99 protein-coding genes and 6 pseudogenes (2 of these 105 only partly in view) are annotated in these 115,343 nt (G+C 63.5%); 49 read left to right on the top strand and 56 right to left on the bottom strand.

What is annotated here, in order from left to right:
- The 3 genes in view from JN280_RS16040 to JN280_RS16030 are tightly spaced (at most 8 nt apart) and all read left to right on the top strand, a layout consistent with a single transcriptional unit that may run on beyond the window.
- Positions 1 to 489, top strand: the 3' portion of a protein-coding gene (locus JN280_RS16040; RefSeq protein ID WP_202313487.1) for an SDR family oxidoreductase. It extends 294 nt beyond the left edge of the window; only the last 489 of its 783 coding nucleotides appear in the window; its start codon lies off the left edge, out of view; its stop codon occupies positions 487 to 489.
- Between the two features lie 8 nt (positions 490 to 497).
- Complete coding sequence (locus JN280_RS16035) at positions 498 to 1,379, top strand: alpha/beta fold hydrolase (RefSeq protein WP_202313485.1); 882 nt, start codon at positions 498 to 500, stop codon at positions 1,377 to 1,379.
- A gap of 6 nt (positions 1,380 to 1,385) precedes the next feature.
- Positions 1,386 to 2,624 carry a Zn-dependent hydrolase gene (locus tag JN280_RS16030; RefSeq protein ID WP_202313483.1) on the top strand — a complete coding sequence of 413 codons (1,239 nt, stop codon included), beginning with the start codon at positions 1,386 to 1,388 and terminating at the stop codon, positions 2,622 to 2,624.
- A 395-nt stretch (positions 2,625 to 3,019) separates the two neighbouring features.
- On the opposite strand, the gene JN280_RS16025 is transcribed toward JN280_RS16030, so the two are convergent.
- On the bottom strand, positions 3,020 to 3,289 hold the full coding sequence (locus tag JN280_RS16025; RefSeq protein WP_202313481.1) for a hypothetical protein: 270 nt from the start codon (positions 3,287 to 3,289) through the stop codon (positions 3,020 to 3,022).
- A 561-nt stretch (positions 3,290 to 3,850) separates the two neighbouring features.
- On the opposite strand from JN280_RS16025, the gene JN280_RS16020 reads away from it, so the two are divergent.
- Together JN280_RS16020 and JN280_RS16015 are read left to right on the top strand one after the other, a co-directional pair.
- Positions 3,851 to 4,846, top strand: coding sequence for a phytanoyl-CoA dioxygenase family protein (locus tag JN280_RS16020; protein WP_244743351.1), 996 nt, complete (start codon positions 3,851 to 3,853; stop codon positions 4,844 to 4,846).
- 78 nt (positions 4,847 to 4,924) lie between these two features.
- Positions 4,925 to 5,407 (top strand): DUF3592 domain-containing protein, encoded by a 483-nt coding sequence (locus JN280_RS16015; protein ID WP_202313479.1) that lies wholly within the window; start codon positions 4,925 to 4,927, stop codon positions 5,405 to 5,407.
- Between the two features lie 249 nt (positions 5,408 to 5,656).
- Here JN280_RS16015 and JN280_RS16010 read toward each other — a convergent pair whose 3' ends face one another.
- A complete protein-coding gene (locus JN280_RS16010; protein ID WP_202313477.1) occupies positions 5,657 to 6,253 on the bottom strand; it encodes a hypothetical protein in 597 nt (198 codons plus the stop codon).
- Positions 6,254 to 7,508: 1,255 nt separating this feature from the next.
- Here JN280_RS16010 and JN280_RS16005 point away from each other — a divergent pair.
- Positions 7,509 to 8,270, top strand: coding sequence for an alpha/beta hydrolase (locus tag JN280_RS16005; protein ID WP_202313475.1), 762 nt, complete (start codon positions 7,509 to 7,511; stop codon positions 8,268 to 8,270).
- A 277-nt stretch (positions 8,271 to 8,547) separates the two neighbouring features.
- On the opposite strand, the gene JN280_RS16000 is transcribed toward JN280_RS16005, so the two are convergent.
- From JN280_RS16000 to JN280_RS15980, 5 genes are all read right to left on the bottom strand, one after another.
- Positions 8,548 to 9,477, bottom strand: a complete 930-nt coding sequence (locus JN280_RS16000; RefSeq protein WP_202313473.1) for an electron transfer flavoprotein subunit alpha/FixB family protein — start codon at positions 9,475 to 9,477, stop codon at positions 8,548 to 8,550.
- 317 nt (positions 9,478 to 9,794) lie between these two features.
- On the bottom strand, positions 9,795 to 10,544 hold the full coding sequence (locus JN280_RS15995; RefSeq protein ID WP_202313471.1) for an electron transfer flavoprotein subunit beta/FixA family protein: 750 nt from the start codon (positions 10,542 to 10,544) through the stop codon (positions 9,795 to 9,797).
- Positions 10,545 to 10,599: 55 nt separating this feature from the next.
- Positions 10,600 to 11,331, bottom strand: a complete 732-nt coding sequence (locus JN280_RS15990) for an enoyl-CoA hydratase (RefSeq protein ID WP_202313469.1) — start codon at positions 11,329 to 11,331, stop codon at positions 10,600 to 10,602.
- Positions 11,332 to 11,349: 18 nt separating this feature from the next.
- A complete protein-coding gene (locus JN280_RS15985) occupies positions 11,350 to 12,360 on the bottom strand; it encodes a phosphotransferase family protein (RefSeq protein WP_202313468.1) in 1,011 nt (336 codons plus the stop codon).
- Positions 12,357 to 13,316: a DUF7064 domain-containing protein gene (locus JN280_RS15980; RefSeq protein WP_202313467.1), complete on the bottom strand. Its 960-nt coding sequence runs from the start codon at positions 13,314 to 13,316 to the stop codon at positions 12,357 to 12,359. The genes JN280_RS15985 and JN280_RS15980 overlap by 4 nt, the downstream gene beginning before the upstream one ends.
- Before the next feature lie 157 nt (positions 13,317 to 13,473).
- On the opposite strand from JN280_RS15980, the gene JN280_RS15975 reads away from it, so the two are divergent.
- A complete protein-coding gene (locus tag JN280_RS15975) occupies positions 13,474 to 13,971 on the top strand; it encodes a PaaI family thioesterase (RefSeq protein WP_202313466.1) in 498 nt (165 codons plus the stop codon).
- Positions 13,972 to 14,062: 91 nt separating this feature from the next.
- Positions 14,063 to 14,767 (top strand): TetR/AcrR family transcriptional regulator, encoded by a 705-nt coding sequence (locus tag JN280_RS15970; RefSeq protein ID WP_202313465.1) that lies wholly within the window; start codon positions 14,063 to 14,065, stop codon positions 14,765 to 14,767.
- Here the strand turns inward: JN280_RS15970 and JN280_RS15965 are convergent, their stop codons facing one another.
- Positions 14,768 to 15,922, bottom strand: a complete 1,155-nt coding sequence (locus JN280_RS15965; RefSeq protein ID WP_202313464.1) for a CaiB/BaiF CoA transferase family protein — start codon at positions 15,920 to 15,922, stop codon at positions 14,768 to 14,770.
- Positions 15,923 to 16,128: 206 nt separating this feature from the next.
- Here JN280_RS15965 and JN280_RS15960 point away from each other — a divergent pair, with 206 nt between their 5' ends.
- From JN280_RS15960 to JN280_RS15920, 9 genes are all read left to right on the top strand, one after another.
- Complete coding sequence (locus JN280_RS15960) at positions 16,129 to 17,286, top strand: 2-hydroxyacyl-CoA dehydratase subunit D (RefSeq protein WP_202313463.1); 1,158 nt, start codon at positions 16,129 to 16,131, stop codon at positions 17,284 to 17,286.
- A gap of 12 nt (positions 17,287 to 17,298) precedes the next feature.
- The gene (locus JN280_RS15955; protein ID WP_202313462.1) at positions 17,299 to 18,630 is read left to right on the top strand and encodes a 2-hydroxyacyl-CoA dehydratase subunit D; all 1,332 of its coding nucleotides are present in this window, start codon (positions 17,299 to 17,301) and stop codon (positions 18,628 to 18,630) included.
- Between the two features lie 31 nt (positions 18,631 to 18,661).
- Positions 18,662 to 19,618: an acyl-CoA dehydratase activase gene (locus JN280_RS15950; protein ID WP_202313461.1), complete on the top strand. Its 957-nt coding sequence runs from the start codon at positions 18,662 to 18,664 to the stop codon at positions 19,616 to 19,618.
- Between the two features lie 561 nt (positions 19,619 to 20,179).
- Positions 20,180 to 21,382 carry an ABC transporter substrate-binding protein gene (locus tag JN280_RS15945; RefSeq protein WP_202313459.1) on the top strand — a complete coding sequence of 401 codons (1,203 nt, stop codon included), beginning with the start codon at positions 20,180 to 20,182 and terminating at the stop codon, positions 21,380 to 21,382.
- A gap of 70 nt (positions 21,383 to 21,452) precedes the next feature.
- Positions 21,453 to 22,337, top strand: coding sequence for a branched-chain amino acid ABC transporter permease (locus tag JN280_RS15940; protein ID WP_202313457.1), 885 nt, complete (start codon positions 21,453 to 21,455; stop codon positions 22,335 to 22,337).
- A 1-nt stretch (position 22,338) separates the two neighbouring features.
- The gene (locus tag JN280_RS15935) at positions 22,339 to 23,352 is read left to right on the top strand and encodes a branched-chain amino acid ABC transporter permease (protein WP_202313456.1); all 1,014 of its coding nucleotides are present in this window, start codon (positions 22,339 to 22,341) and stop codon (positions 23,350 to 23,352) included.
- A complete protein-coding gene (locus JN280_RS15930; protein ID WP_202313455.1) occupies positions 23,349 to 24,137 on the top strand; it encodes an ABC transporter ATP-binding protein in 789 nt (262 codons plus the stop codon). Before JN280_RS15935 ends, JN280_RS15930 begins: the two co-directional genes overlap by 4 nt.
- The gene (locus JN280_RS15925; RefSeq protein WP_202313454.1) at positions 24,124 to 24,852 is read left to right on the top strand and encodes an ABC transporter ATP-binding protein; all 729 of its coding nucleotides are present in this window, start codon (positions 24,124 to 24,126) and stop codon (positions 24,850 to 24,852) included. The genes JN280_RS15930 and JN280_RS15925 overlap by 14 nt, the downstream gene beginning before the upstream one ends.
- Positions 24,852 to 25,331 (top strand): MaoC family dehydratase, encoded by a 480-nt coding sequence (locus JN280_RS15920; RefSeq protein WP_202313453.1) that lies wholly within the window; start codon positions 24,852 to 24,854, stop codon positions 25,329 to 25,331. Before JN280_RS15925 ends, JN280_RS15920 begins: the two co-directional genes overlap by 1 nt.
- A gap of 12 nt (positions 25,332 to 25,343) precedes the next feature.
- On the opposite strand, the gene JN280_RS15915 is transcribed toward JN280_RS15920, so the two are convergent.
- The 7 genes from JN280_RS15915 to JN280_RS15885 all read right to left on the bottom strand — a co-directional run bounded on the left by JN280_RS15915 (position 25,344) and on the right by JN280_RS15885 (position 34,024).
- The gene (locus JN280_RS15915) at positions 25,344 to 26,153 is read right to left on the bottom strand and encodes a 3-ketoacyl-ACP reductase (RefSeq protein ID WP_202313452.1); all 810 of its coding nucleotides are present in this window, start codon (positions 26,151 to 26,153) and stop codon (positions 25,344 to 25,346) included.
- Positions 26,117 to 27,772, bottom strand: a complete 1,656-nt coding sequence (locus JN280_RS15910) for a class I adenylate-forming enzyme family protein (RefSeq protein WP_202313451.1) — start codon at positions 27,770 to 27,772, stop codon at positions 26,117 to 26,119. The genes JN280_RS15915 and JN280_RS15910 overlap by 37 nt, the downstream gene beginning before the upstream one ends.
- Before the next feature lie 90 nt (positions 27,773 to 27,862).
- A complete protein-coding gene (locus tag JN280_RS15905) occupies positions 27,863 to 28,732 on the bottom strand; it encodes an SDR family oxidoreductase (protein WP_202313449.1) in 870 nt (289 codons plus the stop codon).
- 11 nt (positions 28,733 to 28,743) lie between these two features.
- On the bottom strand, positions 28,744 to 29,547 hold the full coding sequence (locus JN280_RS15900) for an SDR family NAD(P)-dependent oxidoreductase (RefSeq protein ID WP_202313447.1): 804 nt from the start codon (positions 29,545 to 29,547) through the stop codon (positions 28,744 to 28,746).
- A gap of 94 nt (positions 29,548 to 29,641) precedes the next feature.
- Positions 29,642 to 31,000 carry a 2-hydroxyacyl-CoA dehydratase subunit D gene (locus JN280_RS15895; protein ID WP_202313445.1) on the bottom strand — a complete coding sequence of 453 codons (1,359 nt, stop codon included), beginning with the start codon at positions 30,998 to 31,000 and terminating at the stop codon, positions 29,642 to 29,644.
- A 73-nt stretch (positions 31,001 to 31,073) separates the two neighbouring features.
- Positions 31,074 to 32,231: a 2-hydroxyacyl-CoA dehydratase subunit D gene (locus JN280_RS15890; RefSeq protein ID WP_202313443.1), complete on the bottom strand. Its 1,158-nt coding sequence runs from the start codon at positions 32,229 to 32,231 to the stop codon at positions 31,074 to 31,076.
- Positions 32,232 to 32,380: 149 nt separating this feature from the next.
- Complete coding sequence (locus JN280_RS15885) at positions 32,381 to 34,024, bottom strand: class I adenylate-forming enzyme family protein (RefSeq protein WP_202313441.1); 1,644 nt, start codon at positions 34,022 to 34,024, stop codon at positions 32,381 to 32,383.
- Positions 34,025 to 34,162: 138 nt separating this feature from the next.
- Between JN280_RS15885 and JN280_RS15880 the strand changes: the two genes are divergently transcribed.
- Genes JN280_RS15880 through JN280_RS15870 form a run of 3 tightly spaced genes read left to right on the top strand, consistent with a single transcriptional unit; the run spans position 34,163 to position 36,866 of the window.
- Positions 34,163 to 35,308 (top strand): acyl-CoA dehydrogenase family protein, encoded by a 1,146-nt coding sequence (locus tag JN280_RS15880; protein WP_202313439.1) that lies wholly within the window; start codon positions 34,163 to 34,165, stop codon positions 35,306 to 35,308.
- Positions 35,305 to 36,066 (top strand): SDR family NAD(P)-dependent oxidoreductase, encoded by a 762-nt coding sequence (locus JN280_RS15875; RefSeq protein ID WP_202313437.1) that lies wholly within the window; start codon positions 35,305 to 35,307, stop codon positions 36,064 to 36,066. The genes JN280_RS15880 and JN280_RS15875 overlap by 4 nt, the downstream gene beginning before the upstream one ends.
- 44 nt (positions 36,067 to 36,110) lie before the next feature.
- Positions 36,111 to 36,866 carry a tyrosine-protein phosphatase gene (locus JN280_RS15870; RefSeq protein ID WP_202313435.1) on the top strand — a complete coding sequence of 252 codons (756 nt, stop codon included), beginning with the start codon at positions 36,111 to 36,113 and terminating at the stop codon, positions 36,864 to 36,866.
- Between the two features lie 7 nt (positions 36,867 to 36,873).
- Here JN280_RS15870 and JN280_RS15865 read toward each other — a convergent pair whose 3' ends face one another.
- Genes JN280_RS15865 through JN280_RS15830 form a run of 8 tightly spaced genes read right to left on the bottom strand, consistent with a single transcriptional unit; the run spans position 36,874 to position 44,720 of the window.
- Positions 36,874 to 37,713, bottom strand: coding sequence for an oxidoreductase (locus JN280_RS15865; RefSeq protein WP_202313433.1), 840 nt, complete (start codon positions 37,711 to 37,713; stop codon positions 36,874 to 36,876).
- 20 nt (positions 37,714 to 37,733) lie between these two features.
- Entirely contained in the window at positions 37,734 to 38,585 is an 852-nt protein-coding gene (locus JN280_RS15860) for a MaoC/PaaZ C-terminal domain-containing protein (RefSeq protein ID WP_202313431.1), read from the bottom strand.
- Positions 38,585 to 39,499, bottom strand: a complete 915-nt coding sequence (locus JN280_RS15855; RefSeq protein WP_202313429.1) for an SDR family NAD(P)-dependent oxidoreductase — start codon at positions 39,497 to 39,499, stop codon at positions 38,585 to 38,587. Before JN280_RS15855 ends, JN280_RS15860 begins: the two co-directional genes overlap by 1 nt.
- A 50-nt stretch (positions 39,500 to 39,549) precedes the next feature.
- Positions 39,550 to 40,725, bottom strand: coding sequence for an acyl-CoA dehydrogenase family protein (locus JN280_RS15850; protein ID WP_202313427.1), 1,176 nt, complete (start codon positions 40,723 to 40,725; stop codon positions 39,550 to 39,552).
- Between the two features lie 14 nt (positions 40,726 to 40,739).
- Entirely contained in the window at positions 40,740 to 41,609 is an 870-nt protein-coding gene (locus JN280_RS15845; RefSeq protein ID WP_202313425.1) for an HpcH/HpaI aldolase/citrate lyase family protein, read from the bottom strand.
- Positions 41,606 to 42,058 carry a MaoC family dehydratase gene (locus JN280_RS15840; protein WP_202313422.1) on the bottom strand — a complete coding sequence of 151 codons (453 nt, stop codon included), beginning with the start codon at positions 42,056 to 42,058 and terminating at the stop codon, positions 41,606 to 41,608. Before JN280_RS15840 ends, JN280_RS15845 begins: the two co-directional genes overlap by 4 nt.
- 12 nt (positions 42,059 to 42,070) lie before the next feature.
- Positions 42,071 to 43,273, bottom strand: coding sequence for an acetyl-CoA acetyltransferase (locus JN280_RS15835; RefSeq protein ID WP_202313420.1), 1,203 nt, complete (start codon positions 43,271 to 43,273; stop codon positions 42,071 to 42,073).
- A 4-nt stretch (positions 43,274 to 43,277) separates the two neighbouring features.
- Positions 43,278 to 44,720, bottom strand: coding sequence for a hypothetical protein (locus JN280_RS15830; RefSeq protein ID WP_202313418.1), 1,443 nt, complete (start codon positions 44,718 to 44,720; stop codon positions 43,278 to 43,280).
- Positions 44,721 to 44,843: 123 nt separating this feature from the next.
- Between JN280_RS15830 and JN280_RS15825 the strand changes: the two genes are divergently transcribed.
- The 5 genes from JN280_RS15825 (at position 44,844) to JN280_RS15805 (ending at position 49,967) form a co-directional block, all read left to right on the top strand.
- A complete protein-coding gene (locus JN280_RS15825; protein WP_202313416.1) occupies positions 44,844 to 45,608 on the top strand; it encodes a glucose 1-dehydrogenase in 765 nt (254 codons plus the stop codon).
- A 105-nt stretch (positions 45,609 to 45,713) separates the two neighbouring features.
- Positions 45,714 to 46,502 (top strand): enoyl-CoA hydratase-related protein, encoded by a 789-nt coding sequence (locus JN280_RS15820; RefSeq protein ID WP_202313414.1) that lies wholly within the window; start codon positions 45,714 to 45,716, stop codon positions 46,500 to 46,502.
- Positions 46,502 to 47,710 (top strand): acetyl-CoA hydrolase/transferase family protein, encoded by a 1,209-nt coding sequence (locus tag JN280_RS15815; RefSeq protein ID WP_202313412.1) that lies wholly within the window; start codon positions 46,502 to 46,504, stop codon positions 47,708 to 47,710. The genes JN280_RS15820 and JN280_RS15815 overlap by 1 nt, the downstream gene beginning before the upstream one ends.
- Before the next feature lie 83 nt (positions 47,711 to 47,793).
- Entirely contained in the window at positions 47,794 to 48,954 is a 1,161-nt protein-coding gene (locus JN280_RS15810) for an acyl-CoA dehydrogenase family protein (RefSeq protein WP_202313410.1), read from the top strand.
- A gap of 68 nt (positions 48,955 to 49,022) precedes the next feature.
- Positions 49,023 to 49,967: a DMT family transporter gene (locus tag JN280_RS15805; protein WP_202313408.1), complete on the top strand. Its 945-nt coding sequence runs from the start codon at positions 49,023 to 49,025 to the stop codon at positions 49,965 to 49,967.
- Between the two features lie 44 nt (positions 49,968 to 50,011).
- Here JN280_RS15805 and JN280_RS15800 read toward each other — a convergent pair whose 3' ends face one another.
- Complete coding sequence (locus tag JN280_RS15800) at positions 50,012 to 50,944, bottom strand: 3-keto-5-aminohexanoate cleavage protein (RefSeq protein WP_202313406.1); 933 nt, start codon at positions 50,942 to 50,944, stop codon at positions 50,012 to 50,014.
- Between the two features lie 208 nt (positions 50,945 to 51,152).
- Between JN280_RS15800 and JN280_RS15795 the strand changes: the two genes are divergently transcribed.
- The 4 genes from JN280_RS15795 to JN280_RS15780 all read left to right on the top strand — a co-directional run bounded on the left by JN280_RS15795 (position 51,153) and on the right by JN280_RS15780 (position 54,912).
- Positions 51,153 to 51,677 carry a MarR family winged helix-turn-helix transcriptional regulator gene (locus tag JN280_RS15795; protein WP_202313404.1) on the top strand — a complete coding sequence of 175 codons (525 nt, stop codon included), beginning with the start codon at positions 51,153 to 51,155 and terminating at the stop codon, positions 51,675 to 51,677.
- 73 nt (positions 51,678 to 51,750) lie between these two features.
- Complete coding sequence (locus JN280_RS15790) at positions 51,751 to 52,896, top strand: acyl-CoA dehydrogenase family protein (RefSeq protein ID WP_202313403.1); 1,146 nt, start codon at positions 51,751 to 51,753, stop codon at positions 52,894 to 52,896.
- A gap of 1 nt (position 52,897) precedes the next feature.
- Positions 52,898 to 53,401, top strand: a complete 504-nt coding sequence (locus JN280_RS15785) for a PaaI family thioesterase (RefSeq protein ID WP_202313402.1) — start codon at positions 52,898 to 52,900, stop codon at positions 53,399 to 53,401.
- Complete coding sequence (locus JN280_RS15780; protein WP_202313401.1) at positions 53,401 to 54,912, top strand: AMP-binding protein; 1,512 nt, start codon at positions 53,401 to 53,403, stop codon at positions 54,910 to 54,912. The genes JN280_RS15785 and JN280_RS15780 overlap by 1 nt, the downstream gene beginning before the upstream one ends.
- Positions 54,913 to 55,172: 260 nt before the next feature.
- Here JN280_RS15780 and JN280_RS15775 read toward each other — a convergent pair whose 3' ends face one another.
- A complete protein-coding gene (locus JN280_RS15775; RefSeq protein ID WP_202313400.1) occupies positions 55,173 to 56,513 on the bottom strand; it encodes an enoyl-CoA hydratase-related protein in 1,341 nt (446 codons plus the stop codon).
- Positions 56,514 to 56,622: 109 nt separating this feature from the next.
- Here JN280_RS15775 and JN280_RS15770 point away from each other — a divergent pair, with 109 nt between their 5' ends.
- Complete coding sequence (locus JN280_RS15770; protein WP_202313399.1) at positions 56,623 to 57,504, top strand: SDR family oxidoreductase; 882 nt, start codon at positions 56,623 to 56,625, stop codon at positions 57,502 to 57,504.
- On the top strand, positions 57,501 to 58,274 hold the full coding sequence (locus JN280_RS15765; RefSeq protein WP_202313398.1) for an enoyl-CoA hydratase/isomerase family protein: 774 nt from the start codon (positions 57,501 to 57,503) through the stop codon (positions 58,272 to 58,274). The genes JN280_RS15770 and JN280_RS15765 overlap by 4 nt, the downstream gene beginning before the upstream one ends.
- Here JN280_RS15765 and JN280_RS15760 read toward each other — a convergent pair.
- On the bottom strand, positions 58,258 to 58,707 hold the full coding sequence (locus JN280_RS15760; protein ID WP_202313396.1) for a PaaI family thioesterase: 450 nt from the start codon (positions 58,705 to 58,707) through the stop codon (positions 58,258 to 58,260). The genes JN280_RS15765 and JN280_RS15760 overlap by 17 nt on opposite strands.
- 102 nt (positions 58,708 to 58,809) lie before the next feature.
- On the opposite strand from JN280_RS15760, the gene JN280_RS15755 reads away from it, so the two are divergent.
- Positions 58,810 to 59,607 carry an enoyl-CoA hydratase/isomerase family protein gene (locus tag JN280_RS15755; protein ID WP_202313394.1) on the top strand — a complete coding sequence of 266 codons (798 nt, stop codon included), beginning with the start codon at positions 58,810 to 58,812 and terminating at the stop codon, positions 59,605 to 59,607.
- 232 nt (positions 59,608 to 59,839) lie between these two features.
- On the opposite strand, the gene JN280_RS15750 is transcribed toward JN280_RS15755, so the two are convergent.
- The 7 genes from JN280_RS15750 to JN280_RS15720 all read right to left on the bottom strand — a co-directional run bounded on the left by JN280_RS15750 (position 59,840) and on the right by JN280_RS15720 (position 66,995).
- Positions 59,840 to 60,838 carry a branched-chain amino acid ABC transporter permease gene (locus tag JN280_RS15750; RefSeq protein ID WP_202313393.1) on the bottom strand — a complete coding sequence of 333 codons (999 nt, stop codon included), beginning with the start codon at positions 60,836 to 60,838 and terminating at the stop codon, positions 59,840 to 59,842.
- Positions 60,835 to 61,704: a branched-chain amino acid ABC transporter permease gene (locus JN280_RS15745; RefSeq protein WP_202313392.1), complete on the bottom strand. Its 870-nt coding sequence runs from the start codon at positions 61,702 to 61,704 to the stop codon at positions 60,835 to 60,837. The genes JN280_RS15750 and JN280_RS15745 overlap by 4 nt, the downstream gene beginning before the upstream one ends.
- A gap of 119 nt (positions 61,705 to 61,823) precedes the next feature.
- Positions 61,824 to 62,516: an ABC transporter ATP-binding protein gene (locus JN280_RS15740; RefSeq protein ID WP_202313391.1), complete on the bottom strand. Its 693-nt coding sequence runs from the start codon at positions 62,514 to 62,516 to the stop codon at positions 61,824 to 61,826.
- The gene (locus JN280_RS15735) at positions 62,509 to 63,261 is read right to left on the bottom strand and encodes an ABC transporter ATP-binding protein (protein WP_202313390.1); all 753 of its coding nucleotides are present in this window, start codon (positions 63,259 to 63,261) and stop codon (positions 62,509 to 62,511) included. The genes JN280_RS15740 and JN280_RS15735 overlap by 8 nt, the downstream gene beginning before the upstream one ends.
- A 94-nt stretch (positions 63,262 to 63,355) precedes the next feature.
- Positions 63,356 to 64,546, bottom strand: coding sequence for an ABC transporter substrate-binding protein (locus JN280_RS15730; protein WP_202313389.1), 1,191 nt, complete (start codon positions 64,544 to 64,546; stop codon positions 63,356 to 63,358).
- 188 nt (positions 64,547 to 64,734) lie between these two features.
- Positions 64,735 to 65,880: an acyl-CoA dehydrogenase family protein gene (locus JN280_RS15725; protein ID WP_202313388.1), complete on the bottom strand. Its 1,146-nt coding sequence runs from the start codon at positions 65,878 to 65,880 to the stop codon at positions 64,735 to 64,737.
- Entirely contained in the window at positions 65,877 to 66,995 is a 1,119-nt protein-coding gene (locus JN280_RS15720; protein WP_244743348.1) for a CaiB/BaiF CoA transferase family protein, read from the bottom strand. Before JN280_RS15720 ends, JN280_RS15725 begins: the two co-directional genes overlap by 4 nt.
- Before the next feature lie 173 nt (positions 66,996 to 67,168).
- On the opposite strand from JN280_RS15720, the gene JN280_RS15715 reads away from it, so the two are divergent.
- On the top strand, positions 67,169 to 68,722 hold the full coding sequence (locus JN280_RS15715; protein ID WP_202313386.1) for a long-chain-fatty-acid--CoA ligase: 1,554 nt from the start codon (positions 67,169 to 67,171) through the stop codon (positions 68,720 to 68,722).
- Between the two features lie 91 nt (positions 68,723 to 68,813).
- Here the strand turns inward: JN280_RS15715 and JN280_RS15710 are convergent, their stop codons facing one another.
- Positions 68,814 to 70,169: a sigma-54-dependent transcriptional regulator gene (locus tag JN280_RS15710; RefSeq protein ID WP_202313384.1), complete on the bottom strand. Its 1,356-nt coding sequence runs from the start codon at positions 70,167 to 70,169 to the stop codon at positions 68,814 to 68,816.
- Positions 70,166 to 72,007 (bottom strand): sensor histidine kinase, encoded by a 1,842-nt coding sequence (locus tag JN280_RS15705; RefSeq protein WP_202313382.1) that lies wholly within the window; start codon positions 72,005 to 72,007, stop codon positions 70,166 to 70,168. The genes JN280_RS15710 and JN280_RS15705 overlap by 4 nt, the downstream gene beginning before the upstream one ends.
- Positions 72,008 to 72,230: 223 nt before the next feature.
- Here JN280_RS15705 and JN280_RS15700 point away from each other — a divergent pair, with 223 nt between their 5' ends.
- A complete protein-coding gene (locus JN280_RS15700) occupies positions 72,231 to 73,559 on the top strand; it encodes a dicarboxylate/amino acid:cation symporter (protein WP_274609084.1) in 1,329 nt (442 codons plus the stop codon).
- A gap of 208 nt (positions 73,560 to 73,767) precedes the next feature.
- Here JN280_RS15700 and JN280_RS15695 read toward each other — a convergent pair whose 3' ends face one another.
- Complete coding sequence (locus tag JN280_RS15695) at positions 73,768 to 74,178, bottom strand: VOC family protein (RefSeq protein WP_202313378.1); 411 nt, start codon at positions 74,176 to 74,178, stop codon at positions 73,768 to 73,770.
- Between the two features lie 94 nt (positions 74,179 to 74,272).
- On the opposite strand from JN280_RS15695, the gene JN280_RS15690 reads away from it, so the two are divergent.
- The 9 genes from JN280_RS15690 to JN280_RS15650 all read left to right on the top strand — a co-directional run bounded on the left by JN280_RS15690 (position 74,273) and on the right by JN280_RS15650 (position 82,992).
- The gene (locus JN280_RS15690; RefSeq protein WP_202313376.1) at positions 74,273 to 75,061 is read left to right on the top strand and encodes an SDR family NAD(P)-dependent oxidoreductase; all 789 of its coding nucleotides are present in this window, start codon (positions 74,273 to 74,275) and stop codon (positions 75,059 to 75,061) included.
- Complete coding sequence (locus tag JN280_RS15685; RefSeq protein ID WP_202313374.1) at positions 75,061 to 75,552, top strand: VOC family protein; 492 nt, start codon at positions 75,061 to 75,063, stop codon at positions 75,550 to 75,552. The genes JN280_RS15690 and JN280_RS15685 overlap by 1 nt, the downstream gene beginning before the upstream one ends.
- Positions 75,540 to 76,598, top strand: coding sequence for an MDR family NADP-dependent oxidoreductase (locus tag JN280_RS15680; protein WP_202313372.1), 1,059 nt, complete (start codon positions 75,540 to 75,542; stop codon positions 76,596 to 76,598). Before JN280_RS15685 ends, JN280_RS15680 begins: the two co-directional genes overlap by 13 nt.
- Positions 76,599 to 76,722: 124 nt before the next feature.
- Positions 76,723 to 78,360: an AMP-binding protein gene (locus tag JN280_RS15675; RefSeq protein ID WP_202313370.1), complete on the top strand. Its 1,638-nt coding sequence runs from the start codon at positions 76,723 to 76,725 to the stop codon at positions 78,358 to 78,360.
- A gap of 40 nt (positions 78,361 to 78,400) precedes the next feature.
- A complete protein-coding gene (locus JN280_RS15670) occupies positions 78,401 to 79,642 on the top strand; it encodes an acyl-CoA dehydrogenase family protein (RefSeq protein ID WP_202313368.1) in 1,242 nt (413 codons plus the stop codon).
- Positions 79,639 to 80,688, top strand: coding sequence for a phosphotransferase family protein (locus JN280_RS15665; RefSeq protein WP_274609083.1), 1,050 nt, complete (start codon positions 79,639 to 79,641; stop codon positions 80,686 to 80,688). The genes JN280_RS15670 and JN280_RS15665 overlap by 4 nt, the downstream gene beginning before the upstream one ends.
- Before the next feature lie 17 nt (positions 80,689 to 80,705).
- Positions 80,706 to 81,368 carry a nitroreductase gene (locus JN280_RS15660; RefSeq protein WP_202313366.1) on the top strand — a complete coding sequence of 221 codons (663 nt, stop codon included), beginning with the start codon at positions 80,706 to 80,708 and terminating at the stop codon, positions 81,366 to 81,368.
- Between the two features lie 8 nt (positions 81,369 to 81,376).
- Positions 81,377 to 82,186, top strand: a complete 810-nt coding sequence (locus tag JN280_RS15655) for an SDR family NAD(P)-dependent oxidoreductase (protein WP_202313365.1) — start codon at positions 81,377 to 81,379, stop codon at positions 82,184 to 82,186.
- Complete coding sequence (locus JN280_RS15650; protein WP_202313364.1) at positions 82,186 to 82,992, top strand: SDR family NAD(P)-dependent oxidoreductase; 807 nt, start codon at positions 82,186 to 82,188, stop codon at positions 82,990 to 82,992. Before JN280_RS15655 ends, JN280_RS15650 begins: the two co-directional genes overlap by 1 nt.
- 133 nt (positions 82,993 to 83,125) lie before the next feature.
- On the opposite strand, the gene JN280_RS15645 is transcribed toward JN280_RS15650, so the two are convergent.
- The 4 genes from JN280_RS15645 to JN280_RS15630 are packed head-to-tail and all read right to left on the bottom strand — an operon-like array spanning position 83,126 to position 87,168.
- On the bottom strand, positions 83,126 to 84,154 hold the full coding sequence (locus JN280_RS15645) for a DUF7064 domain-containing protein (protein ID WP_202313363.1): 1,029 nt from the start codon (positions 84,152 to 84,154) through the stop codon (positions 83,126 to 83,128).
- Between the two features lie 47 nt (positions 84,155 to 84,201).
- Positions 84,202 to 85,518, bottom strand: a complete 1,317-nt coding sequence (locus JN280_RS15640) for a TRAP transporter large permease (protein WP_202313362.1) — start codon at positions 85,516 to 85,518, stop codon at positions 84,202 to 84,204.
- Complete coding sequence (locus tag JN280_RS15635) at positions 85,515 to 86,087, bottom strand: TRAP transporter small permease (protein ID WP_202313361.1); 573 nt, start codon at positions 86,085 to 86,087, stop codon at positions 85,515 to 85,517. Before JN280_RS15635 ends, JN280_RS15640 begins: the two co-directional genes overlap by 4 nt.
- Positions 86,088 to 86,136: 49 nt before the next feature.
- Positions 86,137 to 87,168 carry a TRAP transporter substrate-binding protein gene (locus JN280_RS15630; protein ID WP_202313360.1) on the bottom strand — a complete coding sequence of 344 codons (1,032 nt, stop codon included), beginning with the start codon at positions 87,166 to 87,168 and terminating at the stop codon, positions 86,137 to 86,139.
- 214 nt (positions 87,169 to 87,382) lie between these two features.
- Here JN280_RS15630 and JN280_RS15625 point away from each other — a divergent pair, with 214 nt between their 5' ends.
- Positions 87,383 to 88,003 (top strand): TetR/AcrR family transcriptional regulator, encoded by a 621-nt coding sequence (locus JN280_RS15625; RefSeq protein WP_202313359.1) that lies wholly within the window; start codon positions 87,383 to 87,385, stop codon positions 88,001 to 88,003.
- Between the two features lie 7 nt (positions 88,004 to 88,010).
- On the opposite strand, the gene JN280_RS15620 is transcribed toward JN280_RS15625, so the two are convergent.
- From JN280_RS15620 to JN280_RS15560, 14 genes and pseudogenes are all read right to left on the bottom strand, one after another.
- Positions 88,011 to 88,532 carry a hypothetical protein gene (locus JN280_RS15620; RefSeq protein WP_202313357.1) on the bottom strand — a complete coding sequence of 174 codons (522 nt, stop codon included), beginning with the start codon at positions 88,530 to 88,532 and terminating at the stop codon, positions 88,011 to 88,013.
- The gene (locus JN280_RS15615; protein ID WP_202313355.1) at positions 88,532 to 89,749 is read right to left on the bottom strand and encodes a phosphotransferase family protein; all 1,218 of its coding nucleotides are present in this window, start codon (positions 89,747 to 89,749) and stop codon (positions 88,532 to 88,534) included. The genes JN280_RS15620 and JN280_RS15615 overlap by 1 nt, the downstream gene beginning before the upstream one ends.
- Positions 89,750 to 90,322: 573 nt before the next feature.
- The gene (locus tag JN280_RS15610; protein WP_202313353.1) at positions 90,323 to 91,423 is read right to left on the bottom strand and encodes an MBL fold metallo-hydrolase; all 1,101 of its coding nucleotides are present in this window, start codon (positions 91,421 to 91,423) and stop codon (positions 90,323 to 90,325) included.
- Positions 91,424 to 91,509: 86 nt separating this feature from the next.
- A pseudogene (locus JN280_RS15605) lies at positions 91,510 to 91,938 on the bottom strand (integrase core domain-containing protein); the annotation flags it as partial.
- Positions 91,939 to 92,372: 434 nt separating this feature from the next.
- Positions 92,373 to 97,619, bottom strand: coding sequence for an autotransporter outer membrane beta-barrel domain-containing protein (locus JN280_RS15600; RefSeq protein ID WP_202313351.1), 5,247 nt, complete (start codon positions 97,617 to 97,619; stop codon positions 92,373 to 92,375).
- Between the two features lie 377 nt (positions 97,620 to 97,996).
- Positions 97,997 to 98,386, bottom strand: a complete 390-nt coding sequence (locus tag JN280_RS15595; protein WP_202313349.1) for an invasion associated locus B family protein — start codon at positions 98,384 to 98,386, stop codon at positions 97,997 to 97,999.
- 181 nt (positions 98,387 to 98,567) lie between these two features.
- Positions 98,568 to 99,703 (bottom strand): annotated as a pseudogene (locus tag JN280_RS15590) (IS3 family transposase).
- 78 nt (positions 99,704 to 99,781) lie between these two features.
- Positions 99,782 to 100,027: pseudogene (locus JN280_RS15585) on the bottom strand (transposase); the annotation flags it as partial.
- 228 nt (positions 100,028 to 100,255) lie between these two features.
- Positions 100,256 to 101,860, bottom strand: coding sequence for a benzoylformate decarboxylase (gene mdlC, locus JN280_RS15580; protein ID WP_244743346.1), 1,605 nt, complete (start codon positions 101,858 to 101,860; stop codon positions 100,256 to 100,258).
- 301 nt (positions 101,861 to 102,161) lie between these two features.
- Positions 102,162 to 102,350 carry an AtuA-related protein gene (locus tag JN280_RS15575; protein WP_202313345.1) on the bottom strand — a complete coding sequence of 63 codons (189 nt, stop codon included), beginning with the start codon at positions 102,348 to 102,350 and terminating at the stop codon, positions 102,162 to 102,164.
- A 14-nt stretch (positions 102,351 to 102,364) separates the two neighbouring features.
- A pseudogene (locus JN280_RS40300) lies at positions 102,365 to 102,520 on the bottom strand (AtuA-related protein); the annotation flags it as partial.
- A 258-nt stretch (positions 102,521 to 102,778) separates the two neighbouring features.
- Positions 102,779 to 103,693, bottom strand: a complete 915-nt coding sequence (locus JN280_RS15570) for an IS5 family transposase (RefSeq protein WP_202304624.1) — start codon at positions 103,691 to 103,693, stop codon at positions 102,779 to 102,781.
- A 67-nt stretch (positions 103,694 to 103,760) separates the two neighbouring features.
- Positions 103,761 to 105,041, bottom strand: coding sequence for an acyclic terpene utilization AtuA family protein (locus tag JN280_RS15565; protein WP_274609096.1), 1,281 nt, complete (start codon positions 105,039 to 105,041; stop codon positions 103,761 to 103,763).
- 312 nt (positions 105,042 to 105,353) lie between these two features.
- Complete coding sequence (locus JN280_RS15560) at positions 105,354 to 107,441, bottom strand: FUSC family protein (protein WP_202313341.1); 2,088 nt, start codon at positions 107,439 to 107,441, stop codon at positions 105,354 to 105,356.
- Between the two features lie 520 nt (positions 107,442 to 107,961).
- Between JN280_RS15560 and JN280_RS15555 the strand changes: the two are divergent.
- Positions 107,962 to 108,446: pseudogene (locus JN280_RS15555) on the top strand (transposase); the annotation flags it as partial.
- Between the two features lie 107 nt (positions 108,447 to 108,553).
- A complete protein-coding gene (locus tag JN280_RS15550) occupies positions 108,554 to 110,116 on the top strand; it encodes a class I adenylate-forming enzyme family protein (protein ID WP_202313339.1) in 1,563 nt (520 codons plus the stop codon).
- A gap of 227 nt (positions 110,117 to 110,343) precedes the next feature.
- Here JN280_RS15550 and JN280_RS39460 read toward each other — a convergent pair whose 3' ends face one another.
- On the bottom strand, positions 110,344 to 110,619 hold the full coding sequence (locus JN280_RS39460) for a hypothetical protein (protein WP_244743729.1): 276 nt from the start codon (positions 110,617 to 110,619) through the stop codon (positions 110,344 to 110,346).
- Between JN280_RS39460 and JN280_RS15545 the strand changes: the two genes are divergently transcribed.
- Positions 110,503 to 113,649, top strand: coding sequence for a bifunctional cytochrome P450/NADPH--P450 reductase (locus tag JN280_RS15545; RefSeq protein WP_244743538.1), 3,147 nt, complete (start codon positions 110,503 to 110,505; stop codon positions 113,647 to 113,649). The genes JN280_RS39460 and JN280_RS15545 overlap by 117 nt on opposite strands.
- 35 nt (positions 113,650 to 113,684) lie before the next feature.
- Here the strand turns inward: JN280_RS15545 and JN280_RS15540 are convergent, their stop codons facing one another.
- Complete coding sequence (locus JN280_RS15540) at positions 113,685 to 113,864, bottom strand: hypothetical protein (RefSeq protein ID WP_210387841.1); 180 nt, start codon at positions 113,862 to 113,864, stop codon at positions 113,685 to 113,687.
- On the opposite strand from JN280_RS15540, the gene fumC reads away from it, so the two are divergent.
- Together fumC and JN280_RS15530 are read left to right on the top strand one after the other, a co-directional pair.
- Complete coding sequence (fumC, locus tag JN280_RS15535; RefSeq protein WP_202313335.1) at positions 113,854 to 115,257, top strand: class II fumarate hydratase; 1,404 nt, start codon at positions 113,854 to 113,856, stop codon at positions 115,255 to 115,257. The two genes, JN280_RS15540 and fumC, sit on opposite strands and share 11 nt — an antisense overlap.
- A gap of 48 nt (positions 115,258 to 115,305) precedes the next feature.
- Positions 115,306 to 115,343 (top strand): annotated as a pseudogene (locus JN280_RS15530) (NAD-dependent malic enzyme); its annotated part runs 1,594 nt beyond the window's last position; the annotation flags it as partial.

Below are 115,343 nucleotides of genomic sequence, written 5' to 3'. Positions count from 1 at the left end.
GACGTGGATGAGGATGCCTGGCGCGCGGGCTGGGAGCTGAAGGTTTTCGGCTACATCAACCTGTGCCGGCTCGTCTATGCGCGGCTCAAGGCCCGGGGCGGCGGCGTGATCATCAACAATATCGGCAATGGCGGCGAGGTTTTCGACCCGCGCTACATCGCCGGCGTAACGGGAAACGCCTCCCTCATGGCCTTCACCAAAGCTCTCGGCGGCGCCAGCCTCAACGACAACATCCGCGTGATCGGCGTTAATCCAGGACCTGTGGACACGGGACGCATCTACAACATGCTGAAGAAGCGGGCCAGGAGCATGTATGGCGATGAAAGCCGCTACATGGAGCTTGCCGCAACCTATCCGCTCGGCCGTCCCGCTCATGTCGACGAGGTGGTCGACACGATCGTGTTCCTGGCCTCCGACCGCTCCGGCTACACGACCGGCACCATCGTTACCGTGGATGGCGGCATCGCCTCCCGTCGCTCGATCATCTGAGGCCCGCCATGGCATTCATCACCACCACCGATGGAGTGAATCTGCATGTGGAAGAGGCCGGCGAAGGCGCGCCGATCATTTTCGTGCACGAGTTCGGCGGAGACCAGCGCAGCTGGGAGCCGCAGGTGCGCCACTTCAGCCGCCGGCACCGCTGCATCACCTTCAACGCGCGCGGGTACAGCCCTTCCGAGGTGCCCGCCGACGTCGGGAAATATTCCCAGAAGCGCGCCGTCGACGACATTCGCGATGTCCTCGACGCTCTCGAAATAGCCAGGGCGCATGTGGTTGGCCTGTCGATGGGCGGTTTCGCGACGCTTCACTTCGGCCTCGCCTATCCGGAACGCGTGCTTTCGCTCGTGGTAGCGGGTGCGGGCTACGGAGCGGAGAAGGAGTTCGAGGAGTATTTCCGCGACGTTTCCATGGAAGTTGCTCGGCAGTTCGAGGAGCAGGGTTCGGAAGCGTTTTCCCATGTCTATGGCATGGCTGCATCGCGGATCGCCTATCTCCTGAAGGACCCTCGCGGCTGGCAGGAATTCCGAAAGCAGCTTGGCGAGCACGACGCCGTGGGCTCGGCCAACACCATGCGCGGGGTGCAGGCCCGCCGCCCCTCGATCTACGATCTGGAGGAGGAGCTGAAAGCCATGGTTGCGCCAACGCTGGTTCTTGTGGGCGACGAGGACGACCACTGCCTTCAGCCGGGCATCTTCATGAAGAAAACCATCCAGGCCTGCGGTCTCGCGATCCTGCCCAAGAGCGGTCATACGCTCAATCTGGAAGAGCCCGCGCTTTTCAACCAGTTCGTCGCAGAATTCCTGGCGCAGGTGGAACAGAAACGGTGGCTGCCGCGCGACCCGCGCGCCAACCCCGCACAGATCATGCGCACGAGTTGATCTGTCGTGGCTGCGGTATCGGACTTCATCGACGGTGAGCGGCTGTGGCGGCGCCTCATGCAGCTTGCCCGATTCGGCGAGACGACGGAGGGCGGCGTCGACCGCCCGGCCCTCTCCGACACGGAAATAGAAGCGAGGGCGCAGCTTGTCGCATGGGGCCGGAATATCGGACTCGTTCCCTACACCGACAGTCTGGCCAACCTCTTTCTGCGCCTTGAGGCAGAGGACCCTGACCTGCCGCCACTCCTGATCGGTTCGCACATCGACAGCCAGCCGACCGGCGGGCGCTTCGACGGGGTCTACGGGGTTCTCGCCGCGCTCGAGGTCGCCGAAGCCGTCAGATCCTCCGGCATCGTCGCGAAACGCGCCATCGAGGTCGTCGCCTGGACGAATGAGGAAGGCTCCCGTTTCGCACCGGGCATGATGGGTTCGGCCGGCTACGCGGGTCTGCGAAGCGTGGAGGCGATCCATGGACTCAAGGATGCGAACGGAATCACGGCCGGCGACGCCGTCGGGCGTGTTCTCGCCAGTGACAAGGATGTGCCGCGACGGCCGTTGGAGCGTCCGGCGCTAGGCTATCTCGAAGCGCATATCGAGCAGGGCCCGATCCTTGAAAGTCTCGGCATTCCGGTCGGAATTGTGACCGGCATCCAGGGCAAGCGAACCTTCCGGGTGGCGATAGAAGGCGAGGAGAATCATGCGGGAACGTCGCCAAGGTCGGCGCGCAAGGACGCTCTCGTTGCCGCGATCGCGATTGTCGACGCGTTGCAGAAAGCCATCTGGGACAAGGAAGACATCGTCCGCTTTACCGTCGGTCACTTCACCGTTTCGCCCAACGCACCCTCCGTCGTGCCTGCCAGGGTGGAGTTTTCCATCGACCTGCGTCACCCGGACCCGGACATTCTTGCTCGCCTCGGCGACCTGGTCGAACCCCTCGCAAAAGACCATGCCGGCGCGTGCGATGTCAGGGTCACGCAGTTGCTCCACGATGCGCCGCTGGCCTTTTCCGGGAAGATGCAGGACCTGCTGGCCCAGTCGGCATCCAGCGCAGATGTTCCCGCGATGAGAATTGCATCGGGCGCCGGCCACGACGCCCGCCATCTCCAGGCGATCTGTCCGACAGGAATGCTTTTCATTCCCTGCTGGAAAGGAGTGAGTCATCACCCTTCAGAACGGATAGAGCCCACCGACGCCCTTGCCGGCGCCAGGGTCCTCGCGCAAGCGGTCGAGCAGCTTGTGAGATGAGCGGCGATCCGCCAAGCCGTTCTCGACCACGCGCACGATCCATCCACCGACCACCTCGATCAGTTGCATTTCATCTGGTCTGTGGTGGGCATTGAGGTTTGGAGCGCTCATCACTTTCAACCCTCCTGTTGGGGCGAAAGCATCTGTAGGCTCTTCCAGCTGGCGGCACCCTTGTCGATGTGCCGACAATAGGTGATTGGGCCGCCTGTTTCGCACCTATGTCAAATCAAGAGCCTGCGACGACGCCGACAAGTTTGCGAAAAAACAGTTGGATCTGTTTAGGCAAATCGGGCGCAGCTTCCGGGGGCGCACCCGCCCCAGCGCGTAGCACCCCCCTTTGCCAAAGGGAGAACCCCGGCTCCGGCCGGGGTTTTCGTTTCAGGCGCCTGCCAACATCAGGGTTTCAGGTTGGCCTTGTACGTCTCCAACACCCGATCCGTCGAAGACAATTGACGATAGAATTCGTCAAGCATAGCGTCGATCGCGTTCATCTTTTCGCTGGCAGACGAGAACACCTCTTGCGAAGCTCCACGAACCTTGGGGTCATCGACGCTCTCCAAGATCAGGTCGATACCGTCATAGAGATAGCGGGCGCCCGCAAGCGCGTCCTTGATGTCGATTACCTTTTTTCGAAACGGATCGAGAACTTCACCTAGATCGAGCATTGTCGCGATCCTGATTTTGCGGATCCAAGACTATCGTGCGCGACGCCATCTGGCCAGGAATTAGGTGCCAGCCCGTGCCTGGTGCCGAGACAGCTTCCTTTCTACGTTTCAGAACTCAGAAAGCCCGCCGGCTGGCGCCAGCGGGGCAGCCGTCGGTCGAGAGTGTCCGGAAACTCCGGACGATTATGCCGGGGTCGGTCGCTGCTTCCGGACGATGAACTCGAAGATCCAGTCGGACAGCCACATGGAGCACGTCCCGACGACGAACGCCGCGGCGAAAGTGGCGGAATCGTCCGAAGCGACCGGGGGCCATCCATAGTACCGGACCAAGAGCACGACGGGCTTCGTCAGGCACATCGCCCCGAGCAGCCCGCAGAGCGGCGACAGGACGAGTTCGAGGAACTCGAGCGTCCGGCGTTACAGAGCCCCCGGAAGGGCGCCCAAGCCCCCGGCAAGCAGGATCGGCGGGCCTATTGTGCATTGCAAAAAAATCGGTACCTTTGGTTTCTGCTGTGGGCGGCAGGGCACAGGTAACAACCCGACACAAGCAAGGAAGAATGCATGTCCGAGCAGTTGATGCCCGCTGCCAATCGATCCCAGCGGACAGTTGGAGTTCTTCGGCGGGTCGCGGCGAGAATTCCGACCTATGTATCCGATATTCGCGAGAACCCGGCGTGGCTGCCGATGTTCCTGCTCGCGCGCACGATGCCCTTTCGAAGGGCGCATTGGATGACGGCGAGGCGCGTCCCGGCCGGTTCGGGTGCCGGGTCGTCGCTCTTCGGCGATGCCGTAACCGCATCGGATGCGGCGGCCGCCTTGCGCACCGACGGGTTTTGCCGGGGCTTGAACTTGCCTCCTGCCGTTCATGAGGAGATTGCCGGCTTCGCCAGATCTACGCCCTGTTTCGCCAATTTCGACCGGCAGCTGGAGTTCCTGGCCCCGGAACACCAGGTCGCCGAGAAGCAGTTCGGCCGCTCCATTCTCAGCGGCCATTTCTTTGAAAGATCGATGGAGTGCGCGGCTGTTCGAGCTGTTCAGCAAGACCCGCTGCTGCTCGGAATCGCCCAGCGATATCTCGGCGGTCAGGCGACTCTCGCGACAACCAGGATCTGGTGGACATTCCCGACCAAGAACGTCACCGTGGCCGATCTCCATCTCACGTCCCTGAATCTCCACTTCGACCTCGATGATTGGCGCATGCTGAAGTTCTTCTTCTACATTTCGGATGTCGGAGAGGAGGACGGCGCCCATGTCTATGTGCTTGGAAGCCACCGCAAGCGCGCCCTGAAGCACCAGTACACGCTTCTGGTCGGGCACCCGGTCGACGAGGTGCTCCGCATTTATGGCGCAGAGAACCGGGTCACGATGACTGGTAAGGCAGGAACCGGTTTCGTGGAAGACCCGTTCGGATTCCACATGGGCTCGGTGCCCAGGAAAAACCCGCGGCTGATGATGGAAATCGCCTATGGCGTCTCGCGTCCATCGGCCAGGCGCTTTCACGGCGAGCCGGTCCTCAGGAAGACCGGCACCGCGCTTAACTCGCAAACTTCAGGCTAAAGGTCATTTCGATCCGCTTCGCCGTTTTGTCGCCATTGCCGGCTATCGTTCCGCCGATCCGCGGATACGGGCTGGGCGATGCGGGAGCAGTGGGAAGCATTCTGGTTGCGTGTCGGTGACTGGGCGCATGAGGCGCTCTGGCCGTTCCGCGCCCTTGCCGACCAATTCGGTTACGCTCCGAGCGACATCCAGATCTGGTGCCTGATCTGCGTCGTTTTCCTTGGCGCACTGGTCGTTCCGGAGACCTATGGCGACCTCGTCCTAATGCGGCGACGCGCCTACACAACGGGCAAGGTCGTGAGGCTCGACACTTCGGGCGACGGTCCTGATACGCCCGTAATTGAGTTCACCGATCGGGCCGGCAAGCGGCAGCGGTTCCATTCGGGCCTTGCAGTGAACAGTACGACCGCGACGGTCGGCGCCGAGGTTGCGGTCATCTACGACCCAGTCAACCCGAATCGAGCCCGCGAGGCCAGGCGGACGCTGACGATGGCGCTCGGCACGATCGTCTGGTACGGCACCATCGCCTTCCTGATCGCTTTCGTCATTTGGGGCGAATGACCCTGCTCCGGCTCAGCCATTGGCACACTCTCGCCGCGGTGACCACCGCTGAGAACGCAGCACTGGCCGAGAAAGGCGGTTCATCTCCGAGCGGACCAGGGCCGCCCTCGCATCGCACAAGCAGGGTGGGACGAGGCTCGGCAACCCCGCGCAACACATCCTAGCCGCCGCGAAGGGGCGCGAGGTCTCTATTCGCGAAGCAGAGCGCTTTGCTGAATCCGTCCTGCCGATCGTGCAGACAATCCAGCGCTATGGCGTAGCCAGCCTCAGAGGGATTGCAGCTGCTTTGAACAACCGCGGCGTCAGAACTGGACGAGGCGGACGCTGGGCAGGTGTCGAACGTTCGGAACCTGCTTGCGCGGTTATTGCTGATAGTGAAACACCACGACCGATTTCAAGCGCTTCATCGGCCATCGCGTGATAGCCAATTTCCCGAGCCCGAGCCCGGGCGTAATGCGGACTGTCGGACGAACGGTTGTCTGGTACTGTTGGGAGCATAGCGGCAATGCCGAGGCCCGAATGGACATACGCCCTGCCCGAACTGGCGCCAGTTGAGCGCGCCCAGTAGGGATTGCCGGGCAGCGCCAGCGCCAGGCACGTCTCAACAAAATCGCCACACCACGGCAGCTTCGCCGGATCGCCGAGCGCGTGTCCGTCGCTCTTGAGCCAGTCGCGCAGCTTCTTGTTGTAGATCTTTTCGTGCTGGCCGATCTTGGCGCGCGCAATCGCGATCCACGGCGGGACGACCTCGCCGGCCGGCACGCCCAGTTCCGGCGCAGCATCGCCCGAAAACCCGAGCGCCGAAAGCGTGATCCGGCCCGACAGTGCCGGGCCATTTGACCGCATGGCCCCGATCCGCCTGGAACTGCCGCACCGCGGCGGTCGTGCGGCGGGCCAGGAATTCCGTCCGCCCCGCTCGGCCCGAGATCATAGCCGCGCGCAAGCAGCGCGCGCTGGACATCCAGCGTCGTTGTCATGTGGTTGTTCCTTTGAGTTGCGAAGATGCCGAGCCAGAACGCGACCGCGACTATCAGCGGTTGCAACAACTCCAGGTTCGATGAAAGATGCCGGTGACCAGGAGGGATTCTGAGAGAGGAGATGAAATGGAGGTCAGCCCCTTGTTAGCCGTCTGCCCGGTTTGCAAAGGCGCCGGGAAGATACGGCCGACCAAAGACAGAACAACCACCTGTCAAACGTGCGACGGAGTAGGCAAGGTCGACTTCCGCACTGCAGATGAAGACCTCCAGATGAAGATCGCGACACAGTACGCATCGTAGCGGTGGTTCCAACTGCGCGGGATCAGCGCGCTGCACGTCCGCAACAGTCGTCATGGGGTTCATTTTTGCCCGATCGCAGCGGAGATAGAGGCTCTTAAACGTGGTTCGCGGTCAACCGCAGGAACGTTTTCGACGGCCTGGTCCGTGCCCGTCTCACGATAGTGGACATCGTCGGTCACCCGCACGATCTCGGAGGCTGCTCCTGTCGCCGCACTGATCGTGCTTTGCGTGCCCCAGCGCAGCTCTTCTCCACCAGCGTGCGGAAGTTCATCATGTCGTCGGTCATCGATCGTTCCTTCGAATCAGGTTGGACTCAGCAACCCGACCCTACCGGGAAACATCGATGATCGCCCGCGAAGCCGCTCGCTCGCTACAGCGCTATTGAGGGGCGCGCGAGCGAGCGGCTTCGCTTACGACGAGCTACACCACTTGGTGGGACACGATCGTCAAAAGAGCTCTCGCGCGAGGAACTGTTCGCGCTGGTTTGGGGGAAGCCGACGCAGGAGGTGGCCAAGGAACTTGGCGTTTCGGATGTCGCAATCGCCAAGCTATGTGCCCGTCTTCAGATTTCCAAGCCGCCGCGAGGCTACCGGGCCAGGTTTCAATCCGGGCAGACGTCGAAAGGTCCGCCACTTGCGGCGTTCCGGGAAGAGGATCTCGCTATTGCGTCGTACGCTCGCGCTTGAGGAAGCGCGAAATCTCCCAGTGAGTTTCGCGTGCGTGAGCGGTCGATCCTTTCTTTCTTGCTTGCATACGATACGCTACTATACGGATTGCCGTTGCGATGCTTCGGTGCCGCGTGATCTTGGAACGGAGGAACCGACATGGGAATTGAACCTGGGATCATGGCGGGTGCGGAGCCGTACTCTGCGAAGGGTGGCCGGCACGGTGCGTTGGTGATCCACGGATTTACAGGTTGCCCGCAGTCTATGCGGCCGCTGGGTAAGGCCTTCGCGGATGCCGGGTTCACGGTGGAGGTCCCCCGGTTGCCGGGCCACGGCACGACGCCCGATGATATGAACAGGACCGGCTGGAGCGAATGGACCGCCGCCGCCGACGCGGCCTATCGTGACCTGGCGGCGCGAACCGACTCTGTGGTCGTCGCCGGACTGTCGATGGGCGGATCGCTGACTCTCTGGCTCGCCCAGCAGCACCCGGAGATCAAGGGCATCGTCCTCATCAATCCGGCGGTCAAGGCAGACGACTTCGGCCCCTTCGCCGAGGGCGCGAAAGCGACGCTAGCCGCGGGCGAGCGGTTTCTGCCTGCGATCGCAGGCGATATAGCTGACCCCAGCTCGAAGGAACTCGGTTACGACAAGACACCCGCGCAATGCCTTCTGTCGCTCCTCGATGGCGTGAAAGCAAACGAAGCCGGACTTTCGCGCATCAAGTCACCGGCCCTCATCTTGCATAGCCAGCAGGACCACGTCATCCCGCCGGGTTCGGTCGAACTGCTGAGGGCAAGGCTGGGCGGCACCGTCGAATACGCGACGCTCGACAAGAGTTTCCATGTCGCGACCCTGGACTACGACGCGCCTGAGATTCACCGACGCGCGGTGGCGTTCGGCAAACTGGTATCTGGGTAGGTACGACGAGGGCTCATCGGGAAACGCTGCGGCTCGCAGCGCTCCCCATCGTTGGAACTGAGCTAGCCCGGAGACTGCCACCTTGCAACACCCGCCGCTCGGTCTGGCGACGATCCGCTCGGTAGTGGCGAACCTGAGCCTGCCACAGTTCGCCAGCCGGGCTCGCCGCCAGGGGCGTGCCGACGCAGGTTCCCCGCCACTTGGCTCAGCACATGTCTCCGCAGAACCTTCTTCACGCGGAGCGTTGCAGGACTGTTCTCCTGGCGATTGCTGACGGTCAAAGCGCCTTTTGGAGCTCGGGCAGGATGGTGAAGAGGTCGCCGACGATGCCGTAGTCGGCCACCTGGAAGATCGGCGCTTCCTCGTCCTTGTTGATGGCGACGATGACCTTGCTGTCCTTCATGCCGGCCAGATGCTGGATCGCGCCGGAAATGCCGACCGCGATGTAGAGTTCCGGCGCCACCACCTTGCCGGTCTGGCCGACCTGCCAGTCGTTCGGCGCATAGCCGGCGTCGACCGCGGCGCGCGAAGCGCCGACCGCGGCGCCGAGCTTGTCGGCGACCGGCAGGATGACCTCCTGGAACTTCTCCGACGAGCCCAGCGCGCGGCCGCCCGAGATGATGATCCGGGCCGAGGTCAGCTCCGGACGATCGCTCTCCGACAGCCTGTTCTCGACGAAGCTCGACAGGCCGGGATCGGTCGCCGCAGCGACCGTCTCGACCGCGGCCGAGCCGCCGTCGGGCGCGGCCTGGAACGAGGCCGTGCGCACGGTGATCACCCGCTTGGGCTCCGTCGTCTGCACCGTCTGGATGGCGTTGCCGGCATAGATCGGACGCTTGAAGGTGTCTGATGAAACCACCTCGATGATCTCCGACACCTGGGCGACGTCGAGCAGGGCGGCGATGCGCGGGGCGACGTTCTTGCCCGACGAGGTCGCCGGCGCCAGAATCGTGTCGTAGGCGCCGGCGAGCGAAACCACCAGCGCGGCCAGCGGCTCGGCCAGCCGCTGCTCGAGCTCGGCCGCCTCGGCCAGAAGCACCTTCGACACGCCCGTCAGCCTGGCGGCGGCATCGGCGGCTGCCTTGGCGCCCTTGCCGGCCACCAGCACATGCACGTCCGCGCCGATCCTGGTCGCAGCCGTCAGCGCCTTGGCGGTCTGGTCCGACAGGGTGGCGTTGTCATGTTCGGCAATCAGAAGAATAGCCATTTCCGTTTCCTTCTCTGGCGCGCCTTAGCGCCTGCTGCCTTGGGTGCGTCCTTCGAGGCTCGCCCGCCAAGGGAATTGTCCAATCGTCCAGCTCCTGCCGGCGCTCGCTCCTCAGGATGAGGACCCTCGGTGCCTTGCCGGCATTCCCGGCTGGCCCTCGGCGCCCTTGCTCCTCAGGATGAGGACCCTCGGTGCCTTGCCGGCATTCCCGGCTGGCCCTCGGCGCTCACGGTCCTCATCCTGAGGTGCGAGCCCGCAGCCCGTTGCAGGAAAGGTGCGTCCTTCGCAGGGCGAGCCTCGAAGGACGCACCGAGCCCTCAGAGCACGCCGGCTTCGTTCTTGAGCTTGTCGACCAGCTCGGCCACCGTCTTGACCTTGACGCCCGCCTTGCGGCCACCCGGCTCCTCGGTCTTCAACACCTTCAGCCGCGGCTTCACGTCGGCGCCGAAATCGGCCGGGCTCTTCTCGTCGAGCGGCTTCTTCTTGGCCTTCATGATGTTGGGCAAAGAGGCATAACGCGGCTGGTTGAGCCTGAGGTCCGTCGTCACGATCGCCGGCAGCTTCAGGTCGACCGTCTGCAGGCCGCCGTCGACCTCACGCGTCACCGTTGCCTTGTCGCCCGCTATCTCGACCTTGGAGGCGAAGGTGCCCTGCGCCCAGCCCAGAAGGGCCGCCAGCATCTGGCCGGTCTGGTTGGCGTCGTCGTCGATCGCCTGCTTGCCGAGGATCACCAGTTCAGGCGTCTCGGCCTCGACCACGCCCTTCAGCACCTTGGCCACGCCCAGCGGCTCGACCGCCTCGTCGACCTTGACCAGGATCGCCCGGTCGGCACCCATCGCCAGCGCCGTCCTGAGCGTCTCCTGCGCCTGCGCCGGGCCGATCGACACCACCACGATCTCCTCGACCTTGCCGGCCTCCTTCAGCCGGATCGCCTCCTCGACCGCGATCTCGTCGAACGGGTTCATCGACATCTTCACATTGGCCAGCTCGACGCCCGAGCCGTCCGACTTCACCCGGATCTTCACGTTGTAGTCGACCACCCGCTTCACGGGCACCAGAACTTTCATGACCATATCTCCCGTTTTCACTCCGGCGCACCGCCGACACGAAGGTGCGAGGACATCACGCCCGAGCCGGCAGCGTCACCTTGGCGTTCCGCTTACGCGCTTCCTCCGCCTCGAACCGCAAGGCCTCGCCGAAGGGCATCGCATATCCCCGGTCGATGAGGGACTTGATGCGCGCGACATGCTCCGCCGGCCACTGGGCAATCGCCATGGCCGCGGCGCGCGCCTCGCCCGGCAGTTCGTCATCGGACACCACACGCGATACGAAGCCGAGTTGCGCCGCCTCATCCGCCGTTACCTTGCGCGCGCTGAGCGAGATCTCCTTGGCCCTGTAGGGGCCGATGACGCGCGGCAAGCGCTGCGAAAGGCCCCAGCCGGGCAAGAGGCCGATCTTCGCATGCGTGTCCTGGAACCAGGCGGAGCGGGCGGCCAACACGATGTCGCACGACAAGGCGATCTCGAATCCCCCGGTCACGGCAAGCCCGTTGACCGCGGCAATGATCGGTGTCTTCAACGCGGTGACAGTCGCGCCGATGTCTCGGTCCCCGATATTGTCGGTCACATTGTTTCCCGACTGGCCGAGTTCCTTCACGTCGAGCCCCGCACAGAACGCCCGTCCGCGTCCAGTCAAGACGATGGCGCGGATGTCGGGGCGCGCATCCATTTCCAGCAGGCTGTCCACCAGCGTCGCGCGCAAGGCACGATTGAGCGCGTTCAGGGCGGCCGGCCGATCGAGCGCAAGCGTGGCGACGCCGTCGGCCAGTTCGATGAGCAAGGGCGCTTCGTCCACGATCTCCTCCATTCCCCTTCAGAAATAGCGCGCAAACTTCTCCGCCGAGGCGATGAAGCGGGGCCCTTGCGTGGCATCGGCATAATATACGTCGCGCCCCAACCGGTGCTGATAATCGTACAGCACTGCGAGTTTCCATGCCGCCATCGCGGCGTACCAGCCGAGCCTTGAGACGTCGCGGCCGGTGATCGTGCAATAACGTTCCACGATCTCCTCCCGCGGCGGGAAGCTCGTGGCGAGCATCGCTGCGGACAACTCCTGTGTCGGGTTCATCTGTTCGCCGCGCACCGGATAGCAGCAGACGGTATAGCCGAGATCGAGCAAGGGGTCGCCGATCGTGGCGAGTTCCCAGTCGAGGATCGCTAGGAGCCGCGGCGGGCCGGATGGCGACCAGATCACATTGCCGAGTCGGAAGTCGTTGTGCACGATGGCGTCGCCCGCTTCCGGAGGCACGGACGACTTGAGATGCGCGGCCATATCAGCCAGCCATGCGGGAGCGGAGCCCTCACGCATGTTCATCAGCCCTTCCAGCCGGTTCAGATGGCGCGCGTTGAAGTCGGCCGGTCGGCCGAAATCCTCCAACCCGCAGGCGCGCCAGTCGACCGCATGCAGGCGCGCCAGCCCTTCGATAAGGCCGAAGGCGATGGCACTTCCGTCGCGCTCGCCATCGAACGCCGCCGGCAGCCGGTCGGTTATGACATGGCCCGGCACATGCTCCATGACATAGAACGGCACATCGAGCACGTCGCCGACCTGCGCGACAGCAAGCACGCGCGGCGCCGGAACGTCCTGCCCCTGGAGCGCCTTCAGCACACGAGCCTCGCGCAACACGTCGTTGGCGCCCTTCGGCACGGGTGGAGGCGGGGGCCGGCGCAGCACCGCGTTGCCGCCGCGCACCCGAATGAGATAGGTGAGATTGGAATGGCCGTCCCCGATGCGACGCGGCTGCGGCGGCCCGTCCAGCAGATCACTGGCTGCAAGGAAGGCTTCGAGAGCGGCAAGCGTCGCCTGATCCCAGTTCCAGCTCATGGCGCCTGCTTGTTCAAATCGATCATCGCGTCGAGATAGTATTGCGGCCACTGGCATTCGAACTGACCCGCCGCCGGCTTGCCGTCGATGGTCGCGCGGCAGGCGGCCTCCATGATCATCGTCGCGTAGCGACCGCCGGTCGGCAGTTTCACCAGCCCGAAACGCTCCATCTGCATTTCGCAGATGCCACCCCTTATGTCTGTCATCGTGACGTCGATGCTGCGCTGGGTCATGTCGTCATCGAATACGGCTTTCTGATTGACGGAAGCGATCGGCAGCAGTTCGCCGTCGCGCACGATATAGCCGCCCACGCCCCACTCGCCCTTGGCCATCCAGATCCAGGCATTGACGATCCGGGACGCGTCGGGCGTGTAGGCGACGAGCCATTTCCAATGCTGGGGCACCTGCCAGTGACGCACGCCCCAGGAATGATCACGGTGACCGATGCGGTCGAGTTCGATGCGCCTGCCGTCCCACTCGATGAAACCCTTCACCCAGCCGGACTGCTCCAGGCGGTTGTCGGCGAACCACGACGGCAAACCGTCCGGATTGGAACGATAGCTGAATGGGGCATGGAAGCCTTCGAAACCGTAGTCCAGCCTCACCTTCTCGCTTTCGAAAGAGATGTGCGCGGTCTTCTGGTCGGCCGGCTGTCGGACGCGAAGGCCGGCCAGCTGGAGATCATCGAAATCCATCGTCTCGGGCACGTCGCCCTGCACCTGCTCCAGGACATGCGGTCTCCGGTCCTTGCCCCACAGGATGAGGTTGAAGCCGGCCTTGCCTGTGCCGGTGAGATAGAGATAGCACTGAAATCCCAGCTCATGATCCGGCATGATGACCTGCCAGAAGAGCGAGTCTCGCGCCTTGCCGCCCTCGTCCGGCCGGTGGCGGAGATCATCACCTGGCCTGTAGCCCGGATCTGTGAGTTCGGGGGCGCTTTTGATCCACTCGATCATGCCGGAGCCTCCTGTGCACGAATGGCAACCTATCTGCCTTCCAGGTCAGCAAAGGTCAAGATATATTCGTATGCGTACAGTGATCTAGCGAATTAATTTCTGGACAGATCGCGATCATCACGATTTCATGCCGACCACATTGCGGGAAGGAACGGTCATGAACGAACGGTATATCGGCGAACTCTTGGCGAATGAAATCTCCGACGATCCCCCGCCGGGCTTCGAATCCTTGCCGACCGGGACGGGATTCAATGTCTACTTTGGTCCGATCTACGGGAAGTTGGTGGATGGGAAACTGCGGCTCGGCATGCGCATCGGCCGTCGTCATATCAACCCGCACGACACCTGCCACGGCGGCGTCCTCGCCTCGTTTGCCGACATGCAGGTCTATGTCAGTCAGCAGCAGGAACCCTCTTTGCGGTATGTGCTGATGCCGACGATCAACATGTCCATCGACTATATCTCCCCCGCCATATTGGGCGATTGGCTGGAGAGCAGTTCCACCCTGCTTCGGGCAACGAAGATGACGCTTTTCCAGCAGACGGTGGCGACAGCAGGCGACAGGCTTGTCTTCCGTTCAAGCAGCATTTACCGCATCAGCGGTCATAAGGCACCGAGCGGCAGCACCCTGGGGGATTTATTCCCCAACGCATGAAGGACGTACGGGAGGCCAGCCCCGCGGCGTGATGGACAGGCGCGGCCGCGTGGTGCATGGATTCTCCAGCCGAAGCCGACCGGAGTCACCGATGCAGCCCAAGCCCGCCCTCCGCGCCGCCGCGCGGCGTTTGCCGCGAGACCAGCGCGTCGCCGTCATACTTCAGACCGCGCGCTCGGTGCTGCGCGATCGGGGCTTCGAACAATTCCTCACGTCGGAAGTGGCGGAACGCTGCGGCACCTCCGAGGCGACCATCTACAAATATTTCCCGACCAAACGCGACCTGCTCATCAAGCTGACGGAGGACTGGTTCGAGGAGTTCCTGACCGAGGACTATCCCGCGCGGACCAGCGGCCCACTTCGGGATCGGCTCTACCACGCGATCTGGTGGGCGCTGTCGTTCATTCGCCGCGAGCCTGCCTTGTCGCGCTTTGTGCTGATGGAACTGCGGGCGGATCCCGCCTACAGGACCATGCGCATCTACCAACAGAACCGGGAGGTCGTCGCACGGGTGATGAGCGTCGTCGAGGACGGCCGTGCCAAGGGGCTCGTGCGGACGGACATCCCTCTCCGGCTCATGCGAGACATGGTCTTCGGCGCGATAGAGCACCAGACCTGGGCCTACCTGCGACGCGAGGGCGATTTCTCGGTCGACGACTCGGCGGACTGGATCACCGAGGTCATCCTCGGCGGCATCATGGCCCCGCAGCTCGAAGGCGAACACCTTTCCGAAGCGGTCGCCATGCTCGAGAAGGTCACAGCTTCGCTAAAGAAGCAGGTCGGCGCAAAACGCTGATCAGCCCGGCAGCGGTGGAATCACGCCCGCAGCGGCGAGCTGCTCGATTCGCTTCCCTGAGATACCCCAGGCCGAGAGAACCGATGGCGTGGTCGCGCGCGCATCCGGCGGCGCGTTTCTGATCGAGGCGGGCGTGCGACTGAATCTCGGCGCAGGCGCCGGCTCCGTCACGCCTTCGCGATCGACGAATGTCGCGCGGGCATTGGCGGCCGGGTGCTTGGGCGCCTCGTCCATGTCGAGGACAGGAGAGACGCAAGCATCCGACCCCTCAAACACGGCTTCCCATTCCGAACGCGTCCTCTTGGCGAATTCCGCCGCGATGATGTTGTGCAATTCATCCCAGCGCGACTGATCGTACTGCCCGGGCAGTGAGGCGTCTTGCAGCCCCAGCCTCCGGATGAACTCGCGATAGAAGCGCTTCTCCACCGCGCCGACTGCCATCCATCGGTTATCCTTCGTTTCGTAGGTCGTATACCACGGCGATCCGCCGTCGACCGAATTGGTGCCACGTTCGAGGTTCCAGAAACTCGCCTGCCGGTAGCCGAGATGCATCGTCATCAGGTTCGCCGCGCCGTCGATCATGGCGGCGTCGACCACCTGCCCCTTGCCCGACTGGCGCGCTTCGATGAGAGCCGCGAGAAGCCCCATGGCGAGATAGAGCGAGCCGCCGGCGAAATCGCCCACCAGATTGAGCGGAACCGCCGGCTTCTGGCCCTTCGGCCCGATCGCCGCGAGCGCGCCCGCCATTGCGATGTAGTTGATGTCGTGACCGGCCGTCTGCGCGAGTGGCCCCTCTTGCCCCCAGCCCGTCATGCGGCCGTAGACGAGCTTCGGATTGGTCGCCAGGCAGGTCTCCGGCCCCAATCCCAGACGCTCCATCACGCCGGGCCGGAAGCCCTCGACGAGGACGTCGGCCGTGGCGATCATGTCCATGACCGCCGCCACGCCTTCGGGCGCTTTCAGGTCCACCGCCACCGCCTGCTTGGAACGGTTGAGGAGATCGTAGCGCCGCGCGATGTCGAAGCCGAGATCGTCGGCGGCGAGACGCTGCACGCTGACGACCTCCGCCCCGAGATCGGCGAACAGCATGCCGCAGAACGGCCCCGGTCCGATGTTCGACATCTCGACCACCCGCACACCCTTCAAGGGGCCCATGGAATTCTCCTGTTGAGTTTGACTAACCACCTGGATTCCTGTCTTTCACACGCGGCGGCGAATTTGGACTTAGCCACGTATCTGGACATTCATGCCGCCATATGTCAATTGTAGATCTAGCGTACTATCTCTCTTGACTCCTACATTAAGTGATTTAAACTCACTTCGTACTAGAGCGAGCCAGACGACAAATTCCGGAGCCAGCCTTGGACAGACGAACGATCATCGACCGCTTTGCGGAAGCCGCCCGGGACCCGCTCGGCTACGCGAGAGCATGGAAGGAGAGAACCGGACGGAAAGTGATCGGGTCTTTTCCCATGAACTTTCCCGGGGAACTCGCCCATGCCGCCGACACGCTGCCGATGATCCTGCAGGAGAGCGAGGACCAGATCACCGTCGGCCACGGTCTGCTGTTCCCGTTCTATTGCGGCTACACCCGCTCCATGGTGGACCAGGCCGTGCGCGGTGATTTCGACGTGCTCGACGCCATCATGTTCGGCGATCACTGCGTGCAACTGCTCGGCGCGGCCGATGCGATCCGCATGCAGCTCGCCAACACGCGGGTCATCTTCTTCCAGCTCATCTCGTCGATGTGTGATCCCTGGACCCAGGGCCGCTCGGAAGAGAGCTTCGCGAAGCTCAAGGCGGAGCTGGAGGATTTTGTCGGCGGGCCCGTCACCGCCGAAGCGCTCCACGGCTCGATCCGCCTCTTCAATAGGAACCGCAGCCTGATCCGGCGGCTCTACGAAATGCGCAAGTCAGGCGCGGCGCCGATGGGATCGGTCGAGATGCAGCATGTGGTCAAGTCCTCGATGATCATGGACAAGGGCGAGCACACGGCCCTGCTGGAGGAGCTTCTGCACCAATACGAAACCGCGCCGGCCGTCGCCACCCGCAATGTCCGCCTCCATCTGTCGGGTCATTTCTGCCAGGCGCCGAAGCCGGAAGTGCTGGAGATGATCGAGGAATGCGGCGTGACGGTCGTCGGCGACGATCTCTATCACGGCTTCCGCTACATCTCGACGGACGTTCCCGAAGAAGGCGACCCGATCAAGGGTCTGGCGCGGTGGTACATGGACCGCAACACCGGCGTACCCTGCCCGACCCGCGTCCAGAACAATGTCGACTGGGACGCCTATCTCATCAACGCCATGCGCGACGAGCGGGCCCAGGGCATGATCGTCCTGATGGCCAAGTTCTGCGAACCGCACATGTATTACTACCCCGAGGTCAAGGAGGCCTTCGAGAAGGCCGGCATGCCGCATCTGCTCATCGAGACGGAGCATGAAAGCATGGCGCTGGAGAGCCTGAAGACCCGGGTCGAAACTTTCGTCGAAGTCGTCAAGCACCGTCAAGCCGCCTGAGGAGCCCGCCAGATGAACATCGCTGTCAGACCTTTCGAAGAGAAGAAGGCCAACAAGCTGCAGTCGACCCGGATCGCCGGCAAGCTCGTCAACGATTATTGGGAGATGGTCTGGCGTGCCAAGGAAGAGGGCAAGCTGGTCTGCTGGTACGAAGGCTCGGCCATCAACCCCTTCCTCGAGGCGGCCGACATCTGCTGGGTTCATGGCGAGGCCTACTCCGCCATGCTGGCCGCCCGTCACCAGGAAGGAACGGCACAGCGCGTCGCGGAGGAGCGCGGCTACATGCGCGAGCTCTGTTCCTATGCCCGCACGCATCTGGGGTGCGCGGTGTCGAACCAGCGCCTGCGCGGCGACAATGCCGGCGCCACGCCCGACGAGGACGATCTCACCTGGAAGCTGCCGGCACCCGACATGATCATCTCGGCCTATGCCTATTGCTCGACGGGCCAGCAATGGGACGAGATGACCAGCCGCGTCTTCGGCAAGAAGATCCCGATCTTCAACGTCTCACTGCCGTGGATCTGGGGCTCCAAGCCGGACGCGGGCTATCTGCGCGGCCAGGAATGGGAAGAGACATCGGACTATGTCGAGCGCCAGCTCCACGACATGGTGAAGTTCATCGAGGAGCGCACCGGAAAGCCTTATCCTTGGGACAGGCTCCACGAACTGATGGCCGACATCAAGCGCGCATCCGAACTGCGCCTTGAAGCGATGGAGCTGTGCACGGCGCAGCCCGCACCTGCGAGCTTCTTCGACTGGGTCGTCTCCATCGCCCCGATCAACAACCTGCCCGTGCCGGGCGTGAAGCAGTATTTCGAGACGGTCCTCGAAGAGGTCAAGCAGCGCGTGCGCGACGGCGAGGGCGCGGTGCCGGACGAGAAGTACCGCCTGTTCTTCGACGGCATCATGAACTGGAACAAGGTCGGCTGGCTCGCCAACAAGTTCGCCCGCTGGGACGCCGCGGTCGTGGCGGGGCGCTATACTCATATGGCCTTCTGGCAGGAGCCCGGCCTCATCGATCCGGGCAAGCCGGTGCGGGGCATGGCGCAGAACTACCTGATCTGCCCCAACAACCACGCCGCGCCCATTCTTATCGACCTGATCATGGGGCTCTGCCGGAAGTTCAAGGTCGACGGCATGGTCATCCACGCCTCGCGCACCTGCCGCGCCTTCACCAACCCGCAGTTCATGATCGCGGACGCGGCCCACAGGCAGCTCGGCATCCCGAGCTCGATGTTCGAGGGCGATGTGACCGACGAGAGCTTCTACAAGGACGAACTATTGAACAGCCGCGTCGAAGCGATGCTGGAGGCGATCGAGTCCCGCCGCATGGTCGCAGCGTGAGCGGCGAACGGACAGCAAGAGGAGCGGACGAATGAAACAGCATGTGATGGGCGTCGACTTCGGCTCCACCACGGCCAAGACGGTCATCCTCGACCTGAAGGGCAACATCGTCGCCCACGCAGTCGCCCATATGGGCGCGGTCTCGGGCAACGGCGTCAAGCAATCGATGAAGGACGCGCTCGAGCGCGTCGGGCTGACGCAGGCCGACATGGGACGTACGGTATCGACCGGCTACGGCCGGCGCATGCTCGACGAGGCGGACAAGAACTATACCGAGATCACCTGCCATGCCCGCGGCGCGGTCGCCATGGTGCCGGATGCGCGGCTGGTCATCGACATCGGCGGGCAGGACAGCAAGGTCATCTCCGTGGACTCAAACGGCCTGGTGGCCCAGTTCGCCATGAACGATCGCTGCGCGGCCGGCACGGGCAAGTTCCTCGAAGTGCTGGCTCGCGCCATGGAGATCGAGCTGGAAGAGATGGGCGGTGTCGCCCTTCAGGCCAAGGAGAAGCTCAAGATCTCCTCCATGTGCGCCACCTTCGCCGAGACCGAAGTGATCTCCCTGCTCGCCGAAGGCCATCCCAAATCCGACGTTCTCGGCGCCGTCCACAAGGCGATCGCGACCCGCACGCTCGGCCTCGTCGGCCGCGTCGGAAAGAAGGGACCGGTGGTGATGACGGGCGGCGTGGCGAAGAACCCGGCGGCCGTGCACTACATCGAGGCCGAGATGCAGCTCCCCCTGATCCTCCCGGACAATCCGCAGATTGCCGGCGCCCTGGGCGCGGCCCTCATCGGGCTCGACGACTACAAGGTCGAAAACAGGCACCTCCTGATCTCCGAACAGGAAGACATGGCACACGAGGATAAGATGGCGGCCGACAAGGCCTGCGTTCCGGGTTGCCGGGGCGTGCCCGAATTCGCCATCGACCCTCGCGAGAAACATCCCGTCAAGCCGGGCGCCACGGCAGACGCGGCCCGCGCCCATTGAACCGGTCCGTGGCCGCGCTGCTTTCAGCCTAGAAGGCGACGCTGACACCGACCTCGCGTCCACCGGCCATTTCCTCTGGCGAGCGAAAGCAAGCCCGGCCGGTGGGCGCCCTTCGCCGTTATGGCCTCCCCTGCAGCAAGACGCGGCCCCGTCAGCACGCTCACGGCAGCCACGTCCTCCTCAACCATGTCCACCCGGGCCGCGCTGACTCGTTTCGCACGGCGCCGGCCCGCCTGAACTGGGCAAGGTGCAGGTGGGCTTTATGCCGCCTGGCGTATCGGCACATAAGTGAGTATCGCTTACCTCGTCGCATGCCATGGTTCGAAAAGACCGGCGACAATCCTCTTGCACTGCACATTGCAAACCCTCTCCAAGGGTCATCCTTCTGATGACCTTTCATCACCACGCAACCAAATGACGATCGAAAAAACTTGTGCGAAGGCACATCGTACGATAGCATATCAAATTATTCGGCGCACCGATCGGCATGGAGGATGCCGGGCACTTTGGTCGTCGTTCGCGTCACGCGTTCCGCGAGAAAACGCGCCTGGGAGGAAGCCAATGCAACGCATCAGCCATTATCTTTTCCGTTCCACCGCCGCAGTCGCCGCCACGCTCGCCCTTGGCGTCGGCGCGACATTCGCCGACCCGCTCAAGCTGGTCATCTGCCATATCGATGATCGCTCCGGGTCCGCCGCGGATACCGGTATCGAAAGCCTGAACGGCCTCAAAATGGTACTGGATCCACTGAACGAGGCGGGCGGCATCGAGGGGCAGAAGATCGAGCTGATCACCTATGACACCAAGACCGATCCGCAACTCGCGGCGAATTTCGGCACGCGCTGCGCCGAGGACGACGCCGGCCTGCTGGTCATAGGCGGCAGCCCATCCGCCGTCGCCAACTCGCTCGTCACCGTCGCGAACCAGAACAAGGTCCCGCTCTACATCCTGGCGGCAGCGGCTCCTGAGGTGACGGACAACGCCAACTATCAGTACCGCTTCGGTCCAAAGGTGACCCAGGACTCGATCGCGGTGGCGGACGCACTGGCCGCCAACGGCGTCAAGAAGGTGGCGATCATCAACAACTCCGTGCCGTTCGGCATCTCCGGCGCCGCGTCGGCCACCGCCGAACTCGGCAAGAAGGGCATAGCGATCACCACGCAGCAGACTTACGACGTCGCGGCGACCGACGTATCGCCTCAGGTCATCAACATCATGCAGACTGATCCGGAGGCCATTCTCGTCTATCCCTATCCCGCCGACGGCGCACGGGTCGTCCGTACGATCCGCCAGATGGGCCTGGAGCAGCCTGTCATCATGCCTCGGGTAGGCATCATGAAGGCGTTCCGCGAGCTCGCCGCGGAGACAGGCAACGACGTCCTGGTCCCCTCCTCCGTCGATACGACCCGGCCGGAAGTGGCGGAATTCTTCAAGGATTACTCCGCGAAATACGGTCCGCTCGCCGTGTCCCCTTCGCCGGCGCAAGGCTACGACGCCGGTACCCTGGCCGTAGCCGTGCTCAAGGACGAGAAGGTGCAGGAAGCCGTCAAGTCCGGCGACATCCAGGCAGCACGTGACGCGATCCGCGACGCCACGACCCGACACGGCGATTTCACCGGCCTGCAAGGCACGTCGAAGGGCGGCTACCAGTTCTCCAAGAGCCACCACGGGCCGACGGACGACGGTTTCTTCGTCTTCGTGAAGGTGGCTGAGAACGGTCAGGCGATCGAGGCCGTGGACACGGCCGCCGCGCTAAAGAAGTAGCCGGTTCAAGACTGCGCGGGGCTCTCGACCAAGCCCCCGCCGAGCCTGCCTCGAAAGCGGACCTTCAGCCATGCACATGAAACTCACATACCTGCTGCTCGCAGGGCTAACCAATGGCAGCGTCTACGGACTGATCGGCCTGTCGCTGTCGGTCATCTACGGCTCTTCGCGCGTCATCAACTTTGCCCAGGGCGAATTCGTGATGCTGGGCGCGATGAGCGCCGTGCTCTTCATGGTGACCTTCTCGCTGCCATGGCCGATCGCCGCGGCGGCGATGCTCGCCGTCGTGGTGATTGCAGCGCTGGGCCTCGACTACGGCATCTATCGTCCCCTGGTGCGTCGCAAAGCAGCCCCCTTGACGATCATGATCGGGACCCTCGCCGGTGCCATCGTCGTCTACGGCCTGGCCTTTCTCCTCTGGGGCCCGGACCAGCGCTACGTGCCCCCGATCCTGTCGCTCGACCCGGTTCGACTCGGCTTCCTCATCACCAACCTGCAGCAGATCTCGCTGATCGTCGTCTTCCTCGTCTTCATCCTGCTGACCTGGTTCATCCTATACCGCACGCGCTTCGGACTGTCGGTCCGCGCGACGGGCGTCGATCCGCGTGTCGCCCTCCTTATGGGCATCCGTTCCGAGCGTATCGTCCAATTCTCCTTCATCTTCTCCGCCTCCATCTCCGGCATCGCCGGCATGCTGGTCGGTCCTCTGCTCGGCGGGCATGTCGGCATGGGTCTGCTCCTGACCGTGAAAGGCTTCATGGCGGCGATTCTCGGTGGACTGGGCTCTCCTTTCGCGGCGGCCGCCGGCGGCATCGCCATCGGCATGATGGAGGCCCTGATGGCCGGCTACGGCACTTCGCTCTACGCCGAACCGGCGATCTTCGTCCTGATCCTTCTCATGCTGATCGTCCGTCCCTACGGACTGCTCGGCGACTATGAAGCGGAGCGTCGCTGACATGATCGGAAGAAGCATTCCGGAGGCGCCGAGGGCGCCCACTATCATCCCGGTCCTGTGCATCCTGGCGCTGGGCATCGCCCTGCCCTTCGTGCTCACGAGCGGCTTTCACCTGCGCCTGGCGATGCTGGTCTGGATCTATGCGATCCTGTGCATGGGCTTCAACCTGCTCTACGGCTTCTCCGGCCAGATCTCGCTCGGCCAGCCCGCCTTCTATGCCATCGGCGCCTATGCCTTCGCCATGCTGCAGGTGAAGCTGGGCTGGTCGCCGGTGCCGTCCTTTTTCGGGTCGCTGGTTTTTGTCGCGATTCTTTCGTTGCTCATCGGACTGCCGCTGCTTCGCTTGCGCACGCACTATCTCGCGATGGCGACGCTGGCTTTCATGCTCATCCAGAACGGCGTCGCCAATCGCTGGATCGAGTTCACGGGAGGCCAGAGCGGGGTAGCCGTCCCGCCACTGCAATGGGACGGTGAGCAGATCGGCCGCACCGGCATCTATTTCGTCGTGCTTGCCATGGCGGCAGCGGTCCTTTTCCTGCACGACTTCCTGGTCCGTTCGCATCTCGGCCGCGCCATGCAGGCCATTCGCGACGACGAGACCGCGGCACAAGCCCTGGGCGTCCGCGTGACGCGCTACAAGCTCGCCATCCTCGTCCTGTCCGGAGTGACGGCCGCCATTGCCGGCGTCTGCTTCGGCGTAACGTCGCTGCGGGTGGACCCGAGCCTCTCCGAATTCCACGTGCTGGTGTCCATGCTGACGATCGTCGTGGTCGGCGGGTTGGGGACACGTTTCGGACCCATACTGGGGTCGGTCATCGTGGTGATCCTACCCCAGGTGCTCACCCGGTTCGGCGAGCTGGAAACGGTAGTCTACGGCCTGTTCATTCTTCTCTTCCTGCTTTTCCTGCCGCATGGGCTTTCCGGCATCCTGGAGCGACGCGACTGGTTCGGTGCCCGCAAACCCCATGTGGTCCTTCAGAAGCGCCCGCAGGAAGTGAACGGAGGCGCGTCATGACTCAAAGCGAAACGATCCTCCGGGTGGACCGCCTGACGCGGCGCTTCGGCGGCCTTTTCGCCGTCAACGACGTCTCCTTCGGCATAGCCGCCGGCGAGGTGAAGGGCCTGATCGGGCCGAACGGCGCCGGCAAGTCGACGACGTTCGACCTGGTCACCGGCGTGCGCCCTCCCACCTCGGGCGACATATGGTTCCGCGGCGAATGCGTAACTGGGCACCCTGCCCATATGCGGTCCCCGATGGGGATGGCGCGCACGTTTCAGATCGTGCGGTTGTTTCGCGGGCTCTCGGTCCTCGAGAACGTGCAACTCGGATTACACCCGAAGTTCCCCGATGGCATTCTGCGCTCGCTGACCCGGCTGCCGTCACTGCATGCGCAGGAGCGACACAGCCGCGAGCGGGCGATGGAGCTGCTGGCCTTCGTGGGTCTGGCCGACCGCGCTGGTCACCGCATCGATCAGCTCACCCTCGGCCAGTTGCGCCTCGTCGACATCGCGCGGGCATTGGCGGCCGAGCCCGTCCTGCTGATGCTGGACGAGCCGGCGGCCGGCCTCAATGACGCCGAGACACGCAATCTTGGCGATATGCTGGCCCTGCTGCGGAAAGGGGGGCTGACGATGCTCCTGGTCGAGCATGACATCGACTTCATCATGAGAGCCTGCGACTCCATCGTCGTGATGGACCAGGGGACCAAGATCGCTGACGGCACGCCGGGAGAAGTGAGCAGGAACCGGGACGTGATCGCGGCCTACTTCGGACGGAGGGCAGCCGATGCTGCGGCTTGAAGAAATCGTCGCTGGCTACAGCAAATCCATCGCTCTCGACGGCGTCTCGATCGAAATCCCGCAAGGCAGGATCGTTTCCGTGGTCGGCGCCAACGGCGCCGGCAAATCGACGATCGTCAACACGATATCCCGGCTCGTTCCGACCTATTCCGGCACGATCCGGTTCGATGGGCAGGACATCACCGGCCACAAGCCCGCCGAGGTCGTGGAACTCGGGATCGTGCAGGTTCCCGAGGGCCGCCAACTCTTCGCTCCGCTTACGGTCGAGGAGAACCTTCAGCTCGGTTTTCATCGGCTGGCCGGCGGAGCGGATTCGGCCCGCAGGTACCGGGAGCGCCTGGACTATGTGCTGGACCTGTTTCCGATCATGAAGCAGCGCATCGGCCAGCGGGCCGGCACGATGTCAGGCGGCGAGCAGCAGATGGTCGCCATCTCGCGCGCCCTCATGGCCGAACCGAAGCTGCTGATGCTCGACGAGCCCTCTCTCGGCCTGGCGCCGATGATCGTCGACCAGATCTTCGATATTCTGGCGAAGCTGCGGAGCGACGGCCTGACGATCCTGCTGGTCGAGCAGCATGCCGACGAGGCGCTCCAGCTCGCCGATTATGGGTATGTGATGGCCGTCGGCCGCGTCCGCGCCGAAGGTCCGGGCAACGAATTGCGCGACAATCCCGCCTTGCATCAAAGCTATCTCGGACGAATGGCGGCAGCGTGATGGCGGTGGTCCAACCCTACACCCCGCATTCCGACGGCTGGTTCGAGGCCCAGGAACCCGGCGGCGTCCATTACACGCCGTCGAGGACGATCACGGATGCGGATGTGGTCCTGTTCGGCGGAATGACCGGCGACCTGTGCGAACTACACACCAACGAGGCCTATGCACGCAGCACCGAATTCGGTGGGCGCATTGCCCATGGCATGCTGAACCTTTCGCTGGCGCATGGCCTCGTGACCCGCGCCGGTCATCTCGTGGGCACGGGGATCGCCCTGCTCGGCTGGAACAACATCGCCTTCCGCGGTCCGGTCAGGATCGGCGAAACCGTCCAGGCGCGCCGGACGACGATTGAAAAGCGCGAGAGCCGCAGCCGGCCCGACGCGGGCATCGTCATCGACCGGGTCGAACTGCTCACCCAGGACGGCGTCGTTGCAGTGTCAGGCGAAGTCACAACGCTCGTGCGAAAGCGCCCCGTCTGACGACAGTCTCCGTCAGAAGACCTTGAATCGCATCCCTCCGTCAATGTGCAGGGTCTGGCCGGTGGCGTAACTTAATTCGCCCTGTGCCAGCATCGCGACTGCGCGGCCGACTTCCGCGGCTTCCCCCCAGCGGCCCGCAGGCACGAAGCCTGACGCTATGAGGGCGTCATACTTCTCTCTGGTGGTCACGGTCATGTCCGTCTTCATCATGCCGGGGCGAACTTCGTAGCAGTCGATTCCCTCCCGCTCGAGCCGCGCTGCCCAATGCTGGATGGAATGGGAAAGCCCAGCCTTGGAGATGCAGTACTCGGCGAGAACGCTGCCAACATTATGCTCGATCGCCACCGTGGTCACGGTCACGATTGTTCGGCGCCGATCGGCATCCGTCCTGATCATGCGTCGCGCGACAGCCTGAGTCAGGAAGAATTGCGCCCTGAGATTGACCGCGACGCATCGGTCGAAGCTTTCGGTGCCGACATCGAGGATGTCGCCGCGCGACAGCACGGAAACGCCGGCATTGTTCACCAGGCAGTCTAGCCTGCCAAAACTGTAGAAGACAGAGTCGGTGAAACGCTCCCGCATCCTGTCATCGACCAGATCATACGCGATCACGTCCACCGATGCATCGGACCTCTCCAGGTCGGCCTTGAGGGCGGCGGGCGATTCCGCATCACGATCGGTTAGAACCAAATTGAAGCCTGCTGCGGCAAGCGCATGCGCGATCGCCGTTCCAAGGCCGCCCGCCGCGCCCGTGACCAGCGCGACGGGCTTGGCACCCCGAGTCATCAGGCCACCTTGGAGTCGCGTTCGGGCCTTGACCATGACGTGGGCGTCAGCTTGCCGTCCTTGTACCACTCCATCAGGACGTTCTTCTGGATCTTGCCCGTCGCGGTGAGGGGATATTCCTTTACGAAGATCCAGTGCTCCGGTGTCTTCTGCGGCGATAGGTTCTGCCGGCAGTACGCCCAAAGCATTTCCGGACGGGGGGGATTGTCCTGGTTCTTCGGCAGGATGATCGCCGCGACCGTCTCGCCCCAGGCCTCGTCCGGCAGGCCGACAACCGCCACCTGCGCGACGTCCGGGTGCTCGAACAGCACGCTCTCGATCTCGGACGGATAAAGGTTCATTCCGCCGCGGATGATCATCTCCTTCAGCCGCCCGGTGATACGGAAATAGCCATTCTCGTCCATTGTTCCTAGATCGCCTGTCCGCAGCCAGCCTTCTTCCGTCAGCGCCGCCCGGGTGGCTTCCGGCTGTCCGTAATATTCCGTCATCGTGTTGAAGCCACGAACCCAATACTCGCCCACCGTGTTCAAGGGCGCAGTCTGCATCGTCGCCACGTCGACGACCTTGACCTCGACATGCGGGATCGGCCGCCCGATCGTCTGCGACTGCAGCTCGTCGCTGTCCGTCGTGAAGGTTTCCAGGAAAGGCCCGTTCGATTCCGTCTGGCCGTACATGATGGCAAACTCGACGTTGAACGCCTCCTTTGCCCGCTTCACCAGCGCTTCAGGAACCGCCGCCGCACCGGACAGAATGGAGTTGAACGAGGTGAGATCGCGCGTCTTGGCGTCCGGATGATTGAGGAGCGCCAGGATCATCGTCGGCACGATCAGTGAACAGTTGACCTTCTCAGCCTCGATCAGTTCCAGGAAGAGCGCCGGGTCGAAGCTGCGCATCAGGACGAAGGTGCCCTGACGCGAGAACACGCCGATCTCGGAGACCACCGCGCCGCCGATATGGAACATCGGCATGGAGTTCAGCCAGACGCCGCCGATCGGGAAAGCCGCTCGCTCCACGATGAAATGCGCCGCGTTGATGACCCCTCGGTGATGGAGGCAGGCCCCCTTGGGGAATCCGGTCGTGCCTGATGTATACTGGATCTGCATGACCTGGCCGGGATTCTGCAGGGGCAGCGGCGTGGCTGGATCTCCTGCGGCCTGCAATGTCGCCAGGTCCGCGACATTGACTGCGCTGTGTAGATGGTCGAGCTGTCCCTGCACCTCCTCCACGACCGCGGCGAGGTTCTTACCTCGCGACTCGTCGGCGTACACAACGCCGGCGGCTTTCGCGTTGCCCAGGATGAAGGCGACTTCGCGCGCCGTGTATGCCGGATTGATCGGCACGATGATGAGGCCGGCAAAACTCATGCCGTGCTGGAAGATCACCCACTCGGGCGTTTCAGGAGCCAGCAGGCCGACACGGTCGCCCGGCTTGAAATGCTTCAGGAGCCCTCTCGCGCAGGACAATGCCTCGTCGACGAGCTGACGATAGCTCCAGCGGCGACGCCGGGACGGATCGGCTACGCCCTCGATGAGCGCCAGGCGATCCGGAACCGCCTCGGCGTTCCTCAGCATGAGATCGCCGAGCGTGCTTTCGATGAGAGGTCCCGTTTCGTATTTCGGGAAGTAGCTCTCGGTGAATTTGGGATGCGCGTTCATCTGTTCCTCCTTCAGATGGTTTGGGCAGATGGTTTGGGCAGATGGCTTGGGCTCCTCCAGCCCTGGCCCGTGCGTGTTCCCGAACGGCCGCTACCGCTGTTTCAGCACCTCCGGCTGCACGGCGCGGTGAAAGCCGTTGTATTCGGGGATGTTCGTGGGTTCGTATTTCTGCGTCCATGTCTGGCGCAGGTTGGGCGCGCCGCCGTCGACGCGGATGCATGTGCCGGTGATATAGGCAGCGGCGGGCGAAAGCAGATAAATGATTGCCGCCGAGATTTCGGACTCGGTTCCGTAGCGTGGCAGCGGGACCTTCGCGGCATATTCGCGAAGCCGCGGGCCGATCTCCGGCGGATAGGTGTCGAAACCGCTCGAAGCGATTCCGCCCGGTGCCACGGTGTTCACCCGCACGCCGGAATGAGCCCATTCGCAGGCGGCGGTCTCGCTGAGCGTCAGCATGCCGCCGCGCGAGGCACCCGAATGCCCCATTTCCGGCCATCCGTTCCAGATGTCGGCGATGATGTTGACGATGGAGCCCCCATGGGCCTCCATCCATCGCAGATAGATCTCGCGCATGAAGATGAAGCCGCCGGTCAGATTGTTGCGCACAACCGCCTCGAAGCCCTTGGTCGAGATCGTCTTCAACTCGGTGCGGTATTGACCGCCCGCATTGTTCACCAGTCCGTTGATGGCCCCGAACGTCTCGAGAGTGTCGTCGATGACGGAGCTCACCTGGGTCTCGTCGCGGATATCGCAGGTCATGGCGGTGACCTTGCCGCCGTCCTCGGTGATCTCGCGGGTGACGGTCTCGAGCTTTTCGGGATTGCGCCCGACGATCACGACATTGGCGCCGAGATAGGCGAGCTCATGCGCTGTGCACCGGCCGATACCCGAGCCGCCGCCAGTGACGATGATGGTCTTGCCTGCGAACAGATCAGGGGCGAAAACCGAATTGTATCCCATGGCCTGTCTCCTCACGCCGCCGAGATGCCGCCGTTCAGGCTGATCGCCTGGCCGGTGAGCTTCGCCGCCGCCGGGCTGGCGAGGAAGGTGATCAATCCGGCCATGTCCTCGGCATTGACCACGCCGAGTTGAGCCATCCCGATCGCCTTGGAGAAGAGCTTGCTGGAGAACTCGCCTCCCATGACGGTATCGTAGGTGAGCGTCCCTTCGATGATGGACGGAGTCACGCAATTCACCCGGATGTTGGAGCGCTTGGCTTCGATGGCGAGGGTTCGGCTGAACATGACGATCGCCGCCATCAGCCCGCCGATGATCGACTCGCCTGGCGTGGTGACCTTTCCGGCGTCGGAAGCGACGCTGATGATGGCCCCGTTCTCCCTTGCGCGCATGCCGTCCATCACTACGCGGGCAAGCAGGAAATGGGACATCACCTGCGTGAGCACCATGCCCTGGATATCCCTTATGTCGATCTTGTGGAAGAGGGTCGGATAGGGATAGGCGCTGACCGTCGAATTGACGAGCACGTCCACGCCCCCCATCAGTTCCTCGGCCTTGCGTCCGGCTTCGATCGCCTGCTCGGTCAAGCACGTGTCGGCGGCGACGAAGTGCACCTTGCAGGCAGGGTAGCGCTCCTGCACGGCGGCCCTCGCCTTCTCTCCGCGCTCGGCATTTCTCCCATTGATGGTCACGTGCGGCGCGCCGAGCGCCGCAAAGCGCTCGGCCGTGGCGAGACCGACACCGGCAGTCCCCCCCGCGATCAGGACACGTGCCTCGGTCATGGCGAACGGCGACCGTTGTGGAGCGGCGGTGGACATCAGGCGATACCTCCCGTTGGAACTCGCCCAACTCTAGTAATCATCATTATCGTACGCAAGCATATTAGTGTCAGGCGGCCCGGAATCCCGGATTTCAGGCGGCTCTGCGCTTTGCTTCCATCGCCTCCACCATCGCTTCGAGGCGAACGTTGAGGAGTTCGTCCTTGTAGAAGCTCTCGTCGGCGACATCGCCCTCGAAGAACATGGCCTGGCGGCCGTATTTCTTCGCCGAATTCGCGATCAGGAACTGGGCATTGGTCATCCCGCGGCAGGTGCGCGAGGCATGGCATACCACGCCGTCGAGTTCGTATTTGTCGCAGAGCTTCTCGATCTCGCCGATCATGATCGGCGCACCATGGTTGTTCGGGCAGACGAGGTAGTTCTGCGCCATTCCGAGCACCGGGTCACCGAGGTCGATGAGCTGCGGCTCCTGCCAGAACGACATGTGGGTGTAGCGCCCGGCCACCACGCAGGCGTTGACCTGGGCGAACTTGTCGGCCAGCCAACCCACTTTGTTCCAGTTCATCATGCCGTCGAAGAACAGACGGTAGCGTTCGTTCCTCACAGCCCCCTCGCCGGCAGCGAGGCGCTCGACGATCTCGTCCTTCACGCCCTGGAAGTAGTCGACGATGTTCTGGTCGCCGGGCAGGAAGCTCATCGGCGCGATCGAGACGATCCAGTCGAAGAAGCTAGCCGGCGCCGGGCGTGCCGTGCACAGCGCCATGCCTTCAAGGCGCAACTCCGCCGCCTTCCTGATATAGCTCATCGTCTCGGAGAGCCGGTCGAAATTGAACTTGCGGCCGGTGTTGTCCTCAAGGAACCTGGTGAGTTCGATCAACTGGTCGGCGACGTAGCGCGAACGCTGCTCCCACTCCTCGCCCCGAAGGTAACCGGCGTCCTGCCGCCCGCCCCACAGAAGAGGGATCTGGATGGTGAACATCGGCACCTTCTTGCCGAACACGCGGTATGTGATGTCGTCCCATTGCTGGCCGGAGGAGCAATAGGGATAGGCGTTCACGATCATGTCGGGCGGCGGAAGCTTCAGCATCGCCTGGATGCGCGGATCGTCGAGGCTCGCGCCCCCCTCGCCCGACTTGGCCTTGTCCAACTCGATCAGCATCTGGCCGATATGGGTGCGTGCATAGGAGCACAGTTCCCGATCGTAGCCGCGCTGCTCACCGCGTGCCTGGGCACCGATCTCCTGATGCCTGGCAGCCAGCATCGCCGACCATGCCTCGCCGTGGACCCAGACCAGATCATGAGCGTGGAAGAACGGGGGGATATAGGTGCCGTTGTACCAGACGACCTTCTTGCCCTCCTCCCTGGCGGCGAACACACCGCTCCAATAGTCGTTGACCAGCTTGCTGCCGAAACGCGTGCTCTTCAGCTTGTTGGCCTTTTCTCCATTGCCGAAGGCAGGTTTGGAATTCGGTATCGTAACGACGTTTTCCATGATGGTCCTCCTAAAGCAGTTCCAGCAAAAGTGCGCAGCGGTTTTGCGTCCGGAATTGCGCAAAAACAAAGAGTTAGGCAGCCTTGCTTGCGGCGCGACGCTTGGCGATTTCAACGAAGGTCTCGACCCTTGTCTTCAGGGCTTCCAGTGGCATCTCTTCGTGCTCCGTCTCGATGAGCAGATGCGGAATCCCGCGCACCTCGAAGGCTTCCTTGATCTCGGGGTAGAAATACATGTGCGGCTCGCAGAACTTGACCATGAGGATGACGAGCCCCTGCGCGCCCGAGCGTTCGACGTCGGCGAGAAGGTAGTCCTCCCAATCCATTCCCTTGATGACGCGGGTCGGACAGGGCAGACGCCGGTTCTTCTCGATGTACCAGCGCGCCATCCCGTCCAGCGGCGGGACGGTTTCGTCCATGTCGGCATGGATGAAGCGCCAGCCGACGAAGAGATCGTCATTGACGACGCGCGCTCCGCTCTCTTCGATCATATCCATGATCTCAGGCTTGGGCGCGTGGCACATGTGTCCGGAAAGATAGACCGGAACATCGGCACTCCCCGCTCGAACACGCGGAGCACCCGCCAGAAGCTGATCCATGAGGTCGACATGCTCCTCACGGTCCATCGTCATCGACGACTTCACCACCGCCTGCATGTCGCGCCCGGAGATCGCGATCTCGCCGTCGCGCCGCATGCGGTAGAGCGAGCGCATCTGCGTGCGATTGCGATTGAAGAGCCTGATCGACGATCGCACGGCATCTGCCGTCACTTCCCTGCCCGTCAGCGTCTCCAACTCCTTCCACAGCTGAGCAAAGGTGCCGAGGGTCTCGCGATACGCCCAGTTCGCGTCCAAGGTCGTGCACAACTGGTTGAAGAGGATCGGCAGGTCCGGCTTTTCCGCCCGGATCACGTCGGCGGTGCCGAGCAGTTGGACGCAGTGGTCGCCGAACATGATGGCATCGAGGCCGTCGAAGCGCCCGCGCATCGTCTGGTCGATGATCGAGCGATTGAAGCCGCAGTAGAAATTGAAGACGTTCGACTGGCCGACGGTGATCGGCTCCGCGTCATCCTGCAGCACGACGGGAAGACAGCCGGCCGCATGCGCCAGTTCTCCAGGGAAATGCATCGGGAGCAGCCCGACGACCTGACGGCCGACTTTGGCTTTCCACTCCGCAGCGTACTCCATCGGAGCTTCGACCACTTGCCTCATTCGGTCGACGGCTTGCTTCACGACGCTTCTCCACGTTTCGTCCGCTAGCTTACTAAGCTACAATTACCACATGACGACTGGCCTGAAAATGGCTATTTTCCTCAATTTTCAACTAACAATTTGGCACTTGATAAAATCGATGGTGAGTTTAGCTTACTGATGATCCCCGATCAGGTCCGCGCATAAGGCAAGAGTGCCCCTGCGCATATCGCATCGACCAGTTTGAATTTCTGGAGCTTGCCCGTTTCAGTCCGCGGCAGGTTCTCCATCACGAACCACAGCCTCGGCGCCTTGTAGTGTGCGAGTTCGCTCCGGCACCGGGCAAAGAGTTCGCCGATATCGGGAATGTCCGACGCATCCTTCGGCTGGAGCACGGCGCCGACCTGCTCTCCCCACTGCGGATCCGGCACGCCGACCACCGCGACATCCGCAAGCCGCTTGTCCTCCAGAAGGACAAGCTCGATCTCGCGCGGATAGATGTTCTCCCCTCCGCGGATGATCATGTCCTTGATACGGCCCGTGATCTTCAGAAAGCCGCGCTCGTCCATCGATCCCAGATCCCCAGAACGCAGCCAGCCGTCCGGAAGGATGGCGCACGCCGTCTCGTCCGGCATATCGAAATAGCCGATCATGTTCTGGTAGCCGCGCGTCTGGATTTCGCCCTGCTCGCCGAGCGGGACCGTAGCACCGGTGGCAGGATCGGCGATGCGCACCTCCATATGCGGCAGGGGCCGGCCGATCGTAGCGGCGAGGTCCTCCTCACAGTCGTCGGGACAGGTTCCCGTGACGCTGCCCTGCATTTCGGTCTGGCCGTAGATATTCGATATCGTGGCTCCCAGTTGCTCCCTGGTCGCGCGGATGAGTCGAGCTTCCACGACCGATGCGCCGGAGGTCAGGTTGCGCAGCGTCGAAAGGTCGTAGCTCGAGCGCGCGGGATGCACGAGAAGTTGCTCGATCATGGTGGGAACGAGCAGGGAGAAGGTCCCGCCATGGCGCTCCACCTGCGCCATGTAGTTCTCCGCATCCCATTCCGGCATCAGGACATGCGTCGCGTTCAGCATCACGGAGCCGATGCCGGCATGGCCGAGCGATCCGATATGGAACATCGGCATCGGGTTGACGAACACTCCGCCTTCCTTGAGGCCACCGCGCCGCTGAGTGAAGTTGGTCATGTTGGCCACGCCGACATGGTTGAAGATCACGCCCTTCTGCGCGCCCGTCGTGCCTGAAGTGAACATGATGACGGACGGATCATCAGGCGAAACCGGCGGCAGACTGGCCGACGGGGAGCCCTCGTCGAGGAAGGCCTCGACATCCGACACAGGGATGACCTCACGTAGGCCTGGCAGGTTCGGCGCGGCCTCGGCGATCGCCGCAGCCATGTCGAAGCCACGGTATGCGCCGGCATGGACCACCCCCGCCGCGCGGGACTTCGACAGCACATACTCCATCTCCCGGCGCTTGTAAGCCGGGTTCACCGTTACCAGCGTGATGCCCGCGAAGGCGCAGCCATAGAGCGTAGGTATCCAATCCGGGACGTTGGGCGCCCAGAAGCCCACGCGCTCGCCGGGACGGAAGCGAGCCAGCAATGCGCGCGCAGTACGCAGCGAGACGTCGAGCAGCTGTTCATATGTCCAGCTACGGCCCACATCCCGGTTTCCCTCGACCAAAGCCAGCCTTTCCGGCACTTTTTCTGCCGCGTCTCTCAACGCGTCGCCGAGAGTGACGTGGCGCAACGGCTGATCGTCGGTTGCCGGCCAGTAGGACGTTTCGAGCATGCCCGTCCGACTGGAACTGGATCTAGCCAACGCCATCATGACCTCCCTCGATGGTACGCGTCCACACCATACGCTACATGAGTCAAACTCACCTCGGCAAGCCCGTTGTCATTCAAAACTCAATTCGTTAGCATTCAATACGCTTGCGCACATTATGTCGAAGGGGAGGCGAGGATGGATTTCGCACTGACGGAGGAACAGGCGCTGCTGCGGCACTCGCTCGCCGATTTTGCCCGTGTGGAACTTGCTCCGCACTACACCCGGTGGGACCGCGCGCGTGAGTTTCCGGCCGCGCTCTGGCCGCGCCTCGGCGACATGGGCGTGTTCGGGCTTCGCGTGCCGGAAGACCTCGGCGGCACCGGCCTCTCCTATCTCGAGGCAGGACTGGCCATAGAGCAGATCGCGAGGGGAGACTTCAATGTCTGCTACGGCATCCTCAATTCCTGCTTTGCCGGCGACATATTGAGCCGCTTCGCCAAGCCGGAACTCTGCCAGACCTGGCTGCGGCCGATGGCGTCGGGCGAAAAGGTGATCAGCGTGCTGCTCACCGAACCGCATTGCGGGTCCGATGCGGCATCCATCCGAACGAGGGCCGAGCGCGACGGCGACGACTACGTCGTCAATGGCGAGAAGTCGGCTGTCACACTCCTGATGGCGGCCTCGGCCGGCATACTCTTCGCCAAAACCGCGCCGGAGAAGAAGGCCGCCGGCGTCTCGGCCTTCCTCCTGCCTCTCGACACACCCGGCCTTTCAAGGACACCTTACGAGGACATGGGCGCGAGGGGCATCGTGCGCGGCTCGCTTTTCCTGGACAATGTCAGGATCCCCGCCGCCAACATGATCGGGCCGGAGAATGCCGGCTTCACCCAGGTGATGCAGACATTCGACTATACACGCGCGCTGATCGGGCTGATGTGTCTCGGCGCGGCCGAGCAGACTCTGGAGGAAACGGTCGCTTATGTGAAGGATCGGCGGGCATTCGGCCAGCCTATCTCCAGGAACCAGGGGGTGTCGTTCCCGCTCGCGGAAGCACGGTCCAGGCTCGAGATGCTGCGCTGGCTCTGCTACCGCACGCTGTGGCTCCGCGACCAGGGTCTGCCGCATACCGCCGAAGCCGCGATGTGCAAGGCCGAGGGCCCCACCCTCTGCGCCGACGTCATCCGCGACTGCCTCGTGCTGCATGGCCACTACGGCTACACGCAGGACTTTTCCGTCGAACAGCGTTACCGCGACGTGCTCGGCCAGATCATCGCCGACGGCACGCCGCAGATCATGAAGCTCATCGTCGCGCGCCATATGCTCGGGAGGGATTTCGCATGAACATCTACGATCTGAAGGGCAAACGCGCCCTGGTGACCGGCGGGGGCTCCGGCATCGGCTACGCCTCGGCGCAGCTTTTTCTCCACTCGGGCGCGTCGGTGGAACTGTGGGGTCGCGACATGGCCAAGCTCCAGCGCGCCCGCGATGAGCTCGAACCCCTGGGCGAAGTCCATATCGCGTCGGTCGACGTTTCGAAGGGCGACGCCGTCGACGCGGCAGCAAAGGCGCTCCTGGCCCGCTGGGGCGGTCTCGATATCCTGTTCAACTGCGCCGGCCATTCCACCCGCGTCGCGCCCCTCGCGGAGCTGACATATGAGGACTGGCGGTTGGCGACCGCCATCAACCTCGACAGCGTCTTCCACACCTGCCGCGCCTTCGTGCCAGGCATGGTCGCGCAGGGCTGGGGCCGCATCATCAACACGACGAGCCAGGCCGGGAAGGACGGCAATCCGTTCATGGCCTGCTATGTCGCCGCGAAGGCTGGCGTGATCGGACTCACCAAGTCGCTAGGCAAGGAACTGGCCAAGACAGGGGTTCTGGTCAATGCGATCTGCCCGACCGTCTTCGACACGCCATTGGTCGCCGATACGGTCGAACGCGCGCCGGACGCCATGGCCGCTTCGCTGGCGAAGATCCCCATGGAGCGCATGGGACGGCCCGAGGAGGCGGCCGAGCTCGTCGCGTGGCTCTCCTCGGACGCCTGCAGCTTCAACACCGGCGTGACATTCGACCTTTCGGGCGGCCGAGCCGTGTATTGATCGCGGCGCTCCACTGCGATACCCCCGACGCGGCAGGAGGCAATATGGATCAGCTGGCTCTCGACGGCACATTGAACTTTCGCGCGGTCGCCGCATATCCGGCCCGCGGCGGCAGGCTCAAGACCGCGTCGCTCTATCGCAGCGGGGAGTTTCATGGCATCGGCGCGAGCGGAATTGCGGGCATGCGCAGCCTCGCCGTCACCACGGTCTTCGACCTGCGCAGCGACACCGAGAAGAAACGCCGTCCCTCTCCGCTGCTTTCGCTTTCCGATTTCAACGTGGCGACCACACCGCACGATGTCCGCCACGGCGACCTGCGTGCCGTTCTGGCAGACGCAGAGTCGACCCCCGAGGCCTGTGCTTCCGTCATGAAGGCGATCTATGTGGACCTGCCGGACAGGTTTGCGGCGATCTATGCGCACTATTTCCGCACCGTGCTCGAGTGCCCACAGCCCGTCGCGCTCCATTGTGCGGCCGGCAAGGACCGCACCGGCGTGGGTGTGGCGCTGCTGCTCGATCTGCTCGGCGTTTCCCGTACCGACATCATGGAGGACTATCTCAAGACGAACGCGGTGCGCGACCTCTTGCGCGAACGTTTCAGCAATCACAACAGCGCACTCGGATATGTGACGCATGCCGACCGTCTGATCGAGCCGGTCATCGCCGCCGATCCGGACTATCTCGCCGCCATGTTCGCGACGATCGAGCGGGATTTCGACGATACTGAATCCTATGTCCAGGCTCGGCTCGGATTGAGCGCGGACGAGATCGACCGCCTTCGCTTTCGACTGGTCGCCTGAGCGACGATCAGGCTCCTTCCGCGAAGTCGGTAGAGGTCGACAGATCACGCCAGGCTTTCGCGCTTTCCAGAAGCGAAGTGCCCTTGTCGGCCATGACCTGAACCGCGTCGCTCCCTGCAGCGAGACGAACTGGCGGCTCCTCGGCATTGGCGAGTTTGACCATGGCGCGCCCGAAGGCGGCCGGATCGCCTGCCTGCCGCCGATTGACCGAGTCGCGCCGCCTGGTCGACCGTTCCGTCGTTTCCCGGTAGTCGTCGATCGACAGGTCGGCGAGGCGCATCGAGCTTCGATCGAGGAAATCGGTACGGAAATAGCCGGGATGGACCGAGGTCGCGCGGATGCCGAACCGCGCAAGTTCGAGGCTGAGCGCTTCCGACCATCCGGCCACCGCGAATTTCGACGCGCAATAGACGGAACCACCGTCGACACCGACGAGACCCACCATGGACGAGATGGTGATGATGTGACCCGATCGCTGCCGGCGCATGGGCGGAAGCACCGCGCGCGTGACCCGGAAGACGCCGAAGACATTCGTCTCGAACTGACGTTCGATGGCTTCGGCCGATGTTTCTTCGAACGCACCGAGCTGGCCATAACCGGCATTGTTGACCAGCACGTCGATGCGGCCGAAACGGGCGGCAGCAGATTCTACCGCTCTCTCGACATCAGCCTGATCGGTCACGTCGAGGGCGAGCGACAGCAGGCGGTCGTCGTGACCGACAAGCGCTTCGCGCAGCCTGGGCAGATCACGGCCCGTCGCCACGACCTGGTCGCCAGCCGCCAGTGCCGCCCGCGCCGTCTCCAGTCCAAGGCCGCGCGTCGCACCGGTGATGAACCATGTCTTCATGCGCGCCCCATAAGCCTGTTTCAGACGATCTCGGCCACGCCCTGATCGAGCACCGTGCGCTCGCCAACCTTGGCCTCGAACAGGATCTGGCTGCCTTCCTTCCAGCAGGAGAAGTCCAGCCGGTCGCCAGGCATCACCACGCCTGCGAAGCGCAGGCTGAGTGATCTCATGAGCGCGGGGTTTCCCCCGCAGAACGCACGGAGCACGACGGCGCAGACCGTGCCATAGGATGCCAGGCCGTGCAGGATCGGCCGGTCATATCCGGCCTTGCGCGCGACGTCATAGTCGGCATGCAGCGGGTTGTAATCGCCCGAGAGCCTGTAGATCAGCGCGGCCCTCTGCGAGGTCGCGACGGCCTCGACATGGTCCGGCGCACGCGCAGGCATTTCCGGACGCGCCGCCCTGGGGAGCGGCTCGCCGCCAAATCCGCCATTGCCGCGCAACGCCACCGTCTGGTCGATCGTACAGTAGAGGGTGCCGTCGGCCGCGTTGTTGATCTGGCGCCGCAGGATGCAGACGGCGCCCTTCTCGGCGCCGCGATCATAGAGCCCGGTGATCGCCGCACGGCTTACGACATCGGCCTTGACCGGCAGCGCCATGTGGAACCGCGCCGCGTGCGCCAAGTGCAGGACCTTCACCCAGTCGACCTCGAGCGCCGGGGTCTTTGGCCACATGCCCGGCGTTGCGAGCGTCACAGCGAAGGCGGGCAGCACGCGCAGCCGATCCTCGAGCAGGAAGTCGAGATCGTGGCTCTCGCCAGGCGCGATGGGCAGGCCGACGCCCAGGGCGTAGAGGATCGCGTCGCGCGCATCGTAGCTTTGCCGCTGCTCGCCGAAATCCCAGTTGCGCATACGTTCCGGATCGAAGGCCATCAGACGGGGTCCCAGGTGAACACGTCGCCGGAGCGGTGAAGCGGATAGAAATCGTTCTCGAACTGCGGAAAGACGCGCTCGACGATGGCTTCCGGTGTCCAGCCGTCGCTGGTATGCGCGGTGCGGACCGGACGCGGCTGGGAGAACAGATAGATCTCGTTGTTGCGCGAGCCGAAGACCTGGCCTGTCACGCCCTTGGCGTCGTCAGCGCAGAGCGCGACGCAAAGTGCCGCGACCTTCTCCGGGATCAGCTTCTTCAGGCCCTCGACACGCTTCTGCTGTTCCGGCGTGTCGGTAGGGATCGACGAGACCATGCGCGTCCAGGCGAAGGGGGCGACAGCGTTGGAACGTACGTTGAAGCGCTGCATGTCCAGCGCGATCGACTTAGAGAGTGCAACGATACCGAGCTTGGCGGCCGAATAGTTCGCCTGTCCGAAATTGCCGATCAGGCCCGAGGTCGACGCCATGTGGACATAGGCGCCGCTCGCCTGCGTCTTGAAGTGCGGCGCGGCGGCGCGCGAAACATTAAAGCTGCCCTTCAGATGCACGGCAACGACTGCGTCGAAGTCCTCCTCAGTCATCTTGTGGAAGAGCACGTCGCGCAGGTTGCCGGCATTGTTGACCACGGCATCGATGCGGCCGAAATTGTCGAGCGCGGCCTGCACCATCGCATGCGCATCGTCCCACGATGCGACCGATCCGAAATTCGCGATGGCGCGCCCGCCGAGCGCCTCGATCTCGTGAACGACCTCCAGCGCCGGCTGCGTATCGCCCTCACTTTGCCCCGTCAGCGACACGCCGAGGTCGTTGACTACGACGGCGGCACCCGCGCGCGCCATCTCCACCGCGACGGCCCTGCCGACGCCGCGCGCCGAGCCGGTAACGATCACGACTTTTCCGTCCATCAGGCCCATGAACGCGTACTCCTGGATTGATCACTCAAGACTCCCGCGAACGGGAGCCGTCAGTAGCTCTTCGGAAGATCGAGGACCTTCTCGGCGATGAAACTCTGGATGAGCTGCTCGGTCACCGGCGCGATGCGCGTCACTGTCACTTCGCGCAGCAGGCGCTCGACATGGTATTCCTTGGCGTAACCGAATCCGCCATGGGTGAGCACGGCTTGCATGCAGGCGTCGAAGCCGGCGCGCGCGCCGAGGAACTTGCCCGCGTTCGCCTCCGCGCCGCAGGGCTTGTGAGAATCATAGAGCTCGGCGGCCCTCATCAGCATCAGCCAGGCGGATTCGAGATACATCCAGCGTTCGGCGAGCGGATGCTGGATGCCCTGGTTCTGACCGATCGGGCGGCCGAACACGACGCGCTCCTTGGCATACTTCGCCGCACGGGAGAGTGCATCCCGGCCGATGGCCACCGCTTCCGTGCCTACGAGGATCCGCTCCGGGTTCAGCGAGTGGAGGATGTAGGAGAAGCCCTTGCCCTCCTCGCCAATGCGGTGCTCGTCGGGGATGAAAAGGTCCTCGATGAAGATCGCATTGGAATCGACCGCCTTGCGGCCCATCTTCGGGATTCGCTGCACCTCGATATGCTTGCGGTCGAGATCGGTGTAGAAAATCGTGATGCCGTCGGTCGGGCGCCTGCAATCTTCGTAGCGCGTGGTGCGAGTGAGCAGCATGATCTTCGACGCGACCTGCGCGGTCGAAGTCCAGACCTTCTGGCCGCGAACCCTGTAGCCGCCCGGCACTTTTTCAGCGAAGGTCTTGATGCGAGTCGTGTCCAGGCCGGCATCGGGCTCGGTGACGCCGAACGCGACCTTGTCCTGACCCGCGACCAACCGCGGAATCCATTCCGACTTCTGCTCGTGATTGCCGAATACAACGATCGGGTGCGGACCGAACAGATTGATGTGTACGGATGAGGCCGCCGCCATGCCGCCGCCATTGTTGGCGACCTCATGCATCATAACCGCGGCTTCCGTCACACCTAGCCCCGAGCCGCCATATTCCTCGGGCATGGTGATGCCGAGCCAGCCGGCGTCCGCCATGGCACGATGGAACTCGTCCGGAAACTTTCCGTCCTCATCGCGCTCCAGCCAGTATTCGGCATCGAATTTTCGAACGACACCGCGAACGCCGTCACGAATGGAGTTGAGCGTGTCTTCGCGTTCTTCTGCGCTGCCAGCCACGGAATCCTCCCTCTTTAGCCCACCGAGGCCAGCGTGCGCCGGGCCTGCTTCAGGTGGGGTATGTCATACATCTTGCCGTCCAGACCGATCGTGCCGAGGCCCGGATTTTCGTCGAATGCTGTCACAATCCGCCGCGCCAGGGCCAGGTCGGCTTCGCTTGGCGCAAATGCGCGCCGGATGCCGGCCACCTGTTCGGGATGGATTGCAAGGCGACCGGTGAAGCCATCGCGCCGCGACACCTGGCATGACGCTTCCAGTCCGTCGGGGTCGCGGAAGTCGGCGTAGAGCGTGTCGAGCGCCTGTACGCCCGCATTCGCTGCGGCGAACAGACAGAGCGACCGCGCGAGTTGATAGGGCTGGGTCCAGCTGCCGTCGGCTTCCTTGTTGGCGGTGGCGCCAATGACGGCGCCAAGATCTTCCGCGCCCCAGGTCAGCGCCACCAGTCGGGGATGCGCTGGCGCATAGGAGCCGAGGTTGAACATTGCCGCGGCCGTCTCGGTGGCGACGACGATGATCTTGACGTGTCCGTTCGGCATGCCAGCCGTAGCCTCGAGCGGATTGATCATGGCCGCAACGGTTTCGACATCCTGTCCGCCGTTCGACTTCGGCAACACGATGCCGTCTAGACCAGGGCGCACCACGGCTTTCAGATCGTCGGCGGTTATTCCGGTGTCGAGCGGGTTGACTCGTACCCAGAAGGTCCAGTCGCGCTTGCCGTTCGCCGCGTCGATCCAACTCGACAGGGTCTGCCGGGCCGCTGCCTTGTTCGGCGGGGCTACCGAGTCCTCCAGGTCGAGGATCAGCCCGTCGGCGCTGACGCCCTTGGCTTTCTCGAACTTCTTCTCCGAGTCGGCCGGCACGAAGAGGAGCGAGGTCAGTCTCATGCCGGCGCTTTCATCATCAGCGCCAGGCGGCGGCATTCGCAGACCACCTCATTGCGCTGGTTGATGCCGCGGTGGATGAAGGTGACGATGCCCTGGGTCGGACGCGACTTTGACTCGCGCTTGGCCACAACCGTGGTCTCGGCGCGGATCGTGTCTCCCGCGAAAACCGGCTTCGGGTATTTCACTTCCTCGAAACCGAGATTGCCAACGGTGGTGCCGAGCGTCGTGTCGGCGATAGTCAACCCGACGACCAGGCCCAGCGTGAAGACCGAGTTCATCAGCGGCTTGCCGAATTCGGTTTGCGACGAATAGTCGTGATCGAGATGGATAGCCGCCGGGTTCATCGAGAGCGTGGTGAAGATAACGTTGTCCGTCTCCGTCACTGTGCGCCGAGTATCGTGGACGATCGTTTCACCATCGACGAACTGCTCAAACCAGCGTCCGGCCATGTCAGTTCCTCCTCACAAGCGGCCGAAGATCGACACGGATGACACCGAATTTGATGGCTGGCCCCCGAGATTGTGGGTGAGTCCGAAGTCGACCCTTCGCAGCTGGCGCTGCCCCGCACGGCCGAGCAGTTGCGTATGCACCTCATAGGCCATGCGCAGGCCCGATGCGCCGACCGGATGACCGAAGCATTTCAGGCCGCCGTCGATCTGAACAGGCAGCGCTCCGTCACGGTCGTAGCGGCCATCGAGGACATCGTATGTCGCGCGACCTTCCGCCGAGAGCCCAAGGTCTTCCATGGTGACAAGCTCGGTGATCGAGAAGCAGTCATGCACCTCGGCCATGCTGATGTCGGCCCTGGGCTCCCTGATACCGGCTTCCTTGTAGGCGCGGCCGGCCGCCACCTGCGTATTGCGCACCGACGCGCCGTCCCAATCGCCGTACTGGCTTTCCCACCCGTTGGAGGCACAGATCTGCAACGCCTTGACCGCGACGAGGTCGTCGCGGGCCTTGCCCAGGCTTTTCGCCACATCCGGCGTCGTGACGATGGCGCAGGCCGCCCCGTCCGACACACCGCAACAGTCGAACAGCCCGAGGGGGTCGGCGATCAGAGGCGCGTTGATGATGGTCTCCATGTCGACCGACTTGCGCAGATGTGCCTTGGGTGAGTTCGCGCCGTTCTGGTGGCTCTTCCAGCTGACATGCGCCATGCCACGCTTCAGATCCTGCGCCGAAATGCCGTGCTTGGCACGGTAGGCGCCGGCGAGTTGGGCGAACGTGCCCGGCGCCGAGCCGTAGGGCATCCAGAGGTCATTGACGGAGCCCTTGGTGCGGATCGGCAGACCACCGAAGCCGGTGTCCTTCAGCTTTTCCACGCCGAGCGCCATGGCGATGTCGACCGCGCCCGAGGCCACCGCATAGACCGCGCCGCGCAGTGCCTCCGTCCCGGTCGCGCACATGTTCTCGACGCGCGTCACCGGGATATTCTGGAGGCGCAGCGCGGTGGCGAGCGGAAGTGCGGAATTGCCGACGTTGAAGTCGTCGAGCGCCGAACCGAGCCAGGCCGCCTCGATCTGCCCCTTCTCGATGCCGGCATCCGCCAGGGCTTCAGCGAAGGCTTCGACCATGAGCATGTCGGACGACATATCCCAGCGCTCGCCGAACTCGGTGCAACCCATGCCGAGGATGACGACCTTGTCCTTGATGCCGCTCGCCATCTTTTCAGGCCTCCTTCTGGGGTTCAGGCGGGAGTTCGGGGCGCTCGACCGGCGCTGCCTTCCAGAAATAGGTGCGGAAATGTCTCTGCCGGTCGATCGCCTTGACGCGAAACCGCATCCGCACGCGGTCACCGACTTCGGGGCTGCGGCCTTCGATATCGCAGTGCTCCATCGCCACACGCGCGCCGTTGTCGAACTGAACAAGGCCGAAATAGAACGGCGGGTCGGGCGTGAAATTGAGCCGATCGGCTGTGATGGACACGATCCTTGCCGGCACGTCCGCCAGCGGAACGTCCTCATACTCTTCAAGACCCTGCGCGTCGGGACGGACCGGGATCGGAGTCTTCGGGAACTGGACGTTGCCTTTCCGGTCCCGTCCGCCAACGAAGCCGTGCATGTCCCTTCCATGTCGAAGCAATGTCGACGCCGCGACCTTCTGGTTGACCTCCGCACGGGGACCCCAGTCCAAGGGCAACATGCCGGTCAAGCTCAGGAACCGCGAATAGGAGGCGAGCACCACGCCCCGGCTCAAGGCCCTGGCGGCTTGCCCATTGGCGGTGCCCGTTGCCTCGAGAACCAGCACGTCCGCGCCATTGCCGAAGCCAGCTACCAGCAGCTTCGAGCCCGGTTCGGCCCTGTCGAGAGCCAGCGCAAGACCGAAGAGCGGCATCGCCGCGCCGAGATCACCGGCCTGCGCCGCGATCTCCGAACAGACATTCGCTGCGTTCAATCCGCAGGACTTCGCCACCGCCTTGTAGGTGCCGTCGACGCTCTCCGGCATGACCGCCAGAGCGACGTCGGCCGGCGCTACTCCCGCATCGGCGAGCGCCGCCCTCACCGCCGGAACGTAGATTTCCCTGACGGCCTCATCGCGCACGAACCGGTCTTCCGCCGCATAGGGAAGCCCATGCTCGGCATCCGTGAATATGTCGAGGAGATCGGCATTGATGGTCGCTGCACCGAGCAACTCGGCCAGGCCGTCGCCCGGTCCCACAAGCGCCGCGCCGGCCCCGTCACCCCAGTTCAGGTGCTGGCTGGTGCCGGGCCTCACGGTGCGCTTTTCTCCGGCAACGACGAGTTCGGTCGAACTGCCGCGCAGGGCTTTCAAAAGTGCCGTCACGGCTGCACGCCGCGAGTTCGCGACATCCTGTGCCGACACGCTCGGATCAAGTCGAAGCCCCTCGACCACAAGCCCGGCCATCGAACGATCACTGAACGGGGAAGAGGTCGACGCAAAGACCACGCCCTCGAGTGGATCGGCAGCTCCAAGGCCGCGCGCGGCCTCGACCGCCATCGTGAGGGCGTCCTCGTCCCAGCCGGCGACGGAGCGGCGCCCGCGTCCGGAACCACCGAGCCCCGACCAGCGAAGCTCGCCACGGGCCACCTTGCGGTCGAAACGCAGAAGCGGAAGATATCCCGATACCGATTTGAGGCTGGCCTGCGCCATGACTGTCTCCACCAACGTCTTGCAGAAATAGCTTGCCAGCGTATGGTACGCAAGCATATTATTCGCTCATCAGACATCCATCGAGCGCGCCGCGTTCGATTCCGCATGGCCAAGGGAGTTCACATGTCCGATCTGGAGGAAAAAATCGCGATTGTTACCGGCGGAGGCCAGGGGATCGGCAAAGCCATCACTCTGCGCCTGGCTGCCGAGGGCTGCAAAGTGGCGGTCTTCGACCTCAATCCTGCAGCCGCCGAGGCTACGGCTGAAGAGGCGCGCGCCAAGGATGGCGAAGTCAGGATCTACGGCGTCGACATTTCCGATCAGGAAGCGGTCAACAAGGCCGTGGCGCAGGTAGAGACCGAACTCGGTCCGGTCTGGCTGCTCGTCAACAATGCCGGCTGGGACAAGCCGGCGCCCTTCCTGCAAACCGACAAGCCGCTCTGGGACAAGATCATATCGATCAATCTGAGCGGCCCGCTCTACATGCACAAGGCGGTGCTGCCCGGCATGGTCGAGCGCGGCGGCGGCCGCGTGGTCAATATCGCCTCGGACGCCGCCCGTGTCGGCACTTCGACCGAGGCGGTCTATTCGGCCTGCAAGGGCGGCATAATCGCGTTTACCAAGTCGGTGGCGCGCGAGCTCGCCCGCAACAATGTGCTGCTCAATTGCGTCTGCCCCGGTCCGACCAACACGCCCATGATGCAGTCGGTCCTGGGCACCGGCGAACAGGCCGAGAAGTGGAAGGATGCAATGGTGCGCGGCATTCCGCTCAAGCGTATGGGCGAACCCGAAGACTATGCCGGCATCGTCGCTTTCCTTGGCACCTCGGACGCCAGCTACATCACCGGCCAGGCCATTTCGGTCTCAGGCGGCATGAATATGGTGTGACGCGCACTGCACCTCACACCGCAGGGCAGCGGGCTGGCGGACGACCCGCTTCCACTTGCCACAGACCAGCTTGGGGCGGCGCGCCCGCCAGAACAGGATTATCATATGGCACACGAATTCTCCGACATCATCTATGAAGTGAAGGGCCGCGCGGCCTGGCTTACGATCAACCGGCCGAAAGTCTACAATGCCTTCCGCGGCCAGACGCTGGAGGATCTGATCAAGGCTCTTCACCTTGCGGCCAATGACAAGGACGTGTCGTCCATCGTGCTCACGGGCGCTGGCGACAAAGCATTCTGCACCGGCGGCGACCAGTCCGCTCATGAAGGCAATTATGACGGCCGCGGCGTCGTCGGGCTGCCGATCGACGAGCTCCAGGGCCTGATCCGGGACGTGCCGAAACCCGTGATCGCACGCATCAACGGCTTCGCCATCGGCGGCGGTCATGTGCTCGTCACGCTCTGCGACCTGGCGATCGCGGCCGACACGGCGAAGATGGGCCAGGTCGGTCCGAAGGTCGGTTCGTTCGACGCGGGCTGGGGCACGGCCCTCCTCGCCCGCGTGGTCGGCGAAAAGAAGGCGCGCGAAATCTGGTTCCTGAACGAGACATACACCGCGCAGCAGGCGCTGGAGATGGGCCTGATCAACAAGGTCGTGCCGCTGGCGGAGCTCGACGACGCCGTGACCAAGTGGACGGATACGCTGGCTGAGCGTTCGCCGACCGCGCTGGCCTTCCTGAAGCGCTCGTTCAATGCGGACAGCGATGCTATCCGCGGCACCAGTAATCTCGCGCTTCATGCCGTAAAACTCTACTACGCGACGGATGAATCGAAGGAAGGCGTCAACGCCTTCAACGAGAAGCGCAAGCCCGACTTCCACAAGTACGTCGACTGATGCCGCCGAAGATCTCGCCGTCGGAGCTGGGGCGCTTCCTGCCGGACGGCGCGCTCTGCTGGATTTCGGCCTGCTCGGCGGAATCCGGCATCTTCCGGGAGGGGCTTGCCGGCCTCTCCCGTCCCGATCTCACCTTCACCAGCATCTTCGTCGCGGGACTGAACCGCCCCTCCTACCTGCTCGACACCGGGGCGCGGGTTGCGACATTCTTCATGCTGCCGGAGTTCGCTGACTGCGATCGCGTCGAGTTCCTGCCGCTGTCCTACCGGGGCATCCGCCAGTGGCTGGCGGCACATCCGCCGCAGGCTGCCCTCGTCATGTGTGCGCCGCCCGACGCGACCGGCCGATGCAGCTTCGGCCCCGTAACGGATTTCATCGCGGACCTATGGCAGCACATCCCGCATCTCATCGGTCATATCAATCCTCTGATGCCGACGACCCGCGGCACTTCAGGCATTCCCGTCGAGCGTTTCGCTGCATTGATCGAGGCGGAACAGGCGCTTCCGGAATCCGATCCGGGCGTCGACGACGTTTCCGCGCGGATCGCTGCCCATGTCGCGACGCTCGTTCCCGACGGCACGACGATCCAGGCCGGTCTCGGACGCGTGCCCGAGGCCGTGCTGCGCGGATTGACGGCCAAGCGCGACCTCGCGATCCATTCGGGCCTGATCGGGGATTCCACGCTGCATCTGTTGCGCGCCGGGGCGTTGCGCAAGGACAGCCCGATCACTGCCGGCGTGGCCATCGGCACGCGCCAGCTCTATGATGCAATTTCGGGACCAGAGTTCAGCTTCCGCCCTCCCTCGTTCACGCATGACGTGGCAAGTCTCGCGCGTATCGACCGTCTCGTGACGATCAACTCCGCGATCGAGGTCGATCTTGACGGCCAGGCTCATGCCGAAGCCACGCCATCCGGATATCTGTCCGGCCCAGGCGGCGCTTCCGACTTTGCCGCCGGCGCACGGGGGATGAACGGCCTCCGGATCGTCGGCCTGCCGGCGACGGCGTCGAAAGGTGCGGTGTCCCGTATCGTCCCTCTCCAGCTGGCGACCGGACCGGTCTCGCTCGGCCGGTTCGACATCGACATCGTCGTGACCGAACACGGCATCGCCGACCTGCGCTGCCGGTCACATACGGCCCGCCGGGACGCGCTGCTATCCGTTGCGGCTCCCGACCATCGAGCGGCTCTTCGAGAACACTGCCAATAATACGTCAGCACGCAAACTGTACGGTTGCTTACGGCATTGGAGGCTGCTAAAAGTACGGTAGCATACAAACGAAAGCACCCTCGATGATCGAACGCACCCTCTTCCGCGAGGAACACGAGATGTTCCGCCACAGCGTCCGCAAGTTCGTCGACAAGGAGATCGTTCCCTATCACGCACAGTGGGAGAAGGACGGCATCGTTCCGCGCGAGCTGTGGAGAAAGGCCGGCGCGCAGGGCATGCTCTGCTGCACCGTGCCCGAGGAATACGGTGGCCTCGGCCTCGATTACCTCTTCGACGTCGTCGTCTTCGAGGAGCTCTGGCGGGCCGGCGCCTCGGGCCCAGGCTTCCTCATCCACACCGATCTCGTGGCCACCTATATCCTGTCCTTCGGCACCGAGGAGCAGAAGAGGAAATTCCTGCCCAAGATGGTGTCGGGCGAGTGGATCGGCTCGCTCGGCATGACCGAGCCGCATGCCGGTTCCGACCTCAAGGCCATCCGGACCAAGGCCGTACGCGACGGCAACGAATTCCTGATCAACGGCCAGAAGGTCTTCATCTCCAACGGCCAGCTCTGCGACGTGCTGGTCCTCGCGACGAAGACCGACAGCGAGGCCGGCGCCAAGGGCGTGACGCTGTTCCTGGTCGAGGGCAACCGCCCGGGCTTCCGGCGCGGCAAGAACCTCGACAAGCTCGGCATGCTCGCCCAGGACACGTCCGAGCTCTTCTTCGACAATATGCGCCTGCCGCCCGAGAACATGCTGGGCGAGGAAGGCAAGGGCTTCGCCCTGATGATGACCAAGCTCGCGCAGGAGCGGCTGGCCCAGGCGATCCGCTCCGCAACCGTGGCCGAGACCATCATCGAGTGGACGGTCGACTACACAATGAACCGTCATGCCTTCGGCAAGCCACTCTTCGACCAGCAGAACACTCAGTTCAAGCTGGCCGAGTTGAAGGCCCAGGCGACCGCCATGCGTGTCTTCACCGACAAATGCATCGAGCTGTTCATGCAGGGCCGGCTCGACCCGGTCGACGCGGCCATGGCCAAGATGATGACCACCGAACTCCATTGCAAGGCCGCGGACGAGTGCCTGCAGCTGTTCGGCGGCTGGGGTTACATGTGGGAAATGCCCATCGCCCGCGCCTATGCCGACGCCCGCATCACCAAGATCGCCGGCGGCTCCATCGAGATCATGAAGCTCATCATCGCACGCCAGATGGCCGACGAGGCACACAACAGAGCATAACCGCCTCCTCCCAGGCGCCTCGGCAGCGCCGAAACGGCGCTGCCTCTTTTTTTCCGAGAGGCCACACATTGACTGGAAGTGAAGAGACGTCGGCGGCACCGCACAGACGCAAGCCGACATCGAAGGAGACGGCTCGCGCGATCATGTTCATGCTTGCGGGGTTTTTCTTCTACAGCACGTCCGACATGTTGTCGAAGTCGCTGTCTCAGTCTGTGAGCCCCTTGCAGATCGCCTGGCTCAGACAACTGGGCTTGTTGAGCGGCGTGATCGTCCTGCTTGCCTGGAAAGGCCCGTACATCCTGCGCAGCCGCTATCCCTTCCTCCAATTCTGTCGAGGGCTGACGGTCGTCGTGGCCGCCACGACGTTCCTTTTCGCAATCGCCTATGTGCCCCTGGCGGACGCGACCGCAGTGAGCTTCGTCGCCCCGTTCATCGTTACCGTTCTTGCCGGACTGCTCCTCGGCGAAACCATCGGACTGAAGCGCTGGATCGCCGTGATACTCGGCTTCGCCGGTACGATGATCATCATACGTCCCGGCTTCAATGCCTTCCACCCGGCCATCTTTCTCGTGATCTTGTCCGGTGCCGCTTTCGGGATCCGGCAGATAATCTCGAGGCGCGTCAGCGGCGCGGATCCCCTGGTCACAACGGTGGCCTACACGGCCTTGACCGCCGCCATCCTGCTCAGCCTGCCTCTTCCCTTCATCTGGACGAACCCGGCGGACCTGTCGCAGCTTCTGATGATGATCGGCATCTCCGTCATCGCCGGCAGCGGCGAACTGTCCATCATGCGCGCACTGGATCTCGGCGAGGCCGTGGTGCTCTCGCCGCTTCAGTACACGCTGATAGTCTGGAGCACGCTCTGGGGCTTTCTGATATTCGCCCATCTGCCTGATATGTGGACCTTGATCGGCACGGCGATCATCGTCGGATCAGGCATTTACTCCCTCTTTCATGAGACCCGCGCAACGCGCAAAATGACGGGCGCGCGGGCCTGGTTCAGAGCCGGCTAAGCAGGTTCTTGTCGCAAACCGTAGGAGACTCTTCCGAAGCCTGCCTAGAACCCCACATTGTCGGCACCCTTAAGGCCGAGCATCTCGCGTGCTTCCTGCGGCGTCGCGGGCTCGAGCGACAATTCCTTCAGGATGCGAATGATCTTGGCGACCTGGTCCGCATTGGATTTCGCCAGTTCACCCTTGCCGATATAGATGGAATCCTCAAGCCCGACGCGCACATGTCCCCCCTTGATGGCGTTCACTGTCGCGAGCGGCATCTGGTGGCGTCCTGCCCCAAGGCAAGAGAAGAAGTAGTCCTCGCCGAACAGCCGGTCGGCGGTTTCCCGCATATGCATCAGATGTTCGATCTCGGGCGCGATTCCGCCGAGAATGCCGAAAACACCCTGGATGAAGAACGGCGCCTTGACCATCCCCCGGTCGGCGAAATGCGCCAGGTTGTACAGGTGGCCGATATCGTAGCACTCGAACTCGAAGCGGGTGCCGTTGGCGGAAAGCTCGGTGATGCCGCGTTCGATCTGCGCGAAGGTGTTGGAGAGAATGAAGTCCTTGGTGCGCTCCAGATAGGGTCGCTCCCATTCCTCCCTGAAGTCCTTGATCTTTGCGGCGGCACCGGAAATGTTGAAGTTCAGGCTGCCCATGTTCATGGACGCGACCTCCGGCTTGGCCCACATGGCCGCAGCGAGGCGCTGGTCCAGCGTCATCCCGAGCCCACCGCCCGTCGTGATGTTCACGACCGCATCGCAGTTCTGCTTGATGCGTGGAAGGAACAGCTTGAAATGCTCCGGTTCCTGGCTCGGCGAGCCGTCCTTCGGGTTGCGGGCATGAAGGTGGAGGATCGCGGCGCCGGCCTCCGCGGCGGCGATCGCTTCGCTGGCGATCTGGTCCGCGGTGACCGGTAAGTGGGGCGACATGGTCGGCGTGTGGATCGAGCCCGTCACTGCACAGCTAACGATGACCTTTCTCGACTTGCGCAAGGAATCCTCCTATCTGCCATAAAAAATAATATACCGTACGATATGGCCACGTATCGTCTTTGTAAAGCATCGTGCCGAAGGGCGCGGCGCGGCATCGACATATCCATAGCCATAAAATATGCCTGCACACATTCAATCACTAGATGATATGATAGCTAACAAGGTCGATTCCGTATCAATCGACCGTTCGCTGCTGCTGGAGACGTCAATGAACGATACCCGCTCCTGGGACCTCAGACTTGGCTACCTCATCCACGACGTGTCCCGACTGCGGCGCGTCACATACGATCGTGAACTGGCACCGTTGGACATTACTCGCTCCCAGTGGTGGGTTCTGGCCTTCGTCTCGCGAAATGACGGCCTGCCTCAGACACAGCTCGCCAATGAACTGGACGTCGGAAAAGTGGCTTTGGGCTCCCTGATCGACAGGCTGCAGGCGGCAGGCTTCGTCGAGCGTCGTGCGGACGAGAAGGACCGTCGTGTGAAGCGGGTCTTTCTCACCGACAAGGCGCGGCAGCTGATCGACCAGATCGGTCCGATCAACGACAGTTTCAACGCCCGTATTCTCAAGGGCATCCCTCGCGAAGATCTCGAACTGACCTCCCGAACCCTCTTCGCCATGAAGACGAATCTCCTGTCCATGGCGGTAGAACGTCCAGGCGGCGAGATCGACCTCGATGACGAGGACGAACTGGAGGGCACAGGGCGGCGGTCCCGAATGTCGGCCTTGTAAAAACGATACTCTAGCTTATGATACTCTTCCGAATTAGATAGCGTTGGCGTTCGCCACCGCCCGAGGAGAGTTCATGCTACCGGCCCGAAGCATCTACGACGAGGATCACGAGAGCCTTCGCGGCAGCCTTCGCCGCTTTGTCGCCGAAGAGATCGCCCCCAACTTCCAGAAGTGGGAGGCGGACGGCATCGTGGATCGATCGCTTTGGGGTCGGCTGGGCACGAGCGGGTTTCTCTGCCCGACCGTGCCCGAGGAATTCGGCGGCATCGGCTCGGACTTCCGCATGCACACCGTGGTGGCGGAGGAACTCGCCTACTCCGGCTTCATGGGCCCTGCCGCCGACGTATCGGTTCACTCCGATGTCTGCCTCGGCTATCTGCTCCATCAGGCGGACGACGCGCAGAAGGCGCGCTGGCTGCCCGGAATGGTGGACGGTTCCCTGGTCTGCGCCATTGCGATGACCGAACCTGGAACCGGCTCCGATCTGCAGGGGGTCCGCACCCGCGCCATACGCGACGGCGATCATTGGGTGATCAACGGCGCCAAGACGTTCATCTCCAACGGACAGCACGCCGACATCGTCATCGTTGTGACCCGCACGGGTGACGGCCGCGGCTCGGGGAACATGACGCTGATCGTGGTCGAGGCCACGCGGGAGGGCTTCCGGCGGGGACGCAACCTCGACAAGCTCGGTCAGATCAGCGCCGACACGTCCGAGCTTTTCTTCGATGGCGTACGCGTCCCGGTCGCCAACACGCTGGGCGGCGAAGGGCGTGCGATGGGCATGCTGATGAGCGAATTGCCGCAGGAAAGGCTGATCATCGCCGTGACCTCGATCGCCGCCGCGCAGAAGGCATACGACATCACCCGCGACTATGTGCGCGAGCGCAAGGTCTTCGGTCAGTCGGTCGCCGACTTCCAGAACACACGCTACCGACTGGCCGAGCTCAAGACCGAATTGTCGGTCGGCTGGGCCTTCGTCGATCAATGCATCGCCAAGCATCTCAAGGGCGAACTCAGCACCTACGAGGCGTCGATGGCGAAGCTCTGGTGTTCCGAAATGCAAGGCCGCGTCGTCGATGCCGGCGTCCAGATGCACGGCGGCTACGGGTTCATGCGCGAATACGAGATCTGTCGCCTGTATGCCGACGCGCGCGTTCAGCGCATCTACGGCGGAACATCGGAGATCATGAAGGAACTCATCTCGAGGAATCTCTGAGATGATCGAAGACCGTGCCGGCCCGATCGCTGAACTCGTCGGGCGCGACCTCCCCGACAATCCGCCGGAAGGCTTCCTGCCGGTCCTGCCCCGGACCGGGTTCCATATGATGATGGGCCAATTCTACGGCCGGATGGAGAACGGAGCGCTGGTGCTGGGATTCCGCTGCTCGCCGAGGCACATGAACAATCATGGCACCTGCCATGGCGGAATGCTGGCAAGCTTCGCGGACTTCTCGGCCTATTCGCTGCGCCTTGCGGCGGAGCTGCGGGTAACGTCCATACCGACGGCGTCACTGTCGATGGAATATCTGCGACCCGTCCGACAGGGCGATTGGGTGGAATCGCGCGTGCAATTGACCAAGCGCGGCAGGAACCTGATCTTCTGCAAGGTGACTGGCACGGTCGAGATGACGCCCGTATTCACTGCAAGCGGGATCTTCGTCGCCGGCCCGCACGACCCCGGCGGTCTCGAGGCGCTTTCCGTCGTCCTCGGAGGTTCCTGATGCGGGTCGGGCTCCGGGAATGGGCGGATAGGGAGCCCGACCGGCCTGCCTTGATCGCCGATGGCGGCAGGACGCTGTGCTTCTCGCATCTCGAGCAGCGGGCGAACGTCTTTGCGCGGGCGATCGCCGCCGCCGGCCTCGTGCGCGGCGATCACATGGCGGCGATGGTCGGCAATTCGCCCGACATGGTCGCGCTCGGCTGGGGAGCCTATCGCTCCGGGGTCTACCTTACCCCCTTGCCCACCACGCTGACGGCCTCCGAGACGCGCTACATCATCGACGATTGCGAAGCCGTCCTCGTGGTCACGCATGCGGATTTCGCGCATTTGGCCGGGGAACTGCCGTCGCTCTGTCCGACCGTGACATTCCGCTCGCTCGGCGAAGGGATCGCGACCATCCGGGATTGGGAGCCGGAGCTCCGTCACCACCCCGCCGTGCCGCGTCCGGACGAAAGCCCCGGCAGCCTGATGATGTATTCGTCGGGAACAACGGGAGCACCGAAGGGCATCATGCGCCCCATGCCCGGCGTCGACCAGGCCGGCCTGCTACCGCCTTTCGCACGAGACCTGGTCGAAATCTTCGGGCTGGACTCCACGACGAGATATCTTTCGACCGCCCCGCTCTATCATGCCGCCGCGCTCCGTTTCGTGCTGGCCGTGACGGCCGCTGGAGGCACGACGGTGCTGATGCGAAAATTCGAGGCCCGGCGGGCCCTCGAACTGATCGATCTGCACGGGCTGACCCTGTCGCAATGGGTGCCGACGATGTTCAGGCGGCTACTCGATCTGCCGGCAGAGACGCGCGCGGCCTTTCAGGGACGAAGCCACCGGCGCGCCATCCACGGTGCGGCACCGTGCAGCCCGGCCCTGAAGCAGGCGATGATCGACTGGTGGGGCCCGATCCTGCAGGAATACTATTCCGGGACGGAAGGCGTGGGATTGACGCTCATCGACAGCGACGAGTGGCTGCGACGGCCGGGATCGGTCGGCAGGCCGCGGAAGGGCATCGTGCACATTCTCGGCGAGAATGACGAAGAGCTGGGACCGGAGGAGACCGGACGCGTCTTCTTCTCGGGATTGCCGCGCTTCGAATACCACCGCGCGCCTGCCAAGACGGCGACACGCACATCACGGCAGGGCTGGCAGAGCTTCGGCGACGTCGGCCATGTCGACGACGGAGGCTATCTCTATCTCTCGGACCGTCTCGACGACATGATCATTTCAGGTGGCGTGAACGTCTATCCGCAGGAAATCGAGGCAGCCATCGAGGAGGCGGAGTTCGTTGCCGAATGCGGTGTGATCGGCGTTCCCGATCCCGAATTCGAGGAACGCCCGGTCGCCTTCGTGGTCCCGTGCGCCGGCGAAGCGGATGTGATGCCGCGGCTCCGGCAGCACATCCGCGAGAGGCTCGGCCGCATCAAGCAGCCACGCGAGATTTACCTGGTGGACGCGCTCCCCGTCAGTCAGACGGGCAAGCTGCTGCGCAGGAAACTTCGTGACCTGCTCCCCTGAAGCAGGCATGGATGCTGACGCATCCATGCCTGGTGGATGCTCACGCATCCACCTTACCTCAAACGCCGGCGCGGCCCATCCGGGCCACTTGGCTTTCGCGCTACCGCATCGGCCCAAAAATCGTACGCGATTTTCGGAAAGCACGATGCGGCACCTATTAGTGGCAGAGCGTCCTTGCGCGTCCAAGTGGACACGCGGCGCTCTGACGGGCGCGGCGCGCGGTCGCGCGCTCCAACGGGCGATTTCATCGACCGTTGGCATCAGGCTGCCGCGAGCTCGTCGCAGCGCGCCTCGCCAAAGCGGGCGAGGAAGGTGAAGGGCCCGCCGAGATAGCGCGGAAAGCCGGCGGCCTGCTGACAATGGAAGTCGATCATGTTCCTGTCTTCCGCAGAGAACTGATCCGCGCGGCTCGCGGCCGCCTTTGCGCCCGCGGCCAGGATCGCCAGCGCGCCCCGCTCAAGGTCGCCTTGCGGCTGCTCGAACCATTGCGGCTGCCTCGCGGCAATGGTGCTGGCGGCAGCGACATCCCCCGGCGCGGCGCCACCGACGCCGGCGAATTTCAACGCATCCGCGCCGAGGATGCCCAAAGCCGTCGCCTTGTTCTCCATCGCCGATTTCACCTCGGCGGCGAGCGCATCCAGCCCTTCCGGAAGGGCTTCCTTGCGACGGCGCTTGTCGTATTCAACCCGACCGAGGAACATGACCGCAATCATGTTCCGGGGTTCGATGCGCTGCACGAGATCCTTGAAGACATCGACCTCGGCGGCTATGCCTTCATCCATGGTCCCTGCCAGTCCGCGATCGAGGCAATCGAGGATGGCGAGTTCGGCAGGGTAGTGACCTCCGGTCTCCCGCAGCAGCTTCTCTCGGACCGGGCGGGTCACCGCCACCACCTCATCCGCGCCGAAGCCCTTCCAGTTCGCCCTGTCCCACGGCTGCCGTGGCTCGGGGTTCGAACGCACCCAGGCCTCGGCGGCTGCGATTTCCTGACCGGGCGGAACCGCGGCGTTCGCCGCCCCCATCGCGACGGCCTCCCGCGCGCCAAAGCGTGCGCCGTCGAGCAGCACGCCAAGGGACTTCTCGACACCAGTGAACCGGGGCAGCCGCTGGGTGCCGCCACCGCCGGGCAGAAGGCCGACCAGCGATTCCGGCAATCCGATCTGTGTCTCCTTCGTGTCGGTGAGCACTCGATGGTGGCAGGCGAGCATCAGCTCGCAGCCCCCACCCAATGCGAGGCCGTGCACGGCGACCGCGACAGGCTTGCCGGCCGTCTCCAGCTTGCGGAAGGCGCGCCCGATCGGCGAGAAGTGCGCGACGGTCCTGGCGTCGCGCTGGTCTTTGGGCGAAGCCATGATCATGTCGTAGGCCTGCGACAGCTCGCTCAGGTCCGCGCCGGCACAGAAGGCATTGCTCTTGCCGGACGAGACGACCACGCCGCGGATGTCGGAGCGCCGGAGCCAGTCCGCGAAAGCTTCGATCTCATGGATGGCCTTGTTCGAGAAGACGTTCATCGAACGATCGGGCATGTCGAAGACGAGATGGAGGATGCCGTCTTCGGTGCGGCTGGTCCCGAAATTGGTCATCTCTGGCAGGCCGGTCATGCGCCCTCCTCCTCTGTTGCAGAACCTCAATCTCGTAAACTTGCGTACTATACGTTAGACATGCAATCAAGTCTGCGCTAAGGTCCGTTCGTAACCCGAGGGAGGAAATATGAGCCCGTTCCGCAGCGATGTGCTGAAAGGCAAGCGCATTCTCGTCACCGGCGGAGGCACCGGCCTCGGCAAGGAGATGTCGGTAGGCTTCGCCGCTCATGGCGCGCATGTGGCGATCTGCGGCCGTCGCGAACAGGTTCTGGAAGACGCTTGCAAGGAGATCGAGCGGCGCAGCGGCGGCACGGCGGAATACCGGATCGTCAACATCCGCGACGCCGAAGCCGTGGACGCGATGGTCGCCGATCTATGGACAGGCGGTCCTCTTACGGGGCTCGTCAACAATGCCGGGGCGAATTTCATCGCGCCCACCGAGTCGATCTCCCACCGGGCCTATGACGCAGTGCGCGCGACCGTAATGGATGGCAGCTTCTACGCCACCCATTCCTGCGGCAAGCGTTGGATCGCCGATGGCATCGGCGGCACGGTCATCTCGAACCTCGTCACCTGGGTCTGGTCCGGATCGGCCTATGTCGTGCCTTGCGCAATGGCGAAGACCGCGATCCACGCGATGACCATGTCGCTGGCGGTGGAGTGGGGCCCCAAGGGCATCCGGCTGAATGCCGTCGCTCCCGGCCCCTTCCCGACGGAAAACGCTTGGGAGAAGCTCAACCCGATCCCCGGCTCCTCGGTCGGAGCGACCCAGCCCGACAAGGTTCCCCTGCGGCGCTACGGCGACATGGACGAGTTGCGCAACATCCTGATCTTCCTGATGCTCGACGAGTGCTCCTACGTGAACGGCGCCACGATCCCGATCGACGGCGGTCATCGCCTGACGGCGCCTTCGACTTTCGCGGAACTCTCCACGATGGGAGCGCAGGACTGGGCCGCCGCGCGCGAAGCGCTCAAAAAGTCGCAGGAAAAAGAACGTCAGGGCCGATGAGCACGGTCAGCGTTGCGGAACAAGGAGGGATAGTCACCCTGTCCCTCAACCGTCCGGAGAAGCTGAACGCGCTCTGCGACGACATGATCGACGCGTTCTTCGCGACGCTCGACGGCATCGCGCGATCCTCGGCGCGGGTCGTCGTGATCACCGGGTCGGGCCGCGGGTTCTGCTCCGGTTTCGACCTCTCGCTCGCCTCCGGCGGTGACGAGGAGGACGAGGGTTTCTGGGCCCGCCGGCAGGAGCGCTTCGGCGCTCTCGTCACACGGCTCCGTGCCATCCCGCAACCGACGATCGCCGCGGTAAACGGGGCGGCGACCGGCGCGGGTCTCGGCCTCGCTCTCGCCTGCGACACGCGGATCGGATCGGCCGCGGCGCGCTTCAGTTCGGCCTTCATCCGGGTGGGCATGTCGAGCTGCGATGTCGGGGTGAGTTGGCTGCTTCCTCGCGCCATCGGCACGACACGGGCCTTCGAGATGATGCTGACAGGCCGGATGGTCGAGGCGGACGAAGCCGAGCGCATCGGTCTGATTGCCCGCCGGGTCCATCCGGACGAACTTCTGGACCAGGCACGAGCCCTGGCGCGATCCATTGCGGAAAACGGCCGCATGGGAACCTGGATGACCAAGCGCGGCATGTGGGCGAACCTGGAAATCGGCAGCCTGCAGGCGGCCATCGAGCTGGAAAATCGCACCCAGACCTTCATGCTCGGAACCGGAGGGCTTGCCCGCCGCGCCGCTGAGCGCGGCTTCGTCAAGCCGAAGAGCTGATACGTCGCGACGAACCGTGGCCGTTCGGCTTCAGCCGATAGATGCCGCTCACCCGCGCGCAGAGTTCGCCGTCGGCGTGGAGTTTCGATTCGAAGAACAATAGCCCTCCTGTCTGCCGAACCAGTTGCGGCTGCGATTGCACCCACGAGCCGCGCGGGGCTGATGCCACGAAATCCATACTCAGATTGATGGTGGGGGAATCGACGGCGAGGTTCAGAGCTCGCTTCAACGGACCGCCCTGGATGTCGGCGAACAACGCCAGCACGCCGCCATGGCAGACACCCATCTTGTTCAGCTTGCGTGGAGTGACCCGAAAGCCGAGCTGCCGCTGACCGTCTGCCAACAGCCGTTCGTAGAACGGGCCGGCAAAGACTTCGACCTCGGGCCGTTCGCCGAGGATGAAGAAGCCTTGGGGCGGGTCGTCTTCTTCCAACGATTGCTCCATGTCACCTCCCTTCGCCATAGCCGCGCTTGTAATTAATTCGCTACAGTATAGTATGTTAATTAACTTATGAAGCGAGGAAGGAGACCTGGAATGAACGAATTGTCGATGGAGACCCTCGTCTGCCTTGTCGAGGGCGGCATTGCCCGGGTGAGGCTCACCCAGGCGGAACGCGGCAATCCATTCGACGGCGGCTTCTGCCGCGACATGTGCGACCTTTCGGTGGAGCTTTCGTCCCGCGACGACGTCCGTGCAGTGTTGCTGACCGCCGAGGGACGGTTCTTCTCAGTCGGCGGCGATATCCGCGCTTTCACCAAGGACCTTTCGCAACTGCCCCGCATTGTGAAGTCGTGGACGGCCGACGTGCATATGGCGATCGTCCGCTTCCAGCGCATGAACGCTCCTGTCGTCTGCGCGCTGCATGGCGACGTCGCCGGCGGTGCCGTGTCGCTCGCCGCCATGTCCGACATCCTGATCGCCGCGCAAGGCGTGAAGCTCAACGCGGCCTTCTCAATGATCGGCTTCTGCGCGGATTCCGGCTCCACCGTATCACTGACGAACCGCATGGGATTTGCCCGGGCCAAGCGCTTCCTGCTTTTGTCGGAAGTGCTGGAGGCGAGTGAGGCTATGGCGGCCGGGCTCGTCGATATCGTCGTGCCCGCCGCCGATCTGTCCGAAACCGCCGAGGCGATGGCGAAGCAGTTCGCCGCCGGGCCGACGCTGGCCTATGGCGCCATCAAGCGCACCTTCCTGTCGGCTCGCACGGAACCTCTCGAAGCCCAGCTCGAACATGAAGCCCAGGCGCTGGCTCATCTCGCTTCCACGCACGACGCCCGCGAAGGGCTGAGCGCCTTCGCGGAACGCCGCAAGCCCCGGTTCGAGGGCAGGTGAACATGAACTGAGCCGCACTGCCCGGCAATCGGAAGTGATTGCCGGGCATGACTCGCGGCTGCGAGGTGCCGGAGCTCTTTTAGCGCGCCCGGCCGGAAGCGAAGCCCCAAGCATATGCACGTTCCACGGCTTCCGGCAAAGACCTGCTGGAGCCAGCCGCTACAGGACAACATCGCCAGCGCAGCATTTTCGAACACGCGGCGTAGGACGCCTGATCTCGTTACATTCCCGACTACAGATGGGCTCGCAATTTCTTCTGCAGTTCCCCCACCAAGCCCTGGCGGAACAGGAGCACGAAGAGCATGAACACGATGCCCTGGATCAGCAGCACCCAGGGTCCGTACGGGGCAAGGAAATGCTCCAGCGACAGGATGATGTAGCTGCCGACGACCGGACCGAAGATCGTGCCGATGCCGCCGACCAGATTGATCAGCACAACCTCGGTCGAGACCACCGTCGAGACGTCGGTGAGCGTGGCGATGCCGAAGATGACCGTCTTCAGCGAGGCTGCAAAACCCGCCATCGCCGCCGAAATCGTGAACGATGCAAGCTTGAATCGATCGATATCGTAGCCGAGCGATTTCGCGCGCTCCGGATTGTTGCGAATGGCGCGCAGCACCTGCCCGAACGGCGAATGGACGATCCTGTTGTAGAAGGCGAGCATGGCGAGCACGATCACCGCCATCAGCCAGTAGAGCGCCATGTTGGACGACAGGTCGACGAGCCCGAGCAGTGTACCTCGCGGAACGGACTGGATGCCGTTCTCGCCGCCCGTGAACGGCGCCTGCATGGCGACGAAATAGACCATCTGCGCGAGTGCCAGCGTGATCATAGCGAAATAGAGGCCTGTGCGCCGGATCGCCACCCAACCGAAGAAGAGGCCCAGGAACGCGGCAAAGATGGTCCCCGTCAGCACCGACAACTCGAAGGGCAGGCCCCATTGGGTCGCCGCGTAGCCGCAAAGATAGGCGCCCATGCCGAAGAAGGCGGCATGACCGAAGCTCATGAGGCCGGTGTAGCCCAGGAGCAGGTTGTAGGCGCAGGCGAAGATGATGAAGCAGTACACCTTCATCAGGAAGATCGGATAGAGGAACAGCGGCGAGATCGCCACGAACGCCGCGAACAGCAGGAAGAAGATCGCGCGGGAGCGGGTAAAGCCTAGAAGTTGTCCGGACTGCGCGCCGCTCTCGCCGGCGGCGCCGCTGATCGGGGTGGAGTGTACGATGCTCATGCTGTTTTCCCGAAGAGGCCGCGCGGACGCAGCACGAGGATGATCACCATTGCGACGAAGATCACGGTCGAGGAGGCCTGCGGGAGCACAGCCTTGGTGAGACCTTCGAGGAGGCCGAGGGCGAGGCCCGTGACGATCGATCCGAAGATGGAGCCCATGCCGCCGATGACGACGACCGCGAAGACGACAATGACGATGCTCGTTCCCATGGACGGATCGACCGAGAGGATCGGCGCGGCCATCACGCCGCCGACCGCCGCCAGCGCGACGCCGGCCGAGTAGGTCAGCGTCAGCATCACCGGCACGTTGATGCCGAAGGCCTGGACGAGGGTCGGATTGTCCGTCGCCGCCCGCAGCTTCGCCCCGAGCGGCGTGCGCTCGATGAGGAACCATGTCGCAAGGCACAGGACGATGCCCGCGACCACCACCCAGGCGCGATAGGTCGGCAGCAGCATGTAGCCAAGGTTGATTGCCCCGCGCAGGCTCGGCGGCACGGAATAGGGCAGCCCCTGCGGCCCGAACGTGATCCGGATGAAGCCTTCCGCGAACAGTGCCAGGCCGAGGGTGAGCAGCAGCCCGTAGAGATGGTCGAGACGGTAGAGATGGCGGATGAGAACCACCTCGACCAATAGTCCGAGCATGCCTACCGCCAGCGGCGCGATGACGATCGCACCCCAGTAGCCGATGCCGAGCCACTGGCCGAGCGCGTAGGCGATGAATGCGCCGAGCATGAAGAACACGCCATGCGCGAAGTTGATGACGCCCAGCAGGCCGAAGATGATCGCAAGGCCGAGCGACAGGATCGCGTAGAAGACCCCGTTCACCAGGCCCAGCGTCATCTGGGTGAGGATCAGGTTGATGTCCATGTCAGACCTCGTCTTCCTCTAAGCAGGTTTGCGTGGCTTCGCCCACGCTTCACCTGCTTAGCCTCTTCTCTTGCCGCAGGTTTTGACGGAAAACCGTGGGACACTTTTCCGAACCCTGCTTAGACCGCTAGAAGCTTGTCGACGCGGCTGATGTTGGCCGCGAACTCGGCGCCTTCGAGACGGTCTACGATCACGCCGTTCTCGATGAGGTAATGGATGTCGGCGAGACCCTCGACGAAGTGCGCATTCTGCTCGACGAGGATGATGGTGTAGCCAAGTGCCTTGATTTCGCGGATCGTGCGCGCGATCTGCTGGACGATCACCGGAGCCAGTCCCTCGGTCGGCTCGTCGAGCAGCAATAGGCGCGCGCCGGTTCGCAGAATGCGCGCGATCGCCAGCATCTGCTGCTCCCCGCCGGAGAGTTGCGTGCCGCGGCTGGATGCTCTTTCCTTGATGTTGGGGAAGAGAGCATAGATGCGATCGATATCCATTCCGCCCTTGGCGACGATTGGCGGAAGGAACAGGTTTTCCGACACGGTGAGCGACGGGAAGATGCCGCGGTCTTCCGGGCAGATGGCGATTCCCTTTCGCGCGATCTGGTCCGGCCGCAACGCCAGGAGATTGACGCCGCCGTAGTTGATGGCGCCCTCCGTCCTGCCCATCATGCCCATGATCGTGCGCATCGTGGTCGTCTTGCCGGCGCCGTTGCGGCCCAGCAGCGAAACGACCTTGCCCGCCGGAACGTCCATGTCGACGCCGTGCAGCACGTGGCTTTCGCCATACCACGCATTGAGGCCGCGGATCTCAAGCATGACCGGCTCCGAGATAGGCCTCGACGACCTTTTCGTCGCGAGACACGTCGCTGTAGATGCCGGAGGCTATCACGCGGCCACGTGCCAGCACGGTGACATGATTGCAGAGCCCCTCGACAACCGAGAGATTGTGCTCGACCATGATCACGGTCCGTCCCTTCGCCACCTTGCGGATCAGTTCCACGACACGGCCGATATCCTCACGGCCCATGCCTGATGTCGGCTCGTCGAGCAGCAGGATCTGCGGGTCGAGCGCCAGCGTCGTGGCGATCTCCAGCGCGCGCTTGCGACCGTAGGGAAGATCGCCCGCGCGCATCTGCGCCCAGTCCGCGAGCCCGAGTTGGTCGAGCAGGTCCAGCGCTGGGCCATGGAGTTGCTCGAGGCTGCGCTCCGAACGCCAGAAGTCGAAATTGGTCCCGCGCTTCTGCTGGAGCGCGAACCGCACATTGGCCAGTGCGGTGAAGTCCGGGAAGATGGACGAGATCTGATAGGAACGGACTATGCCGCGACGGGCGATCTCGTCCATCGGAAGACCTGATATGCGAGAGCCGCGCAGGCTGATCTCGCCCGACGTGAGCGGCAGGCTTCCGGTCAATAGATTGAAGCAGGTCGTCTTGCCCGCGCCATTCGGGCCGATGAGGGCGTGAATTTCGCCCTCGGCTATGTCGAGGTCAACACCGTCCACCGCCCTGAAGGCGCCGAAACTCTTCGTGATGCCTCGAACCCTGAGTACCGCGTCCGTCAACCGTTCCTCCTCGGTTTTCGCAACCCGCGCCGTCCCGGTTCGCAAGGACGGCAAGGTATTCCGGGGAAGGACCACCTCCCCCGGAAGCCCGGTTTTAACCCTTGACCAGCGGGCACTTGCTGTCCGACAGGGGCGGAGCAATCTTGTCGGCGTCGATCTTGCCCGTGATCTTCATGAAGTCCCAGTCGCCGGTGCTCTCCTGCGGGGTCTTGGTGATGTAGGAATACATCGGGCGCATCGTGCGGCCGTCCTCGCGGATCGTGGCGGTGTCGCCATTGATCATCTGGATCGGCATCTCGCGCATCTTCTTGACGACCTCGGTGGCGTCCTTCTTGCCGACTTCCTTCATCGCCTTCAGGTAATGGGTGATGAACTCGTAGTGCATCGCGTTGGTGAAGGTCGGCGGACGGCTGTAGCGCTCCTGGTAGCGCTTGGAGAATTCGCGCGTCTTGTCGTTCTGGTCCCAGTAGAACTGGATCGCGCTCTCAACATTCTGAAAGCTGTCGAGCCCGGCCGCCTTGATGTCGGTGTCGCCGAGAAAGTATGGCGCCAGCGGAATGTCCAGCCCGAACTCCTGCGCCTGCTTGGCGATGGCCACCTGCCAGGCGCCGAACGTCGCCAGCCCGATCGTCTCGGCGCCTTTCGACTTTGCCTCGAGCAGGAATGCGGAGAAGTCGGTCGTCTGCGGCGAGTGCTTGGAGGCGCCGAGGAACTCGCCACCCGCTTCCTTGATCGCATCCTCGCCCTTGGCCTGGACATCCTGGCCGAACGCATAGTCGACCGTGATGTAGTACCACTTCTTGCGGCCGGCCTCGATAAGAGGAATCGTGATGGCGCGTGACAGCCCGTAGCTGTCCATCAGCATCTGGACCTGGTTGGGTCCGCACTTCTCGTTGGTGAGCGCGGTGCTGGACGCGCCGTGGACATAGGCTATGTTCTTGTCGCGCACGAGGTCGGATACGGCAAGCGCAACCGCCGACTGGTCGACGCTGAACAGCAGGTCCACCTTGTCTTTGTCGACCCACTCGCGGGCGATGCCGAGCCCGACATCGGGCTTCGACAGATGATCGGCCACATTCAGCACGATCTTCTCGCCGTTCACCTCGCCGCCGAAATCGTCGATCGCCATCTCGATCGCGCGCTGGCTGGACTCGCCGGTCAGCACGGATGTCGGGCCCGACATGTCGGACAGATAAAGAATGTTCACGTCGGCAACGGCCGGCAAAGCCGTCACGGTGACTGCCACGCCCGACAGGATTGCTGCCTTGAGTTTTCTGAACGCCATAGTGCTTCCTCCCTCACTAAGGATATTTTCTTCAGCTTCGCCCGACCCGGCCCGCCAAAGGCGCGTCCAGACACGATTCAATGTGCCAACACCGTCTGGAAGCTCATCATACAGTAGCGTATCTTTTTTAAATACGCCAACAAAAAATGTGCTAGCTTATTAATTGTTCAGCGCTGAACAACCGGTCTTCAGTAGGGGACGGCGGCGCGCCCGATTTTTTGTCGCGCGATGATCTGCTTCATCACTCCGGCGGTGCCGTCGCCGATCTGCAGGCCCATGACGTCGCGCATGCGCTGCTGGTGCGGAAGGTCGAAGGAATAGCCGTAGTGGCCGGTGGCGAGCAGGCAGTTGTGGATCACCTCCATCGCGTGCTTGGGACCCATCCATTTGCACATCGCGGCCTCCGACGTGTGCGGCATTCCGGCCTCGCGCAGTTGCAGCGTATGATAGGCCAGCTGTCGGATCGCCTCGATGATGGACTCGCCCTCGGCAAGCGGAAAGCTCACCCCCTGGAACTGCCCGATCGGCCGGCCGAAGGCCTGACGGTCCTTCACGTAAGCCCATGCCTCATCGAGCGAGGCTTTCGCGGCGCCTGCGCATTCGAGCGCGATGAGCGCGCGCGAATAGTCGAAGCCGTGCATGACCTGCGTGAAGCCGGTCCCTTCCGGCCCGAGCCTGTATTCTTCCGGGAGCACGACGTCCTCGAAGAACAGGGATCCCCGACCGACGACCCGGTGGCCGATGTCGTTGAACTTGAGCCGGGCAATCCCGGGCGTGCCCTCGGGGATGAAGAAGGCCGACACGCCTTTCGCACCGTCTTCCGGACGGCCCGTGCGAGCGAACACCAGGAAGATGTCGGCGCAATCGGCAAAGGTGATCGACGTCTTCTCGCCCGTGAGCACATAGTCGCCGCCGCGCCTGCGCGCCCTCAGTTCGATGCGCGCCGCGTCGGATCCGCCGCGCGGCTCGGTGAGGCAGATCGCCATCAGCTTCTCGCCGGCAATCATCTTCGGCACCCACTCCCGCGCGATCGCCTTGGGCGCGTACTGCAGCAGGACGGCGGCGTTGAGCGAGACATTGACAGGCAGCGCCGACATGTTGAAATCACCATAGGCAAGCGCCTCCGCCACGAGGCCGGTGGTGATGGAGGTCTGACCCAGCCCTCCCAGTTCCTCCGGCAGATCGGTTCCGATGAAGCCGAGCGAACCCATCTCGCGAGCGAGGTCGCGGTCGAACGGCTGGTTCTCGCGCTTCTGGTAGCCGGGAAGCAGGACCTCCCTGGCAAACCGGTCCGCGGCCTCCCTGAGCGCAGTCTGGTCGTCGTTGAAGATCATGCTTTCCTCGTCAGTTCGATTCCCCAGTCGGCGAGCACGGCGCTCGTGTCGGCGCCGGGCTCGGGCGCGGCATTGCGCAGGCTGCCGGGCGTTGTAGAGAGGCGCGGCGCCGGCGCCGGATAGTTGAGCCCGCCGAATTCGGCGAAGGTGCCCCGCGCCTGCATCTGTGGGTGGCTCCAGGCCTCGTCGATCGACAGCACCGGCGCGAAGCAGGCGTCCCTGCCCTTCATGCGCTCTTCCCATTCGGCGCGGGTGCGCATCGCGAAGACTTGTGCGAACCGCTGCCGCAGGAAAGGCCAGTTTGAGCGGTCGTCACGGTCGGGCAATTGCGCGGGATCGATCTCGAGAGCCTCGAGAAGATTCGCATAGAACTGTGGCTCCATGGCACCGACGGAAACGAACCTGCCGTCCTTGGTCGCATAGGTGCCGAAATAGTGCGCGCCTCCATCAACGATGTTGTCTTGCCGGCGGCCCGACCAGCTGCTCTGCTGGCGAAAGGCGTGGAAAGCGGACATGAGCTGGGAAACGCCGTCCAGCATGGCGCAGTCCACCACCTGGCCCTGGCCGGTCTCCCGTGCATGGAGCAGCGCCATGAGGATGCCTGCGACAAGGAACATTCCCCCGCCGCCGAGATCCGCCACCAGATTCAGGGGCGGCGGAGGCGGCAACTCGGCGGAGCCGATGGAATGGAGCGCGCCGGTCAGGGCCAGATAGTTGATGTCATGGCCCGCTTCCTGTGCGTAAGGGCCGTCCTGACCCCAGCCGGTCATACGCGCGAAGACCAGACGCGGGTTGATTTCCAGACATGGCTCGGGCCCGAGCCCCAACCGCTCGACGACACCGGGCCGATAGCCCTCGACGAGAACATCCGCCCTGGCGATCATCGCCTTCGCCGTCGCCATGCCTTCCGAAGACTTCAGGTCGAGCGCGACGGAGCGCTTGTTGCGCATATAGAAGTCGTATGCCCGCGGAATGTCGGGTTCCCACCCAGATGCCGGCGACCGGTCGATCAGCACGACGTCCGCGCCGAAATCCGCCAGGATGGCACATGCGAAAGGCGCCGGCCCCTGTCCCGCCAGTTCGACGACTCTGACCCCGGTGAGCGGTCCGTGCACGGTTGACCTCAATTTGTTCGCTATAATACTGTAATCATGCTAACTGTAATTGAAACGACGCGCAAGCCGCGCGGCCGCTTATCGGGAGGCAATGCGCCGCCACGACGCCCGAAAGCGACGTGTGAGGCCAAAGCCGACATGCGGCCGGCTGGTTCGGCGATGGAGGAGGACAGATGCAGATCACCCAGTTCGTACGGCAGGCGACGACGCTCAATCCCCAAGGAACCGCAACGGTCTATGGCGAACGTCGCCGAAGCTGGACGGAGTTCGCTGAACGTACCGCCAGGCTGGCAGCCGCACTGAAGAAGCTCGGCCTGGCGGCGGGCGATTTCGTGGCCGTCCTGTCCATGAATTCCGACCGGTATGTCGAACTCTTCTACGCCATTCCTCATGCCGGCGGCTGCTTCGCGCCGATGAACGTCCGCTGGTCGAAAGCCGAAAATGCCTATGCCCTGAAGGACTGCGGCGCGAAGGTTCTCTTCGTCGGGACGGACTTCGTCGGGCAGGCGCGTGAACTCGCAAGGGAACTTCCGCTCGAGGCGCTGATCTATATGGGCGAGGGTGGTACGCCCGAGGACATGCTGTCCTACGAAGACCTCATTGCGGCCAGCGAGCCCGCGGAAGACGCCGGGCGGACGGGAGAGGACCTCTACGCCGTGTTCTACACCGGCGGCACCACCGGCGACCCGAAGGGGGTCGCGTTCACGCACCAGGCTCTCACCCAGGCGACCGTCGCCTATCTCGCCATGCTGCCTGATATCGAGGATCTCAGCTTCGCCTATGTCGGCGGCTTCTTCCATTTCTCCGCCGCGAACGCCGCCCTCTACATCACGCTGTGCGCCGGCACGCACGTCGTCCTGCCCAAGTTCGAGCCGGTCGCGATGATGCAGGCCATTAGCGAACACGGTGTCACGAATGCCGTCATGGTGCCGACCATGATCACGATGATGCTCAACCACCCGGACTTCGACCGCTACGACCTTTCGAGCCTGCGCACGCTCGTCTATGGCGGCTCGCCGATGCCGCGTGAATTGATGGCTGAGGCTGCGCGCAAGCTGCCTGGCTGGCGCTTCTACCAGATCTACGGGATGACCGAGACCGGCGGTTTCGCGACCATGCTTCGCTGGCGCGACCACGTCTTCGACGGGCCGAGGGCTCATCGCATCGCCGCCTGCGGCCAACCGGCGCCCGGTGTCGAAATTCGCATCGTCGACCCGGATGGCCACGATCTGCCGCGCGGCGAACTCGGCGAGATCGCGATGCGATCCGACTATTTGATGCGGGAGTATCTGGGCAAGCCCGAACAAACGGCCGCCGCGCTACGCGACGGCTGGATGTTCTCGGGAGACGCCGGTTACATGGACAAGGATGGTTACCTATATGTAGCCGACCGCGTGAAGGACATGATCGTGACCGGCGGAGAGAACGTCTTTTCCATCGAGGTGGAGCGAGCGCTCTACAGCCACCCGTCCGTCATGCAGGCGTCGGTGGTCGGCGTGCCGTCGGAGGAATGGGGCGAAGCGGTGCACGGCATCGTCGTCCTCAAGCCCGGCCAGACCGCGACCGATGTCGAGCTGATCGCCCATTGCCGCAAACATATCGGCGGCTACAAATGCCCCAAAGGGATCACCTTCCGCGACGAACCGCTGCCGGTCGGTCCGGCGGGCAAGGTGCAGAAAAACGTCCTTCGCGCTCCGTTCTGGGAAGGCCGCACGAAGAAGATCTGAAGCATCTCTCCCCAAAAACATGCAGCGGTTTCGGGAAAAGGGACATGCGCTGGATCGACGTACCGCAAGCCGCGGAACTGGCGCCAGCGCGTCACGCCTCGCCTTTGCCCGAAAAGTCCCGCCGGACGATCCCATGACGCTGGAGCTTATCGTAGAAGGTCTTGCGCGGAATACCCAGGGCGGCGATCGTTTCCTGGACATCCCCGCCATGGGCCGAAAGCGTGTCGCGGATGATCTCCGCCTCCAGCCGCTCCAGACGTTCGGGAAGCGTGCCGGAATCGCTCGTACCGTGCGTGCCCGCCGCCGGCGCGGCGGCTTTCGGCACCAGGCCCAGGACGGCACGCTCGGCGAAATGGTAGAGCTCGCGCACGTTGCCGGGCCAATCGTGCTCGCCGAGGTGCCGCAGAATTTCGTCCGAAAGCGCGGGCGCTTCGCGTTGGAAGCGCCGCGCGGCGCGCTCGGCGAAATAGCTGAAGAGAAGCGGAACATCCTCCCGACGCTCGCGCAGAGGCGGTATGGAAAGCGAGACGACGTTCAGGCGATAGTAGAGATCCTCCCGGAACGTCTTTCGCTGTCCGGGATCGGCGAGATCGACCTTGGCCGCCGCGACGATGCGGATGTCGACCGGCCGCACCTCGTTCGTGCCGAGCGGCGTCACTTCCCGCATTTCGAGCACGCGCAACATCTGGATCTGCGTGGAAGGCGGCATGCTTTCCAGTTCATCGAGGAACAGCGTGCCACCGCTCGAATGCTCGATGCGGCCGATGCGCTTCTTCTGGGCGCCCGTGAAGGCGCCCGGCTCGTGACCGAAGAGTTCGCTTTCGATTACCTGTTCCGGCAGCGCGCCACAGTTGAGCGCGACGAAATTGCCCTTGGAGCGGCGGCTCCACCCGTGCAGAAGTCGCGCCACGACCTCCTTGCCGCTGCCCGTCTCGCCGGTCACCAGCACGTCGACATCGGTATCGGCGATCTGGCGCAGCATCTGGCGCAGACGGTCCATGACAGGCGTCTGGCCGATCAGCGGAAAGTCTTCCTCCGCCTGCCGCGCCGCTTCCTTCAGGCGGCGGTTTTCCATCACTAGGCCGCGCTTTTCGGCGGCGCGTCGCACGCACTGGATCAGCCGCTCGGCGGGAAAGGGTTTGGCGATGAAGTCGTAGACGCCGTCCTGGATCGCCTTGACGGCGGTGGGGATGTCTCCGTGACCGGTCACGAGGACCACCGGAATCTCCGCATCGACGTCGCGGATGCGCTCGAAAAGCTGGAGCCCGTCAATGCCCGGCATACGGATATCGGAGACCACGACGCCGGCGAAGTTCATATCGACGAGGCTGAGCCCCTCGGCGGCCGAACCGAGCGCGGTAACGTCGAAGCCGGCCAGTTCCAGCGTCTGTGCCGTGGCACGCAGGAGTTGCCTGTCGTCGTCAATCAGAAGGACGGGCGAGGTCATGCTTGGGCCTTTCGCAGATGGACCCTGAAGCGGGCGCCGCGCATATCCGTTTCGACCTCCAGCCGCCCGCCATAGTCGGCGACGATGTCCTTGGCGATGACGAGGCCGAGCCCAAGGCCCTTTTCCTTGGAGGTGTTGAAGGGTTCGAAGAGCGAGGCCAGGATGGCGGGGGAAATGCCTGGGCCGTTGTCGGCCACCGTGGCGACGACCTCCGCATCCACGACCGCGACCGAGACGTCGACCCGGCCGTCGGCCTTGTCCTCGACGGCCTCCAGCGCATTCTGGAAGAGGTTGATGAAGACCTGTTCGAGCCGCAGCCGATTGCCCATGACGTCAAGGCCCCCGGGCATGGGAGCGATGGCCAGGCGGTCGAGCCGGCCGGTGAAGCGGCTGCGCAGCAGCATGACCGCGCCGTCGACGATTTCCCGCAGTTCGACCGCCTCCTCGCCGGAGCGGCCCTTGCGGGCGAGCGCCTTGAGATCCTCCGTGATCTTGGCGATCCGTTCGGTCAGATCCGCGATGAGGCCGAGATTTTCGAGCACGGGCTCCGGCCTGCTGCGCGCCAGAAAGACCTTCGAATTGTCGGCATAGGCGCGGATGGTGGCGAGCGGCTGGTTGATTTCATGCGCGACGCCGGCCGCGATCTGGCCGAGGATCGCCAGGCGGTTGGCTTGCACGAGATCCTGCTGCACGGCCTGGAGCCTGGTTTCGGTTTCGCGATGATCGACGATTTCGGCCTGCAGGCGGTCGCGGGCGAGGCTCAAGTCTCGTGTCCGCGCGTCCACACGGCGTTCGAGCTCTTCGCGGGCGGCCTGATCGCGGGCGGCGTCGGCGAGCGCCGTCTGGCGGCGGCGCAGCCAGATCGCGGCGGCGAGCGTGATCGCTCCGATCGCGAGCAGAGCCGCCAGCCTTGCTTCGCGCATGCCGGCGGCGATCGCGCCGGCGACCGGCACGAGATATTCAAACTGCCAGGGCGTCGAGGCGACGGGCGCGGCGACACGCAGATAGGATTCTGCCCCGCCGCCCGGCAGTATCGCGCGGATGAGGTCGGTTGCGCCGGCCCGCTCGAAGGGCAACTGCGCCAGCGGGGCTTCGCCGAACTGGAGGCTTTCCCGGATGGCGGTGAGGCTTTCCGACGGCAGCGGCTCGGTGGTCATGAAACGCCAGGAAGGGATGCTGGTGATCAGCACCACGTGATCGGCATCGACGACATAGGACGGGCGCTGCGTCTCCTGCCAGTCCTGTTCCAGCCGGTCGAACTCCATCTTGGCGACGACCACGCCGAGGGGTGACGTAGCCGGGCCGATCCTGTGAGAGATGTAGAGGCCGGGCCGTTTGCTGACCGAGCCCATGGCAAACTGCTCGGCGGTTCCCGCCTTCATCGCATCGGAAAAATAGGCGCGGAACAAATAGTTGCTGCCGACGAAGCTCGTCGGCTCCCGCCAGTTGCTGGCCGCGATCGCCATCCCCTTGCTGTCGATGACGTAGATCACCGCTGCGCTCGTGCCGGCCACCAGCTCTTCGAGCTTGCGGTCGAGCAACGCACGTCCGGCAGGGTCGGCACCGGTCAGGGCGTTCTCCACATCCGGGTCGCGGGCAAGAAGGAATGGCAGGGCGCGCGGGCGCTCCAGGACGGCCCGCAGCAGGGCAACTTTCAGGTTCGCCTCGGTCCGGCCCTGCTCTCGCAGCGTCGAGAGCGCTGCCGACCGGCCGTATATCCCGGCTCCATAAAGCGCTGCGATCGACATGAGCAGCAGGGCGATGGCGAACACGAGCCACTGGCGCCGCGCCGCGCGGGAGAGGTCGGTCGAGATGCCGGTCGTCGTGGCCCTGATCATCGGCGATTTTGAGCATGAAACCGCACGCAACGCCATCCACGATGTGCGGAAATTCGCACAGCGGTATCGCCGCGCTTCATGCAGCCAGCGAGATATATCAAATTATCCAATGGCTTATCGAAATGAGCGCTGGTTGGCACGCGGCTTGCTCACGTCCTTTTCGATTGCAGCAAGCCACCCCGGGAAGAGCCGGTTTCCGGTCGGGGTGCGAAAGGAGGAAGCCGTGCACATCTCGCCTGCCGTCACGCAAACGCGTGCCCCCCTGCCGTTCTATCGTCACCTCTATGTCCAGGTGATCGTGGCCATCGTCGCCGGCATGCTCGTCGGCCATTATTATCCCGATTTCGGCGCCGGCCTCAAACCGCTCGGCGACGCGTTCATCAAGCTCGTCAAGATGATCATCGCCCCGGTGATCTTCCTGACGGTCGCGACCGGCATCGCCGGAATGTCCGATCTCAAGAAGGTCGGGCGCGTGGCCGGCAAGGCCATGCTCTATTTCCTGACCTTCTCCACGCTCGCGCTCGCCGTCGGCCTGGTGGTCGCCAACGTCATCCAGCCGGGCGCGGGCATGCATATCGATCCCGCCTCGCTCGATGCCGACGCCGTCGCGACCTATGCGACCAAGGCGCATGAATCGACCATCACCGGCTTCCTGATGAATATCATCCCGCAGACCATGGTCGGCGCGTTCGCCGAAGGCGACATCTTGCAGGTCCTGTTCCTTTCGGTCCTTTTCGGCATCGCGCTCGGCATGGTCGGCGAGCAGGCAAAACCGGTCGTCGATTTCCTGCAGGCGCTGACGACCCCGATCTTCCGGCTGGTCGCCATACTGATGAAGGCCGCGCCCATCGGCGCATTCGGCGCCATGGCCTTCACCATCGGCAAATATGGCATCGGCTCGGTGGCCAACCTCGCCTTCCTGATCGCCACCTTCTACATCACCGCATTCCTGTTCGTCTTCGTGGTTCTGGGCGCGGTCGCCAGATACAACGGCTTCTCGATCCTGGCGCTCATCCGCTACATCAAAGAGGAGTTGCTCCTCGTGCTCGGCACCTCGTCGTCCGAGGCGGCACTGCCGGCGCTGATGCAAAAGATGGAACGGGCCGGCTGCAAGCGCTCGGTCGTCGGCCTCGTCATTCCGACGGGCTATTCGTTCAATCTCGACGGCACCAACATCTATATGACCCTCGCCGCGCTCTTCATCGCGCAGGCGGTCGACATTCCGCTGTCTCTGGGCGACCAGCTGCTGCTCCTGCTCGTCGCGATGCTGAGCTCCAAGGGAGCCGCCGGCATCACCGGCGCCGGCTTCATCACGCTGGCCGCGACGCTCTCGGTGGTTCCCTCCGTGCCTGTCGCCGGCATGGCTCTCATCCTCGGTATCGACCGCTTCATGTCGGAATGCCGGGCGCTCACGAACTTCATCGGCAATGCCGTCGCGACGATCGTCGTCGCCCGGTGGGAAAACGAACTCGACCTGGCGAAGCTGAACGACGCGCTCGGGGGCGGCGGGCAAACGCCGGTGGAAACACCCGCCTTGCAGCCGGCAGAGTAGACAGACCCGTTCGGTTGCGTCCCAGACGGATCAACCCCGCCCGCGGGGTTGATCTTGCAGCTTTTCGTGAACCGCGCGGAAACCGGGAAGCCACAGGCGCTAGAGCAATTCCAGCAATGCGCGCAGCGGTTTTGCGTCCGGAATTGCGTGAAAAACAAAGAGTTAGCATTTCTCCGATTCGAAGGATTCGAAGAAAGGCGGAAAAGCTCTATCGGCCCTCGTCGAACACGAAGCGCGCCACCTCGCCTTTCGGGCACAGCTCGACGATCGTGCCGTGGCCGTCGCCCTTGGTGATCCAGCCCCGATGCAGCGGCAGGTTCTCCGTAGGCTTCTGGTGATGGGCCTTGATGCCTGCCGCCTTCAGCCGCGCGATCTCGGCTTCCAGGTCCTCGACCTCGAGCGCGACCACGACGTCCCCGTTCTTCATCTCGCTCTTGCCGGTCGCCTCGACGAGTTCGATGGGCAGGCCGCCTTGTTTGTGGAAGAACGCGAGCCGGAGCCCGAGTTCGGGTACCTCCTTGATGATGGGAGCCCCCTGCCCGATGAGCGCCTCGTAGAATGGAAGCGCCTTGTCGAGGCTCTCGACGAAGATGCCGATGTGGTCGAGCTTTCCAGTCACCGCATTTCTCCTCCTCAAAAACAGATAGCTAGTTTACTTTCATCTTGCGTACTTTACAATGCGCGCGACACATGAAACGCAAAGGGAGGAGCGCATGGGTCGTCTCGATGGACGCCGCGCGATCATCACCGGTGGCGGCAGCGGCATCGGCCGCGCCGGCGCCGCGCGGCTCGCGCAGGAGGGCGCCCGCGTCATGGTGGTCGGCCGGCGGGAGGCCCCTCTGAAGGAAACGGTTGCGCTCGTGACCGAGGCGGGCGGGACGTGCATCCATCATGTCGCCGACGCAGGCGACGAGGCCGGCATCGCGGCCGCGATCGACCGGTGCGCGGCAGAACTCGGCGGGCTCGAGATCTTCTTTGCCAATGCCGGCAACACCGACTCGGTAAAGCCCTTCCTGGAGCAGACGGCCGAGCAATGGGAAGGCATGTTCCGCGACAATGTCGTCACCGCCTTCATCGCCTGCAAGCTTGCAGGCAGATACATGGCCGAGCATGGCGGCGGGTCGATCATCCTCAACTCGTCCACCGGCTCGCTGCGCGCGCGCGGCGGCACCGAGGCCTACGGGGCGGCCAAAGCCGGCGTGAACCATCTCACCATGACGGCGGCATGCGCCTTCGCGGGCAGGAAAGTGCGCGTCAATGCGATCCTGCCCGGCCTCACCGAGACCGGCCTGACGAAGCCGATGTTCGATTGGGCGCGCAAGTCGGGAAAGGAGGACCGCCTCGGCATGCTGACGCCCATGCAGCGGCCGGGCCATGTCGACGACATGGCCGCGGTGGTCGCGTTCCTGGCCTCGGACGACGCGGCCTATGTCGACGGCCAGTTGATCCCGGTCGACGGCGGCATCTCGGCCACCCACCCCGCCGGAAAGTTCGTCTACTGATGATGCGCTTCCACCATATGGGCGTCTTCGTCTCGGATATCGACGAGGCGCTTCGCCTGTGGATCGACGTCCTCGGCTTCACCCTAACCCATCGCGGGTTCATTCCCGACGGCCGCAGGGGCCAGTCCGGCACACGCATGCCGGCGGAAACGCTGGATGACATCTTCGGCGTCGAGGGCGCCCGTTCCGAGATGGCGCTGCTCACCTCGTCCGACGGGGCCATGATCGAGCTTCAGAGTCCGCTCGTGCCGAAAATCGAGAGAACGCCGCCGCAGAACCTCCGATACCGTCATACCGGCATCCACGAACTCGGCTTCCAGGTGGAGGATATCGACGGCTGGTTCGAAAGGATCCGCGCGGCCGGCTACGAGACGCAGACCAACTATGTCTGGCCATGGGCCATCAACGGCAAGTCCTTCCTGTTCTACGATCAGGACGGCAATCTCATCCAGTTTTGTGAGCAGAAAGGAACGTCCTCATGGCGACCCTGAACCGTCGCTGGGTCTACGCGCGCATGCTCGAAGGGCAGCTTTCAGCATCGAACTTCGAGCGTCGCGATGAGCCTGCTCCCCAGCTCCGTCAGGGTCAGGCACTGGTTCGCGTGCGGCTCGTGTCGATCGATCCGGCAAACCGGCTCTACTTCGCCATGCAGGCCTATCGCCCGCAGCTTGCCCCTGATGACGTCATGGCCGGCTTCGGTATCGGCGAGGTGGTCGAGAGCACGGACCCGCGGTTCCGGCCGGGCGATCTCTGGCATGGCGATTTCGGCTGGCAGGACTATGCCGTCATCAACTCCTACGACCGCCACGAATATTGGCATCGATGCAGCGAAGGGTATAAGGAATCGGATCTCATCGGCGTTCTCGGCATCACCGGCATGACTGCGTGGTTCGGTGTGGAGGAGGTCTTGCGACCGCAAGCGGGTGAGACGGCGGTCGTGGCCGGCGCCACGGGCGCCTGCGGCTCCCTCATCGCCCAATTGCTGAAGCTCAAGGGCTGCCGGGTGATCGGCATCGGCGGCGGTCCGGAGAAGTGCCGTTGGCTGCTTGACGAACTGGGCCTCGACGCAGCGGTGGACTACCGCGCGCCTGATATGGCCGCGGCACTTCATGCGGCATGCCCGTCAGGGGTCCAGCTCTATTCCGATGCGGTCGGCGGCGATGTCAGCCGCGCGGTCCTGCCGCTGATGGGCCGCGGCGGGCGCTGGTATCACTTCGGCAACCTCTCCGCCTATGGCGATGCGCGTCCGGGCGCTCCGGCGGAAAGGCACGATTCCTTCATGTCGGACGGGCTGCGCGCACATTGCCGCCAGGAGGGGCTAAAGCCGCGATTCCTGTTGGTGTTCGATCACTATTGCCGCCGGCTCGAGGCCGAGGCCCAGCTCGCACGGCTCCTCCAGGACGGACGGCTGGTCGCTCCTTCCACGGAGATCGCCGGGTTCGAAGGCCTGCCCGGCGCGCTCATCGGCGCTGGCGGCCCCGGGAAGATCGGCAAGCTCAACGTCCGCATATCGAGCGATCACGCCGCATCGGCATAGCGCGCAATGTCGCCGACGCTTGACGCAGATCAATCTAATGTGGTTTAGTATCGTAATCTAGATTACTATACCTCGCGATCCGAAGAGGAAACGGATCGGAGGCGAGCCCAGGGAGGAGAAGGCCGTGGCCGAACAATTCGACCTCGCAGCCCATGCCAGGAAGATGCGCGAGCAAGGCTGGTGGCAGGACAAGACGCTCGATGACCTTCTGGAGCGCGCGATCGCGGCAGCGCCTGACAAGAAGGCCATCGTCAGCTATCGCGTGGACAAAGGCTTCGATCGTCCCTTCAAGACGCTGACCTATCGGGAACTCGGCAACGCCGTCGCCAAAGCCGCCGGCGCCTTCAGGGCGATGGGGATCGGCAAGGGCGATGTCGTGGCGATGATGCTGCCCAACTGGTGGGAGTTCGTGGTGACGGCCTATGCCCTGGCGCGCATCGGCGCCGTCGGCAACCCGCTGATGCACATCTTCAGGGAACGAGAATTGCGCTTCATGCTCGGATTTGCCGACACGAAGGCGATCATCATTCCCAAGGTCTTCCGCGGCCACGATTTCGAGGTCATGCTCGACGGGTTGAAGCCGGACCTGCCGAAGCTGCAACACATCATCGTCGTCGACGGTGACGACAAGCGTTCCTTCGACAAGCTCGTCATGAACTCCGGCGCTTCGCCGGTCTCTGCCGCAGAAGGCACGCCGTCGGCGACCGACGCGATGGCGGTGCTGATGTACACCTCCGGTACCACGGGCGAGCCGAAGGGCGTGATGCACTCTTTCAACACGCTGATCGCCTGCGCGAAGGCGCTCGGAACGCGCCTCGCCCTCGATGCGGACGACGTGCATTTCGGCTCGACCCCGTTCGGCCACATGACCGGCTATGCGGCCGTGATGGTCCAGGCGCTCTATTACGGCAGCACAGTCGTTTTCCCGGATGTCTGGGAGCCAAAGGCAGGCGTCGCGATAATGGCACGCGAAGGCGTGACCCACATGGCCGCGGCAACGCCGTTCCTGGCCGACATCTGCCGTCTCATCGAAGAGGGTGCCGACAAGCCCCGGCTCACGACCTTCCTGTGTGCCGGCGCGCCGATCCCTCCCGTGTTCATCGAGAACGCAAAAAGGCAGATGGGTCTCGACGTCTCCTCGTGCTGGGGCATGACCGAGAGCCTTGGCGGATCGCTCACGGAGCCGGATCGCGCGGCGGTCAAGTCTGTGTCGAGCGACGGCCGCCCGGTGGACGGCGTCGAGGTGCTCATCGCCGACGAGAAGCTCAACCCGATGCCGGCGGGCAAGACCGGCCGGCTCTATTTCCGCGGAGCACAGCAGTTCATCGGCTACTACAAGAAGCCGGGTCTCGACGGTCGCGGCCCGGAAGGCTGGTTCGACACGGGCGACCTCGCCTATATGGACGAGGAAGGCTACATTCGGATCGATGGCCGCACCAAGGACATCATCATCCGTGGCGGCGAGAATGTGCCGGTCGTGGAGATCGAGGCGATCCTCTATCGCCATCCGCGTGTCGCGGATGCCGCCGTGGTCGGCTACCCCGACAGCCGCATGGGAGAGCGGGGCTGTGCATTCCTTGTCCTCAAGGACAGCAGCGGGTTCTCCATGGACGAATTGCGCGAGTGGATGGGCCAGAGCGGCGCAGCCAAGCAGTATTGGCCGGAAGCCGTCGAGATCGTCGACGCCATGCCGCGCACGGCATCCGGGAAGATCCAGAAGTTCGTCCTGCGCGAGAAGGCCGCCAGGCACTCAGACGCCTGACGGCCCACGCCACATCACCGACTTTTCAGGGGTTCGATCCATGGATTTCGACCTGCCGCAGAATATCGTCGCCAAGCTTGCGGAGCTTGACGCCTTCATCGAAGCCGAGATCAAGCCTTTGGAGGCGGAGAACATGAAGTTCTTCGACCATCGGCGCGAATGGGCGCGGACGAACTGGGAGGAGGATGGGCGCCCCTCGGATGAATGGCGCGCGCTGATCTCGGAGATGGAACGACGCGCCGACAGAGCGGGCCATCTGAGGCTCTGCCTGCCTGAAAGCTGCGGTGGCCAGGCCGCCGGCAACCTCATGAACGCGGCGATCCGCGAGCATCTGGCGGCCAAGGGCCTCGGGCTTCACAACGATCTGCAGGACGAATCCTCTGTCGTCGGCAACTTCCCGATCGTGCCGGCGATCGCACGCTACGGCAGCGAGGAACAGAAGGTCTATGTCGAGGGCATCATCACAGGCAAGCGGCACCTCAGCTTCGCGCTGACCGAACCCAACCATGGCTCCGACGCCACCTGGCTGGAGACACGCGCGGTCCGCGACGGCGATCACTGGGTGATCAACGGCCGCAAGCGCTGGAATTCCCAGGTCGGACGCGCCGAGGCCAATCTCGTCTTCGCGCGCACCTGCGGCAACGATGGCGAGGCCAAAGGCATCACGGCCTTCATCGTGCCCACCAACACGCCCGGCCATCGGATCGTGATGAACCACTGGACCTTCAACATGCCGACCGACCATTCGGAGGTCGAACTGAAGGATGTCCGGGTGCCCCACTCCGCCATTCTCCACAAGGAGGGCGAAGGGCTGAAGATCGCAATGATGTTCATCCACGAAAACCGCATCCGCCAGGCCGCGGCAAGTGCCGGCGCGGCGCGCTACTGCATCACGGAGGCGGTCAAATATGCCAGGCAGCGCGTGCTGTTCGGCGAGCCGCTGTCCACTCGACAGGCGATCCAGTTCCCGCTCACCGAACTCTATGCCGAGTGCGAGATCGTGCGGAACTACATATTCCGCACGGCCTGGAAGATGGACCGTCAGGACCCGGCCGGGATTTCGCACGAGGTTTCGATCTGCAACTACAAGGCCAATGATCTGGTCTGTCGCGCGGCCGACTTCGCCATCCAGGTGCATGGCGGGCTCGGCTACTCGCGCCACATGCCTTTCGAGCACATCTACCGCCACCACCGACGCTACAAGATCACCGAAGGCTCCGAGGAAGTGCAGAAGCGCCGCATCGCCCATTCGCTGTTCGGATTCGGCAGGCAGGACCAGTGAACGCTCGTCCGGCCGCCGATCTCGGACCCGACTTCGATCCCGAGGCCCTCAGAGAGTTCCTGGCGGATCATCTCGGCCGGAGCATCGCCTCGCTCGAGATCCGCGCGACCGAAGGCGGCATGTCGAACCCGACCTACTTCGTCGACGCCGACGGGTGGCGTGCCGTACTGCGCAAGCAGCCCCGGATGCAGCTCGCGAAATCGGCCCATGCGATCGATCGCGAGTTCCGGGTGTTAAAGGCCTTGGCCGCGTCCGACGTCGCGGTGCCCGAGGCTTACCACTACCACTCGGACCCGGACCTGCTCGGCACGCCGTTCTACCTGATGGAGTGGCTGGAGGGTCGTGTCTACACCGCCTACGCCATGCCCGGCCTGTCGGCGCCGGATCGGACGCAGGCCTACGCCTCGATGTGCGAAACCATGGCGAAGATCCATCGGCTGGATTTCTCCGCCTTGGGCCTTGCGGACTACGGCCGGCCGGGCAACTATTTCGAACGCCAGATCAGCCGCTGGTCGCAGCTCTGGTCGCAATACCGCAAGAGCGACGACGACAATCCCGACCTCGACCGGATGATCGCCTGGCTGCAGAAGCGCGTTCCTGCGAGCGAGCACATCGCGCTGTGCCACGGTGACTTCCGGATCGGCAACATGATGTTCCACCCGACCGAGCCGAGGGTTGTCGGCGTCCTCGACTGGGAGCTGTCGACGCTCGGCCATCCGCTGGTGGATGTGGCCTTCAACACCCAGGCCTGGAACATGGCTCCGGACGAGAATGGCGGGATCATGGGCGAGGATGCCATCGCACTGGGGATCCCTTCCGAGGAAGATTATCTCGAGCGCTATTACGCGCATGCGGGCAGCACGGAGCGGCTGACCGATTTCCATCGCGTCTTTGCGATGTTCCGCGGCGCGGTCGGGAGCGCCGGCGTCGCCGTGCGCGGCGAACTGGGCAACAGCACCTTGCCGGATTCGGCGCGCGTCGGACGGTTCCTGGCGCATGCCTACGCCGGGCGGGGCATGAGAATCGCGGAGCGCAGCGGGCTCTGATGGCGGAGGGATCGACCATGACGCTGGACCAAGCCATAGCCGGACGCCGTTCGGTCCGGGGCTTCCTGACGCGGGAGGTTCCAGCCGCGACGATCCGCGAGGTGTTCGAGCTCGCGCAGACGGCTCCGTCGAATTGCAACATCCAGCCCTGGATCTCCCACGTCGTCTCGGGCGACAGCCTCAGGGCGCTCGGCCGGAAGATGGTGGAGGCCGCCAACGCCGGCGTGGCGCCGGACCCCGACTTCACCGCCGATCGCAAATTTGCGGGCGCTTACCGCGAACGGCAGGTCGATGCCGCCGTGCAGCTCTACGGTGCCATGGGGATCGAACGACACGACCGGCCGCGCCGCGACTGGGCCTATCGTCGCAATCTCGAATTCTTCGGCGCGCCGCATGCCGTGTTCGTCTTCATGTTCGGCGAATTCGAGGAGCGCGAGGCCGTCGATCTCGGCATCTACGCGCAAACGCTGATGCTGGCCTTCACATCGCGTGGCATAGCGAGTTGCGCGCAAGGCGCGCTCAGCCTCTACCCGTCGATCATCCGCGACCATCTCGGTCTCGATGCATCCAACAGGATCCTCTACGGCATCTCCTTCGGCTACGAGGACGTCTCGGCGCCGGCCAACGCGGCTCGCGTCGGCCGCGTGTCGCTCGCGGATTCCGTCATTTTTCATCGATGAGCTTACCCATGATCCATCCCCTCGAAGGCAAGGTCGCGGTCGTCACCGGCGCTGCACGCGGCCTCGGACGCGCCTATGCGCTCCGGCTGGCGGAACTGGGAGCCGACGTGACCGTCGCCGACCTGAACCTCGATGGCGCGCGCGACTGGAATGAACGCCTGTCGGCCGATGGCGTGCCGGCGGAAATCGAAGCGATGGGCCGGCGCTCGATCGGCGTCCAGGCAGATCTTTCGAAGCCGCAGGATGTCGAGCGCGTCTTCGCCGAGACGATGCGCGCGTTCGGGCGCGTGGACATCCTTGTCAACAATGCCGGCGGCGCAATCGCCCGCGACAGCGGCCCGCTGGCCACGCAGACGAGCCAAGCGGACTACGACCTGCTGATGGACGCCAATCTGCGCTCTGCTCTGCTGTGCTGCCAGGCAGCGGCGCCGATCATGAAGGAGCAAGGGGCGGGCGTCATCGTGAACGTGACGTCCCAGACCGGCGTCTCCATCCTGCCGGGCGGCCTGCTGGCGGTCTACGGCGCGGCCAAGGCGGCCGTGGCGATATTGACCCGAAATCTCGCATCCGAGCTCGGCCCTCACGGGATAAGGGTCAACGCCATCGCGCCCGGCATCATCATGACGGCGCGGGTGGCCGCCCAGGCTGCGGCGCGTGGCATCGGCACCGACACCCAGGCGCAGGGCCTGCCGTTGCGGCGGCTCGGCACAGTGGACGACTGCGCCGGCGTGCTGGAGTTCCTCGTCACCGACCTTTCGCAATATGTCACGGGACAGGTGATCTGCGCCGATGGCGGCGCGGTCCTGACGCCGAACTGATGGGGGCGCTCTCCGGAAAGGTCGCCATCGTCACCGGTGCCGCGCGCGGGCTGGGGCGGGCCTATGCGCTGAGGCTGGCGAAGCTCGGCGCCAACGTCGTGATCTCCGACCTCAACCTGGGGGCCGCCGCGCGGATCGGCGAAAAGCTGACCGCCGAAAGCGTCATGGCCGAAGCAGAGGCGTTCGGAGTGAAGGCGCTCGATTTCGAAGGCGACATGCGCGACCCCTCGGCGGTTCGCGGCCTCGTCGACCGCACGCTGGAGGTTTTCGGGCGGATCGACATCCTCGTGAACAATGCTGGCGTGGCGGTGGCGCGCGGAAGCGGCACGCTGGCGACCGAGACGACATCAGAGGCGTTCGACTATCTGATCGGCGTCAATCTGAAATCGACCCAGCTCTGCTGTGCCGCGGTCGCGCCGACGATGAAGGCGCAGCGCGGCGGCGTCATCGTCAACATCTCCTCGCAGACCGGCATCTCGCTGCTCGAGGGTGGCAACCTCGCGGTCTACGGCGCTGCCAAGGCGGGGGTGGCCTATCTCACGCGTACCCTCGCCGCCGAACTCGGCCCCCACGGCATCCGGGTCAACGCGATCGCGCCGGGGATCGTGGAGACCGAGCGATTGAAGCGCCTCGACCCGGCGATGGGCGTGGGAACGCCGCAGCAGATCGAGGCGATCGCGCTGAAGCGCTTCGGCCGCACGGAAGACCTCGCCAATGTACTGGAGTTCCTGACGACCGATCTTTCCGGCTACGTCACCGGCCAGGTGATCTCCGTCTGCGGCGGCGCGGTGCTGCACCCGAACTGATGACTGTCCGGCAGGCCGGTCGGCTCGACCGGATGATCTTCGCCTCCCCAAGGAACCATGCGAGATCGGTCGCCGATACGACCCACCGGGGCCGCTCGGCCGTCGTACCATGCGCCGACGTCACTCCACACGATCAGGCCGCAAGGCGGGCGGACCGGGACAACCGCGCATGCAGGAACTCGCGGCCGAATATGTTCGCGAGCTCGCTATGGCCCACGCGGCCATCCTCGGTCTGCCAGCGCATGAGGCACTGGAAAGCGATGTGCGAAGGGTTGAAGTTGTCGTATGGATGACCGGCGATCGCCGCACCTGAGAAGCGGTGCACCTGGCCGCGCACGTCAGTCGCGCTGACCCAGCAGGCCATGGGCAACATGTCGGTGGTGCTGCCGCCGATTTCAGCGCTGATTAGACCGAACGTCTCGCCGTTGTCCACGACGAAGCCGAAGCGCAACTGCTCATAGACCGTTTCGCCGTCGACGAGGTCCAGCGGCACGGCCATATGCAACCCGTAGTCCGGACCGAAGCAGGCGCTGAGATAGGCCACCGCGCGGCGGCTCACCTCGGTACGGCGGCTCCAGCTGTGGTCCATGCAGTCGTAGCAGTCCACGTCGTAACGCTTGCCGCGAAGGATGAGCTCGCCGGTCGTGCGCCCAAGCGTGTTGAAATGTCCGGAAGGATGGGTCGCGCCGGCGGAACGATTGCCCCACTGGTCGCCCAGGCGGGAGTCGTAGGCGTGGCCTTCCGGCTTTTCGAGAAGCGGGTTCTCAGCGGGGTCCTCGCAGTCGAACGGACGGTGTATCCCTCGGAAGGTCAGGTCGAGAGAGCACTCGTCACCACCCTTGTAGGCATAGCGGAAGCGGTATTCGTGCGGCGCATCGGTGACGTCGACACGCAGCCCGTTCTCCAGTTCGTAGCCCGTGAAAACCTTCGGCGCCGGAAGATGCATCTGCGCATCCGAAAAATCGATCTCATATGCCTGGCGGCAGATCCCCTGCCCTATCGCGATCGACGATAACGCAACACCCAGGTTCGGCCGGGAAGCGACATAGAGATTGCCCAGAACGCGGGCCTCCGGAACGGAGAAGATCAGCGGCGTGGTTTCCGTCCACCGCCATTCCGTGGGGTCGTTTGGGTGGTAGGCAGAATCCTTAGCACTGATCATTTCATCACCTTTCTTGGACAAGTTCGGTCCCGCCGTCGGGGCCGGGCTTACAGGGCGTGGACGAGGAAGAGCGCCACTTGCGGGAAGAAGAACAGGATCGCGACGCGGGCCAGATCGGATGTGAGGAACGGCACCAGCCCACGGAAAGTGTCCGCGAGCGGCACGTTCCGCGCGATCCTGTTGACGACGAAGGCGTTCAGCCCGACCGGCGGTGTGATGAGGCCGATCTCGACCACCATCAGCGCCATCACGCCGAACCAGATCGATTTGTCCTGGGGCGCCATGCCCCACAGGTCGAACTGCATGATCATCGGATAGAAGATCGGAACCGTCAGCACGATCATGGACATGGACTCCATGACGCAGCCGAGCGCGATGTAGATCAGCATGGTCACCGCCACGACCAGCAGGGGAGCGAAACCGCTCTGCGTGATCCACTGGGTTATGCCGTTGGTCATATTGGTGAAGGCCAGGGCCGAATTCAGCATGTCGGCGCCGATGAGGATGAGAAAGATCATCGCGGTCGATTGAGCGGTGCCGAGAAGACTGAGGAGAAAGCCCTTGCGGTTCAGTCCATGCGCCAGCGCAAGCAGAAAGGTCGCGACGGCACCCACCGCAGAGGCTTCCGTCGGGCTGGACCAGCCACCATAGATGCTGACCACCACCGCCGCGAAGATCAGGACGACGGGGATCACCGCGATCGTGGCGCGCAGCCTTTCCCGCCAGTTCGCGCAGGGACCGGCGGGACCGGCTTTCGGGTCCCGCAGGACGTGATATCGGACTGCGAGCAGATAGCCCAGAAAGGCGATTGCAGCCGGGCCAATGGCCGCGACGAACAGCTTGCCGATCGACTCGCCGGTGAGGATCGCGAACACCACGAGCGGCACGGATGGCGGGATGAGGATGCCGAGAGTGCCGCCTGCGGCAATCGAGCCTGTAGAGAGCCGGCCGGAATAGCCGAACTTGCTCATTTGTGGATATGCCACCTGTGCCATGGTCGCGGCGGTGGCGATGGAACTGCCGCAAATGGCGCCGAACCCGGCGCATGCCCCCACGGTCGCTAGCGCCAGGCCGCCGCGGAAGTGGCCGAGGAACGCATTCACGAAGCGGAACAGCAAATTGGACAACCCGCCATAGGTGGCGAACTGGCCCATCAGCAGGAACAGCGGCACCACGATGAGATCGAAGCTGGCCAGACGGCTGTAGGCGACGGATTTCATCCAGTTCAGAAGCGGCGCGGTACCCACGGCATAAGCAAAGCCGCTGGCGCCACCGATGAACATTGCCACCGCGATCGGCACTCGCAGAAGGATGAGGACGAAGGTCCCGGCGATGATGAGAAGTCCAAGTTCGACGCCGGTCATGGCGCGTGACCCGAAATGTTGTCGCGTTCTTCGATTGCCCTCGGCTTGAGCGCGAGGTAGGAGCCGACCACCGCCGTGAGCAGGAGGCCGGGAACCATCAGCGCCTGCGGCAGCCATACCGGCACGGCCAGCAAGGGCGTGAAGGAGCCGCGAAGGTAGGTTTGCTCCGCAAGCAGGCCTGTCCTCCAGGCCAGGAGCAGCGCCACCGCGCCGAGCAACATCGACCCGATCCTGTCGAGGCTCACATTGAGCCGGTGAGGCAAGCCTGAAGTCAGCAGGTCGACGATCACGTTGCCGCCGGTGATGTGGCACCACGGGAAAAGCATGGACATGGAGACCGCGGCGAGGATCTGCACGAGTTCATGATCGCCCGTCACCTGCCAGCCGAACAGCTTCCTTGCGACGATGGTGACACACAGCATGCAGGCAAGGGCCGCGATGATGAGGACCCCGACGATGGCCAGGATCATCGCCGCCCAGGCCAAACCGCGGCCCACCCGGTCGCCAAAGTCCGGCATGCCGAGGCCCGTGGCGGTCGCATCGCCGGCTCGATGTTCTGGGGAAGTCATTTGCGCCTCTCGCAAGTCGGTAGGCCGGGATTGCCGGCGCGAAAGCCGTTCAATTCGCGTATTTCGCGATCGCCTGGCGCGCTTGCTCGAGCAGCTTGCCGCCATCGAGGCCCTTCTTGTTCGCGTCCGCCACCCACTCATCGGTGATCGGTTCCGCCGCCTTGCGCCAGCGCTCATATTCGGAATCCGAGAGAACGTGGATGTCGGCGCCCTCCTCCGCGAAGGCCTTCTTGTCCGCCACGGCGGTGCTCTCGAAGGCGTCGCCGAACTGCACCGACGGTTCCACTCCACGATTGTCGTCGATCACCTTCTTCAGGTCATCCGACAGCCGGTCATAGGTCGCCTGGCTCATCGCCACGATCTGCACCGAGGTATACATGCGCTGTTGCTTGTCGCCGAAATCGGTGAAGTGCTTCATTGTTTCGTTCAGCTTGAGCAGGCCAACCGCGCTCCAAGGAAGGTAGGCGCCGTCGATGACTCCACGATTGAGCGAATCGACGATCTCTCCGGCCGGCATCTGGATGGGCAGCGCGCCCAGCGCTTCAAGGACCTTCGCACCGTAGCGGCCGGCCGAGCGCAGCTTCACGCCCTGAAGGTCGTCCACGGTCCGGATCGGCTTGCTGGTGGTCTGGATGATCGGAAAATCCGACGGCGCGATCGCGATGAGACGCAGGCCTTCGAATTCCGGCCCGGGATTATCTCCCAGGACATCCCACATCGCCCGTGATGCGTTATGCACGTCGTTCAGCATGAAGGGCAGTTCGAAAACCTCGGCGGCAAGGTAGGAGCCGGGACTATAGCCCGGGTTCCCGTAGACGATGTCGACGATGCCGTCCCTCGCCTGGTTGAAGAGCTCGGCAGGCGATCCTCCGAGTTGCATCGACGGATAGATCTGGCAGACCATGCGACCGGCCGACTGCCCCTTGATCTTCTCGCACCAGGGCTCGAAGAATTTGATCTGCTGGTACGAGGTGGCGTGGATGAACGAATGGAAGCGCAGGGTGATTTCCTGCGCCTGGGACGCTCCGGCTGCTCCCAGGCTGAGCAGTGCGGATATGACGAGACGGCGAAGGGCTTTCAATTGACGATCCTCCCAAATCGACTTAATGGCACATAAAAGAGCCATTTATACGAAGCTTTGTCAACAATAAATACACATGCGTATCGTATGGTCGCTTTCCAATCTGACGGTTTGAGGTTTCCACGGCAGGAGCGGTGGTGAAAATCCGACCGATTGCGCATAGGTTTCGGCCTAAGCCGCTCAGAACGACACAGGCAATTTTCGGAACGGGACGATGACGAACAGGAAATCCGGGCGTCCAACCCAGCAGAAGTCGGCCGAGTTGACCGAACTGATACTCGACGCCGCCGAACGGTCCTTCGTGGAACGCGGCTTTCAGGGCACTACGATACATGATCTCGCCGAGGGTTGCGGAGTAACGCGACGGAGCATCGTCGCCCGTTTCAAGACCAAGGACGACCTGCTCGTGGCGGTGGCGATACGCGACATGGAAACGTATTCGCCTCAGCTTCGTGCCCTCCAGGTGCGGCAAGAGCGTTGCTGGGAGGATCTGGAAGCATTGATCCGCAAGCTTTGGGAGCGTGGTTCCAACAAGAAGAACGCCGCGCTCCTGCGCGCCTATCTCGGAGAGACGGTGCGATTGCCGCATCTCGCGGAAGCGATACGCGTCTTCTACTATGAAATTTCCGCGACCATCGAGGAAAAGATCGCGGAGATGCAGCTTTACGGCATGTTCCGGGGCTACAAGGCCTCCACCGTGGCCGCCTGTGCCATTTCGCTGGTCATCTCCAACCCCCGCATCCGTACCATGCTGTTGGATCCCGCATTCGAGGAACCGGTGACGGTGGAGCGCTATTTCACCGATATCTGGACTCTGATTCGCGCAATGGCATGATGATAGGCTATTTCAGACGATCTTCCAGCCGCACCCCGACAGGTGGCGCGGGGTCGAACCCTACGGGCTGGTACCAGATTCGCTCCATTTCCAGCTTCTCCTCGCTGGCTGACAGCACCGCGCGGTCGACAGCCGCTGAATGCTGCCCTGAAGTTTGATGCGTCTCCTGTACGATCCGCGACACGGCATGGGCGAGTTCCATCGCGGTCGCCCGCGTCCTATCCGTACGCGCATCCGGATCTCCAAGGAGCGCCTCCGCCGCATCGAGATGGAGGCGCAGTTCCGCGATCGTGACCATGTCCGGAGGCAGGCCGATGGACAGCAGTTGCCTTGCAAGCGACACATAGTGCTTGAGGTCATAACGCTCGCGCGCATGGATGAAGTCCAGCCGCTGGCGCACAAAATCGACATAGTTCGCGGCGAGCCGCAACTGCTCCCTGGCGAGATGATCGGCGGGATCGATGGCGCCCGCGATCGTGTCGGTCAATGCCTTGACGACCGATTTCAGCCCGACATCCGTCTGATCCATCAGAGCTTTTCCTTAAGCAGCCGGACAAGTTCGAGTCCCGTGATGGACTCCATGCCCTTCACGCGCGTCAACATCACGTCCTGGTGCGATTTGCCGAGGCGCGCCACACGCGTCGCCGTTGCCGTCACCGAGGCGATGATCTGGAAGCAGTTTAGGATGCGGTAATATTCCAGCCGCGCCGGGTCGACGCTCAGACCCGAGGCCTCGGTGTAACGGTCGTAGAACTCGTCGTGTGGAACGAGGCCGCAGATGTAGTAGGTCCTGCCGTCCTCACCATAGTGGCCGAAGCTGGGGTGCGTCGTCCAGGCGAGATCGCGATGCCGGTCGCCCAAGTGCCCACGTTCCCAATCGAGCCAGGCGCTGATACGGCCCGTTTGTTCATTGAAGAGGAAGTTGCCGCTGCGATAGTCCCCATGGACGACACTGACGACGTCGAGCTTCGGCATGTTCGTCTTGAGCCATGCAGCGGCCACGTCCATCAGGGGAAGGTCCTCGCAGCGATCTTCCTCCCATATGCGTAATGCCCGATTGAGTTGCCATTCCGCACTTTGGGTCGTGCCCACCGAAGGAGCCGTCATGCTTTCGAAGCGGTGCGCGTCGAGGTCGAACGTGTGAATTCGCGCCAATTGCTCCATGAACTGCGGGGCCAGTTTGGCACGCAGTTCGGGGCCGAAGACCGTGCCCATCCCGCTGACTTGCCCGCTGCTCGTGGCGGTCGGCTTGGTGACCCCCTCCGCGAACTCGTAGACGAGCGCCGGTTCGGGGAACCAGTCCCCTTCGCGATCCAGCCAGAAAGGCCGAGGGACCGGCACGCTACCGTCGAAGGCCTTGAGAAGTTCGTATTCGCGCAGCCGGCTCGTGGTGTTGGATCCCTCGTTCGGATCCATGCGCACCACCATGCGTTCGGATCGCCGGCCGATATCAGGGTCGGCCCATTCGAGATCGAAGCCAAGCTGAATCTTGGAAACGCCGCCCGTGAACCAGCGCAGATTGCCGAGCGTGTAGGATGTGATGCCGAGCGCCTCGAGCATGCGCTCGATGCAAGCCTGTAACTCGTCCATCGACAAGCGCGCATATTCGGGACCTGCTCGACGCCGCATTTTGCGGACGAATAGTTGATCGACCTCCGGCTCCGTCGGATAGCGTGTCCGCATCTCCTGAATGAACGCGGGTGTGGGCCGATCGCCCAGCGTGAATCGTTCCAGCGCCTTATCCATCTCCCTCCCTCGCCTTTGGGCTCACCCGGTGCGGAGGGATCACCGCCTTCCTGCACCAGCGCGCCCGTTACGGGCCGGGACCAGATAGAGCACGGTTAATAGCACATGAAAAGGCCATTTATTGCAAACGCCGTTGGAAAGTATGCACGACAGCGGTTCGAGCGGGCTAGGCCCATGCCTGCACCGTGCCTGCACATCGGGCATGACAGCTTGCACGGTACAGACGCCAATAGCGCAGCTACGTTGCTCGGCCGCTCCCCCGGAGCTCGCCTATGGCCGCTTCGACGCCAACGGCGAGCATCGCGGGAGACGCCCAACGACATCGCCTTCCTTGGCAACGATGAAATGGGCGAAACCAATGGCGACGCCTGGACCGAACCCAACCAGATGGCTTGATCACGGGCCAAATCTGCTTCGATAAGAACCGGCCAGACCGACGTCGTCGCGCGCAAGTGGACTTCGTCAATTGCGTAGAAGCAAAGAGTTTGAGCTTTCCGCGATTTCGAAGAAAGGCGGAGGATTCTGGTGGGCTATGACGTACACATCGTTTTCACCATCACCTGCATACCGGGGCTATCGGGTCCCAACTGTGACATAGCGGACCTTCTCTCCGGTCTTGATTGCGGCGAGTTCCGACCTTCGCACGAGCCGGTTCACATGAGCGAGCGTTTCCGTGAAGGCGAAACTCATCTGGTGAGCGTCGAGCGTGCGAGTGAAGAGGATGGGTACCAGATCCGCCACCGAATGCGGCGATTTGGTACATGCCTCGCGGATCAGCTGACAGCGTCCTTCGTGATGCGCCTCGAGTTCGAGGCAACGTTCATGTAGCCCATAAAAGGGACGGCCGTGCCCCGATAGAACCAGGACATCGTCCGGCAGTTCCTGGCGCATGAAGCGTAGCGTTCTAAGAAAATGTCCGAGTGGATCACCGTTGGGCTCGCCGGCGAAGACGCTGACGTTCGGCGAGATCTTCTCGATGATCTGATCCGCTGCAAACAGCAACTTGTCCTGTTCGCAGTAAAGAAGGATCTGCTCGGGGGCATGTCCATCCGCGGTGACTACCCTGAATTCACGACGTCCGATCATGATCTTGTCGGCCAGGACGAGCCTGAGAAAGGTTGGAGGCAGCTCTGCGACGAGCATCAGATACTCGCTACCGTGAATGGCGACCAGTCCGGCGCCCTCCTCACTCATGCCATGGCTGACATAGAAATCGAAATAGTGGCGAAGCCCGGTCTCGTGCGGTGCAAGGGAGATAACCCTGCTGGTCATGTAAGCGGTCTGGCTGGTCAGCAGTTCGGCGCCGAACTTTTCGCAAAGCCATCCAGCAAGTCCGATGTGGTCCGGATGATGATGGGTGACGATGACGCGCGAGACGGAGATGTGCGACAGGGGCCCCTCGAGAAGCGTCAGCCAAGCCGCTTTCGCCTCACCCGTGTTGATGCCGGTGTCGATCAGCGTCCAGCTTTCGCCATCCTGCACCAGATAGATGTTCACGTGATCAAGGCGGTATGGCAAGGGAATTCGCGCCCAGAGAACCCCCGGAACAACCGAGGTAACTTGTCCTGCCGCCGGCGGAGATTGGAAGGGAAACTGAAGCATGATCTCTACGGGATGCTGGGTTGCAGAAAGGCCCGAGTGTGTCCGCAGCCTATGACTGCCCGGAACCTTCATCGAGCAGCGATTCGAGCCTGCGCGGTTGGTGATACGCCGTTTGGAGCGGGGTAAGCAACAGGCAACCGGCGGAACTGGTCGCAGCTTCAAGCATGCGCACGGGCGCACCATCGAGCCTCATCTGGCATCGAAATGCTCCACACCATGCGCAAACGACAGCTGCGGCGTGCCCCCTTGCGGTGCATGCAAATGAGGACGCAGTTGGTGACGGCAATGTCTAGGTCGTGGAAAGGGTAGTGCAAATCCGGCAGGCCGGCATAGGCTCTTGAAGACGGTGCGTACAGGTCGGCTGGCGCCTTTGTGTTGAGCGCCTCGTGCGGCCGCTTGGTGTTGAATTCCGTGACGAAGAGGTCGAACGTGGCCTGTTGCCGCGGAATGTTGGCGCGGGCTGGCGGGATCGTCTCTGCTTTCAAAGTGCGGTGCATTCGCTCGTGGTGGCCGTTCTGTTGAGGATTGTCGGGCCGGATGCGCTCGATGGCAATACCCAGTCTGAGCCAGAAGACGGAGCGCCTGGCTCTGGCGCGCTGGTTGACGGCACGGAGAAGACGCCCGTTCCTGGGGCATGGTCGCGATCCTCGGCCCCAATCATAGACTGATCAGCACTACGCCTTCGGGGCAGCAGGCATGTGCGGCGGCGAGCATCGGCCGCACGACGTCGTCATACCAGGGCGGGTCGAGAAGGACACGAGAAGGACTGCGTGAGCGCTCGCGCGTGACAGACCGCCGCGCATTCGCGCTCGCAGCGCAACAGGGTGGGTCGCAGGGACGACGGCCAGCGACTGACTCGGGCTCGCAGCTCACGGTACGCCAACGACGTGCCCGCCTTCCGTGCTCCAGGCGCCCTGGTCCCGGTGGGCTCTACCCTTTGTCACGAGCCGAGCCGCCGTCGACCACACGCCCGGCCAATAGCATACCGTTTGCCAACAGGCTCGGCCTTGGGCCGACCAAGTCAGAAGGCGACCTCCAGTTTGAGCATACCGCCATAGACCTGGGTGTTGTCCGACAGTCGTGCAAAGGCACCGGCGTGGAAACTTGCGTTGCGCGCCGTGAGAAGCTCCAGCTTTCCGGCAATGTCGAAGAAAGTCGTATCGAGGTCCGTGGTGGCGCGGAAGCCGGGCACACGCTCGGGCGTGTCGACGAAACGCGCCGTGAGGCTGGCGCCTGGATCGCCCAGATATTGGGTCAATCCTACCAGCAGGCTCGGCCGAACGCGCATGCCCTCGCCGACCGCATACTCGGCGCCGACCTCCACCGCTGGCTGCACGCTCCAGTAGGTCTCGGAGTCGGTGTCCACGTCCAGGCGAACCCCGCTGTTTCCCTTCTCCACGAAGCTAGATGAGAAGAAGTGATCATATCCGACGTCCACCCGTGGCATCATGTAGAAATCGTCACGGGCGAGCATGTACGCCCCCCGCAGCCGGCCCGATGCCGACCACTGGTCCTGATCGCCGGTAACCTCTACGCCGGGGAAGGGATTGCGCGTGATGTCGTAGCTGCCGTAGCCGAAGCTCTGGGCGGCGGAGAGTTCGAATGCCCCGAACCGCCGCTTCAGCGAAACGCCACCGAACACAAGATCGCCATTGCTGGAGGCCGCGGCGGCCGAGGAATCGATGTCTGTCCGCTCATAGGCAAGCGCGCCGCCGACGTTCCAGACCTCGTCAATCGCAAGCTGACCGCCAGCTGATAGAGACCAGCTCGAGCCCGAGAATCCGAGACTGTCCGACGTCGTGTCGCGATCGAAGCGGTGACCGTCCAGTCGAGCGTAGAGACACTGGCCATCGTCGAAGAATCGAACGGCTTTGTCGCGCTGCGTGGTGGTGCTGGAGCAACTCAGGAGGCTGTCGCCGAAGGATTGCGCAGAAGCGACTGCGCTGAGCTGGTTATCGAGTGCGAGCTCGGCGCTCATCGCGTTGACAACCGCGGCGTAGGAGGCGGTATCCTCCAGGTCCAACAGGGCTTCGGCCAGCGTGGTGTCGAGCACCGCTTCGCCGTAGGAGGCCTGGATATAGTCGACGAGGCGATCCTGGTTGTCGTTGAGAGCCTCTTTCACAGTCGCATTGGCAAAGTCGATGTCGTAGGCAAGGTTGAGCACGCCGGCCGACGGCTGATCGAGGCTGTATTGCGCCACCACAGACCGGGTGAGCAGCAAATCTTCCGCCCGTGTCAGCCCGTCCCCGGCCGTGACGATGGTCCAGGACCGGGGTCCGATCAGCGGCGTGCTGACGTCCGTGAGCGAGACCTCGATCGTTCCGCCGAGGTTGACGGCGCCGGTCGCGTCGATCCGGTCGACGCGGCCGTCGCTCGTGTCGATGTCGAGCGCCAGAACGCCCGTCCCGGTCTGGCGGTAGTCGCCGGTGATCTGCGTCCCGCCCACCGACCTATCGCCGGCGACGGTTAGCAAGCCGCGGTTCACAAAGCGCCGTACGTCGAGGACGCCGTCGGTGACCACCTCGCCATCGGGTCCGCTGAACAGCGTGATCGTGCTGTCGCCGCCGAGCTGCACAGACGCGGTGCCTGGAGCCGCCGCCGTCACCGTCGCGTCGATCACCTGCCCGACGATGGTGCCGTTGTTGGTGATGCCGAGCGAGCCGTCGCCCGAATACGAGATGGCGATCCCTCCGGCCCCCGCGACGTTCGTGATCGTCCCCTCGTTGTCGATCGTGTTCGCCACCCCGTCGGCGATGACGACGCCGACGCCGACCGTCGAGCCAGTGGTGGACCCGCCCTGCACCGTGGCTCCCTCGCCGACCGTCACCGCGACCACCCCGCGCCCGTCGCCGACGCTCTGCGCGAAGATGCCGTAGGCGCCCGCGCCCTCGGTGGTGACGTCGGCGTTCGCCGTCACGCTCACCATCGTGTTGGTCGTCGTGCTGGTGCCCGACCCACCCGCGCTCTGCGCGACGATGCCATGGGCTGCCGCGCCCGACGTCGAGATGCCGCCCGCATCCTGGTCGACTGTGACGGTGACGACGCCAGCCGTTCCGCTGCCGCCTGAGCTTCCGATGAGGGCCCCCGTCGCCGTCGAGCCCGCATAGCCGGCAACGCCACCGCCGCCGCCGACCGACTGGGCGAGGACGCCGAAGCCGCTGTCGCCCTCCGTCGTGATCGAGCCACTGATGGTAACGGTCACGGCACCGCCGTGGCCGGACGTGTTGTGGTTATGCGACATGGCGAGCCCGGACCCGAATCTGGCGCCGGATGCGCTGAACGCGCCCGCATAGCCGCCGCCGCCGCCGATGGACTGCGCGACGATGCCGTGCGAGCCGCCGTCGCCGACCGTCGAGACCGTGCCGTAGGCGTTGACCGTGACGGTGCTGCCGTTTCCGCTTGACCCGCCGCCGCCGCCGACCGAGACGGTGCCGGGGATGCCCGCCCCCCCGATGGCGAAGCCGCCTCCAGCGCCGATGGACTGCGCAATCACGCCGATCGCGTTCAGCCCGTCCGTGGTCACGGTGGCGGCGTCATCAATTTGCGCGGTGGTATTTCCGCCGTTGCCGCTGGTGCCGTTCTGACCGCCGACGGTGATGGCTACGGTCGTGTTGCTCGTCGGCGCGGCCACCGTCGTCACGCCCCCTCCGCCGCCGATCGACTGAGCGATGATGCCTACCGAGTTGTCGCCGCTCGTGTGAACATCGGCCATCGTCTCGGCAAAGGCGGTCAGCCCGCTGCCCCCCGAGCCGTCGGCACCGATGTTCAAACCGACCGAAACCGCACCGTTGGTTATGTCGGCCATCGAGAGGTCGAGCCCCGCCAGACCGCCGCCACCGCCGATGGATTGCGTCGTCAGGCCGGCCGAACGGTCGCCGAAGGTCCGGATCGCCGAGGCGTTGGTCACCTCCGAATTGCCGCCTGACCCACCCGTGCCGCCGTTGCCGCCGGTACTGTATGACAAGTTGATGAGGCCCGCGACAGAGCCCGCCAGCGCATAGGCCGCGCCGCCGCCCCCGCCGCCGACCGACTGCGCGACGACAGCGCCCGAGTCGTCGCCCTCGGTCGTGATCGAGCCGTTCGTGAAGACCGTGATCGCTCCGCCCGTGCCGCCCGCGCCACCCGCGCCGCCAACGGCAAACGAGATCGCGGGAATGTCCTCGCCGCCGAGCGTGCCGACGGCCGCATAGTTGGCCTGGCCGCCACCGCCACCGACAGATTGCGCGAGGATGGCATGCGAACTGTCGCCGATCGTCATGATGTCGGACGGCCCGATGTCTGCTCTGTTGATGTTGACCGCCCCGCCATCGCCACCTTTGCCACCTGACCCGCCGACCGCGCTGGCGACGATCACGCCGCCCGATGTCGCGGCTCGCGCCCGACCGCCGCCGCCGCCGATGGACTGTGCCAGGATCGCGCCGGACTCGACGAGATTGGTGGTGATGTCGCCGGTGTTGGCCACGGTGACGGTGTTTCCCGAGCCGCCGCCGGCCGCCGCGCCGCCAACGCTGTACCAGCCGCTCGCCGATCCGCCATTGCCGCCGCCGCCGCCGATGGATTGGGCCAGGATGCCGAAAGAACAGCCTTCCTGGCATACCGCGTCGCTGGGCGCGTCGCCCGAGGGGCCGATGCCGGTCTGGATCGTGGCCGCGTTCGCCACCGTCACGGTGTTGCCGCTGCCGCCGCTGCCGGCGTTGCCGCCAAACGCCACGATCGACCCCGATGTGCCGCCCGAGCCGCCGGTTCCCCCAATCGACTGCGCGACAATGCCGGACGCATCGTTGCCGCTTGTCGTGATCGCGCCTCCCGCCCCGTTCTCGACGGCCACCGTCCCGCCGTCGCCGCCATAGCTGCCTTCGTTGCCGCCTGCGTAGAACGCGCCGATCCCGTCGCCACCGCGGCCGCCCGCGCCACCGATCGACTGGGCCAGGATCCCGCTCGACTGGTTGCCCCTCGTGGTGATCGGCGCCGCGCCGGCGGTCGCGTTCTCGACCGTCACGGCCCCTCCGGCCCCGGCGCTGCCGCCGCTCGCCGCGAACTCCACCGCGCTGAACACGATGGTTCCGGCAGCGCCGGCACGCCCGCCGATCGACTGCGCGACGATGCCGGCGGACTCATCGCCGGACGTCATGAGCGATCCCTCGGTGATGGTGACGACAACTTCGCCGGCGAGACCGGAGTTGCCGCCCGGCGCACCGCCCGCGAACCAGCCTCCGTCGCCGCCATTCCCGCCGACGCCGCCGATCGACGTCGCGACAATCGCGTCCGAATTGGATCCTGCCGTGGTGGCGCTGATCGCAGCGAATATCGAGACAAGACTCCCGATACCGCCGTCACCACCATTGCCGCCGTCGCCGAAGCTCTCGCCCTTGTTGCCGTTCCCGCCTTGGCCGCCTTGGCTGAACAGGACGATCGCCGGCGCGTCGCTCGCCGCCAAGGTGGTGACCGTCAGGCGGCCGGCACCGTCGATCCGGACGGCTCCGGCCGCACCGCCGGCCGCGCCGCTCCCTCCGTCCGCGTAAAGCGATTCCCCGCCGTTTCCGCCATTGCCGCCGACACTCGCCATCGAGATGCCCGCACCGCCGGGACTTTCCACGGTGGCGTCTCCCGCAAGCGACAGCGTCACCCCGCTGGCGCTTGGCACCGCGCCGCCGTCGCCGCCCTTCGACACGAGAAAGGCGTCCGTCATCGTCGCGCCGTTGCCGCCGTTCCCCGACATCGCCAGCATCGTCATCGCCGGCCCCGCAAAGGCTTTCGAGCCGATGACCGTCCCGGAAAGGTTGAGCGTCGCCGGGCCGCCGGGCGCCGACGTCCCGCCGGTAATTGTCCCAGTCGTGTTCTTGCTGCGATTGGCGCCGCCGAAACCGGTGCTCTCCACAAGGACGACCGATGTCGCGGCGGTCCCCGACACCTGGAAGCTTCCAGTCGTGAGGGTAAGGCTTACCGGCTGATTGAGGTTGTTCTGCGAGGAATAGAAGATACTGTTGACGATGTTCGCCGTCAGATCCTCGACCGTGATCTGCTGCGCGGTGTTCGGCGGAAACGAGTCGGATGCGTTGGCGCGCACCTGCGTGAGGCTGCCGGTGCAGGTGTAGGCGTTGTTGCCGTCTGCAACGCACCCGGCCTGCGCCGCACCATGGCTCGCAAGGCTTGCGGGCAGCAGCAGAAGGGAAAAAAGCCCGATGCGACGATGCTCGGCCCAGAGGCGGGGTCCCGTCGCGACGTGATTGACATGACCTATCGGTGCAGCTGATCGCTCGCAAGACATCGCAACCCCCTGGGATTGTCGTGACGCTCCAAGGCTCTAGATAATGTGACGTGTCGCCACAGTATGGACCGCGCTCCGGAGATTACGAAGCTATTCTGCATGGCGAGTAGTTCGAGCGATCGAGATACGATCTGGACTGTTGCAGTTTTGTCACGGTTGACTGTGTTTTCAGCGGATGTTTAGGCCTCAAACAACAATCTCATGACTTGGGGGGCGCGCTGCGATGTCGGTCTAGGCGCGTCGCAGATGCTCAGGCGAAGCGTATGGCACACGTGTAAGACCACGTCAGCGCGTGGCGGGAATACGCGCCGACCGCAAGAGCCGGCTTGCTGCCGACACCGATCCGCACGTGGCATCCGTCTCGGAAGCTGTGAGCGCTACTTCGGTGGCTGTTTGCTGTCAGACCCCGACGAGAGCTGACCGAGCCGCTTGTTGGCTGCGGAGAAGCCATCAAGCGAGCTCGACAGGCTGAAGGGCTCGCCGCTTCCCGCCACCGTGAAGCCCGTCTTCAATGTAGCGCCGCGGCGGAACGCGGCAATCTCGTCGTCGCTCATCGTCCGGCGCACCACGCATCCGGCCGGAAGGCAGGTGAAGAAGGGGATCGCATCTGGCTCGTCCTCATCGACCTGGAGGGTCGCGCCCTTCGCGACGTCGAGCCCGAACGGGGCCACCATCACGAGCGTGGTCTTGCCGTTCTCGGCGCCGAGCTCCGTCAGGAGAAGCGTTCGCCGCCCCCCTGACGCTGCAGCGTTTGCGCCATGACGCAACGCCTCTCGCCCTCCGCCCCCGGGACGCAGGTGACCATCCAAGCGCCGCACGTCTCCGTCAGCGTCTCCGGGGTTTGCGCCGACGCGGACCCGGCGAAAGACAAGATCGTGGCAACGACGATCGCCGTCGGAAGGCCCCGGTTGCAAACCGCGCTTGGCTTCAGATTGCCTCGCTGGTCGATCATGCCGCCCTCTGCTTCTTCCATGGGGACGGCTGGCCGGAGACGCCGTACTCGATCATCAAGGCAATCGGGGCCTTGTAGCCGATGGCCCCGTGCGGTCGCTCCTCGTTGTAGTACCTGCGTCAAGTGTCCAACTTCTCGCGCGCGTCGGCAAGGGTCAGGAACCAGTGCGCGTTGAGGCTTTCCGCCCTCAGCCGGCCGTTGAAGGCCTCGATGACAGCGTTGTCCGTCGGCTTGCCCGGACGGGAGAAGTCCAGCACGACGCCGTTGGCGTAGGCCCACAGGTCGAGATTGCGCGAGACGAACTCCGAGCCCTGGTCGACCCGGATCGTCTTCGGTGTCCCGAGCTCGGCGCAGACGCGGTCCAGCGTCGTCACCACGTCCCTCGGCCCGGTAGCTGAACCTGGCGTCGACCGCCGGCGCGTAGCGGGAGAAGGTGTCGACGATCGTCAATCGTCAGGATGCGCAGCTTGCGCCCGCTCGCGAGCTGATCGTTGACGAAGTCCGTCGCCCACGTCTCGTTCGCGGCAACGGCCGGAACACGATCCTCGCGCAGCTTCGCCTTCACCCGGCGCTTCGGTGATTTGGACCTCAGCTGCAGACCCAGCTCGTTGTGAATGCGGTGCGTTCTCTTGTGATTGATCATCCAGCCCTCGCGCCGCAGCAGCACGTGGACGCGCCGATAGCCGTAGCGCACACGCGTCGCACAGATGTCCTTGATCCTCTCGGCCAACGGCGCCTGCCCGGGGCGACGAGACCGGTAGTAGTACATGGACGTGTCGAACTCGAAGATCCGGCACGCCCGCCGGATCGACACGCCCCACTCCCGGCGAACCTCGTCCACCAGCTTGCGCTTCCGGGCAGGCTTCAGAGATTTCGGCGGATCACGTCCCTGCAGCATCTCATGGTCGAGGCTGAGATCGGCCACCAGCTTCTTCAGCTTCGCATTCTCGTCCTCGAGCTGCTTCAGCCGACGCATCTCCGTCGGCAGCAGACCGCCGTACTTCTTCTTCCAGCTGAAGAACGTCGCCGCACTGATTCCGGCCTTCCGGCACACGTCCGCCACCGGCATCCCTTCCTCAGCCTGCTTCGGAATGAACGCCTTCTGCGCGTCCGTAATTCTGCTCGCTCGCATCGCTTCGCGCTCCTTCCGGCCAAGGGAAGGCTGAGCCGAAAACTCTAACTGTCACTTGGCAGTTGATTAGGTTCTTCCTCACTTTGTGTGGTGATGAGGCCGGTTGAGTGGCAGCATGCGTGCGCGGAGAAGTTCGGGGCCTGCTCTGCCGTACATTGCACGTTTGATCGTCTTCAGCTGGTTGATCTGGCCTTCCGCCTGGCCGTTGCTCCGGGGTAGTTCGATGGCGTTGCGGACGGCGCCGATGTCACGGCGCAAGACGCGCGCGAAACGGACAAGCGGGACGAGCCCGGAGCTGACGGCATCGTCGATCCAAATGTCGAGCTTGTCCAATTCACAGCCCCGAACTTCAATTTCATGCGACCGCGATATGCGTGATTTCGAGACCATTTCAAATGGAGAGGGACAGGCACTGGAGAGATGCCCGGCGGCACGACATCGTCGCTCTGCTGTCAGCCATCCGGGCCCTTGACGGCCGGTCCGAACAGGATCGCCCGCATTCGTCCCGCCCCGAGGGCCTGGAGAGACTATTTCTTGGCCCTGAAGGCTTGCCTACCCAAGCAGCGATCTTAGCTTGGGCGATATCTCGACTTCGATCACCGTCGTGCCTTTGTTTGCCAGCGCCGTCTCCAGAGCAGACTTGAAGTCCTCTGCGGACCTGACTTTCGCGGTTCTGGCGCCGTAGCCGCGCCCGAGCGCCTCGATGTCGAGCCCGGGCAGATCGAGCCCCGGAACATTCGGGGTTTCCTCCAGGATCGCGAATTCCTTCAGGATCGCGTATTCGCTGTTGCGCATGGCGACGAAGACGAGATGAGCCTGTTCCTGGACGCCGGTATAGATACTTTGCACCGAATACTGGAACGAGCCGTCTCCGATCACCGCGATCACAGGTCGGTTGCGGCCGCTCACCGCTTCGGCAAGGGCAAGACCGACAGCCGCCGGCATGTCCCAGCCAAGTCCGCCGGATGCGAAGGTGTAGAACATGTCCGGCTTGTCGATCGGGATCTGCCGTTCCAGTTCGATGACGTTGGAAGGAGATTCTTCCACCAGCACGTAATCCGCCGGCGCGGTCTCCCGGATCAGGCTGTAAACCGCGTCCGGTGTCAGAGGCAGGGCCGCATAGTCCGGCACCGGCGCCGGATACTTCTTGTAGGGATTTGCTTTTTCAGCGCGCCTGCTCAACAGGGGCTGGACCGCCTCGAAGAAGAGCTTGCTGTCGGAGACGAGGCTGTCTCCGACAGGTGCTTTGGCCGACATGTCAGGATCGTCGGTAACATGCAGCAGTTTCGTTCCTGCAGGCAGGTAGTCGCCGGGGACATAGGGATAATACCGGAAAACAGGAGCACCGATGGTCACAACGAGATCATGCCCTTCGAGCCGCTTGCAGATCGGGCCTATGGCCGAGGGCAGCGTGCCGGCATGCAGCCGGTGGCTTTCCGGAAACGGCGTGCGCTCCGCGAAAGGTGCCGTCAGTACCGGTGCGGAAAGCGCCTCGGCGAACGCAATCCCCTCCTCCCAGGCCTCTGACCGCGCAATGTCTGAACCATAGACAAGGACTGGATTGGACGCGGCGTTGATGCGCTCCGCGAAATCCTTGATCCGTGCCGGGTCCGCGGCGGAACGCAATGCGACCGAGCGAACCACGGCACGTCCCTCCATGTCCTTGTCCCAATCGTCCAGTGGCAGGGACAGGAACACCGGCCCGCTCGGCTGCTGGATGGCGGCGGCATAAGCCCGCATGAAGGCCGCTGGAACGTCCCGCGCCCGAGCAGGCTCGTAGCTCCACTTCACCCAGGGCTGGGGCAACAGCGTCGCATTGACATTCGTCAGAAGCGGTTCCAGGAGCAGCATGTCTCGGGTCTGCTGGCCAGCGGTCAAGATCAAAGGTGTCTTGTTCTGATAGGCCGTCAGGATGCAGCCCATCGCGTTGCCGAGGCCGGCGCCCGTATGCACGTTGACAATGACGGGCTTGCGCAGGCCTTGCGCCAGACCATCCGCGATACCGACCACGCTCGCTTCCTGCAGTGAAAGCACATAACGGAAATCGTCCGGAAAGTTCTTAAGGAACGTCTCTTCGGTGGATCCGGGATTGCCGACGATCGTCGTCAGGCCGAGGTCGCGAAGCAAATCGAAGGTAACGTCTTTAACAGTTGGCATTTGCAATCCATCCTTCTGAGCTAATGGAAAACAAATGGCAACAAGAAAATCGAGATCATGACGTATTGATTAAAACTTGCTGCCACAGGCTCTTGCAAAGAGGCTATCGAAGTCGAGTGGTCGGAACAGGACCTGATATTGATGTTTTAAGGAAACTCTGATCCGCGCACCCCGTACCCACGCGGAGCCTCTCGGATCACATCTCAGTTTCGCCAAAATAGACCAGTCAACCACGTCGACGTTCGAACGTGCTTGGTGCGCCGGCGGCAGCAACAGCTTCGCAACAGCTTCGCTGTGCACGCTACATCAGCGCCTGGACTTCCGCAACCGTCGGCACCTGAAAGTCTATCGGCACCGGGATGTCCAGTTCCAGCATCAGGCCACTGAGTGACTTGCCGTGCTTGTCGTGTCGAAGTCCGGCAACGACACCCCCGTCAAGCGCGGCATGCAGGACGAAGATGAAACCGTAAGGGGTCTCCTCTCGCTCCACCAGGCCGCGAACGATGTCAAGAAGGCGCTTTGCACATATTCGGCCGTCAAGATTCCGCGCAGGAGCTCAATGTGCTCGGACTTGTACGGCAGGACGGCGATCAACGATGTGTTGAACTTGTCTCCGGTACGCGCGTGGGCCAACTCGTAAAGCTTGACGTTCTTTCTCATTGGTCCACTCCCACCATTCGTACGGAGCCATGTACCCTCTTCCCGCGGAATCGTAAGGGGGATCAGCGGGTCATAACGATGGAGTGCTTTTCTAAAGTTGGGGCGTCCCGCCCTTAGACGTTCTTCGCCCGTATGTGGCGGGCATCAGCGGCCCGTCGCCGCCGATCCGCGCAACTTTCTCCAGCCTATCGGCTCAGTTTCTGCTCACTTGCTCCCGATTTTGCCCTCGATTTCCTGATTTTGGACGCAGCCTTCCCCTCAGGCCGTGCCGGCCTTGACGAGAACGAGCGCCCGTTTGGCATTTATCGCGCAGGCGACAAGCTGCAGATGGCAGTGGTTGCGCGCCAGGCCGAGATAGCGAACCCGGGCCATGCCGTACCAGTTCTTCATCGTCGCGTTGGTCCGCTCGATGCCGGCCCGCACGCTGGCGGCGACCTTGTTCATCCACTTCTGCCAATTCGGCTGCTGCTTGCCCCGCTTGGCCTTGTAGGCAATCCGGTCCTTGATGCCTCGATCCGCCAGTTCGTCGCGCAGCGCCTGACTGTCATAGGCCTTGTCGGCGTAATAGGCCTCTTCGTCACCTTGAATGAGCACAGCGCCCATCTGGCTGTCATGCAGATCGGCCGAGCTCATCTCCGCCTGGCGTATCAGCCCGCTCTCCGCGTCGCCGGCGAGATGGGCCTTGTAGCCGAAATAGGTCTTGCCGTGCTTGTGCGTGAAGCCTGCATCCGGATCGCGCGCCGACACCTGGCCCTTCTCGTAGTCGGGCCTGGCCACCGCCGCCGAGATGATGGTGGCGTCAACCAGCGTGCCGCGCCTTACCAGAAGACCGCGCCCTTCCAACTGCCGGTTCAATTCGGCAAGCAGCTTATCTTGAAGCGCCAGTTCGACCAGCCTCTGGCGGAAGCGCCAGATCGACATGTGGTCCGGTGTCTTTTGATCGAGCGGAAACCCACAGAAGCGGCGGAACGACAGCCGGTCGGCCACCGCTTCTTCCGCCGCCGGATCGGACAGGCCGTACCATTGCTGCAAGAGCGCAATCTTGAACATTGCTATCGGCGGGTAGCCGGGCGCCCCCAGAGCATCGTTATGGATTTCCCGGAACAGCACCTCGAAAGCCGACCAATCGATCAACTTCTGCACTTCTTCCAGAAACTTGTTACCCCTGCTCACGTCACGCACCAATGCATCGGCGAGTGAAGGTTGCGCCAAGTTACGACGAGACATAGCCGAATCAATCCTAACTTTTCTCTATTGAATCATAGAGTTGGGACTTTTGAAAAGCGCTCCGATGGACCGAGGTTTCGACTCCTCCGCCGCCGTAGGCGCCATTCAGATAAAACCCCGCGAACGAGCGTGCGATATACTCCGCCTCCGCGCGATCCTCGACAATCGCGCTGTAGCGAAACTCGACATATCTCGGATCGGGATCGTCCTTGAGCGCGGCAGCGCGCGGCAGGTCGTTATACAGGTAGACACTGTCCAGGATGTTGTTGGCGGAGTGGCGCAGTCTTTCCGACCAAACATCGCCGATAAGCAGGGCGCGTTTCAACGCGTCATGACCACGAAACCGAAGTGCCAGTACAATATTGTAACCGGCCTGGTAGCCAAGCAAAACCTTCAGGGTCGCGGGACGTTCACGGCCGACAAACCCTGTCACACGCACGCGGTTCTCACCTGCCTGCTCGACGCGCACGTGACGGAATTCTGCGATGACGTCAGGGGTCACGTAAGATGAAAAGCTGTGAACCTCGTAGTGGAGCTGCTCCAAAACGGTGCGTGCCGAGAGATGTCCGCCGCTGCCGGGAAGTTTGGTGATGATGACTTCATTCGCCTCATCATCGACTTCCGCGATAGGATAACCAATATTCGCGAGGCCGGAGACGAGCTTGCGCTCGCAATCGGAGAAGTAACCTCCCGTGGAATGGCCGCTGCACTCAAGGAGGTGACCAACGACCGTTCCCATGGCGATCTTGTTCCAGTCGCCCGCGTTCCAGTTGAACGAATGGGAGAGCGCCGCCACGAACATGGACGGGTCCGCGACGCGGCCGGTAATCACGATGTCGGCGCCCTGATCAAGCGCTTCGCGAACCGGCTCGTAGTAAAGATAGACGTTCGCCGACCCGAGGTTATCGCGGATGGTGCTCGGATCCGTCGGCAGGAAAGCATCGCTTCCCGCAATGATCTGGTAGATCGCCGGCGTAAAAATATTGTCCTTGTTGGTCTCGTAGTACCCTTTCACATCATCGCCTTCAACCACGGCGATCTTCGCGGTGACTCCATTCTCGCGCAGGAATTCAACAAGCCATTGGGCTGCTGCGCGGGGATTTGCCGAGCCGTCATTCGTTATGATCCGTATGCCGCGGCGCAGGCACGCGAGCGCGCACCGGCGCATTCGTTCTTCGAAGAGCATGCCATAGCCGGGATTGACACCCTCTTCGATCCGAATATGGGCGTCGTGGATCGTTCGCTCCGCGAGAGCCTCGAAAATGAGGAAGTCCATCTCTCCGTAGTTAGCCAGATCCTCCGCGGTTCGACAAAAACTTCGCTGAAACCGGAACCTGAACCGATGCGCACAACCCGCCCCATGGCGGAACCTCCTCGCTTTTGATCAGGTATGTCAGCATTCTAGATAGTATTCGCTTTAGTATTCGCACTCACATTTTCATATCCTAGTACCCGTAGATTGACAAACGCATTCGGGACACGTCACCTATGTTGCCTGTGCGTAAATGGCCCTGAAGAATTTCCCGAGTTCGTTACAGGCACGCAGATGAGATCCTGGTAATGCGGAGCGGCAACAAGCCGGGCGCGAACTGGCGCTCCGGTCCGGTCAGGCCGACACTTTGACCGAGGACGGCGCCTGAGGCACGGGAGACGACAGCAACTCTCCCCGTCTCAATCCGTCGAGACACCGGAGAAGCTTGCGCGCGTAGTAGAACGCGGCTACCCAGTCGGTCAGAAGCCTGGTGTCCGCCTCGGCGACTTGAGGCATTGCCGCCGGCCAATCCTCCGCCAGCCCCGGCTCCGTCTGCTTGCCGCCTTGCCGAACCGTCTCGAATTCATTCTGGATCCGGGCGTCAAGCCTTTCGACCAGCGCCACGATGTCCCGGTCCAGGACCTGCCCTTGCGACGCCGAGAGGACGCTTGCCCGCGCCTGCCGGTAGAGAACCGCGTAGTCCGCCAGTACGAACACCACTGTGTCGAGAGCGCTTGAAACCGCCAGAATGGAAGACCAGGGTGCCTGTTCCGCCCGGTATGCCCTAGCTTCCGTTACCAGATTTGCGGCAGCCTGGCGCAGTTTGATGTAGTCCGCGTTAACTTCACCACTGGTGTCTTTCAGGTAGGCGGCACAAGAGGCCAGATAGGATGCTGTCAGGGATTTGACACTGACATCCATGCGCCTGGGAAACAGGACCCAGGCAACCGCAAGCCCGACGCCCGCTCCAATGGCCGTGTCATAGAGACGCCACCAGAGTTCGACGATAGGCACGTGTTCCAGCGTCTGCAATCCGATCACGATCAGGAAGGTGACGAACCCGGCCGCGATTGTGTAGTTCCTGTCGATAAAGATAACGAAGGCCGGTATCGCCAGAACAGCCAGGGCCAGACGGACCACCGGAAATTCGGAAAGCAGCGGGTCGATCACGACTGCGGCAAGGACACCGGCAGCCGTACCGAGCGTGCGCTGGAACGACTTCCGCAGGGTGTTGCCCAGGTTGTTGCACAAAACGACGACCACCGTGAGGGTGATCCAGTAGGCGTGGCTCAGACCGAATGCGGAGCCGAACGCAATTCCGACCGCTGCCGCGACAGCCGCCTGAAGGGCCAGGATCCAGGAAATCCGGTGCCACCAGCCCTCAGCCGAACGAACCGCCGCCGGCGCGCGCGCGGCCGGTAACGTGCCGCCTTGCCTGGAAAGCTGCAGGAGGCGCCTGAAGGATTGTGCCAGCCTGAACGTGTGGAACCGGTCGTCGATCTGCACGTCCTTTCCGGGCTGCATCCAGTCCGCCTCGAGCGGTGCCCGATCCTCACTGCCAGCGTCTTCGATCCTGAGTGCAAGATGGCGGACAGAATTGCGATAGCCCGCGTCGGCGGCGAGTTTCGCCCGGCATTCCGCCGACATCTGAGTGAGGGCGTCATTCACGACCTCCAGCGCGAGCTGCATCATCGTGGCCGTTTCCGGCACTAGGCCCTTTACCTCTCCTCCCCGTGCGGCCAGCGCCGCGGAGATCCCCAATTCGACCCGAAGGTCCAAAATCCCGGAGATTGACTTTCGAACCGCAAGCTCATCCGGAAACCCGCTATCCGTCACCCGCCGGAAATGGTCTGCCATGGCGCGCCGCGTGGCGCGTTCCAGCTGCCGGAACGTTGCTTCAGGCGAAGGCCGCCAAAGGCCGAGACGGACGATCATTGCGATGGCGACCCCGAGAGCCGCCATGGTCGGCAGCCAGAATCCGGCAGGGTTTGACAGGTTTGCAATGTAAACGAACAGCCAGGTGATGGAGATCATGCGCCCCGCTCGCTGCCAGAACGGGTTCACGCCGAATAGCCCGAAGCCCAGAGCGACCACCCCTATCCAGAGCACCTGCAGGAGCGTCCCGGCCGATTTGCCGCCCAGTACACCAAGCAAGGCACCGGCGCCGAAGAGCGCCGTGGTGACAATGCCGTTCAGCAAGAGAACGCGCGCTTCCTGCTGCCGGGTTGAGACCGGTGTGAACAGCATGCAGAACGCGCCTGCCGCCGCGGCCAGCACGGCCAGTTGCAGCCCCGATTCCTCCGAAGTGAAGTGGGACAATTGTTCGCCTGCCGCCGCCGCAACGACAATCGTCAGCATCATATGGATACCGCGCACTAGGCGCATGGCTCCAGGATCGTAGCGGTACAGCCGGGAAATGACGTCAGAGCCTTGCTGAAGCATCGCCTGAACTGGATCCCAATTTGTAGACGGTTGTAACCATTCGACCAATCGTGACGATCGAATTCGGCGGGCTACAATAGGCGAGAGTCCCTTCTTACTGTGCAATCGGGCGGCAATGTTCGTAAAGCCCAATCGTACTCTTGGGCCGGGATACGACGAAGCGGCTCGCGCCAAACGCGCAGTTGCCCTAGTCGCTCGCTTCAATCAATTTGAAATGATTGTGTGAAGCACGGAGGTGCTGGTGGCAAGGGCAAGAGCCCGGCGCAACAGCGGCTGAAGGCGCGGATATTGTTGAAGGCGGATGTCTCGGACGCCGGCCAAGGGTGAAGTGACAGCCAGATCATTGCGGCTCTGGAAACCACACCATCGATGCTCTACCGGGTGCGCAAGCAGCTGGTGGAGGAGGGTCTTGAGGCGGTGCTGAGCCGCAAGCAACGCGCCACGCCGGCAGTGGCGCGGATTTTCGATGGCGAGAAGGAAGCCAAGCTGATTGCCCTGGCCTGTTCGAAGCCGCCGTTTCCTGTTCGAAGAACATGCCGATGTCATCGTCAAAGGCAGCCGCAACACCGAATACGGCCACAAGCTCAACCTGACCACCGGCAGGAGCGGCACGATCCTCGATCCGGTGATCGAAGCGGGTAACCCCGCCAGCGATCGCTTGCTGCCGATGCTGGCGCGCCACATCGATGCCTGTGGTCACGCGCCTCGGCAGGCGGGAGCCGATGGCGGCTTCGCCACGCGCGACAACCTGGCCACAGCGAAGGCGTGGGGCGTCTCCGACATGGCCTTCCACAGGAATGCCGGCCTCAAGATCGACGACATGGTCAAAAGCAAGTGGGTCTATCGCAAGCTGCGCAACTTCCGCGCCGGCATCGAAGCCGGAGTATCGTCCCTCAAGCGCGCTTACGGCCTGCCCGCTGCACTGGCGCGGCCTTGATCACTTTCAAGACCTACGTCTGGTCCTCGGTCGTGGCCTACAACCTCGTCCTCTTCACCCGCCTGAGGGCCGCCTGCGGCTATTCAGCTTCGGCGACAACGCGAATCTTGAACTGCTGCTTCACCAAGGCTTCGGGCTGGGTTATTCTGGTAGTCAGGGCTATCAGGATGTCGCTATGCGGATTACCGGACCGCCGCTGGATGCGCCCCTCGATCTCGCCGAGATACTAAAGCAAGGTCTCGCCACGAAACCGGATTCGGAGGCGCTCGTATCACGCCGGCGGCGTTGGACGTGGCGAATGCTCGAATCCGCCTCGACGCGTCTCGCCGGCAACTATCTCGATCTCGGTCTCTCGCCGGGCGACCGGATCGCGTCTCTGATGCCGAACCGCACGGAGTTGATGGTTCATTACTTCGCATGCATGAAATGCGGGCTTGTCGCGGTGCCGCTGAACTACCGTTACATGGCGCCGGAAATCGACCATGCACTTGCGGTGAGCGGGGCGAAAATCCTGCTTGCCCATGACGAACGCCGGGAGGATCTAGCTGGAAGCAAACTTGCGGGCAAACTTCCGCTCGGCCAGATCAGCTATGGCGAGAATGGCGGACGAGGTGACCCAAGCTTCAAGTCGCTGACGGAAGGCGAGCCAACCCGCGGATTCGCCCCGCCGAAGATGGAGGACCCCGCGATCATCTTCTTTACCTCAGGTAGCACCGGCAAGCCGAAGGGTGTGGGCCACAGCTTCGCGACGTTGGGCTGGATCGTTGCCAGTGCAGCCAAGAGCTGGGAAATGGCTCCCGACGACATCATGATGCCCGGCGGGTCGGCATCCCACGTCGGCGGCCATCATTTGTCGATGATGACGTTCGCTACCGGTGGCAAGGTCGTCATGCCGCGTACCTTCGACGGCGACGAGATCCTGCCACTGTTGCGCGAGGAACGGCCGACCAAGCTGTGGATGCTGCCGTCAGCGCTTTATGCGCTGACCCGCGATCATGGCGCTGGCCGCGCGGATTTTTCCTCGGTCAAGGCGTGCTATTCGGGCGGCGACAAGGTTTCCGAGGCTCTCGAGAAGGAGTTCACCGCGCTCGCCGGCATCGCGATCGACGAGGACTACGGTATGACCGAGATCGGCATTCCGACCGTCAACCCGCCGGCTGCGGCGAAGATCGGGTCCGTCGGACTTCTTGGCCCGGGCTATCAGGCCTCGCTCCGGGATGACGACGGGCGTGAGGTTGCCACCGGCGTTGACGGGCGTCTCTGGATCAAATTTCCCGGCAACATGGTGGGCTACTGGAACGATCCGAAAGCGACGGCGGAAACGATTGTCGACGGCTGGCTGGACACTGGTGACGTGATGAGCGCAGACGAGGACGGCTATCTTTGGTTCCACGGCCGCAAGAAGCAGATCATCGTCCATGACGGCTCGAACATCTGCCCGCAGGAGGTGGAAGCCGCGCTGCTCGAACACGACGCCGTGGCCAGCGCCGGCGTGGTCGGCGTGCAGAGCGCCATGCACGGCGAGAACGTGCGGGCCTATGTCACGCTGGAGCCGGGTGCTGCGCCGCTCACGATGCAGGCCCTGATCCAATTCACTCGCGCCCGGGTCGGCTACAAAGCGCCCGAGGAAGTGATCGTCCTCGACAGGATGCCGCTGAATGCGACAGGTAAAATCGATCGCGTCACCCTCAAGCGCCTGGCGGAGAAAGGGCTCGAAGCCGCATCGGCTCAAAGCTGAGGACACCCATGTTGCATGCGGGGAGCGGGCGAAAGACAAGCCTCCCGGTGGGCAAAGGCTAGTTGTGACAATGGAAGGGAGACACCGTGATGACTCGAACCGGCCTGCTCCTGATGAGCAATGGAACGAGAAGCGCGGTATCTGCCCGGCAAAGTTCCTGACACGGGCCGATCGAGATCCACAATCACATGTTCATGGAAGGCAACTTCTCGCCTAAAGACTTATACTTACATTGAATGGCCGATCTGACCAAGATAGTTTGCTTGAGCTGAACTGGTCCATATGTGGAGGCTCGGATGACCGACCACACGCCATTTGAAGCGATTCCCAAACCGCCAGGCCACCCGGTGATCGGCAATCTGCTGGACATCAGAGGCGACGCGCCGCTGCTCAACATGATTGAGCTCGCGAAAGTCTACGGTCCGATCTTTCGCCTCGAACTCGGCGGACGCTCGGTCATCATCCTGTCGGGCTTCGAACTGGTTGACGAGGTCTGCGACCACGAGCGGTTCGACAAATTTCTCGGACCAGGCCTACTGCAGGCGCGTACCATAGCCGGCGACGGCCTGTTCACGGCGTGGACGCATGAACCCAACTGGAAGAAGGCCCACAACATCCTTACGCCCTCGTTCGGAGCGATGGCGGTCCGCAGCTATCTGCCCGAGATGGGCGACATCGCCATGCAGTTGGTCGACAAATGGTCCCGCCTCAACCCCGCCGAGGACGTGGACGTCGCCGCCGACATGACGAGGCTGACACTCGACACGATCGGATTATGTGCGTTCAGCTACCGCTTCAATTCCTTCTATGGCGAGGAGCCACCGCCGTTCGTCCAGGCAATGCTCGAGGCGCTGGCCTTTGCAACGGCCAATATCAGCAGACTGCCGATCCAGCGCAAGCTTCACTTCCGCGCTATGCGCAGGCTCCAGGAGAACGTGTCGACGATGAACGGACTCGTTGACCGGCTCATCGCCGAACGTCAGGCCGATCCAAATCGGGACAGGTATGCCGACCTCCTCCATGCGATGCTGGTCGGCGTTGATCGTCAGTCTGGCGAGACCCTCAACCTCGTCAACATCCGTTACCAGATCCTGACGTTTCTGATCGCCGGCCACGAGACAACAAGCGGCCTACTCACCTTTGCTCTCTACTACCTCCTTCACAATCCCGAGGTCCTGGCGAAAGCGTATGCGGAGGTGGACGAGGTGATGGGAGGCGATCTTTCATCGCCCCCGAGCCAAGATCAGGTGCGGCAGATGCGCTATGTCGGCCAAATCCTCAGCGAGACCCTGCGCATCTGGCCGACGGCGCCTGCCTTCACTCGCCATGCGTTCGAGAAGACCACGATCGGGGGCAAGTACGAGGTGTCGCCGGAAGACTCGCTGTTGGTCCTGATCCCAATGCTCCATCGGGACAAGGCGATCTGGGGACCGGACCCGGAGTCGTTCGACCCCTCCCGCTTTGACCCGGAAGCGGTCGCAAGCCGGCCGGCCAATGCCTACAAGCCTTTTGGCACTGGCTTTCGCGCCTGCATCGGTCGCTACTTTGCCCTGCAAGAGGCGGTGCTCGCGCTAGCCATGATCCTTCAGCGCTTCGAACTCGTCGACCACATGGGCTATGAGCTGCGCCTTCGGCAGACCCTGACCATCAAGCCGGTCGGCTTCCGCATCAAGGTACGACCTCGCGACGCTCGGCCCGCCGTGCCGGTGCGGGCGGCGGCCGCGGCACCGCCAGAGACCGAAACAGAGGCGGCAGCTCCCGCGAAAATGCGCGCTCGCGCGCCCCTTCTGGTGCTATTCGGATCCAACACCGGCACTTGCGAAACGATCGCTCATCGAATCGCCGAGGACTCGACGGCGCGCGGATATTCCTCCAGGGTCGAGGAACTTGATGCCCGAGCGGAAAGCCTGCCGGGTGATGGTGCCGTCGTGATCGTCACGGCCTCCTACAACGGCACACCGACCGACAACGCGGCAAAGTTCGTCGCGTGGCTCGAAGGGGGCTCGATCGCGCCGGGCGCCCTTTCCGGTGTGCGGTACACCGTTTTCGGCTGCGGCGACAAGGATTGGGCGGACACGTTCCAGCGGATTCCGCGGCTGATCGACGCAAAGCTTGAGCAACTGGGCGCCGAGCGCATCTACCCGCGCGGCGAAGGCGACCAGAGCGACGACATCGATACCCAGTTCAGGGACTGGTACGGCGGACTATTCGATTCTCTCGCCGCAGCCCTCCATGTTGCGACCGTCGATACCGCCGAACTCGTCAAAGGTCATCGGTACGAATTGGAACTGCTCACGGCGACAGCAGAGCCGGAAACGTTGGTAAGCGAGTTCGGCGCCCGTCCCCTGGCCGTCATCGAGAACCGCGAACTCCAGACGAAAGACGGCCCCAGGCCATCCGATCGCTCGACACGGCACGTGGTGTTCAGCCTGCCCGAGGGGCTGACCTATCTGGAAGGCGATCATCTGGGCGTGTTGCCGCGCAACTCCGCGGAACAGGTCGGGCGAGTCCTGAAGCGCTTTGCTTTTCCCGAGGATTCGCAAGTCCGTATCCGAATGAACGGCGGCGGCAAGGCCTTTCTACCGGTCGACCGGCCGGTACCGATCAGGTTACTGTTGTCCGGCTACTTGGCGATCCAGGATCCCGCCCGACGGTCGGACATCGAGGTGCTGGTCAACTATGCCGAGTCGCCGTCCGAGAAGGCGGAACTTGCTGCGCTGAGCGGGGAAGACCCCGAAAGCCTCGCCAGGTATCGCGAGGAAGTATTGGCGAGGAATCGGTCCGTGATCGACCTCCTTGAGGATTTCCCGTCATGCCGGCTCCCCTTCAACCTCTTCATCGAGCTCGTCCCGTTGCTCAGGCCGCGCTACTTCTCGATATCGTCGTCTCCACTGGTCTCGCCTTCGGCGGCAAGCATCACCGTGGGCGTGGTCAAGGGGGCCGCGCGCTCAGGGCACGGCACCTATTGTGGCGTCGCCTCCGGCTACCTTGCGGGGCTCGCCAACGGAACCGAGGTTGAATGCTTTATCCGCCCACCGAGCATTCCCTTCTTCCCGCCGGACGATGCCATGCGGCCGATGATCATGATCGGTGCCGGCACCGGCATTGCCCCGTTCCGTGGCTTTCTCGAGACCCGGGCGGCAAAGAAGTCCAGCGGCGAGAGCGTCGGCCCGGCGGTGCTGTTCCACGGCTGCCGGAACCGTGACCAGGACCATATCTACGCCGACGAGTTCGAGGCAATGGCGCGCGCCGGGGTTGTCGAGCTCCAAATGGCCTACTCCCGGCCCGACGACGGTATGAAATGCTACGTGCAGGACCGCCTCGCCCAATGCGGCGACCGGCTCTGGGACCTGATCGATCAGGGGGCGAACGTCTATGTATGCGGGGACGCCGGAACGATGGCCCCCGCTGTCGAGCGGGCATTCATCGAGATTTGCGGCGCAAAGCTCGGCATCGATGCCGATGCGGCTGGCAAATGGCTCGCGGCAATGAAGTCAGAAAAGCGCTATCTGGTCGATATCTGGCCGCGGTGACATTTTGTCTACATAACTTCCTTCGTGGCGATGGCTCAATGCTGCGTGAGCAGCTGCTTCATCTGCATTACCTCGGCGCCCGCCGCCACTTTTGTTTGGCTGACGGCGAGAAATGTGTCAACCTCGCGGCCGGTCGGGACTTGCGCGCCAAGCTTGACCGTACCGCGGCAGAGGCCGCGCACCACGTGATAGTGGGGATGCGCGATGACCGGCATCAGGAGTGAGAGAGACAGCCTGGGCGAAGTCGACGTTCCTGCCGACAAGCTCTGGGGTGCCCAGACCCAGCGCTCGCTGGAGCATTTCAGCATCGGCAGGGACCTCATTCCACGGGAGATGATCGCCGCCTACGCCACGCTGAAGAAAGGTGCGGCCAATGCCAATCACGCCGGCGGGCGGCTGGGCGCGCGCGAGCATGGGCTTATCGTACAGGTTTGCGACGAGATTCTTGCCGGCCAGCATGCAGACATGTTCCCGCTGCACGTCTGGATGACGGGCAGCGGCACGCAGTTCAATATGAATGTGAACGAGGTCATCTCCAACCGCTGCTGCCAGATCGCGGGCACGCCGCTCGGCAGCAAGACGCCTGTGCACCCCAACGATCATGTCAACATGGCGCAGTCGTCCAACGATTCCTTTCCGTCGGCGATGTATGTCGCGACCGCAGTGAACGCCAAAGAGCGGCTGCTCCCGGCGTTAAAGGCCTTGCACGACGCCATCTCGGCGAAAGCCGAAGGCTGGCAGGACGTCATCAAGATCGGCCGGACACACATGCAGGACGCGACACCGCTGACCCTGGGACAGGAATGGTCGGGTTATGCCGGCATGCTTGCAGACGGTCTGGAGCGGCTGGAGAGTGCTTTGCAGGGGGTCTACCGCTTGGCGCTCGGCGGAACCGCAGTGGGCACCGGCATCAACTCGGCGCCCGGTTTCGCCGAGGCCGCAGCGGCAGAGATTGCCGCTCTGACCGGGTTGCCGTTCGTGAGCGCGCCCAACAAATTTGCCGTACAGGGTGCTCACGACGCGCTTGTGCAGTTCTCGGGAACGCTGCGCACACTGGCGGGCTCGCTGTACAAGATCGGCAACGACATCCGTCTGATGTCCTGCGGCCCGCGGGCTGGCTTCTCCGAACTCGTCATACCGGAGAACGAGCCGGGTTCGTCAATCATGCCGGGCAAGGTCAATCCAACCCAGGCCGAGGCGCTTACCATGGTGGCGGTGCAGGTGATGGCCAATGACGTGGCAGTCGGCTTTGGCGGCGCCAGCGGCTATCTGGAGATGAATGTCTACAAGCCGCTTATCATCTTCAACATTACCAATTCGATCACGCTTCTGACGGACAGCTGCACCAACTTCCGCAAGTTCTTGGTTGAGGGCACCGAGCCGAACCGAAAGCGGATCGCCGAGTTCGTCGAGCGCTCGTTGATGCTCGTGACCGCGCTGGCGCCGGTGATCGGCTACGACAAGGCATCTCAGGTAGCGCACCATGCGATGGACAATGACCTCACGTTGAAAGCGGCCGCCCTGGAACTCGGCCTGGTCAGTGAGGCGGATTTCGACCGGATCGTCGACCCGGCCAAGATGGTGAAGCCCTACGTTGCGTCCGCCTGACGTGGGTTTCGCCCATCGGTCAGATTCCGACCCAAGAAGGAGACCGTCCCAATGGCAACCGGCATGCGCGGTATGGAACTGCTTCA

It is taken from the genome of Mesorhizobium sp. L-8-10 (assembly GCF_016756635.1).
Classification (GTDB): Bacteria; Pseudomonadota; Alphaproteobacteria; order Rhizobiales; family Rhizobiaceae.
This window is presented reverse-complemented; position numbering and strand designations above follow the sequence as displayed.

Coding starts and splice junctions, on each gene's coding strand:
- JN280_RS15995 (WP_202313471.1), bottom strand. CDS start 10,544: ATGAAAGTTCTGGTGCCCGTGAAGCGGGTGGTCGACTACAACGTGAAG.
- JN280_RS16010 (WP_202313477.1), bottom strand. CDS start 6,253: ATGCGGTCAAATGGCCCGGCACTGTCGGGCCGGATCACGCTTTCGGCG.
- JN280_RS15550 (WP_202313339.1), top strand. CDS start 108,554: ATGCGGATTACCGGACCGCCGCTGGATGCGCCCCTCGATCTCGCCGAG.
- JN280_RS15935 (WP_202313456.1), top strand. CDS start 22,339: ATGATCGGAAGAAGCATTCCGGAGGCGCCGAGGGCGCCCACTATCATC.
- JN280_RS15905 (WP_202313449.1), bottom strand. CDS start 28,732: ATGGGATACAATTCGGTTTTCGCCCCTGATCTGTTCGCAGGCAAGACC.
- JN280_RS15820 (WP_202313414.1), top strand. CDS start 45,714: ATGGCACACGAATTCTCCGACATCATCTATGAAGTGAAGGGCCGCGCG.
- JN280_RS16025 (WP_202313481.1), bottom strand. CDS start 3,289: ATGCTCGATCTAGGTGAAGTTCTCGATCCGTTTCGAAAAAAGGTAATC.
- JN280_RS15975 (WP_202313466.1), top strand. CDS start 13,474: ATGAACGAACGGTATATCGGCGAACTCTTGGCGAATGAAATCTCCGAC.
- JN280_RS15710 (WP_202313384.1), bottom strand. CDS start 70,169: ATGACCTCGCCCGTCCTTCTGATTGACGACGACAGGCAACTCCTGCGT.
- JN280_RS15870 (WP_202313435.1), top strand. CDS start 36,111: ATGGATCAGCTGGCTCTCGACGGCACATTGAACTTTCGCGCGGTCGCC.
- JN280_RS15730 (WP_202313389.1), bottom strand. CDS start 64,546: ATGGCGTTCAGAAAACTCAAGGCAGCAATCCTGTCGGGCGTGGCAGTC.
- JN280_RS15775 (WP_202313400.1), bottom strand. CDS start 56,513: ATGACCGGCCTGCCAGAGATGACCAATTTCGGGACCAGCCGCACCGAA.
- JN280_RS15745 (WP_202313392.1), bottom strand. CDS start 61,704: ATGGACATCAACCTGATCCTCACCCAGATGACGCTGGGCCTGGTGAAC.
- JN280_RS15560 (WP_202313341.1), bottom strand. CDS start 107,441: ATGCTTCAGCAAGGCTCTGACGTCATTTCCCGGCTGTACCGCTACGAT.
- JN280_RS15875 (WP_202313437.1), top strand. CDS start 35,305: ATGAACATCTACGATCTGAAGGGCAAACGCGCCCTGGTGACCGGCGGG.
- JN280_RS15830 (WP_202313418.1), bottom strand. CDS start 44,720: ATGGCGCAGGCCAGCCTCAAATCGGTATCGGGATATCTTCCGCTTCTG.
- JN280_RS15610 (WP_202313353.1), bottom strand. CDS start 91,423: ATGAAGGTTCCGGGCAGTCATAGGCTGCGGACACACTCGGGCCTTTCT.
- JN280_RS16005 (WP_202313475.1), top strand. CDS start 7,509: ATGGGAATTGAACCTGGGATCATGGCGGGTGCGGAGCCGTACTCTGCG.
- JN280_RS16020 (WP_244743351.1), top strand. CDS start 3,851: ATGTCCGAGCAGTTGATGCCCGCTGCCAATCGATCCCAGCGGACAGTT.
- JN280_RS15615 (WP_202313355.1), bottom strand. CDS start 89,749: ATGGATAAGGCGCTGGAACGATTCACGCTGGGCGATCGGCCCACACCC.
- JN280_RS15680 (WP_202313372.1), top strand. CDS start 75,540: ATGGCGACCCTGAACCGTCGCTGGGTCTACGCGCGCATGCTCGAAGGG.
- JN280_RS15845 (WP_202313425.1), bottom strand. CDS start 41,609: ATGAGACTGACCTCGCTCCTCTTCGTGCCGGCCGACTCGGAGAAGAAG.
- JN280_RS15920 (WP_202313453.1), top strand. CDS start 24,852: ATGGCGGTGGTCCAACCCTACACCCCGCATTCCGACGGCTGGTTCGAG.
- JN280_RS15885 (WP_202313441.1), bottom strand. CDS start 34,024: ATGGCGTTGGCTAGATCCAGTTCCAGTCGGACGGGCATGCTCGAAACG.
- JN280_RS15540 (WP_210387841.1), bottom strand. CDS start 113,864: ATGCCGGTCATCGCGCATCCCCACTATCACGTGGTGCGCGGCCTCTGC.
- JN280_RS15940 (WP_202313457.1), top strand. CDS start 21,453: ATGCACATGAAACTCACATACCTGCTGCTCGCAGGGCTAACCAATGGC.
- JN280_RS16015 (WP_202313479.1), top strand. CDS start 4,925: ATGCGGGAGCAGTGGGAAGCATTCTGGTTGCGTGTCGGTGACTGGGCG.
- JN280_RS15625 (WP_202313359.1), top strand. CDS start 87,383: ATGACGAACAGGAAATCCGGGCGTCCAACCCAGCAGAAGTCGGCCGAG.
- JN280_RS15795 (WP_202313404.1), top strand. CDS start 51,153: ATGAACGATACCCGCTCCTGGGACCTCAGACTTGGCTACCTCATCCAC.
- JN280_RS15690 (WP_202313376.1), top strand. CDS start 74,273: ATGGGTCGTCTCGATGGACGCCGCGCGATCATCACCGGTGGCGGCAGC.
- JN280_RS15865 (WP_202313433.1), bottom strand. CDS start 37,713: ATGAAGACATGGTTCATCACCGGTGCGACGCGCGGCCTTGGACTGGAG.
- fumC (WP_202313335.1), top strand. CDS start 113,854: ATGACCGGCATCAGGAGTGAGAGAGACAGCCTGGGCGAAGTCGACGTT.
- JN280_RS15655 (WP_202313365.1), top strand. CDS start 81,377: ATGATCCATCCCCTCGAAGGCAAGGTCGCGGTCGTCACCGGCGCTGCA.
- JN280_RS16000 (WP_202313473.1), bottom strand. CDS start 9,477: ATGGCTATTCTTCTGATTGCCGAACATGACAACGCCACCCTGTCGGAC.
- JN280_RS15645 (WP_202313363.1), bottom strand. CDS start 84,154: ATGATCAGTGCTAAGGATTCTGCCTACCACCCAAACGACCCCACGGAA.
- JN280_RS15895 (WP_202313445.1), bottom strand. CDS start 31,000: ATGGAAAACGTCGTTACGATACCGAATTCCAAACCTGCCTTCGGCAAT.
- JN280_RS15650 (WP_202313364.1), top strand. CDS start 82,186: ATGGGGGCGCTCTCCGGAAAGGTCGCCATCGTCACCGGTGCCGCGCGC.
- JN280_RS15835 (WP_202313420.1), bottom strand. CDS start 43,273: ATGGCGAGCGGCATCAAGGACAAGGTCGTCATCCTCGGCATGGGTTGC.
- JN280_RS15985 (WP_202313468.1), bottom strand. CDS start 12,360: ATGAGCTGGAACTGGGATCAGGCGACGCTTGCCGCTCTCGAAGCCTTC.
- JN280_RS15640 (WP_202313362.1), bottom strand. CDS start 85,518: ATGACCGGCGTCGAACTTGGACTTCTCATCATCGCCGGGACCTTCGTC.
- JN280_RS15740 (WP_202313391.1), bottom strand. CDS start 62,516: ATGCTTGAGATCCGCGGCCTCAATGCGTGGTATGGCGAAAGCCACGTG.
- JN280_RS15840 (WP_202313422.1), bottom strand. CDS start 42,058: ATGGCCGGACGCTGGTTTGAGCAGTTCGTCGATGGTGAAACGATCGTC.
- JN280_RS15600 (WP_202313351.1), bottom strand. CDS start 97,619: ATGTCTTGCGAGCGATCAGCTGCACCGATAGGTCATGTCAATCACGTC.
- JN280_RS15945 (WP_202313459.1), top strand. CDS start 20,180: ATGCAACGCATCAGCCATTATCTTTTCCGTTCCACCGCCGCAGTCGCC.
- JN280_RS15955 (WP_202313462.1), top strand. CDS start 17,299: ATGAACATCGCTGTCAGACCTTTCGAAGAGAAGAAGGCCAACAAGCTG.
- JN280_RS15725 (WP_202313388.1), bottom strand. CDS start 65,880: ATGATCTTCAACGACGACCAGACTGCGCTCAGGGAGGCCGCGGACCGG.
- JN280_RS15750 (WP_202313393.1), bottom strand. CDS start 60,838: ATGAGCATCGTACACTCCACCCCGATCAGCGGCGCCGCCGGCGAGAGC.
- JN280_RS15765 (WP_202313398.1), top strand. CDS start 57,501: ATGAGCACGGTCAGCGTTGCGGAACAAGGAGGGATAGTCACCCTGTCC.
- JN280_RS15670 (WP_202313368.1), top strand. CDS start 78,401: ATGGATTTCGACCTGCCGCAGAATATCGTCGCCAAGCTTGCGGAGCTT.
- JN280_RS15635 (WP_202313361.1), bottom strand. CDS start 86,087: ATGACTTCCCCAGAACATCGAGCCGGCGATGCGACCGCCACGGGCCTC.
- mdlC (WP_244743346.1), bottom strand. CDS start 101,860: ATGCCAACTGTTAAAGACGTTACCTTCGATTTGCTTCGCGACCTCGGC.
- JN280_RS15965 (WP_202313464.1), bottom strand. CDS start 15,922: ATGGGCCCCTTGAAGGGTGTGCGGGTGGTCGAGATGTCGAACATCGGA.
- JN280_RS15860 (WP_202313431.1), bottom strand. CDS start 38,585: ATGGCCTTCGATCCGGAACGTATGCGCAACTGGGATTTCGGCGAGCAG.
- JN280_RS15770 (WP_202313399.1), top strand. CDS start 56,623: ATGAGCCCGTTCCGCAGCGATGTGCTGAAAGGCAAGCGCATTCTCGTC.
- JN280_RS15715 (WP_202313386.1), top strand. CDS start 67,169: ATGCAGATCACCCAGTTCGTACGGCAGGCGACGACGCTCAATCCCCAA.
- JN280_RS15930 (WP_202313455.1), top strand. CDS start 23,349: ATGACTCAAAGCGAAACGATCCTCCGGGTGGACCGCCTGACGCGGCGC.
- JN280_RS15755 (WP_202313394.1), top strand. CDS start 58,810: ATGAACGAATTGTCGATGGAGACCCTCGTCTGCCTTGTCGAGGGCGGC.
- JN280_RS15880 (WP_202313439.1), top strand. CDS start 34,163: ATGGATTTCGCACTGACGGAGGAACAGGCGCTGCTGCGGCACTCGCTC.
- JN280_RS15815 (WP_202313412.1), top strand. CDS start 46,502: ATGCCGCCGAAGATCTCGCCGTCGGAGCTGGGGCGCTTCCTGCCGGAC.
- JN280_RS15620 (WP_202313357.1), bottom strand. CDS start 88,532: ATGGATCAGACGGATGTCGGGCTGAAATCGGTCGTCAAGGCATTGACC.
- JN280_RS15915 (WP_202313452.1), bottom strand. CDS start 26,153: ATGGTCAAGGCCCGAACGCGACTCCAAGGTGGCCTGATGACTCGGGGT.
- JN280_RS15900 (WP_202313447.1), bottom strand. CDS start 29,547: ATGTCCACCGCCGCTCCACAACGGTCGCCGTTCGCCATGACCGAGGCA.
- JN280_RS16035 (WP_202313485.1), top strand. CDS start 498: ATGGCATTCATCACCACCACCGATGGAGTGAATCTGCATGTGGAAGAG.
- JN280_RS15825 (WP_202313416.1), top strand. CDS start 44,844: ATGTCCGATCTGGAGGAAAAAATCGCGATTGTTACCGGCGGAGGCCAG.
- JN280_RS15785 (WP_202313402.1), top strand. CDS start 52,898: ATGATCGAAGACCGTGCCGGCCCGATCGCTGAACTCGTCGGGCGCGAC.
- JN280_RS15685 (WP_202313374.1), top strand. CDS start 75,061: ATGATGCGCTTCCACCATATGGGCGTCTTCGTCTCGGATATCGACGAG.
- JN280_RS15790 (WP_202313403.1), top strand. CDS start 51,751: ATGCTACCGGCCCGAAGCATCTACGACGAGGATCACGAGAGCCTTCGC.
- JN280_RS15950 (WP_202313461.1), top strand. CDS start 18,662: ATGAAACAGCATGTGATGGGCGTCGACTTCGGCTCCACCACGGCCAAG.
- JN280_RS15925 (WP_202313454.1), top strand. CDS start 24,124: ATGCTGCGGCTTGAAGAAATCGTCGCTGGCTACAGCAAATCCATCGCT.
- JN280_RS15780 (WP_202313401.1), top strand. CDS start 53,401: ATGCGGGTCGGGCTCCGGGAATGGGCGGATAGGGAGCCCGACCGGCCT.
- JN280_RS15980 (WP_202313467.1), bottom strand. CDS start 13,316: ATGATCGAGTGGATCAAAAGCGCCCCCGAACTCACAGATCCGGGCTAC.
- JN280_RS15660 (WP_202313366.1), top strand. CDS start 80,706: ATGACGCTGGACCAAGCCATAGCCGGACGCCGTTCGGTCCGGGGCTTC.
- JN280_RS15705 (WP_202313382.1), bottom strand. CDS start 72,007: ATGATCAGGGCCACGACGACCGGCATCTCGACCGACCTCTCCCGCGCG.
- JN280_RS15855 (WP_202313429.1), bottom strand. CDS start 39,499: ATGGGCCTGATGGACGGAAAAGTCGTGATCGTTACCGGCTCGGCGCGC.
- JN280_RS15910 (WP_202313451.1), bottom strand. CDS start 27,772: ATGAACGCGCATCCCAAATTCACCGAGAGCTACTTCCCGAAATACGAA.
- JN280_RS15810 (WP_202313410.1), top strand. CDS start 47,794: ATGATCGAACGCACCCTCTTCCGCGAGGAACACGAGATGTTCCGCCAC.
- JN280_RS15970 (WP_202313465.1), top strand. CDS start 14,063: ATGCAGCCCAAGCCCGCCCTCCGCGCCGCCGCGCGGCGTTTGCCGCGA.